This is a genomic window from Halopseudomonas maritima (assembly GCF_021545785.1).
In the GTDB taxonomy this organism is placed as follows: Bacteria; Pseudomonadota; Gammaproteobacteria; order Pseudomonadales; family Pseudomonadaceae; genus Halopseudomonas; species Halopseudomonas maritima.
Window position 1 is genome coordinate 57672 of record NZ_CP079801.1, and the last position, 115096, is coordinate 172767.

At 60.3% G+C, this 115096-nt stretch carries 103 protein-coding genes, 3 tRNA genes and 1 pseudogene (1 of these 107 running past the window's edge); 54 read left to right on the forward strand and 53 right to left on the reverse strand.

Annotated features, from left to right (window positions below; genetic code table 11):
• The 4 genes in view from crcB to HV822_RS00290 are tightly spaced (at most 49 nt apart) and all read right to left on the reverse strand, a layout consistent with a single transcriptional unit that may run on beyond the window.
• Window positions 1-250: the 5' portion of a fluoride efflux transporter CrcB gene (gene crcB, locus HV822_RS00275; protein WP_238871695.1), read on the reverse strand. 122 nt of this gene lie to the left of the window's left edge; the window shows 250 of its 372 coding nt (coding positions 1-250); its start codon is at window positions 248-250; the stop codon falls past the left edge of the window.
• Window positions 243-1526 (reverse strand): replication-associated recombination protein A, encoded by a 1284-nt coding sequence (locus tag HV822_RS00280; RefSeq protein ID WP_238873655.1) that lies wholly within the window; start codon window positions 1524-1526, stop codon window positions 243-245. The genes crcB and HV822_RS00280 overlap by 8 nt, the downstream gene beginning before the upstream one ends.
• A gap of 49 nt (window positions 1527-1575) precedes the next feature.
• A complete protein-coding gene (gene lolA, locus HV822_RS00285) occupies window positions 1576-2214 on the reverse strand; it encodes an outer membrane lipoprotein chaperone LolA (protein ID WP_396264950.1) in 639 nt (212 codons plus the stop codon).
• Window positions 2215-2229: 15 nt separating this feature from the next.
• Window positions 2230-4635 (reverse strand): DNA translocase FtsK, encoded by a 2406-nt coding sequence (locus tag HV822_RS00290; RefSeq protein ID WP_238871696.1) that lies wholly within the window; start codon window positions 4633-4635, stop codon window positions 2230-2232.
• Window positions 4636-4885: 250 nt separating this feature from the next.
• On the opposite strand from HV822_RS00290, the gene aat reads away from it, so the two are divergent.
• The 3 genes from aat to infA all read left to right on the forward strand — a co-directional run bounded on the left by aat (window position 4886) and on the right by infA (window position 6707).
• Complete coding sequence (aat, locus tag HV822_RS00295; RefSeq protein ID WP_238871697.1) at window positions 4886-5581, forward strand: leucyl/phenylalanyl-tRNA--protein transferase; 696 nt, start codon at window positions 4886-4888, stop codon at window positions 5579-5581.
• 50 nt (window positions 5582-5631) lie between these two features.
• Window positions 5632-6339, forward strand: a complete 708-nt coding sequence (locus tag HV822_RS00300; RefSeq protein ID WP_238871698.1) for an arginyltransferase — start codon at window positions 5632-5634, stop codon at window positions 6337-6339.
• 149 nt (window positions 6340-6488) lie between these two features.
• Window positions 6489-6707 (forward strand): translation initiation factor IF-1, encoded by a 219-nt coding sequence (gene infA / locus HV822_RS00305; RefSeq protein WP_080050557.1) that lies wholly within the window; start codon window positions 6489-6491, stop codon window positions 6705-6707.
• Between the two features lie 166 nt (window positions 6708-6873).
• Here infA and HV822_RS00310 read toward each other — a convergent pair whose 3' ends face one another.
• Entirely contained in the window at window positions 6874-8082 is a 1209-nt protein-coding gene (locus HV822_RS00310) for an acyl-CoA dehydrogenase (RefSeq protein ID WP_238871699.1), read from the reverse strand.
• Between the two features lie 167 nt (window positions 8083-8249).
• Here HV822_RS00310 and HV822_RS00315 point away from each other — a divergent pair, with 167 nt between their 5' ends.
• Window positions 8250-9194 (forward strand): LysR family transcriptional regulator, encoded by a 945-nt coding sequence (locus HV822_RS00315; RefSeq protein ID WP_238871700.1) that lies wholly within the window; start codon window positions 8250-8252, stop codon window positions 9192-9194.
• A 121-nt stretch (window positions 9195-9315) separates the two neighbouring features.
• Window positions 9316-10647: an IS4 family transposase gene (locus HV822_RS00320; protein ID WP_396264818.1), complete on the forward strand. Its 1332-nt coding sequence runs from the start codon at window positions 9316-9318 to the stop codon at window positions 10645-10647.
• A gap of 44 nt (window positions 10648-10691) precedes the next feature.
• On the opposite strand, the gene HV822_RS00325 is transcribed toward HV822_RS00320, so the two are convergent.
• The 3 genes from HV822_RS00325 to miaE all read right to left on the reverse strand — a co-directional run bounded on the left by HV822_RS00325 (window position 10692) and on the right by miaE (window position 13809).
• The gene (locus HV822_RS00325; protein ID WP_238871701.1) at window positions 10692-12167 is read right to left on the reverse strand and encodes an aminotransferase-like domain-containing protein; all 1476 of its coding nucleotides are present in this window, start codon (window positions 12165-12167) and stop codon (window positions 10692-10694) included.
• A gap of 118 nt (window positions 12168-12285) precedes the next feature.
• Window positions 12286-13152 carry a substrate-binding periplasmic protein gene (locus HV822_RS00330; RefSeq protein ID WP_238871702.1) on the reverse strand — a complete coding sequence of 289 codons (867 nt, stop codon included), beginning with the start codon at window positions 13150-13152 and terminating at the stop codon, window positions 12286-12288.
• A 57-nt stretch (window positions 13153-13209) separates the two neighbouring features.
• Window positions 13210-13809, reverse strand: a complete 600-nt coding sequence (miaE, locus tag HV822_RS00335; RefSeq protein ID WP_238871703.1) for a tRNA-(ms[2]io[6]A)-hydroxylase — start codon at window positions 13807-13809, stop codon at window positions 13210-13212.
• 158 nt (window positions 13810-13967) lie between these two features.
• Here miaE and HV822_RS00340 point away from each other — a divergent pair, with 158 nt between their 5' ends.
• Window positions 13968-14828, forward strand: coding sequence for a universal stress protein (locus HV822_RS00340; RefSeq protein ID WP_238871704.1), 861 nt, complete (start codon window positions 13968-13970; stop codon window positions 14826-14828).
• A 26-nt stretch (window positions 14829-14854) separates the two neighbouring features.
• Here the strand turns inward: HV822_RS00340 and HV822_RS00345 are convergent, their stop codons facing one another.
• Window positions 14855-15301, reverse strand: a complete 447-nt coding sequence (locus HV822_RS00345; protein WP_238871705.1) for a DUF1289 domain-containing protein — start codon at window positions 15299-15301, stop codon at window positions 14855-14857.
• Between the two features lie 361 nt (window positions 15302-15662).
• Between HV822_RS00345 and acnB the strand changes: the two genes are divergently transcribed.
• Window positions 15663-18257, forward strand: a complete 2595-nt coding sequence (gene acnB, locus HV822_RS00350) for a bifunctional aconitate hydratase 2/2-methylisocitrate dehydratase (protein WP_238873657.1) — start codon at window positions 15663-15665, stop codon at window positions 18255-18257.
• A 94-nt stretch (window positions 18258-18351) separates the two neighbouring features.
• Here the strand turns inward: acnB and HV822_RS00355 are convergent, their stop codons facing one another.
• Window positions 18352-18960 (reverse strand): TetR/AcrR family transcriptional regulator, encoded by a 609-nt coding sequence (locus HV822_RS00355; protein WP_238871706.1) that lies wholly within the window; start codon window positions 18958-18960, stop codon window positions 18352-18354.
• A gap of 81 nt (window positions 18961-19041) precedes the next feature.
• Between HV822_RS00355 and HV822_RS00360 the strand changes: the two genes are divergently transcribed.
• The 4 genes from HV822_RS00360 (at window position 19042) to HV822_RS00375 (ending at window position 22688) form a co-directional block, all read left to right on the forward strand.
• Window positions 19042-20517 (forward strand): flavin-containing monooxygenase, encoded by a 1476-nt coding sequence (locus tag HV822_RS00360; protein WP_238871707.1) that lies wholly within the window; start codon window positions 19042-19044, stop codon window positions 20515-20517.
• 16 nt (window positions 20518-20533) lie between these two features.
• Entirely contained in the window at window positions 20534-21349 is an 816-nt protein-coding gene (locus HV822_RS00365; protein WP_238871708.1) for an SDR family NAD(P)-dependent oxidoreductase, read from the forward strand.
• Window positions 21350-21394: 45 nt separating this feature from the next.
• Window positions 21395-22351 (forward strand): alpha/beta fold hydrolase, encoded by a 957-nt coding sequence (locus HV822_RS00370; protein ID WP_238871709.1) that lies wholly within the window; start codon window positions 21395-21397, stop codon window positions 22349-22351.
• A 118-nt stretch (window positions 22352-22469) separates the two neighbouring features.
• Window positions 22470-22688 (forward strand): YgdI/YgdR family lipoprotein, encoded by a 219-nt coding sequence (locus tag HV822_RS00375; RefSeq protein ID WP_238871710.1) that lies wholly within the window; start codon window positions 22470-22472, stop codon window positions 22686-22688.
• A 156-nt stretch (window positions 22689-22844) separates the two neighbouring features.
• Here HV822_RS00375 and HV822_RS00380 read toward each other — a convergent pair whose 3' ends face one another.
• On the reverse strand, window positions 22845-23876 hold the full coding sequence (locus tag HV822_RS00380; protein WP_238871711.1) for a FecR domain-containing protein: 1032 nt from the start codon (window positions 23874-23876) through the stop codon (window positions 22845-22847).
• Entirely contained in the window at window positions 23855-24022 is a 168-nt protein-coding gene (locus HV822_RS00385; RefSeq protein ID WP_238871712.1) for a hypothetical protein, read from the reverse strand. The genes HV822_RS00380 and HV822_RS00385 overlap by 22 nt, the downstream gene beginning before the upstream one ends.
• Before the next feature lie 225 nt (window positions 24023-24247).
• Here HV822_RS00385 and rimO point away from each other — a divergent pair, with 225 nt between their 5' ends.
• The 10 genes from rimO (at window position 24248) to HV822_RS00435 (ending at window position 36729) form a co-directional block, all read left to right on the forward strand.
• Entirely contained in the window at window positions 24248-25579 is a 1332-nt protein-coding gene (gene rimO / locus HV822_RS00390; protein ID WP_238871713.1) for a 30S ribosomal protein S12 methylthiotransferase RimO, read from the forward strand.
• Window positions 25580-25760: 181 nt separating this feature from the next.
• Window positions 25761-27836 carry a sensor domain-containing protein gene (locus tag HV822_RS00395; RefSeq protein ID WP_238871714.1) on the forward strand — a complete coding sequence of 692 codons (2076 nt, stop codon included), beginning with the start codon at window positions 25761-25763 and terminating at the stop codon, window positions 27834-27836.
• A gap of 20 nt (window positions 27837-27856) precedes the next feature.
• Complete coding sequence (locus tag HV822_RS00400; protein ID WP_238871715.1) at window positions 27857-28429, forward strand: DUF6151 family protein; 573 nt, start codon at window positions 27857-27859, stop codon at window positions 28427-28429.
• 126 nt (window positions 28430-28555) lie between these two features.
• Window positions 28556-30283, forward strand: a complete 1728-nt coding sequence (locus tag HV822_RS00405; RefSeq protein WP_238871716.1) for a sensor domain-containing diguanylate cyclase — start codon at window positions 28556-28558, stop codon at window positions 30281-30283.
• 139 nt (window positions 30284-30422) lie between these two features.
• A complete protein-coding gene (locus tag HV822_RS00410) occupies window positions 30423-31112 on the forward strand; it encodes an aspartate/glutamate racemase family protein (RefSeq protein WP_238871717.1) in 690 nt (229 codons plus the stop codon).
• A gap of 85 nt (window positions 31113-31197) precedes the next feature.
• The gene (locus tag HV822_RS00415; protein WP_238871718.1) at window positions 31198-31707 is read left to right on the forward strand and encodes a sigma-70 family RNA polymerase sigma factor; all 510 of its coding nucleotides are present in this window, start codon (window positions 31198-31200) and stop codon (window positions 31705-31707) included.
• Between the two features lie 2 nt (window positions 31708-31709).
• A complete protein-coding gene (locus HV822_RS00420; protein ID WP_238871719.1) occupies window positions 31710-32669 on the forward strand; it encodes a FecR domain-containing protein in 960 nt (319 codons plus the stop codon).
• Between the two features lie 110 nt (window positions 32670-32779).
• Window positions 32780-35152, forward strand: coding sequence for a TonB-dependent siderophore receptor (locus tag HV822_RS00425; RefSeq protein ID WP_238871720.1), 2373 nt, complete (start codon window positions 32780-32782; stop codon window positions 35150-35152).
• A gap of 375 nt (window positions 35153-35527) precedes the next feature.
• Window positions 35528-36376: an alpha/beta hydrolase gene (locus tag HV822_RS00430; protein ID WP_238871721.1), complete on the forward strand. Its 849-nt coding sequence runs from the start codon at window positions 35528-35530 to the stop codon at window positions 36374-36376.
• An 86-nt stretch (window positions 36377-36462) separates the two neighbouring features.
• Window positions 36463-36729, forward strand: coding sequence for a YebG family protein (locus HV822_RS00435; protein WP_238873658.1), 267 nt, complete (start codon window positions 36463-36465; stop codon window positions 36727-36729).
• 375 nt (window positions 36730-37104) lie between these two features.
• Here the strand turns inward: HV822_RS00435 and HV822_RS00440 are convergent, their stop codons facing one another.
• Window positions 37105-38397, reverse strand: coding sequence for a glycerophosphodiester phosphodiesterase family protein (locus tag HV822_RS00440; RefSeq protein ID WP_238871722.1), 1293 nt, complete (start codon window positions 38395-38397; stop codon window positions 37105-37107).
• A 278-nt stretch (window positions 38398-38675) separates the two neighbouring features.
• Here HV822_RS00440 and HV822_RS00445 point away from each other — a divergent pair, with 278 nt between their 5' ends.
• Window positions 38676-40013: a DUF1329 domain-containing protein gene (locus tag HV822_RS00445; protein WP_238871723.1), complete on the forward strand. Its 1338-nt coding sequence runs from the start codon at window positions 38676-38678 to the stop codon at window positions 40011-40013.
• 28 nt (window positions 40014-40041) lie between these two features.
• On the opposite strand, the gene HV822_RS18125 is transcribed toward HV822_RS00445, so the two are convergent.
• Both HV822_RS18125 and HV822_RS00460 read right to left on the reverse strand, forming a co-directional pair.
• Entirely contained in the window at window positions 40042-41250 is a 1209-nt protein-coding gene (locus HV822_RS18125) for a methyl-accepting chemotaxis protein (RefSeq protein WP_275419389.1), read from the reverse strand.
• 328 nt (window positions 41251-41578) lie between these two features.
• A complete protein-coding gene (locus tag HV822_RS00460; RefSeq protein ID WP_238871724.1) occupies window positions 41579-42148 on the reverse strand; it encodes a phosphoribosyltransferase in 570 nt (189 codons plus the stop codon).
• 75 nt (window positions 42149-42223) lie between these two features.
• Here HV822_RS00460 and HV822_RS00465 point away from each other — a divergent pair, with 75 nt between their 5' ends.
• A complete protein-coding gene (locus tag HV822_RS00465; RefSeq protein WP_238871725.1) occupies window positions 42224-42838 on the forward strand; it encodes a phosphoribosyltransferase in 615 nt (204 codons plus the stop codon).
• Between the two features lie 116 nt (window positions 42839-42954).
• Complete coding sequence (locus HV822_RS00470) at window positions 42955-43728, forward strand: substrate-binding periplasmic protein (protein WP_238871726.1); 774 nt, start codon at window positions 42955-42957, stop codon at window positions 43726-43728.
• Here the strand turns inward: HV822_RS00470 and HV822_RS00475 are convergent.
• From HV822_RS00475 to HV822_RS00485, 3 genes are all read right to left on the reverse strand, one after another.
• Window positions 43725-44852, reverse strand: coding sequence for a glutathione S-transferase family protein (locus HV822_RS00475; RefSeq protein WP_238871727.1), 1128 nt, complete (start codon window positions 44850-44852; stop codon window positions 43725-43727). The genes HV822_RS00470 and HV822_RS00475 overlap by 4 nt on opposite strands.
• Before the next feature lie 148 nt (window positions 44853-45000).
• Complete coding sequence (locus HV822_RS00480; RefSeq protein WP_238871728.1) at window positions 45001-45519, reverse strand: Hcp family type VI secretion system effector; 519 nt, start codon at window positions 45517-45519, stop codon at window positions 45001-45003.
• A gap of 195 nt (window positions 45520-45714) precedes the next feature.
• On the reverse strand, window positions 45715-47259 hold the full coding sequence (locus HV822_RS00485; protein ID WP_238871729.1) for an MFS transporter: 1545 nt from the start codon (window positions 47257-47259) through the stop codon (window positions 45715-45717).
• Window positions 47260-47447: 188 nt separating this feature from the next.
• On the opposite strand from HV822_RS00485, the gene metG reads away from it, so the two are divergent.
• From metG to HV822_RS00545, 12 genes are all read left to right on the forward strand, one after another.
• Complete coding sequence (gene metG / locus HV822_RS00490) at window positions 47448-49487, forward strand: methionine--tRNA ligase (RefSeq protein WP_238873659.1); 2040 nt, start codon at window positions 47448-47450, stop codon at window positions 49485-49487.
• 102 nt (window positions 49488-49589) lie between these two features.
• Entirely contained in the window at window positions 49590-50174 is a 585-nt protein-coding gene (gene rsxA / locus HV822_RS00495) for an electron transport complex subunit RsxA (RefSeq protein ID WP_238871730.1), read from the forward strand.
• A gap of 2 nt (window positions 50175-50176) precedes the next feature.
• Window positions 50177-50758 (forward strand): electron transport complex subunit RsxB, encoded by a 582-nt coding sequence (gene rsxB, locus HV822_RS00500; protein ID WP_083726306.1) that lies wholly within the window; start codon window positions 50177-50179, stop codon window positions 50756-50758.
• The gene (rsxC, locus tag HV822_RS00505; RefSeq protein WP_238871731.1) at window positions 50758-53127 is read left to right on the forward strand and encodes an electron transport complex subunit RsxC; all 2370 of its coding nucleotides are present in this window, start codon (window positions 50758-50760) and stop codon (window positions 53125-53127) included. The genes rsxB and rsxC overlap by 1 nt, the downstream gene beginning before the upstream one ends.
• Complete coding sequence (gene rsxD / locus HV822_RS00510) at window positions 53127-54191, forward strand: electron transport complex subunit RsxD (RefSeq protein ID WP_238871732.1); 1065 nt, start codon at window positions 53127-53129, stop codon at window positions 54189-54191. The genes rsxC and rsxD overlap by 1 nt, the downstream gene beginning before the upstream one ends.
• A gap of 3 nt (window positions 54192-54194) precedes the next feature.
• Window positions 54195-54833: an electron transport complex subunit RsxG gene (gene rsxG / locus HV822_RS00515; protein WP_238871733.1), complete on the forward strand. Its 639-nt coding sequence runs from the start codon at window positions 54195-54197 to the stop codon at window positions 54831-54833.
• A 3-nt stretch (window positions 54834-54836) separates the two neighbouring features.
• Window positions 54837-55553 (forward strand): electron transport complex subunit E, encoded by a 717-nt coding sequence (locus HV822_RS00520; RefSeq protein ID WP_238871734.1) that lies wholly within the window; start codon window positions 54837-54839, stop codon window positions 55551-55553.
• Window positions 55554-55562: 9 nt separating this feature from the next.
• Entirely contained in the window at window positions 55563-56198 is a 636-nt protein-coding gene (gene nth, locus HV822_RS00525; protein ID WP_238871735.1) for an endonuclease III, read from the forward strand.
• A 131-nt stretch (window positions 56199-56329) separates the two neighbouring features.
• Window positions 56330-56509, forward strand: coding sequence for a PA3496 family putative envelope integrity protein (locus tag HV822_RS00530; RefSeq protein WP_238871736.1), 180 nt, complete (start codon window positions 56330-56332; stop codon window positions 56507-56509).
• Between the two features lie 158 nt (window positions 56510-56667).
• Window positions 56668-56871, forward strand: coding sequence for a DUF2061 domain-containing protein (locus HV822_RS00535; RefSeq protein WP_238871737.1), 204 nt, complete (start codon window positions 56668-56670; stop codon window positions 56869-56871).
• A 251-nt stretch (window positions 56872-57122) separates the two neighbouring features.
• Window positions 57123-58319 (forward strand): serine/threonine protein kinase, encoded by a 1197-nt coding sequence (locus HV822_RS00540; RefSeq protein ID WP_238871738.1) that lies wholly within the window; start codon window positions 57123-57125, stop codon window positions 58317-58319.
• Entirely contained in the window at window positions 58316-59095 is a 780-nt protein-coding gene (locus HV822_RS00545) for an MlaA family lipoprotein (RefSeq protein ID WP_238871739.1), read from the forward strand. Before HV822_RS00540 ends, HV822_RS00545 begins: the two co-directional genes overlap by 4 nt.
• A 2-nt stretch (window positions 59096-59097) precedes the next feature.
• On the opposite strand, the gene HV822_RS00550 is transcribed toward HV822_RS00545, so the two are convergent.
• Window positions 59098-59550 carry a YcgN family cysteine cluster protein gene (locus HV822_RS00550; protein ID WP_238871740.1) on the reverse strand — a complete coding sequence of 151 codons (453 nt, stop codon included), beginning with the start codon at window positions 59548-59550 and terminating at the stop codon, window positions 59098-59100.
• 3 nt (window positions 59551-59553) lie between these two features.
• Entirely contained in the window at window positions 59554-59805 is a 252-nt protein-coding gene (locus HV822_RS00555; RefSeq protein WP_238871741.1) for a glutaredoxin family protein, read from the reverse strand.
• Window positions 59806-59938: 133 nt separating this feature from the next.
• On the opposite strand from HV822_RS00555, the gene HV822_RS00560 reads away from it, so the two are divergent.
• Window positions 59939-61267 (forward strand): deoxyguanosinetriphosphate triphosphohydrolase, encoded by a 1329-nt coding sequence (locus HV822_RS00560; protein WP_238871742.1) that lies wholly within the window; start codon window positions 59939-59941, stop codon window positions 61265-61267.
• Here the strand turns inward: HV822_RS00560 and HV822_RS00565 are convergent.
• The 4 genes from HV822_RS00565 to HV822_RS00580 form a co-directional block, all read right to left on the reverse strand.
• The gene (locus HV822_RS00565) at window positions 61254-62111 is read right to left on the reverse strand and encodes a hypothetical protein (protein WP_238871743.1); all 858 of its coding nucleotides are present in this window, start codon (window positions 62109-62111) and stop codon (window positions 61254-61256) included. The two genes, HV822_RS00560 and HV822_RS00565, sit on opposite strands and share 14 nt — an antisense overlap.
• A gap of 15 nt (window positions 62112-62126) precedes the next feature.
• On the reverse strand, window positions 62127-62513 hold the full coding sequence (gene gloA / locus HV822_RS00570; protein ID WP_238871744.1) for a lactoylglutathione lyase: 387 nt from the start codon (window positions 62511-62513) through the stop codon (window positions 62127-62129).
• 114 nt (window positions 62514-62627) lie between these two features.
• Window positions 62628-63845, reverse strand: a complete 1218-nt coding sequence (locus tag HV822_RS00575) for an argininosuccinate synthase (RefSeq protein WP_238871745.1) — start codon at window positions 63843-63845, stop codon at window positions 62628-62630.
• Between the two features lie 155 nt (window positions 63846-64000).
• On the reverse strand, window positions 64001-64906 hold the full coding sequence (locus HV822_RS00580) for a flagellar protein MotY (protein ID WP_238871746.1): 906 nt from the start codon (window positions 64904-64906) through the stop codon (window positions 64001-64003).
• A gap of 137 nt (window positions 64907-65043) precedes the next feature.
• On the opposite strand from HV822_RS00580, the gene pyrC reads away from it, so the two are divergent.
• The 10 genes and pseudogenes from pyrC (at window position 65044) to cobA (ending at window position 79278) form a co-directional block, all read left to right on the forward strand.
• A complete protein-coding gene (pyrC, locus tag HV822_RS00585) occupies window positions 65044-66078 on the forward strand; it encodes a dihydroorotase (protein ID WP_238871747.1) in 1035 nt (344 codons plus the stop codon).
• Between the two features lie 26 nt (window positions 66079-66104).
• A complete protein-coding gene (gene rnt, locus HV822_RS00590) occupies window positions 66105-66779 on the forward strand; it encodes a ribonuclease T (RefSeq protein WP_238871748.1) in 675 nt (224 codons plus the stop codon).
• Window positions 66780-67027: 248 nt separating this feature from the next.
• Window positions 67028-67996, forward strand: coding sequence for a TAXI family TRAP transporter solute-binding subunit (locus HV822_RS00595; RefSeq protein ID WP_238871749.1), 969 nt, complete (start codon window positions 67028-67030; stop codon window positions 67994-67996).
• 156 nt (window positions 67997-68152) lie between these two features.
• Window positions 68153-70744: a TRAP transporter permease gene (locus HV822_RS00600; protein WP_238871750.1), complete on the forward strand. Its 2592-nt coding sequence runs from the start codon at window positions 68153-68155 to the stop codon at window positions 70742-70744.
• A 2-nt stretch (window positions 70745-70746) separates the two neighbouring features.
• Window positions 70747-71175: a universal stress protein gene (locus HV822_RS00605; RefSeq protein ID WP_238871751.1), complete on the forward strand. Its 429-nt coding sequence runs from the start codon at window positions 70747-70749 to the stop codon at window positions 71173-71175.
• Window positions 71176-71383: 208 nt separating this feature from the next.
• A complete protein-coding gene (locus tag HV822_RS00610) occupies window positions 71384-72595 on the forward strand; it encodes a nitrate/nitrite transporter (RefSeq protein ID WP_238871752.1) in 1212 nt (403 codons plus the stop codon).
• A 4-nt stretch (window positions 72596-72599) separates the two neighbouring features.
• Window positions 72600-74267 carry a bifunctional protein-serine/threonine kinase/phosphatase gene (locus HV822_RS00615; RefSeq protein ID WP_238871753.1) on the forward strand — a complete coding sequence of 556 codons (1668 nt, stop codon included), beginning with the start codon at window positions 72600-72602 and terminating at the stop codon, window positions 74265-74267.
• Window positions 74268-74537: 270 nt separating this feature from the next.
• Window positions 74538-75779, forward strand: a pseudogene (locus tag HV822_RS00620) (NAD(P)/FAD-dependent oxidoreductase); the annotation flags it as partial.
• A gap of 29 nt (window positions 75780-75808) precedes the next feature.
• Entirely contained in the window at window positions 75809-78505 is a 2697-nt protein-coding gene (locus HV822_RS00625; RefSeq protein ID WP_238871754.1) for a nitrate reductase, read from the forward strand.
• A 14-nt stretch (window positions 78506-78519) separates the two neighbouring features.
• Window positions 78520-79278, forward strand: coding sequence for a uroporphyrinogen-III C-methyltransferase (gene cobA, locus HV822_RS00630; protein WP_238871755.1), 759 nt, complete (start codon window positions 78520-78522; stop codon window positions 79276-79278).
• A gap of 35 nt (window positions 79279-79313) precedes the next feature.
• Here the strand turns inward: cobA and HV822_RS00635 are convergent, their stop codons facing one another.
• The 3 genes from HV822_RS00635 to HV822_RS00645 all read right to left on the reverse strand — a co-directional run bounded on the left by HV822_RS00635 (window position 79314) and on the right by HV822_RS00645 (window position 82101).
• Window positions 79314-79715, reverse strand: coding sequence for a nuclear transport factor 2 family protein (locus HV822_RS00635; protein ID WP_238871756.1), 402 nt, complete (start codon window positions 79713-79715; stop codon window positions 79314-79316).
• Window positions 79716-79847: 132 nt separating this feature from the next.
• A complete protein-coding gene (locus HV822_RS00640) occupies window positions 79848-81197 on the reverse strand; it encodes a hypothetical protein (protein WP_238871757.1) in 1350 nt (449 codons plus the stop codon).
• Window positions 81198-81315: 118 nt separating this feature from the next.
• Window positions 81316-82101, reverse strand: a complete 786-nt coding sequence (locus HV822_RS00645) for a dienelactone hydrolase family protein (RefSeq protein ID WP_238871758.1) — start codon at window positions 82099-82101, stop codon at window positions 81316-81318.
• A gap of 440 nt (window positions 82102-82541) precedes the next feature.
• On the opposite strand from HV822_RS00645, the gene HV822_RS00650 reads away from it, so the two are divergent.
• On the forward strand, window positions 82542-82934 hold the full coding sequence (locus HV822_RS00650; RefSeq protein WP_238871759.1) for a hypothetical protein: 393 nt from the start codon (window positions 82542-82544) through the stop codon (window positions 82932-82934).
• Window positions 82935-83042: 108 nt separating this feature from the next.
• Here HV822_RS00650 and htpG read toward each other — a convergent pair whose 3' ends face one another.
• The 4 genes from htpG to HV822_RS00670 all read right to left on the reverse strand — a co-directional run bounded on the left by htpG (window position 83043) and on the right by HV822_RS00670 (window position 86987).
• Entirely contained in the window at window positions 83043-84947 is a 1905-nt protein-coding gene (gene htpG, locus HV822_RS00655) for a molecular chaperone HtpG (RefSeq protein WP_238871760.1), read from the reverse strand.
• 128 nt (window positions 84948-85075) lie between these two features.
• Window positions 85076-86047 carry a hypothetical protein gene (locus tag HV822_RS00660; RefSeq protein WP_238871761.1) on the reverse strand — a complete coding sequence of 324 codons (972 nt, stop codon included), beginning with the start codon at window positions 86045-86047 and terminating at the stop codon, window positions 85076-85078.
• A gap of 29 nt (window positions 86048-86076) precedes the next feature.
• The gene (locus HV822_RS00665) at window positions 86077-86523 is read right to left on the reverse strand and encodes a PaaI family thioesterase (RefSeq protein ID WP_396264959.1); all 447 of its coding nucleotides are present in this window, start codon (window positions 86521-86523) and stop codon (window positions 86077-86079) included.
• Window positions 86520-86987, reverse strand: coding sequence for a PaaI family thioesterase (locus HV822_RS00670; RefSeq protein ID WP_238871762.1), 468 nt, complete (start codon window positions 86985-86987; stop codon window positions 86520-86522). The genes HV822_RS00665 and HV822_RS00670 overlap by 4 nt, the downstream gene beginning before the upstream one ends.
• Before the next feature lie 148 nt (window positions 86988-87135).
• Between HV822_RS00670 and HV822_RS00675 the strand changes: the two genes are divergently transcribed.
• Complete coding sequence (locus tag HV822_RS00675; protein ID WP_238871763.1) at window positions 87136-87330, forward strand: hypothetical protein; 195 nt, start codon at window positions 87136-87138, stop codon at window positions 87328-87330.
• A gap of 39 nt (window positions 87331-87369) precedes the next feature.
• Window positions 87370-87789, forward strand: a complete 420-nt coding sequence (locus tag HV822_RS00680; RefSeq protein ID WP_238871764.1) for a hypothetical protein — start codon at window positions 87370-87372, stop codon at window positions 87787-87789.
• Window positions 87790-87854: 65 nt separating this feature from the next.
• On the opposite strand, the gene HV822_RS00685 is transcribed toward HV822_RS00680, so the two are convergent.
• The 15 genes from HV822_RS00685 to sdhC all read right to left on the reverse strand — a co-directional run bounded on the left by HV822_RS00685 (window position 87855) and on the right by sdhC (window position 105887).
• Window positions 87855-88247, reverse strand: a complete 393-nt coding sequence (locus tag HV822_RS00685; protein WP_238871765.1) for an MAPEG family protein — start codon at window positions 88245-88247, stop codon at window positions 87855-87857.
• Entirely contained in the window at window positions 88244-88987 is a 744-nt protein-coding gene (locus HV822_RS00690) for a DUF599 domain-containing protein (RefSeq protein WP_238871766.1), read from the reverse strand. Before HV822_RS00690 ends, HV822_RS00685 begins: the two co-directional genes overlap by 4 nt.
• Window positions 88988-89041: 54 nt before the next feature.
• Window positions 89042-90352: a branched-chain amino acid transport system II carrier protein gene (brnQ, locus tag HV822_RS00695; RefSeq protein ID WP_238871767.1), complete on the reverse strand. Its 1311-nt coding sequence runs from the start codon at window positions 90350-90352 to the stop codon at window positions 89042-89044.
• 53 nt (window positions 90353-90405) lie between these two features.
• Window positions 90406-92223: a DUF4153 domain-containing protein gene (locus HV822_RS00700; RefSeq protein ID WP_238871768.1), complete on the reverse strand. Its 1818-nt coding sequence runs from the start codon at window positions 92221-92223 to the stop codon at window positions 90406-90408.
• Between the two features lie 128 nt (window positions 92224-92351).
• Window positions 92352-93032, reverse strand: a complete 681-nt coding sequence (locus HV822_RS00705) for a PA1136 family autoinducer-binding transcriptional regulator (RefSeq protein WP_238871769.1) — start codon at window positions 93030-93032, stop codon at window positions 92352-92354.
• A gap of 35 nt (window positions 93033-93067) precedes the next feature.
• The gene (gene hchA, locus HV822_RS00710; RefSeq protein WP_238871770.1) at window positions 93068-93931 is read right to left on the reverse strand and encodes a glyoxalase III HchA; all 864 of its coding nucleotides are present in this window, start codon (window positions 93929-93931) and stop codon (window positions 93068-93070) included.
• A 428-nt stretch (window positions 93932-94359) separates the two neighbouring features.
• A complete protein-coding gene (gene sucD / locus HV822_RS00715; protein ID WP_238871771.1) occupies window positions 94360-95241 on the reverse strand; it encodes a succinate--CoA ligase subunit alpha in 882 nt (293 codons plus the stop codon).
• Window positions 95241-96407 (reverse strand): ADP-forming succinate--CoA ligase subunit beta, encoded by a 1167-nt coding sequence (gene sucC / locus HV822_RS00720; RefSeq protein ID WP_238871772.1) that lies wholly within the window; start codon window positions 96405-96407, stop codon window positions 95241-95243. Before sucC ends, sucD begins: the two co-directional genes overlap by 1 nt.
• Before the next feature lie 293 nt (window positions 96408-96700).
• Window positions 96701-98137, reverse strand: a complete 1437-nt coding sequence (gene lpdA / locus HV822_RS00725) for a dihydrolipoyl dehydrogenase (protein WP_238871773.1) — start codon at window positions 98135-98137, stop codon at window positions 96701-96703.
• Between the two features lie 97 nt (window positions 98138-98234).
• On the reverse strand, window positions 98235-99464 hold the full coding sequence (gene odhB, locus HV822_RS00730; protein WP_238871774.1) for a 2-oxoglutarate dehydrogenase complex dihydrolipoyllysine-residue succinyltransferase: 1230 nt from the start codon (window positions 99462-99464) through the stop codon (window positions 98235-98237).
• A 36-nt stretch (window positions 99465-99500) separates the two neighbouring features.
• Window positions 99501-102338 (reverse strand): 2-oxoglutarate dehydrogenase E1 component, encoded by a 2838-nt coding sequence (locus tag HV822_RS00735; RefSeq protein ID WP_238871775.1) that lies wholly within the window; start codon window positions 102336-102338, stop codon window positions 99501-99503.
• Between the two features lie 311 nt (window positions 102339-102649).
• Entirely contained in the window at window positions 102650-103354 is a 705-nt protein-coding gene (locus tag HV822_RS00740) for a succinate dehydrogenase iron-sulfur subunit (protein WP_238871776.1), read from the reverse strand.
• An 11-nt stretch (window positions 103355-103365) separates the two neighbouring features.
• Complete coding sequence (gene sdhA / locus HV822_RS00745; RefSeq protein ID WP_238871777.1) at window positions 103366-105138, reverse strand: succinate dehydrogenase flavoprotein subunit; 1773 nt, start codon at window positions 105136-105138, stop codon at window positions 103366-103368.
• Window positions 105139-105507: a succinate dehydrogenase, hydrophobic membrane anchor protein gene (sdhD, locus tag HV822_RS00750; protein ID WP_238871653.1), complete on the reverse strand. Its 369-nt coding sequence runs from the start codon at window positions 105505-105507 to the stop codon at window positions 105139-105141. It lies immediately after the preceding gene.
• A complete protein-coding gene (sdhC, locus tag HV822_RS00755; protein WP_238871654.1) occupies window positions 105501-105887 on the reverse strand; it encodes a succinate dehydrogenase, cytochrome b556 subunit in 387 nt (128 codons plus the stop codon). The genes sdhD and sdhC overlap by 7 nt, the downstream gene beginning before the upstream one ends.
• Before the next feature lie 341 nt (window positions 105888-106228).
• Here sdhC and gltA point away from each other — a divergent pair, with 341 nt between their 5' ends.
• The gene (gene gltA, locus HV822_RS00760) at window positions 106229-107503 is read left to right on the forward strand and encodes a citrate synthase (protein WP_238871655.1); all 1275 of its coding nucleotides are present in this window, start codon (window positions 106229-106231) and stop codon (window positions 107501-107503) included.
• Window positions 107504-107547: 44 nt separating this feature from the next.
• On the opposite strand, the gene HV822_RS00765 is transcribed toward gltA, so the two are convergent.
• Window positions 107548-108879, reverse strand: a complete 1332-nt coding sequence (locus HV822_RS00765; RefSeq protein WP_396264818.1) for an IS4 family transposase — start codon at window positions 108877-108879, stop codon at window positions 107548-107550.
• Window positions 108880-109135: 256 nt separating this feature from the next.
• Between HV822_RS00765 and HV822_RS00770 the strand changes: the two genes are divergently transcribed.
• The gene (locus tag HV822_RS00770) at window positions 109136-110077 is read left to right on the forward strand and encodes an EamA family transporter (protein WP_238871778.1); all 942 of its coding nucleotides are present in this window, start codon (window positions 109136-109138) and stop codon (window positions 110075-110077) included.
• On the opposite strand, the gene HV822_RS00775 is transcribed toward HV822_RS00770, so the two are convergent.
• Window positions 110005-110271, reverse strand: a complete 267-nt coding sequence (locus HV822_RS00775) for a YkgJ family cysteine cluster protein (protein WP_238871779.1) — start codon at window positions 110269-110271, stop codon at window positions 110005-110007. The genes HV822_RS00770 and HV822_RS00775 overlap by 73 nt on opposite strands.
• Window positions 110271-111143 (reverse strand): NAD(P)-dependent oxidoreductase, encoded by an 873-nt coding sequence (locus tag HV822_RS00780; RefSeq protein ID WP_238871780.1) that lies wholly within the window; start codon window positions 111141-111143, stop codon window positions 110271-110273. Before HV822_RS00780 ends, HV822_RS00775 begins: the two co-directional genes overlap by 1 nt.
• Before the next feature lie 126 nt (window positions 111144-111269).
• Here HV822_RS00780 and ppnP point away from each other — a divergent pair, with 126 nt between their 5' ends.
• A complete protein-coding gene (gene ppnP, locus HV822_RS00785; protein ID WP_238871781.1) occupies window positions 111270-111551 on the forward strand; it encodes a pyrimidine/purine nucleoside phosphorylase in 282 nt (93 codons plus the stop codon).
• Window positions 111552-111596: 45 nt separating this feature from the next.
• Here ppnP and HV822_RS00790 read toward each other — a convergent pair whose 3' ends face one another.
• Entirely contained in the window at window positions 111597-112049 is a 453-nt protein-coding gene (locus HV822_RS00790) for an acyl-CoA thioesterase (RefSeq protein WP_238871782.1), read from the reverse strand.
• Between the two features lie 180 nt (window positions 112050-112229).
• Between HV822_RS00790 and HV822_RS00795 the strand changes: the two genes are divergently transcribed.
• The gene (locus tag HV822_RS00795; RefSeq protein ID WP_238871783.1) at window positions 112230-114476 is read left to right on the forward strand and encodes an Orn/Lys/Arg family decarboxylase; all 2247 of its coding nucleotides are present in this window, start codon (window positions 112230-112232) and stop codon (window positions 114474-114476) included.
• Window positions 114477-114540: 64 nt separating this feature from the next.
• Here the strand turns inward: HV822_RS00795 and HV822_RS00800 are convergent.
• The 3 genes from HV822_RS00800 to HV822_RS00810 all read right to left on the reverse strand — a co-directional run bounded on the left by HV822_RS00800 (window position 114541) and on the right by HV822_RS00810 (window position 114887).
• Window positions 114541-114616 (reverse strand) — tRNA-Ala (locus HV822_RS00800).
• Window positions 114617-114657: 41 nt separating this feature from the next.
• Window positions 114658-114733: transfer RNA gene (locus HV822_RS00805), tRNA-Glu, on the reverse strand.
• A gap of 78 nt (window positions 114734-114811) precedes the next feature.
• A tRNA-Ala gene (locus tag HV822_RS00810) sits at window positions 114812-114887 on the reverse strand.
• Window positions 114888-115096: the final 209 nt, after the last annotated feature.

Consider the following 115096-nt stretch of genomic DNA (forward strand, 5'->3'; position numbering starts at 1 on the left):
AGGTCGAAAAGGTAGTAAAGGCGCCAAGCAAGCCGGTGACCAGCAATTGCCGCAGTACCGGCGAGAGCTCCGGGCGCTCCAGCCACAGGCCGTATAGTACACCGATCAGCAGGCATCCGAGCAGATTCACCAGCAAGGTGGGTAACGGAAACAGCTTGGGCCAGTGCGCCATGGACCACTGCGCCACGCCAAAGCGCGCCAGGGCACCTAGCGCCCCGCCCAGCATAACCGCCATACACAGCTTAATCATCCGACCTCCGTTGCCTGCTACTGGCGGCATCCAGGGCGCGCAGGTGTTGCAGCTTCTGAGCAATCTTCAATTCCAGGCCGCGTGGCACCGGCTGGTAATACTGACGCGGCTCAAGCGCTTCAGGGAAGTAATCTTCACCGGCGGCGTAGGCCTCCGGTTCATCGTGAGCATAGCGATAGCCATCGCTGTAGCCCAACTCCTTCATCAGCTTGGTCGGCGCGTTACGCAGATGCAGCGGTACCTCCAGCGAGCCCTGGCCGGCAACATCGCGCATTGCGCTGTTGAACGCGTTGTATACCGCGTTGCTCTTGGGTGCACAGGCCAGATAGGTGATTGCCTGGGCAACGGCCAGCTCACCCTCGGGACTGCCGAGACGCTCTTGTACGTCCCAGGCATTAAGGCACAACGTCAGCGCTCTGGGATCAGCGTTGCCGATATCTTCGCTGGCCATTCTTACCACGCGCCGGGCGATGTAGAGCGGGTCGCAGCCGCCGTCGAGCATGCGGGCAAACCAGTAAAGCGCCGCATCAGGGTTGGAGCCGCGCACAGATTTGTGCAAGGCCGAGATCTGATCGTAAAAGGCTTCGCCGCCCTTGTCGAAACGTCGGCGGTTGTCGCTGAGCAGCTCGCCGAGCAACTCCACCTCGATGACACCGCCCTGCTCCACCAGGTCGGCGGCAATCTCCAGCAAGTTCAGCAATCGCCGCGCGTCTCCGTCACTGGCATCGAGCAGCAACTGGCGCGCTTGCGGGCTGAGCTGCAACTGCAGTGCACCAAGGCCGCGCTCCATGTCCTCCAGGGCACGGTCCAGCAGCCCGCTCAAGGCTTCTTCGTCCAGGCCCTTGAGTACGTAGACCCGAGCGCGGGACAACAAGGCGTTGTTCAGCTCAAAGGACGGGTTTTCGGTGGTGGCGCCAATAAACAGCAGGGTGCCGTCTTCAACATAGGGCAGAAAGGCATCCTGCTGCGCCTTGTTGAAGCGGTGCACTTCATCAACAAACAGGATGGTCCGCCGCCCGTTGGCTGCGTAGTTCTGCCGAGCGATATCAACTGCCTGGCGAATATCCTTCACGCCGGCCAGGACCGCAGAGAGAGTTTCAAAGTGAGCGTCGGTAACGGTGGCGATCAGGCGGGCCAAGGTTGTCTTACCGACGCCGGGTGGCCCCCAGAAAATCATTGAGTGCAGTGCGCCCTGCTCCAACGCCGTGCGCAGCGGGCGGCCGGCGCCCAGCAGATGCGACTGGCCCGCGTATTCATCCAGATTGCGCGGGCGCATGCGCGCAGCCAGCGGCTCGCGCGGCGCCGGCGGCGCGAATAGACCGCCGTTATTCACTGATCACGTCGACCCCGTCCGGCACCTCGAACTGGAAGGTGTCGGCAGCAACCGGCTCGTTCAGCACCACATTCTGGAACAGAATATTGGTGCGCTGGCCAATCGGGTCGTTGAGCTGCATATCGTTGATCAGCCCATCACGGAAGGACAGGCGCAGGGTTTCAAACATGGTGTCGCTGGCCTTGGGCGTCAGCACAAAATCATCCACGGTGCCACCTTGGGTCCAGCGGATGCTGAAGTTGTCGGTCAGGGTGCTGACGTCGCCAGACAGCAGCAGCGCGGGGGTATGCGTCAGGCGCTGGTCCAGCTTTTGGATGGTGACCTGCATCAGGTCAGGATCATACAGCCAAACCTGCCCACCATCGGAGATGAGCACCTGCTCAAGTGGCGGATCAGTATGCCAGCGGAACTTGCCCGGACGCTGCAAGGTAACCTGCCCACGGGTTTCCTGCAGGCTGGAGCCATTGGAGCTGAGGGTCATTTGCGAGAAGTTACCGGTCAGCGTGTTGGCTGCCGACAGCAACTGATTCAAGCGCTCGGCGGCGGCCGCTTCGTCCTCAGCCATAGCTGGCGCGGCCAGCAGTGCAGCGCACAGCGCAATCCAGCGCCAGGCAGTGATGCGATTCAACATAAAGGGTTACTCCCCTCAATCCCGGACCGGCGGCGGTGCAATCACCTCGCGCGAGCCATTGGTGTTCATTGCGGTAACTACACCGGCCATTTCCATTGCTTCAATCATGCGGGCGGCCCGGTTGTAGCCAATCTTCAGTTTGCGCTGTACCGCAGAAATGGACGCGCGGCGGCTTTCGGTAACGAAGCGTACGGCCTCGTCGTAGAGCGCGTCTTCTTCGCTGTCATCGCCACCACCACCGCCGCCGTCATAGCTGCCGCCACCGGCCGAGTCGTCGGCGCCATCCAGAATGTCCTGAATGTAATCCGGCTCGCCCCGCTGCTTCCACTCATCGACCAGGCGGTGGACTTCGTCATCCGACACAAAGGCGCCATGGACCCGTACCGGCAGGCTGGTGCCCGGCGGCATGTACAGCATGTCGCCATGACCCAGCAGCTGCTCTGCCCCGCCCTGATCCAGAATGGTGCGCGAGTCGATTTTGCTGGATACCTGGAATGCCATACGGGTGGGAATGTTCGCCTTGATCAGACCTGTGATAACGTCCACCGAGGGACGCTGGGTGGCCAGAATCAGGTGAATGCCGGCTGCCCGCGCCTTCTGCGCGATACGCGCAATCAGTTCCTCAACCTTCTTGCCGACGATCATCATCATGTCGGCAAACTCGTCGATTACCACTACGATCACCGGCAGCGATTCGAGTTCCGGCGCCTCGTCTTCCATGCTCTCACGACGATACAGCGGATCAGTCAATGGCGTACCGGCCTTGGCGGCGTCTTTCACCTTGCGGTTGAAGCCCGCCAGGTTGCGCACGCCCATGGCGGCCATCAACTTGTAGCGACGCTCCATCTCGGCAACACACCAGCGCAGCGCGTTGGACGCTTCCTTCATGTCGGTAACAACTGGTGCGAGCAGGTGCGGAATGCCCTCGTAGATCGACAGCTCCAGCATTTTCGGGTCGACCATGATCAGGCGAACCTCGGCGGGCGTGGCCTTGAACAGGATGCTCAGCAGCATGGCGTTAACGCCGACCGACTTACCCGAGCCCGTGGTACCCGCCACCAGCAGGTGGGGCATCTTGGCCAGATCAGCCATCACCGGGTGGCCACCGATGTCGTGGCCCAGCGCCAGGGTGACGGGTGATTGAGCCTCGTCAAACTCGCGGGTTTCCAGCACCTCGGAGAGACGCACGATTTCGCGGTCTTCGTTGGGAATCTCGATGCCCACGGTCGTCTTGCCCGGAATAACCTCCACCACCCGCACGCTGATCACCGCCAGCGAACGCGCCAAATCCTTGGCCAGGTTGGAAATTTTGCTGACCTTCACGCCGGGAGCAGGCTGAATTTCAAAGCGGGTAATCACCGGACCGGGCTGAACCTTCTCCACCTCGGCTTCAACGCCAAAGTCCTTGAGCTTAAGCTCCAGCAGGCGCGACATGCCCTCCAGTGACTCGGCAGAAAACCCCTTGGTTTTCTTGCTCGGCGGATCCAGCAGGCCAATCGGCGGCAGCGAGCCAGGGTCGGAGGTATTGCTGAACAGCGTGGATTGTTTTTCCTTCTGGCTGCGCACGCTGGCCTCGGCGGGTTTGGTGTCCAGCGGCACGATTTCCGGCGGGGTGCGCGTTTCGCGGGCAGCCACGTGACGAGCCAGCGCTTCCTGGCGCTGCGCCTTGGAGGCATCCGCTCGGCGCTGCTCCTCCGCGCTGAACGCGGGCTCCTTACGCGGTGCGGGGGTACGACTCTCACGCGAAGGTGCCAGGGGGTCTACTCGCGCATCGGCTCGACGTGTCCGCCAGCCCTGCCAGGCACGCTTGAGCAGGTCAAACAAGTCCAGGGTGAGCTTGCCGGTCAGGTCCATCACCTTCAGCCAAGAGAGGTTGGTGAACACCGTCAGACCAAACAGAAACAGGGTCAAAAACAGCAGCGTGCTGCCCTGCAGGTTAAGCACCGGCCGACTCAGGCCGCTGAGCAGCTCACCGAGAATGCCGCCGGCACCGGCGCCTTCCGGGAAATTGGCCCCGGGCGTGCCGTGCAGCGCCGCCAGCGCGGTGCCAGCAAACAGCGTGAGCACAAACCCGATCAGGCGCCAGGAGAACAGCCAGCCGTTCCAGATCATCGGCTGATGGCGGCGGCGAAACATCTGATACACCTTGACGGCAACAATCAGCGGAAACAGAAAGGCCAGATAACCCAGCGTCAGCAAGAGTACATCGGCAATCCAGGCGCCCATGCGTCCACCCGCGTTCTGCACATCAGCAACGCTGCCGCTGCGCGTCCAGCCAGGGTCTGCAGCATCAAAGGTGAACAACGCCATGCACAGATACAGGCACAGGGCGATCATCGCCAGCAGCGCGCCCTCGCGCAGACGCAGCGAAAGCTGCTCGCGCCAGGCCAACGGTGTTTTTGGGGCTGCAGTATCCTTCAAAACAGAGCTTCCATCACAGGTGAGGCGGCCATTGTACGGCCTGAGTCGACCGAATTCACAACCGCAGTGCACAATACAGAGCAAGCAGACCATCGCCGCGCCGGGTCGTTCCCCGTGAACAGGTCGCTTTATTCATTGGGGACAATAACTTATAACCTGTATCTGATAAACCGTTTGAATAATCGAAGACGTGCTGCCCCATTCCACCCGCCCTGCGGAATCGATCTGCACTTCATGAGCACTCTCGCACATGCCACCACTGACCTGGCTCACCGCTGACAATCAAGACTTTCCCGCCGTGGAGCGCGCTTTTGCCGAGCCCAACGGGCTACTGGCGGCCGGCGGCGATCTGAGGCCGCAGCGCCTGCTTAGCGCCTATCGCCAAGGCATCTTTCCCTGGTTTTCGCCAGGTCAGCCGATCCTATGGTGGAGCCCGGATCCGCGCACCGTGCTGCACCCTTCCGACCTGCACGTCTCGCGCAGCATGCGCAAGCTGATGCGCCAGACCCACCTGCGCGTCGAGTTTGACCGTAACTTTCCCGCGGTTATCGCTGCCTGCGCCGCCCCCAGGCAAGGCGCTAGCGGCACCTGGATTACCGAAACCATGCAGTCGGCCTATATCGCGCTGCACCGGCTTGGTCACGCCCATTGTGTGGAGGTGTATCAGGACGAGCAATTGGTTGGCGGCCTCTATGGGATAGCGCTGGGCCGCGTGTTCTTTGGCGAATCCATGTTCAGCCGGATCGACAACGCCTCCAAGCTAGCCTTTATCACCCTGGTGCAACAGCTGGAACAGTGGGGATTTGAGCTGATCGACTGTCAGATGCCAACCGACCACCTGTTCAGCCTCGGAGCCAGCAGCCTGCCGCGCGCCCAGTTCAGCGCCGAGCTGGCGCGACTATGCCCGGCAGGCGCCCCCTCGGCCTGGGGTGGCACACTGCGTTGACGGCACTGCCTGCGGTCGTATACTCGACAGATTGTTGTCCGGGAGACGTCATGACCGACCTGTCGCAGCTCAAGTTTTATGCCACGCACCCCCACCCTTGCAGCTATCTGCAGGAGGAGCGCGCGACCACGCTGTTTCTGGACCCGCAACAACCGATCGACCTGGATACCTACAGCCACCTCTCCGAGCTGGGGTTTCGGCGCAGTGGCGACCACCTTTACCGTCCTCACTGCAAGCAGTGCAATGCCTGCATTCCGGCACGCATTCCAGCGGCTGCGTTTACCGCCAGTAGCAGCCAAAAGCGCATCATCAAACGCAATAGCGACCTTGAGGTGAGCGAGCTGAAGGCCGAGGCGACCGACGAGATCTATGGGCTGTACGAGCGCTACATCAACGCGCGCCATGCCGACGGCGACATGTTCCCGCCCAGCCGTGAACAGTTCACCTCCTTCCTGGCCAAGGATTGGGAGTTTTGCCGCTTTCATGCCTTCCGCGAGCAAGGCACCCTGGTCGCCATTGCGGTGACCGATCACATGCGCAACGGCCTGTCTGCGGTCTACACCTTCTTTGACCCCGATCAACCGCGGCGCAGTCTGGGCCGCTACGCCATCCTCTGGCAGATCGAAGAAACCAGGCGCTTGGGGCTGGACGCGGTTTATCTGGGCTACTGGATAAAAAACTGCCGAAAAATGAACTACAAGACCGAATACCGCCCGCTGGAGATGCTCGTCAACCAGCGCTGGATTCGTCTGAGCTGAGCTGGCTATACAGCGACACACAGCGCCCCTGAGTACAAAAAATCCCCGTCAAACTTGGCGCTTGCGCTGTTTTCAGGCACAATTGGCCACCTTTTTTGTGGGTACTCTCTGCCACCCACCCGAATTTCACCCCGAGAGGTTGTTGCTTAATGGCAAAAGAAGACAGCATTGAAATGGAAGGCACCATCATCGACACCCTGCCGAACACCATGTTCCGCGTTGAACTGGAAAACGGCCATGTCGTGACTGCCCACATTTCAGGCAAGATGCGTAAAAACTACATCCGCATCCTGACTGGCGACAAGGTACGTGTTGAACTGACCCCCTACGACCTGACCAAAGGTCGCATCACCTACCGCGCCCGCTGACAGTCTATCCCGCCGGGCCCCCTCCCCGCCCGGCCGACTACCCCCACCCAGCCGATCTTACCCATAACCCGAACCTATCGGGTTTTCGCGCTGCCGTCAGCTGACGCGGTTGCGCGCACAAAAAAACCCGCTCTTCAGAGCGGGTTTTTTATCAAGCGACCAGCAATCAGCGGGGCATGTAGCGACCCAGCTCGTGCTTGCCGATAGCGGCGCGGTGCACTTCATCCGGGCCGTCAGCCAGACGCAGGGTGCGCTGCATGGCGTACATGTGTGCCAACGGGAAGTCATCGGACACACCAGCACCACCGTGCATCTGGATAGCGCGGTCAATCACGCTCAGTGCAACGTTAGGTGCAACCACCTTGATCTGCGCAATCTCGCTCTTGGCGACCTTGTTGCCAACGGTATCCATCATGTAAGCCGCGTTCAGGGTCAGCAGACGAGCCTGGTTGATCTCGATGCGCGACTGAGCGATCAGATCGATGTTGCCACCCAGCTGAGCCAGACGCTTGCCAAAGGCCTCACGCTCGACAGAACGCTTGCACATCAGCTCAAGTGCACGCTCGGCGGCACCGATGGAGCGCATGCAGTGGTGGATACGGCCCGGGCCAAGGCGACCTTGAGCGATCTCGAAGCCACGGCCTTCACCCAGCAGCACGTTGCTGTAAGGTACGCGCACGTTTTCCAGCACGACTTCGGCGTGGCCGTGAGGCGCATCGTCATAGCCGAATACCGGCAGCGGGCGAATCACCTTGACGCCAGGGGCGTCCATCGGCACCAGAATCATGGAGTGCTGCTGGTGACGCGGCGCATCAGGATTGGTCAGACCCATGAAGATCATGATCTTGCAGCGCGGGTCGCAGGCGCCGGACGTCCACCACTTGCGGCCGTTAATGACCCACTCGTCACCTTCACGGCGCGCGTTGGCCTGCATGTTGGTGGCGTCGGAGGACGCAACGCCCGGCTCGGTCATACCGAAGCAGGAGCGAATTTCGCCGGCCAGCAGCGGCTTGAGCCACTTTTCTTTGTGCTCTTCGCTACCGTAGCGCACGATAGTTTCCATGTTGCCGGTGTCCGGCGCGCTGCAGTTGAACGCCTCAGAGGCCAGCCCAGAGCGGCCCATCAGCTCGGCCAGCGGGGCGTATTCGAGGTTGGTGAGACCGGCGCCAAGGTCGGACTCAGGCAGGAACAGGTTCCACAGGCCCGCAGCGCGAGCTTTAACCTTCAGCTCTTCGACGATGGCAGTTGGCTGCCAGCGATCCCCTTCGGCGACCTGGTGGTGAAACGTGGCTTCAGCGGGGAATACATGCTCCTGCATGAACGCATCCACACGCTCGCGTAGCTCTTTAACCTTGGGGGAGTATCCGAAATCCATAGTAGTTGCCTTCGTTAGGTTGGGTATCGACGAAGAAAATGCTAGATGACGAATATAGATTTATCTAACCTATTTTTGCCGTGTATTAACATTCATAAGCGATATATACTGCTGCCTCCGCTGAACTGCATGTCTCGATGTGAGGCATTCGACTAAAGGATGATGCGATGAACCTCAGTAAGGTAGATCTGAATCTGTTCATTGTCTTTGATGCCATCTATACCGAGGCAAACCTGACCCGTGCGGGCCAGATTGTCGGCATCACTCAGCCGGCGGTGAGCAACGCCCTTGCCCGCCTGCGCGAAACCTTCAATGACCCGCTGTTTGTGCGCACGGCCCAGGGCATGGTGCCCACACCCATGGCGCAAAACATCATCACGCCGGTGCGTCACGCCCTGCAGCTGCTGCGCGTATCCGTCCAGGAAAGCCGCAGCTTTGTACCCGAGCAGGCCACCAAGACCTATCGCATCAGCATGACCGACCTGACAGAAGCGGTGATCCTGCCGCATCTGGCAGCGCGCATTCGTCGCATGGCGCCAAACATCAATATTGACAGCTTTCTGATCAAGCGCCGCGAGACCACCAAGGAGCTGGCGGCCGGCCGACTGGACTTTGCCATCGACGCGCCCCTTAATACCGACACCCAGGTGCGCCACGTCAAACTGTTTGAAGACCATCACGTATGCGTCATGCGCCCCGGCCACCCGCTGGCCAAGAAAGAGCGCATTACCCTTGATGACTATCTGGCGCAGTCGCACATCCATATCTCCAGCCGTCGCAACGGCCTGGGACACGTGGACCTGGCACTCGGCAAGATGGGCCTGCAGCGTCGCGTGGTACTACGCTCTCAGCACTATCAGATGGCGCCGCTGGTCATGGAGTCGACCGACATGGTGATGACGGTGCATGAGCGCTTTGCCATGCGTCATAACCTGCACGCCGTTGCCCTGCCCATTGACGACGTGCCGCCGATTGAAACCCACCTGTTCTGGCACGAGAGCACAGACCAGGATCCGGCCAACCGCTGGATGCGCGAACAGATTATTGAGTTGTCGCAGAAGCTGGTACGCGACCACCAGAAGAGCAAGGAAGCCTCTCCCCAGGCGCACTAATCAGCCTATCTCCAGACAGTAAAAGGCCCGCTTGATGCGTAATGCTGTTCACTTAAGCATTTGAGTCCATGGCGGGGTTTCTAGAAAATCCGATATCAGTCCTCTGGTATCGGATTTTTTTATGCCCATTCAGCAGCAATTGCTCGACCTCGGCGAGCTCTTCAACTTCTCTGACCTCAGCACCTTCACTCAGAACATCCCTGTTGAATGGGTTGCGAGCGCGCTCAATTTATCGGCGCAAGCCACCATCAGGCGTCGGCGCCTACCCAGTGACCAAGTACTTTGGCTGGTGCTGGGTATGGCCCTGTTTCGCGACGAGCCAGTGCATGAGGTTGCTAGGCGACTGAACATTTGCGCCCAAGGTTTGGCCTCTGATCAGTTGCTGGCTCGAAGCGGCGTAACTGAAGCACGTAAGCGCTTGGGGGCAGATCCGGTTGAGCACCTGTTCCGCCAGACCGCCAAGCAATGGGGATGCGAGCGATACGAAGGCGATGACTGGAAAGGGTTGCAGGTATTCGCGGTGGATGGCGCACTGCTGCGAACCCCCGACTCGCCCGAGTTGAGGGAGCACTTTGGCTCTGGCAACACAGGTACTGAACGCCAAACGCCTTTTCCGATGCTACGGCTCGTTGCCTTGATGAACGTACGCTCACACGTGATCCTGGATGCCCAACTCAGCCCGTATCGCGGCAGCGAAATGCGCTTGGCCGAGACCTTCCTGAGTCAGATTCCGGACAACTCAGTCACATTGTTCGATAAAGGCTTCTGGGGCGCTGATCTGCTGCTAAGCGTGGTGGATGGAGGCAACAATCGGCATTGGCTGACGCCAGCCCGCAAGAACGTCGTGATGGAGGAAGTCGAGCGTTATAGCGAATACGATCGCCGTGTTCGGATGAAAGTCTCACCTCAGGCCCGCAAGCGGAACCCTAGTCTACCTACGCATTGGGAGGTACGAGAGGTCAGCTATAAAAGCCATGGGAACATCAGGTCACTGCTCACCTCGTTGCCAGTCGAGGGCTACAGCGCAAAGGCCGTCGCTGAGCTGTACTTGGAGCGCTGGGAGATTGAACTCGGCTTTCGCGACATCAAAAGCTCGATGCAGCAGAACGCGGTAACACTGCGAAGCAAGAAGGTTGAGCTGGTTTACCAGGAGGTCTGGGGGCTGTTGCTGGCATACAACATCATTCGGCGAGAGGCTAGTCAAGCGGCTGTGGCCTTTGGTCGAGCACCCTCGGACATACGCTTCAAACCGGCCTGTCAGTACATCGCCGTCCAGCTCATCGTCATGGCTGCAGCGAATCCGGTATCGGCAACAGGTAGAAGGCTATCGGAGCTGCGCGGCGGGGTCGGAGGGTTATTTTTGGATCACCGCCCAAGGCCAGCAAGACCAAGGACGGTGAAGATTTCCAAAACCCGCTACCCGGTAAATCGCAAGGCTGCTCCGCTTAAGTGAACAGCATTACGCTTGATGCGGGCCTTTTACTTTAACCTTGACTGCTAACCAGCTGAACCAGAAGCAAACTCCACTTTCAGACCATCTGGCTCAAGCGCGCATTCTGCAACCAGCTGGCGGGCCAGCACCCCCAGCGTCATCACCGCCTGTTCGGTAGCACGATTCCATGGAATACCACAGTTCAGACGCAGGCAGTGGTTGAACTGATCCGAGTTGCTGAACACGATACCCGGCGCAATGCTGATGTTGTGTAGCAACGCGCGGTTAAACAACGTCAGCGTGTCTACGCCGCCTGGCAGGCTGATCCACAAAATGTATCCGCCCCGCGGCCGGGAAATCTGGGTGCCTTCAGGAAAGTACTGCTGCACGGCCAACTGAAACTGGCTGAGGTTTTTGCAGTATTCCTGCCGAATATGCCGCAGGTGCCGGTCGTAGCCGCCGTTTTCCAGATACGCAGCCACGGCCATCTGACTCACACTGCAGGCTGACAGGGTGGTGAAGGTCTGCAACTGCTCGATAGCCTCCTGGTAGCGCCGGGTAATCAACCAGCCGGTGCGCACGCCAGGCGAAATAGTCTTGGAGAAGCTTGAGCAGTAAATCACCGTATCCGAGCAATCAAAGGCCTTGAGCGCCCGCGACTGCCCCTGATCAAACATCAGCTCGCCATAGATATCGTCTTCAATGATCGTCAGCTTGCGCTGGGCCATCATGCTGACCAACTTGCGCTGCCGCGCCTCCGGCATGGTCGCCCCCATCGGGTTGCCGGCACGAGCGGTCAGCACCAGCGCCTTGATCGGCCACTTGTCCAGAGCGCGCTGCAACGCCTCAAGGCTGAGGCCGGTATCCGGGTCGGTGGGAATCTCTATCACCTGCAAATCAAGCAACTGGCACAACTGTACCGTGCCGTAGTAGCTGGGCGACTCGGTGGCAATCAGATCGCCGGGACGGGTTACTGCGCGCAACGCCAACTGCAACGCCTCAACGCATCCATTGGTTATCACCACGTTGGCCGGGTCAACCGCGGCACCGGCGTCGCGCATTCGGATCGCCACCTGGCGACGCAAGGGTTCAAAGCCGGGGCTAAAGGTGTAGCTGAACGCCTTGTGGCTATGAAAGCGCGTCATTTTGCTCATCTGCTGATGCAACGCGCGCAAGGGCAGGTACTCACTGGCCGGCACCGCAGCACCCAGGGGAATAATCCCCTCGCGGCGGGCCTGGGAGAGAATCTCGCTGATGATACTGCTGCGGGTGACAGCGCACGGCGCTTCAACCTTGGCTATCTGCGGCTTAGGCGCAGTCAGTGCAGGGGTTTGATGGACGTAGTAACCAGACTGCGGGCGCGCATGGATGAGCCCCTGATCCTCCAGTGTCGCGTAGGCCTGCAACACGGTAGCGTGGCTGACACCCTTCTGAGTGCTCAACTTGCGCACCGAGGGTACACGCTCGCCCGGCCGGTATACGCCGTTCTGGATGTCTTCAGCCAATTGCTGGGCGATGCGCTGATAAAGCAGACTGGTCATGGCGTACCTCCTGGAGCCTAGAGCGTGAGAGTACCTGCCCTCACTGCATCGGCACAATCACAGATACAGTACAGTTGACCAGTACAGATTAGCAGTGTGCCCTGTGTCTGGCAGCAGATTACTCCGCCAAGGGCGCGTCTGCGCCGCGCTCACCAACCGGGCGAAACGGTGCAGCCCAGATGCCGCGGTACTTGTCGAGCAGTCGAGTACCCTCATTGCGCCGCTGCTGCTCAAGCATCCCCAGCGCCAGGGCCGAGCGCAGCTCAGGGGTGTTGCAGACCGAATTATGTGAGATGGCCAGATACAGCGGCGCATTGATAAACGAGCCTTCCAGGGTATCGAGCTGACCGTCTACGCCCATTTGCTGGGCCAGTGCCAACCCCTGGTAGCGTTCCAGCACCACATAGTCCAGCTCACCCGCCAACAGCTTGCGCAAGGCGGTTTCACCAGAGCTTTCGCGCTGCAGTTGCAGCTGGTCAGCCGCATAGGTGTCAAAGGACAAGCCGAAGCGGCTACCTTGCTGCGCGGCGCCACGCTTACCCTGCAAATCCTGCCAGCCGGTATAAGGAAAAGCTGCACCACGGCGCACAAAGAACACACTCGGCACATCAACTACCGCTGGGTAAACGAAATCCAGCGTACCAAGCAATTCACGGGTCAAAAACACGCCAGCCATGATATCTACCTGTCCGGCCTCCACCGCCTCCAGCGCCTTGGCACGGGAGCCGAGGTCCAGCACCTCGACGGTGACCCCCGAGTTCTGCAGGGCGTTGCCCAGCATTTCAATGGTCACCCCGGTCAGCGGCTGCTCACCACCCTCTGGCGCCCAAATAAGCGGCGGGTAGCCCGGGTTGCCGGTGACCACCACACGTTCGCAGCTGGCCGGTTCAGCCTGCGCACTGGCGGCGGCAAAAAGCGCCGCCAGGCCCAAAGTACAGAGCAGCAACGGCTGACAGAACGAGCGAGCAATGACGAATGGAGGCATGATCAATCCCTGGTAGTAGTCCCATAACTAAAGCGGACTGCAGAACGCGCGTTCGGTTCAGGCGGCCACGCCACTGTGGAAGCGAAACTCCGTGTCGTCAGCCAGAATAGCCTGCTGTTCGGCCTCGGCAAAACGGGCAATATGCTGATCAATCGGACCGTCCGCGTAGGCAGTCGCCAGGCGCAGATAGTCCTGATAATGCCGCGCCTCGGACTTCAGCAAAGACCGGTAGAAATCACCCAGCTCGGCATCGAGGTGCGGTGCCAGTTTGGCAAAGCGCTCGCAAGAGCGCGCCTCGATAAAGGCACCCACAATCAGCGTATCAACCAGCCGCCCCGGCTCGCTGGTGCGTACATGCTCACGCAGGCGCTGAGCGTATTGGCTGGCGGACAGACCGCGATAGCGAATCCCGCGCTTTTGCATGATCGCGGTGACCTGCTCAAAGTGGCGCAACTCCTCGCGCGCAAGGCGAGACATCTTCTGCAGCAGGTCAGGCTTGTCGACATAGCGAAACATCAGCATCAGCGCAGTTGATGCCGCTTTTTTTTCGCAATTGGCGTGATCTATCAGCAGCTCTTGCGGATGGGCCAGAGCCTGTTCGATCCAGGCATCAGGCGTGCGACAAGGCAAAAAGGCAAGGAGTTCGTCGGGCAGCATCGGGTCTTTTCACTGGTGGTTACAACAACGGGCAAGAGTATACCTTTTGAGCCCTGCATCCACAGCTCGAATAGACCTGAATCAACACAAACCGGATAAAAAGCAACTACATTGAAGTGAACGGGCAAGATTGCCTTCTGCACAACAGGGAGAAAGCCATGCAAGCCGTGAAACGCATTCTAGTTGTTATCGATCCCAGCCAGGAGGAGCAGGTTGCGCTGAACCGCGCCAGCCTCATCGCGGGCTTTATCGAATGCGAGCTGCACCTGCTGGTTTGTGAAAACCGCGAAGACTACAGTGATCTGCTGGCACGCCTGCGGGTTGAGCAAGACGCCAAGGGCATCCGCTGCAGCGTGACCCAGGACTGGCACCACAACGCAACCGATACCATCTGCCGCGCCGTGGCCCGCGAAGGGTGTGACCTGGTGGTTAAGCAGCACCGCCCGGACAACCCGCTGCGCAAGGCGCTGCTGACGCCGGATGACTGGAAGCTGCTGCGCTACTGCCCTGCCCCGGTGCTGATGGTGAAAAACAGCGCCAGCTGGATCAAAGGGTCAGTGCTGGCGGCAGTGGATGTCGGCAACCACGATGACCAGCATCACGTACTGCACGACACCATCGTCAGCCACGCCGCCGATATCGTTGAAATGATTGATGGCGACCTGCACCTGGTCACCGCCCACCCGGCCCCCATGCTGTCAGCAGCCGACCCCGCGTTTCAGCTCAAGGAGAGCATCGCCGCCGAGTACCGCACCCGGGCGGAGCCGTACGCCAAACTGTACGACATTGATGCCCAGCACCTGCATATCGACGAGGGCCCAGCAGACACCCTGGTTCCGCAGATTGCCAACCGCATCGGAGCCAGCGTGACCATTATTGGCACAGTGGGCCGCAAGGGTATCGCCGGGGCGCTGATCGGCAACACCGCCGAGGTTGTGCTGGATCAGGTTGACAGCGACATCCTGGTGCTCAAACCGGAGGACACGCTCACGCACCTGGAGGCGCTACTGGAAAAATAGCTGACGCGCCGCCGGGAGGCCCTATCTCAGGGCACCCGGCGGTCGTAATAGGCTTTGGATAACTCAAAGAAGGCCTGATCCAGGTTGTCCCGGACCTGCTTCAGGCTTGAGCCGTGCCAAAGGGGTTGCAGCCGCAGACCGGCATCTTCAAGGCCACCCTCGGCCAGGCGCGGCAACAGGCGCCAGACCTTGATGCACACAGGCATGCGAGGGTCGGTGGGCACCTTCAAGCGCTTAAGCTGTTCTTCAAGCGCCCAGACCGACACCAGCTCAAAGCGGCTCCAGAGCAATTGCTCAAGCAGCTGTTCCAGGCGCTTCCACACCGCCGCACGCTGGCTGGGCCCATAACGATTCCAGTCAATAATTTCATGACTGAAACGTTTGCAGCCGCGACAGACAAGGTCACCAAAGACTGTGGAGCACAACCCGATGCAGGGCGTTTTACTGGTGTAGGGGTCTGAATCGGAGGACATGCGGCAGTGCTCGACGACAAATGCAGCATGATAGACCAGTCGCCGCCCGATCCCAAGACGACCAAGGCACATCTGCCTCACCGGGGATACAGCTTAACTTTGCCCTCGGCATCCTGTAGAATCAGCCCGCCGTTAGGGCTGTGCTTCAGGCGTTCGCCCGCAACCCGTTACGTATCTGCCAACCCAGTTACCCAGGTTGCCCCCCACCAGAACGGGTCAGCGCTTGCACACAGTCTTATTGCCGGCACGCCAGGGAAGCACTGAATAGCTCCCTTATCCAAGATGATTATTCAGTGCTTCCCGGAGTCCGAGAGGATTACCGTTCCGCCACAAGCGGGACAGACTGATGAGGGTAATAACTGTGCTTGAAGCCTATCGCAAACACGTTGAAGAGCGCGCCGCTCAGGGCGTCGTGCCCCAGCCGCTGAACGCCGAACAAACCGCTGGTCTGGTAGACCTGCTGAAAAACCCGCCGGCGGGTGAAGAAGAGTTTCTGCTTGATCTGCTGACCAACCGCGTCCCCCCGGGGGTAGACGAGGCTGCCTACGTCAAGGCCGGCTTCCTCTCCGCCATCGCCAAGGGCGAAGCAACCTCCCCGCTGCTGAACAAGAAGCGTGCTGTCGAGCTGCTGGGCACCATGCAGGGCGGCTACAACATCGCCACGCTGGTTGAGCTGCTGGATGATGCAGAGCTGGCTGAAACCTCCGCCAATGAACTGAAGCACACCCTGCTGATGTTCGATGCCTTCCACGACGTAGCTGAAAAAGCCAAGGCTGGTAATGCCAATGCCAAGGCTGTCATGCAGTCCTGGGCTGATGGCGAGTGGTTCGTCAAGAAGCCTGCTGTAGCTGAAAAACTGAGCCTGACCGTCTTCAAAGTCCCTGGCGAAACCAACACCGACGACCTGTCCCCGGCGCCTGACGCCTGGTCGCGCCCCGACATCCCGCTGCACGCCCTGGCCATGCTGAAAATGGCCCGCGACGGCATCGAGCCGGTTGAGCCGGGTGCCGTTGGCCCGCTCAAGCAGATTGAAGAAGTAAACAGCAAGGGCTTCCCGGTTGCTTATGTGGGTGACGTTGTAGGTACTGGCTCGTCCCGTAAGTCTGCCACCAACTCCGTACTGTGGTTCTTCGGTGACGACATTCCTTACGTTCCGAACAAGCGCGGCGGTGGCTTCTGCTTCGGCACCAAGATCGCACCTATCTTCTACAACACCATGGAAGACGCTGGCGCGCTGCCGATCGAATTCGACTGCACCGACCTGAACATGGGCGACGTCATCGACGTTTACCCCTACGAAGGCAAAGTCTGCAAGCACGGCACTGACGACGTCATCACCACCTTTGAGCTGAAGACTCAAGTGCTGCTGGACGAAGTGCGCGCTGGCGGCCGTATCCCGCTGATCATCGGCCGTGGCCTGACCGAGAAGGCTCGCGCTGAGCTGGGTCTGGGCGCTTCCGACCTGTTCCGCAAGCCCGAGCAACCGGCCGACACTGGCAAGGGTTACACCCTGGCCCAGAAGATGGTTGGTAAAGCCTGTGGCGTTGAAGGCATCCGCCCCGGCACCTACTGTGAGCCGAAGATGACCACCGTGGGCTCCCAGGACACCACTGGCCCGATGACCCGCGACGAGCTGAAAGACCTGGCGTGCCTGGGCTTCTCCGCTGACCTGGTGATGCAGTCCTTCTGCCACACTGCGGCCTATCCGAAGCCGATCGACGTAACCACTCACCACACCCTGCCCGACTTCATCCACAACCGTGGTGGTGTTGCGCTGCGTCCGGGTGACGGCATCATCCACAGCTGGCTGAACCGTATGCTGCTGCCTGATACCGTTGGTACCGGTGGTGACTCGCACACCCGTTTCCCGATGGGCATCTCCTTCCCGGCCGGTTCTGGCCTGGTTGCCTTCGCAGCGGCCACCGGCGTTATGCCGCTGGACATGCCGGAATCCGTTCTGGTTCGCTTCAAAGGCAAGATGCAACCCGGTATCACCCTGCGTGACCTGGTACATGCCATCCCCTACTACGCCATTCAGCAAGGCCTGCTGACTGTCGAGAAGAAAGGCAAGAAGAACATCTTCTCCGGCCGTATTCTCGAAATCGAAGGCCTGGAGAACCTGACCGCAGAGCAAGCCTTCGAGCTGTCCGATGCCTCTGCCGAGCGCTCCGCCGCCGGCTGTACCATCAAGCTGAGCGAAGACTCTGTTGCCGAGTACCTGAAGTCCAACATCGTCCTGCTGCGCTGGATGATTGCCAACGGCTATCAGGACCCGCGCACCCTAGAGCGCCGCGCCAAGGCGATGGAAGAGTGGCTGGCCAACCCGAGCCTGATGCAGGCCGACGCCGACGCCGAATACGCCGCCGTGATCGAGATCGATCTGGCCGACGTCAAGGAGCCGGTACTGTGCGCCCCGAACGATCCGGACGATGCCCGTCTGCTGTCCACCGTACAGGGCGAGAAGATCGACGAAGTCTTCATCGGCTCCTGCATGACCAACATCGGTCACTTCCGCGCGGCCGGTAAGCTGCTGGAGAAGAACAAGGGCTCCATCCCGACTCGTCTGTGGCTGGCTCCGCCGACCAAGATGGATCAGTACCAGCTGACCGAAGAAGGCTACTACGGCATCTACGGCAAAGCTGGCGCGCGCATGGAAATGCCGGGCTGCTCGCTGTGCATGGGTAACCAGGCACGTGTTGCTGCCAAGTCCACCGTTGTCTCCACCTCCACGCGGAACTTCCCGAACCGTCTGGGTGATGGCGCTGACGTGTTCCTGGCATCCGCCGAGCTGGCATCGGTTGCGTCCATCTTGGGCCGCCTGCCGAGCGTTGAAGAGTACATGGGCTACGCTGCCGATCTGGACAGCATGGCCAGCGATGTCTATCGCTACATGAACTTCAACGAAATCGAGTCCTACCAGAAAGCCGCTGCGTCCATCCCGGTCGAGCAGCTCTGATAGCTGACGCGTAAGAAAAACCCCGCCTGGTGCGGGGTTTTTTTATGCCTTTATGCCTCTGGTTTCCGCTGCGCGCACTCTGTCTCGCACGCATTCAGTTCAGCAGTGACGCACCCAGTTTGAGCGCGGTATCGGTTACCTGCTCGACCGACTGGGCGTAGCCGCTGGCCATCCAGTACAACGCAATATGAACCACCCCGCCGAGAATGCCGGCCTGCAGCATTTCATCAAAATGCTCTCCAGGCTGCGCCAGCGCGCGTGTCATATCTTCACTGCTGGCCTTGAGCGCCTGATCGATTGCCTCGTCGACTGCCGGGCTGATGCCGCGAATGTCGACAAACAGCAAGCGAGCCTCGCGCGGGTTATCCCGCAGGTACTTGAAATAGGCATGCAACATGGCCCGACTGCGTGCCAGCATGTCGCTACCTGCTGCCTCGGCGGCGGCCATATTGACCTCACGCACCTTGCGCGCGGCCTGTTCGTAGCAGGCAATCAGCAGCTCATCGCTGTGACTGAACGACTCGTAGAAATAGCGCTGCGTCAAGCCGGCAGCGTCGCAGACCTGTTTAACGCCGGAATGCCGGTAACCATTTTCACCATAGATGCGCGTTGCCGCATCGATAAGCTGCTGGCGGCGCAAGGCGCGGCGTTCTTCGGTAGATGAACCGCGATAACGCCGTTTGACTGAGGGAGCTGTATTCATGCAATGAATTCGGACAATAGGAATTGCCAAAGGGTATATGACAATCTAGATTGTCACCAGTACCCACACGAGGGAAGCACCATGCAAAAACAACAACAAGCATTTGAACCCGTCCCGCTCGATGTACTGATCATCGGTGCCGGCCTCTCAGGAATTGGCGCAGCACACCAGCTCAGCAGCCAGTGCCCGGACAAGCGCTACCTGATTCTCGAACGCCGCCAGGCCATCGGCGGCACTTGGGACCTGTTCCGCTACCCCGGCATCCGCTCCGACTCGGACATGTATACCCTCAGCTACAGCTTCAAACCCTGGGCCAACGCCAAGGCCATCGCCGACGGACCGGATATCAAGAAGTACATCGAAGAGATGGCCGAGGAGTCCGGCGCGGTTCATAACATTCGCTTCCAACGCAAGGTGGTCTCCGCCAGCTGGTCCAGTGACAAGGCACGCTGGACAGTGCAGGCAGTAGCCACTGACGCCGATGGCAAAGAGGTTGAAGAAACCTACGAAGCGCGCTTTCTGCTGTCCTGCTCGGGTTATTACAGCTATGACGAGGGCTACCGCCCGCGCTTCCCCAATGAGGAGAGCTTTGGCGGCCAGATCGTCCACCCGCAATTCTGGCCAGAAGACCTGGATTACCGCGGCAAGCGCGTGGTGGTGATCGGTAGCGGCGCAACCGCCGTGACCCTGGTACCAGCCATGACCGAGCAGGCGGCGCACGTGACCATGTTGCAGCGCTCGCCCAGCTATGTGGTGGCCAGACCATTGCGCGACGGCCTGGCCCATTCACTGCAGAAGTGGCTGCCGCTGCCGGCCGCCCACGGGCTGACCCGCTGGAAAAACGTGTTGCTGACCTCCTTTTTCTATCGAATGGCGCGAAACCGTCCGGAGCAGTTCAAGGAGCGCGTGTTGCACATGGTCCAGACGCAGATCGGCAACAACGTAGACATGAAGCACTTTACGCCCAGCTACAAGCCCTGGGACCAGCGTCTGTGCGCCGTGCCCGATGGTGATCTTTTCCATGCCGTACGCGCCGGGCAGGCCAGCGTTGTTACCGACACCATCGACAGCTTCACTGAAAACGGCATTCGCCTGAGCAGCGGCGAGGAGTTGCCCGCAGACATTATTGTCACCGCGACCGGACTGAAGCTGAACGCGATGGGCGACGTCAGCGTGTCCGTAGACGGGCAGCCCATGGCCTTTGGCGAACGCATGTCCTACAAGGGCATGATGCTCAGCGACGTGCCCAACATGCTGGTGACCTTTGGCTACACCAACGCCTCATGGACACTGAAGGCAGAGCTGACCGCCAACTACACCTGTCGCCTGCTGCGCTATATGGATCGCAACGACTTCCGCATCGCGGTAGTACGCCGCGACGCCTCGGTACAGGAACAACCCTTCCTTGATTTCAGCTCCGGGTACGTGCAGCGCGGTGCCAGCGTGCTGCCCAAGCAGGGAGACCGCGCGCCCTGGCAGGTTCATCAGAATTATCTGAAAGACAAGCTCATCATCCAATACGGTCGTATCGACGACGGCGTCATGCAATTTCAATAACAAGGATAATTCACGCATGCAAACCAAAAACTGTGTAGCCGTGCTGACCGGCGCGGGCAGCGGTATTGGCCGCGCCCTGGCTGACGCCTTGGCCCGTAGCGGCTGCCATCTGGCGCTGGCCGACCTGAATCCAGTTGCCCTGGCTGAAACCGCCGCGCAGGCGCGCGCTCTGGGTGTGCGGGTCAGCGAGCACCCGCTGGACGTCGCCGACCGCGCCGCCGTCGCAGCCTTGCCCGACGCCGTGCTGGCCGAGCATGGCCAGGTCGACCTGTTGATCAATAACGCAGGGGTTGCCCTGGGCGGCACCTTCGACCAGGTCAGCGTGGAGAATTTCGACTGGCTGATGGCAATCAACTTTGATGCGGTTGTCACCCTGTGCCGAGCGTTTTTGCCCGCACTGAAACAGCGGCCCCAAGCGCGTATCGTGAATGTCTCCAGCCTGTTCGGGCTGATCACTCCGGCCGGCCAGACGGCTTACTGCGCCAGCAAGTTTGCCGTGCGTGGTTTCTCCAATGCCCTGCGCCTGGAGTTGATGAATACCGGCGTAGGCGTCACGGTGGTGCACCCTGGCGGCGTAGCCACCGCCATCGCCACCAGTGCACGCTCTCCGGACGGCGCCAGCGAGGCAGACAAGCAGCGCAAGCTGGCGCGCGCCAAACGTCTGCTGCGCATGCCTCCGCCACGCGCCGCACAAATCATCCTCAAGGGTATTGAGCGAGACAAGGCGCGGGTGATTGTTGGCAACGATGCACGCATACTGGGCTGGCTGGAGCGGCTGATGCCCGTCAACTATTGGCGCTTGCTGCCGGGTTTGACCCGCAACGATGACTAACGACAAGACGCCCCCCGCGCCACACTCACGCCAAAGGACACAACCGTGAACTATCTGATTACCGCCGTACTGGTGGTGCTTGCTCTGGCCCTGTTGGGGCTGTTTCTCTACACGCTCTTTGTCGCCAAACGGGTTGAGCTGGCAATGCCGCCCGAGGGGCGCTTTGTCACCATCATGGGCAACCGAATCCACTACGTGGAACAGGGCTCCGGGCCCGACACCCTGCTGCTCATACACGGCCTGACCGGCGTTATTCAGAACTTCGGTTACGGCCTGATCAACGAACTGGCCAAGACCCACCGGGTAGTCGCCATCGACCGCCCGGGCAGTGGCTATTCGGTACGTCCAGATGCCGCCTCCGCATCACTTACGGTGCAGGCTGACGTCGTAGCCGGCGTCATCGATGCGCTGCAGCTGGGCAAACCCCTGTTGGTTGGTCACTCGCTGGGCGGAGCCGTGTCGCTGGCCACTGCTCTGCGTCACCCGGACAAAGTACGGGGCCTTGCCCTGATCGCGCCGCTCACCCATATGCCCTCACAGGTGTCCGACGCCTTCGCCGCGTTGGCGATTCGCCAAAGCTGGCTACGCAAGCTGGTTGGCTGGACGCTGGCGATCCCTCTGTCCATTCGCAAGCGTGAGCAGGTGCTGGGGGTGGTATTTGGCCCAGAGCAGGCCCCGGCGGACTTCCCACTGCGTGGTGGCGGCCTGCTGGGGCTGCGCCCAAGTCACTTTATTGCCGCCTCGCGGGACCTGGCGGCGGTGGAAACAGTGCTGCCGCAGATGCAGCAGCGCTACGAGGACCTGCAACTGCCCATCGGCATTCTCTACGGCCGAGAGGACCGCATCCTCAACCCGCAGGAACAGGGCGAGCAGTTGGCGGCTCGTCTGGACAACGCCGAGCTGACACTGATCGACGGCGGTCACATGCTGCCGATCACCCAGCCCGAGGCCTGTCTGCAGTTCATCAAGACCCGTCTTAACGGCTCTGGCACGCGGGCATAAGCGACCTGCCGAGTGTGACCAGCGTCACACTCGACCTCCGACCAGCGAACCTTTGGCGTCATACTTCTGTCACAAACTGTGTATTTGGTAAACACAACTATGTGCAAGGAGTAGTCACATGAAGCAGTTGAAACTGACCTCTATCGCCCTTCTCGGCCTGTTTGCCCTTACCGCCTGCGGCAACGATTATCTGGTACGCACCACCGACGGCCAGATCATGGAAGCTGAGGACAAGCCGGAAATTGATGAAGAAACCGGCATGATGGAGTACGAGGATGCTACCGATCGCGATCGTCAGATTCCGCAGGATGAGGTCAAGGAAATCATTGAACGCTAATCAAACAAGAAGGCCGCAAACGCGGCCTTTTTTACGACTGGGGCAACCAGCCCGACACTACCAGTTGTAGCCGCCCGCCCATAACAGCGCAAAGCCTTATTGGATGCGGTCCCGCCCTGCAGTGCAGGAACGCGCGGCCTGGCTACCTGGGCGGCATCAAATTGCATGCTGATACCCGCCTGGCGAACGAAGCGGATCAACGCTGATCGACACCCAGTAGCGCGTGCGGTAAACCACCTTGACCGGCAAGCTGCAAGGCAGGCTCGCGAGCACCTGATCGGTATTGCTCAGCTGGAAAGCACCGCTGACCGGCAGGCTGGCTATGCTTTCATCACACCGCAGCAAACCGGGACGATAGCGGCCAAGCTCCGCCAGGAATCGCCCCAATGGCAGCCTGTCAGCGACCAGCAGGCCCGCTGCCCAATCTGCGCCGTGCGGATCGACCGGCTGCGGCAGGCCAGCGCTGCGGCTGCCAAAGCGCAACTGCTGACCAGCCTGGATCTGCGGCCGCCGACCGCCGCTGCGCGGCTCAATCTCCACCACGCCGTCGAACACCTGCACCAGCGTGTACTCGCGTTGCTGCCGCACCACAAATCGGGTACCCAACGCCCGCACGCCGCCATGGCGTGTCAGTACCCGCAAAGGGCGCTGGCTGTCCGGCGTCTGCAACGGGTCGGCGCCGCTGTCTATCAGCAGCTCGCCACGGTGCAGGCGAATCAGGCGCTGGTGCCGGTCAAACTGCACGTCCAACGCGGTATCGGTATTGAGCGTCAGCTCGCTGCCGTCGTTCAGGGTCAGGGCGCGCTGCTGCCCGGTGCGGGTTCTGTAGTCGGCCTGCCATTCGCGCCAGGGCAACACTTGATAGCCGGCAACACCGGTCGGGAAAACGGTCATCAACAGCACCAAAGACCTGATGGCACGGCGACGGGATAGTTCGCTGCGTTCGGTCAGCACAGACATAACCCGCTGCCGCGGTACCAGGCCAAACTTGTCGTTGACCTGCTGGGCGCGACACCAAGCCAGCTCGTGCTGCTTGCTACGCACCCGCCACAGGGCTAACTCGGCAACCAGTTGCGGGTCATGCGCCGACTCGTTCAGGCGCACCAACCACTGGGCCGCCTCGCGAATTGCCGCGCGATCAAGCTGTTCGCGCGACTGGCCAAATGTCAGGGGGTCAGCAGTATGCATTGCTCATAGGCCTCCGCCATGTCACGTTTGATGGTGCACACGCTGACGCCGAGTTGCTCGGCAATCTGTGCGAGGCCCGCTGCGTCGTCCAGGCAGCCCGGCCCAGCCCAACCGCCAGCGATGATGCCCAGTAAAACGCCCCGCACACCTCCCGCGCCTGATCTCCCACCGTCATGGTGCTTCCCTTTCGGCAAATGCGAATAATTCTCATTGTATGGGGGTGTGCGAGCAGATGCAACGGCTGAACGTGCAATCCGTCGGTTGCGGTCAGTGATGCATGTCACGGAGCTGACAGGCCACCCTGCTGACGGATAAAATACGCGGCTTCAAAGAATGGCAGTACATGCCACCGCTCTCCCGTGAGGTTCCTGATGTCCGCCCCGTCCAACGCCCCCAAGGTGGGATTCGTATCCCTTGGGTGCCCAAAAGCACTTGTCGATTCCGAACGCATCCTGACGCAGCTGCGCACCGAAGGCTATCAGGTGGTGCCCACCTACCAGGATGCCGATGTAGTCGTAGTCAATACCTGCGGCTTTATCGACACCGCCAAGGCCGAATCACTTGACGCCATTGGCGAAGCTATCGCCGAGAACGGGCGCGTGATCGTTACCGGCTGCATGGGCGTGGAAGAAAACGCGATTCGCGACGTGCACCCCAGCGTGCTCGCCGTCACCGGGCCACAGCAGTACGAGCAGGTTGTCAGCGCGGTTCACGAGGTCGTTCCGCCCAAGCAGGATCACAACCCGCTGATTGATCTGGTGCCGCCACAGGGCGTCAAACTGACGCCGCGCCACTATGCCTATCTGAAGATTTCCGAGGGCTGCAACCACAGCTGCAGCTTCTGCATCATTCCGTCGATGCGCGGCAAACTGGTCAGCCGCCCTGTCGGTGATGTGCTGAGCGAGGCCGAACGTCTGGCCAAGGCGGGCGTGAAAGAGGTGTTGGTCATCTCCCAGGACACCAGCGCCTACGGTGTGGATATCAAGTACCGCACCGGCTTCTGGAACGGTCGCCCAGTGAAGTCACGCATGACCGAGATGTGTGAGGCGCTGAGCGAACTGGGTATCTGGGTACGCCTGCACTATGTCTACCCCTACCCGCACGTGGATGAGTTGATCCCGCTGATGGCTGAGGGCAAGATCCTGCCGTACCTGGACATCCCCTTCCAGCACGCCAGTCCCAAAGTACTGAAGGCCATGAAGCGCCCGGCCTTTGAAGACAAAACCCTGGCGCGCATCAAGAAATGGCGCGAAATCTGCCCCGAGCTGACCATCCGCTCGACCTTTATCGTTGGCTTCCCGGGTGAAACCGAGGAAGACTTCCAATACCTGCTGGACTGGCTGACCGAAGCCCAGCTCGACCGCGTTGGTTGCTTCAAGTACTCACCGGTTGAGGGCGCTCCCGCCAATGACCTGGGTCTTGAGCCGATTCCGGAAGACGTTCAACAGGCGCGCTGGGAGCGTTTCATGGCCCACCAGCAGGCCATTTCCACGGCGCGCCTGCAGCAGAAGATCGGCAAGACCATCCAGGTCATCATTGATGAAGTCGACGAAGAAGGCCCGATCGGCCGCTCGGTAGCAGATGCCCCCGAGATCGATGGCAACGTCTATCTGGATACCGATGAAGCGCTGCAGCCTGGCGACCTGGTCAACGTGGTCGTCACTGACGCCGACGAGTACGATCTCTGGGCCCAACTGGCCTGAGCCCCCCTGGGCGCGCCCTGCGCGCCCACACCCCCGCTGACCTCTTTCTTGCGTCTTGCCTTGCCCATCAGTCTGGTTGCCATGGCTGACGTCATCAGCCAAGCTGTGGTATCACTAGTGAAAAAGCGCCCGCGCAGCGAACTGCACCTGCGGCGAAGCTGGCAAAACACGAGGCACCCCGATGGGTCGGGAAAACACGGATACTCAATACCAGAGCACCAGCAACAACCTGCGCGCCCTGTTCGACTCAATCGGCGCTTACGTCTACGTTAAGGATGCCCAGGGCCGCTATCTGTACGTCAACAAGGCGGTCTGCGAACTCTATCAGCGAGACCTGTCGCAAGTGCTTGGGCTGGATGACAGCCACTTCTTTAACATGGAGCACTCCCAAACACTACTGCAGAACGATCTTGACGTTCTGACGTTGGGCAGCGAGATCCATCAGGAAGAAGAAGTCGTGCTGCGCCACGAGCAGCAACGTCGCCTGTTCTGGAGCATCAAGGTACCTATTCGCAGCACTGACGGCCGTATCGTCGGGCTCAGCGGGATTTCTTCACCACTCACCGCCGACAAGCTCAACACCCCCAACGCCATACGCCATAACCAGTTGATGAATACCATCCTGTCCAACGTCGATGCCTACATCTACGTCAAGGACAACGATGGCACCTACCTGTACGCCAATAAGAAAGTAATCGAGCTGTACGGCACTGTCCCCGGCGACATTATCGGCCGTACGGATCACGATGTGCACACACCGGAGATTGCGCGCCAGCTGGTTGCTCTGGACCGTGAGGTGCTGGATAACAACCAGCGCCAGGCGCGCGAAGAGGTACTGCACGACACCACCGGTATTGCACGGCATTTCTGGTCAATCAAGATCCCCATCGCGCTGCCGGGCTACCCTGGCGCGCTGATCGGTTTCTCGTCAGAGATTACCGAGCTGCTGACACTGCGCCGTGACCTTGAATTGAAGCGCACCACAGATCCGCTCACCGGCCTGCGCAACCGCCTCGCACTGGAAGAAATGCTGGAGCGCCAGCTGGCTGACGCGGCGCAACGCAGCCGGGCGCCGGCGGTACTAATGCTCGATCTGGACCAGTTCAAATTCCTCAACAATACGCTTGGACGTCAGGCTGGCGACGAGGTGCTGCGTCAGGTCGCACAGCGTCTGGAGGGAGCAAGCTGGCTCAAGGGCCAACCGGCGCGCGTCGGCAGTAATGCGTTTGCCATAGTGCTGTCGCGCGTGACCAGCGCCGAAGAAGCCGCCTCGCTGGCCGAGCGCGTTCGACTGCGCCTGGCTGAGCCCTATGTACTGGACAACCAGCCCTTTCAGCTGACCACCAGCCTGGGCATCAGCCTGTACCCACATGATGGCAAAAGCCCACAGCTGCTGCTGGCCAACGCCGAGTCAGCGATGTACCACGCCAAAGACCAAGGGCGTGATCAATGCTGTTTCTATTCCGCCTCCTTGGGCGAGGCGGTCAGTCGTCGTCTGGACCTGGAAAGAGACTTGCGCTGCGCACTCGAGGCTAACCAGTTTGAGTTGTACTACCAGCCCAAAATTGCCGCCGACAGCGGCCGCACCGTTGGCCTGGAGGCACTGATACGCTGGAACCGCACCGGATACGGACTGGTGCCGCCGGATCAGTTCATTCCGCTGGCTGAGCAATTGGGGCTGATCGTGCCAATTGGCGATTGGGTAGTCGAACAGGCGTGCCGGCAGATGAGCCAGTGGTCTGCCGAGGGCATCAGTGTGCCGATTGCCGTCAACCTGTCACCGGCACAGCTATCCAGTCCGGGACTGATTCAGCGGGTCAGTCAGTTGCTTAGCGACCATCAGATCGCACGGGGCGACCTGCACATGGAAGTGACCGAATCCATGATGATGCACGATCCGGCGCTGGCCAGTGCCCACCTCCAGCAGTTGAACGCGCTTGGGGTGGAACTGTCGATCGACGACTTTGGCACTGGCTATTCTTCCATGGCCTACCTCAAGCGCCTGCCGGTGCAAACCATCAAGCTCGACCGCAGTTTCGTCGAGCGCATTGCCGAAGACCAACGCGACGCGGACCTCTGCGCGGGCCTTATCGCCCTCGCGCACAAGCTGGGCTTGCACGTTGTCGCCGAGGGAGTGGAAACCGAAGCACAACGCGCTATTCTGGCAGAGCTGGGCTGTGATCTGTTCCAGGGCTACCTGTTCAGCCGCCCCCTGCCAAGCGATCAGGCCGCGGCCTATCTGCGGCAACACCGATGATCTGCGACAAGGACGCCCCTATGGACAACCTCGCTCTGCAATGCCGCTGTGGCCAGGTCAATGGCCGCGCCATCAAGGTCACACCGGCCGCAGCCACACGGGTAGTGTGCTACTGCCGTGACTGTCAGCGCTTTGCCCACTGGCTGGATGCGGCTGAGCAAACCCTCGACAGCTGGGGTGGTACCGATATTTTCCAGCTGCCGCCGGCCCGCCTGCAGATTCATCAGGGACATGAGCACATTCGCTGCCTGCGCCTGAGTGAGAAAGGGTTGTATCGGTGGTATGCCGACTGCTGCAAGACACCGATCGGCAATAGCCTCAAGCCCTCTGTGCCCCTTATCGGCCTGATCAGCAGCTTTGTCAGCGACAACCAGGCAGAGCTCAAAACCGGGCCGATTTGCGCACGGGTAAACCTCGGCGGGGCCACCGCCCAGATACCCTCGTCGCTGCTCAACGCCGCGCCGTCACGCGGTTACCTGCTGCGTTTGTTGGGCAAAATGGCCAGTTGGAAGCTGCGCGGCCTTGGTCGCCCCCACCCATTTTTCACTCCCCGGGGCGAGCCGATCAGCCCGCCGCAGATAGTCGATTCTTGAGCGACGTACACAGTCACAAAGGCGCCATCGCCCGGCAAAAGCGTGACCTGCCGCCGACAGTTTGAGTAACATGCTGGCAGGAGGGCGCAATCGATCAAGGCCCGAAGTCACCACGGATGAACTCAGATGTTGCGGTATCACTATCTGCTGGCAGCCCTGCTGCTTTGTCTGTTCGCTGTTTCGGCGCAGGCTCAAACCGGGGTTGTTATCAACTCCCCCAAGGTCAACCTGACCGACTTTCGCATTGGCTACTACGTCGACGACAGTCGTAACCTCGACTACGCGCAGGCACGCCAGCAGCCCTACAGCGAAACCAGCAACAACGCCAGCCTGGGCACCAATGCACGCGTCGCCTGGTACCGCGTCGAACTGGATAACCAGTCGGGCGAGGAGCTGGCGCTGAACGTGCACCTGCCCCACGCCTACCACGTCAAATCCGTGCAGTTTTATACCGAACGCGACGGCAAGCTGGTGAGCCAGGAAGACCTGGACCTGGAGCGCGTGGACGACAGCAATCTGATGTTCCGCGGCGCAGCCGTGTATCCCCTGCTGCTGCCCGCCGACACGACCACCACGCTGTACGTTCGCAGTTTTGTCTACTCACACCAGTGGTTTGCCCTGCAGATTTATGATCAGGACCACTCGCGCCGCGCCCTGGTGGGCGTCGCCAACGACATTGCCCTGCTGGTCGGCATGATGCTGGCATTGGTGTTCTACAACCTGCTGCTCTACTTCGCGACCAGCAAGATCGAGAACATCTACTACTCCTGTTATCTGGTATCCGGGCTGGTGTGGATCGCCCTGTCCTACGGGCTGGTTGCCAGCCTGTTCGATGTCTACGGCCAGGACGTGTTCATGCTCAACATCAGCCTGATCACCATGCCGATCTTTCTGATGCTCTTCATGATGGCAATTTTTGAAACCCGCAAGCACTACCCGCTGGAGCACCGGGCGCTGCAGGCAGTCTTGTTGCCATTGTGCGGCATGCTGGTATGGGGGTTCTTCGACATCTCCGCCGCGCTCAAGCCGGCCAGCAGCATGGCGTTGCTCATGATGATCGTCACCATCTCGGTCAGCATTTCACTGCTGCGCAAGGGCAATCCGCTGGCAGGCTATTTTCTGATCGGCCACAGCCTCTTTGTGCTGTTCAATACCCTGGCAGTGACTTTCTACAAGGGACTGATCGAGCCGAACTACATCGCCAGCCACGGTGTGGGCATCGGCATCATGCTCGAAGCCCTGATGCTGGCCTTTATCATCTCCCACCGCATCAAGATTCTTGAAGGCATCCGCGCGTCACAGGATGAGCTGAAACAGCAAGCCTCCACAGACCCGCTGACGCGCCTGCATAACCGTCGCTACTTTGCCGCCGCTGCCGACTACCTGCTGGAGCAGTGCCAGCAACAAGGTGAGCCCGTTACGGCACTGGTCGCCGACATCGACCACTTCAAGCAAGTCAACGACACCTGGGGCCACGGCGTCGGCGACAAGGTACTGGTGACCATTGCCCAACGGCTAAAAGACTGCTGCCGCAGCCGCGACCTGATTGCGCGCTTCGGCGGTGAAGAGTTTGTTGTTCTGCTGCCCAACGCCGACCCGCACCAGGCCATGCAATGCGCCGAGCGCATGCGGCACGCCGTTGAAAGCGTGCGCATTGGTGCTGGTACGAATCAACCATTGCAGTTGACCATCAGCCTCGGCGTGACTGCAATTACCCCCGGAGACAGTCTGCAAGACGCCCTGAACCGGGCTGACAAGGCGCTATATCAGGCCAAGCACAGCGGTCGAAATCAGGTCTGCCTTTACCAGCCGGCGGCGTCAAATAGTGACGCCGCGTCGCAAATTCATGGCTGAAAGGTATCAATTTGGCAACCGTGCAAGCGCGATAACAGCACCAGAGCAACGCGTCGCGCTGACATCGCGCCCAGCTGTACTGCTCCAGACACCGCATCGGCAGCTAGACTGACTGCCAATCACAGTATCTGGAGCCTGTATGAAAACCATTGGCCTGCTCGGCGGCATGAGCTGGGAGTCAACCCAAAGCTACTACGCTCTGATCAACCAGGGCGTAAAGGAAACGCTCGGCGGACTGCACTCTGCTCGCATGCTGGTCTGCAGTGTGGACTTTGCCGAGATAGCCGAACTACAACAGCGCGACGAATGGGACCAAGCTGGCGAGCTGCTGGCAGCCGAGGCGCTGCGCCTGCAACAGGCTGGCGCCGAATTACTGCTGATTGGCACCAACACCATGCACAAGGTGGCGCCAGCCATTGAAGCGGCAATCAACATTCCCCTGCTGCATGTTGCCGATGCCACCGCAGCGGCGCTCAGGGCCGAGGGCATCCAGCGCGCCGGGTTACTGGGCACCGCCTTCACCATGGAACAGCCGTTCTACCGCGAGCGACTGGCCGCCAAGGGTATCGAGGTGGTTACCCCCAGTGCCAGCGAGCGGCAGGCTATCCATCGCATCATTTTCGACGAATTGTGCCTGGGTGAGCTACGCGATAGCTCACGCCAGCGTTTTTTGCAGATTATCGACACCCTCGCCGATCAGGGTGCCGACGGCATTATTCTCGGCTGCACAGAAATTGGCCTGCTGGTCCAGCAAAAGGACACCTCGATCAGGCTGTTCGATACCACCCGGATTCACTCCCAGGCGGCGATTGCAGCAGCATTGGCGTGACATGAGCGCAGCCAAGACGGTTGTAATGTGAATGATTCTCAACTAATGTTGGCGCCTGCTGTCCCATTGACCTGTCGCCACGCCCATGTCCGAAACCTCACCTACCCACAGTGTTGAAAGCCTCTACAACCATCATCACGGCTGGCTGCGCACCTGGTTGCGTCACCGCCTGGGCTGTCCCCAGCAGGCCGCCGATCTGGCGCAGGATACCTTCGTCAGAGTGTTGATGCGGCGTGAACCGGTAACCGGTACTACACCGCGCTCGCTGCTGTCGACCATTGCCCGCGGCCTGCTGGTTGATCATTGGCGCCGCAGCGCACTGGAGCGCGCCTGGCTTGAGGCGGTGGCACAGTTGCCCGAGGCCTACGCCCCTTCTCCTGAAGAGCAGCAGGAAACACTGCAGACGCTCGAGCAGATCGCCCGTCTGCTGGACGGTCTGCGCAGCCCGGTACGCCAGGCATTTATGCTGCATCAGTTAGGCGGCCTGACCCATGCGCAGGTTGCCGAGCGTATGGGCGTATCCAGCCGCACCGTTGAGCGCCACGTGGCTACCGCCCTGCTCCACTGCTACCACCTGCGCTACGGAACCGCCTGAACATGTCCAGCGCCGAAGCCCGTCATCTGCCAGAGGCCACCGTACGCTGCGCGATCGCCTGGCAATTGCAGCTTGCGTCCAGCGATCAGCGTCCGCGTTTGCGGGCGAAGATTGACCACTGGCGGGCCGCACACCCCGATCACGAGCTGGCCTGGCAGCGTTTGCGCCATTTGCGTGAAGAACTGGGCGACATCGCCGGACGCTTACCTGACCACGATCTCAGCCTGCGTCTGCTGGAGCGGGCCGATACCGATCTGGAGCGCCGCCGCGCGCTCAAGTTACTCGGGCTGGCCCTGGCGGTTGGCGCCCCGGCCGGCTGGCTGGCCCAACAACAAGTTACCGGCCCGGACCTGCACACCGCCACCGGAGAACAGCAGCAACAGACACTGCCGGGTGGCGTGCAGGTGCAGCTCAACACCCGCTCCGGGCTGGACATCACCCATGTCGGGCAACCTTTGCAGCTAACCCTGCGTGAGGGCGAGGTGATGATCGACAGCCTGGGATCGGAGCCTCCCTTCCAACTGCAGTTACGCTGCGCCTGGGGCCGTTGCGACGCAGCGCAAGCCCGCTTCAGCGTGCGCGAGCACCAGGGTTACAGTCAGGTTAGCGTGGCCCAGGGTGCATTGCTGCTACAGGCCGCCGGCCAACGCTACCAGGCACAGGCGGGCGAAACACTGCGCCTGAGCCAATCCGGCATTGCCGCCGCCAGCCCGGCGCTGGATCCATTGGCCTGGAGCCAGGGCATGCTGGTAGCCGACAACCTGAGTCTGGGGCGTTTTATCGCTGAGCTGGGGCGCTATCGCAGCGGCGCACTGGGTTGCGACCCCAGCGTCGCCAACCTGCGCCTGTCCGGCGTCTTTCAACTGGCCGAGCCCGATACCCTGCTCGCGGACTTGCCGCGCATTCTGCCAGTGCAACTGGTCAGCCGCACACGCTGGTGGCTGCGCGTAGTACCTGCCTAAAAAAGTAGTGCCTGCCTGAAAAGTAGTATTTGCAAAAAAATCAGAGTTTTTTGTCGGGGTTTTGCGTCTCGTTCGGTTTAGAGGCTAACAACACCACGATGGAGCCGTACATGTCCCGCGCCAGCACCCACCACCGCCTCACCCTCAGCGCCTCAGCACTCTGTTTGGCGATTGCCGCCGCCAGTGCCCTGCCGTTGCATGCCGCCCCCCTTGCCAGTGCGCAGTTGCAAAGCCTGCAGATTCCAGCCGGCACCCTGGCCAGTAGCTTAAGCACCTTTGCCCAACGCAGCGGCATTACCTTGTCGTACGCCCCAGATCTGGTACAAGGGCTGCGCAGCCCCGGCCTGGACGGCGCCGTCAGCGTTGAGGCAGCACTCAACGCGCTTTTGGCCGGCACCGGGCTTATCGCCCGTCACGGGAGCGCGGGTTACGTAATTCTGGCCGCACCCGACGACGCCAGCTACCAGCTTGCCCCACTGACAGTAGAGGGTCAGGCGTTGCAGCACACGGGCGTTGCCCCGGTCAGCGGTTACCGCGCGGCGATCAGCCGAGGCGCCACCAAAACCGATACGCCCATTCTGGAGACCGCACAAAGCATCAGCGTGGTCACCGCTGAGCAGATCGCCGACCGCAAGGTGACCAGTGTCGAGGACGCGGTTGCCTACACTGCCGGCGTGCGAGTCGGCGCCGCCGGCCTGGACCCACGTTTTGATCAGATCAACATCCGCGGTTACTCCGCCGCAACCAACGCTGACTACCTTGACGGGCTGCGCCAGCCCAATACCGGCTGGCTGTCCTATTTCAACAGCGAACCCTTCAGCCTTGAGCGCATTGAGGTACTGAAGGGCCCGGCCTCCGTGCTTTACGGCCAGATCAGCCCTGGCGGCATGATTAACCGGGTCAGCAAGCGCCCCAGTGAAGACGCCATTGAGCAGGTCGAGCTGCAGTACGGCAATCATGATCATATCCAGGGCCAGTTCGATATTGGTGGCAAACTGACCGACGACGGTCGCGTGCTCTATCGTCTGGTCGGCGTAGCGCGAGAAGCTGACACCGATATCGATCAGGTGCCCAACAACATCGGGCTCATCGCACCATCGCTGACCTGGCGCATCAGCGATCAGACCGATCTGACTCTGCTTGCCCAATACCAGGACCGCGAAACCGCTGGCGCCCCCCGGTCCTATCAAGCCGGCACCGAGCTGACGGATTTCTGGCCCGGCGATGAGGATTTCGACAAGCTTGATCAACAGCAGCATCAGCTCGGCTACGAATTCGAGCACCGCTTCAATGATACCTTCACGCTGCAGCACAACCTGCGCTATGGCAATGTAGACACCGTCAACCAATACACCAGCTCAAGCCTTGCCGCCGGCAGCAGCAGTGTGCTCAACCGCACCGCCTGGGGCGTATACGAGAAGATGGACTCGGTCACCACCGACACCCGTCTACTCTCGCGCTTTGCCACCGGAGCGCTGGAGCACACGCTGCTGACCGGCCTGGATTACGCCTGGCTGGACTTTGATGTCATCTATGCGATGGGCACCGCCCCCAGCATCGACATCAACAACCCTGACCACAATCAGCCTATCGCCAAACCCAGCAACGTGCTGGTAGACCAGAGCGGCACCTCACACCGCAGCGGCGCTTACCTGCAGGATCAGATCGAGCTAGGCAACTGGCGGCTCTCTGCTGGCCTGCGCCAGGACTGGGTGAATACCGAGAAGACCAACAACCTGAACGGCTTAAAGACCAAAAACCACGATGACCAGACCACCGGTCAGCTGGGCGCGCTCTATCTGTTCGACTCGGGCTTTGCGCCCTACATCAGCTACGCCCAGTCATTCCTGCCACAAACCGGCAGCGACCGCTTTGGCAACGACTTCAAGCCAACCGAAGGTGAGCAGCTGGAGCTGGGCATCAAGTATCAGCCGCCCGGCAGCAATACCCTGCTGACCGCCTCGGTGTACCAGCTGGTGCAGTCCAACAGCCTGACCCGCGACACCAGCGACCCGAGCGGCACCTCCAGCGTCCAGAAAGGCGAGGAGACTTCGCGCGGCCTTGAACTGGAGGCGGTCTCGGACCTGACCCGCAACCTGCGCCTGCTGGCCAGCTACACCTACAACGACGCAGAAGTGACCGAAAGCAACGACGGCGACAAGGGCAAGACTCCGACGCTGAATCCCCGCCACCTTGCGAGTCTGTGGCTCAACTACCGCGTCGACGCCGGTCCACTGCGTGGTTTGGCACTGTCCGGCGGCAGCCGTTACACCGGCAGCACCTACGCCAACGCCGCCAATACCGAAAAGAACGAGGACTACACCCTGGTAGATGTGGGCGCCTACTATGACCTTGCCAGCGGCATGCGTCTGGGCGTCAACGCCCGCAACCTCAGCGATGAGCGCTACATCGTTTGCGACGGCGGCTACTGCTATCGCGGCGAAGGCCGCTCGTTGATCGGCAGCGTCAGCTACCGCTGGTAAACCTGGTTGCCCCGCATTAGGGTCTGTTGACGTTTCATTCATCCGCCTGTTGCTGCCTGTAAAGCCGTCAATCAAGGAGCGAGAAGCGTAGGGTGTTCAGCGCATCCCTGCGCTTCCCCCCTTCGGGGCTGACGCGCAAAAACGCTCCGGCGTTTTTGTGGTGATTCCACGTAAGCGACGAGCGACGCCGAGTGGCGGCTTTACAGGCCCAACCCGCAGGGCCGGGGCCATTTTTTGACCATGCTGCGTTGTCGGTCGCTTATGTAGAGCGACTACACCGCGCTTCCTCCGCCTTGCCTGGCCAAAAAATAGCCTCCGGCAGGCGGGTGAATGAAACGTCAACAGCCCCTAGGCGCGGGGCATTTGGAGCTTTCCATGTTTCGTCTTGTTTGCAGCGCAGTGCTCAGTCTGCTTTGCTGTACAGCCGCCCTTGCCGAGCCGGCCCGACAGTCACCAGTCACTCTCGACGGCACCGAACAATGGTTGATGCACAACGCCGCCGGCACGCCCTACCGCATCATGATCAGCCTGCCAGAGGGCGAGCTGCCCTGGACCGGCGCCCGCCCGGTGCTCTACATACTGGATGCCAATGCCTACTTTCCCGGGTTTCACTCCGCCAAGCGGGGCCTGAAAGCCTATCGGCAAAGCATCATCGTCGGCATCGCCTACCCCGGCAGCGACCCGCTGAACTTTTTGCGTCGCTCCTATGACTTCTCACCGCCCGCGCCGGAGGGATTGAATACCCCGCCACAGGGTGGTCAGGATGAGCTGCTCGACTTCATCGAACAGCAGCTGATGCCCGCCGTTGCCGAGCGCTTTGAGGTCGACCCGCACCAGCAGAGCCTGTTTGGTCATTCCTTCGGCGGCATGTTCGCGCTATACACACTGTTCACCCGCCCCGCACTGTTCGACCATCTGGTAGCTGCCAGCCCCAGCCAATGGTGGCGCGATCGCTTTTTGCTCGAGCACGAACAGGCCTTTGCGCGGCAAGTGGCTGCCAACCCGGCCCTGATTACCCACACCAGTCTTGCGCTGATCGCCGCCGAGCAAGACTCACCAGCCACCCGCGAAGACGCCAGCGCGCTGGCGCGGCGCCTGCAGCCCCTGTCAATTCACGGCCTGCGGGTCAGCGAGCAACTGATCGACGGCGAAGACCACATGTCTCTGCCTTACCGCATTCCGTCTCTAGTACTTAACCAGGTGTTCAGCAATCGTCGCCGCTGATTGATTAGCTGTATTTTTATCCAGTACAATGCCGCAGCGGCCAACCGGCCGTGTCCGAAGACATTGCCGACCAGCCAGAGGTGTGTATGGCCGTTGAAATCGTATATCGCAGCAGCAGAGACCCGGAGCGCCTGTTCATGGATAAAGCCCAAGCCGACCGTCATGACAAGATGCTGGAGTTGGCCGAGTCACTGGCCGAGGTACTGCAAAGTGCTGTTCCGGGTTTGGGCGAGCAGCTGGCCGACGACGTCAGCATCTACATGGCCCGCCACCGCGACGTGTTCGCCAAGGCGTTCAAGAGCAGCCCCGACGCACTGGCTGACCTAACCGCAGCAGACGCCGCCGAGGGCTGAGCCCCGGCGGCGCGATTTCAGCGCATCCAGAAGTTGGGATGATCCTGTGGCGCAGGCTGTTGCGGCTTGCTGGCAGGGCGCTGGATAAAACGTTTGATAATACTCATGCTGTCTCTCCCTTAGAGCGTTGTTGGCATGGGCAAATCGTGCCGTTTGACGCGTTCCACGAGAAATCAAATGAGCCAATCAGGCCGATTGAAAAAAGCGGTTGGCGTCAGGCCGGCCTTTAGTCAGCCAGCAACCTTGGGGGCCGGGTGCTGCGCGAGCAGCAGGCCAGCGCGCGCAACACCCAACAGCCGACCGACCCAGCGCGGCAGTTGAACCCGTTGATCAGTCAACTCAACACCAGCAGCGCCCGGGCGGCCCCCTCCAACGCTACCTGAGCCCCATACAGTTGGCGTACCAGGTCACGGTGGCCGGCCAATCGGAGAAAATGCCGATCACGCCCACATCACGTGCCAGCACGTCTACCACCTGGTACATGTCACCATCATTGTCAATGGCGTCGCGCACGCTCTGGTAATACCACCCCCCACCATTTGCCAGCGGGCCGGAGCGCTCCAGCGACCAGGCGATCATATCCAGGCCGGCGCTGCGGGCATTCTCGGCATACTCTGAGGGCACGATCTCACCGCGTCCATTCAATGTCAGCAGCTTCCAGATCGCCGGCGCAAGCACCTTCACGCCCTGCGCGCGCAAAGACTCCATGTAGGCCAGCGATGCGGTGTCTGCGGTAATCGGCGACTCATCAAGAAATACCGCCTGATCGGCGAAGTCCGGCATCTCATTGATCCAGAACAGCACATCCTCCAGCCGGAACGACTGCGGCCAGACCTTACGCGGGCTCACGCCGGCATCCAGATAATCCTGCAGCATCTGGCGCGCATAGTCCTGCTGGCTGTAGTCACCCTCATAGGGCATATCGACCACCGGGGTTTTCAGCTCCGGGGTCATCTGTACACCCAGCTCGCGGAACAACTCGATGCTTTCTCGGTGGGTCATCAGGGTGCCGCGGCTGGCGTAAAGGTCGGTGCGCCAGTCAGCCGTGCCTTCCAGGTACTCGGCCGGCGTCATAGCGTCCGGGTTAAAGGCGTCCATCTTGCCTTCAAGCTGCTTGAATTCGGCCAGGGTGATGTCGCTGGTACGGCATTCAGCCTGTGCTTTAGTGCCGGTCGCAGGGTCTGCAGGCACAAAGGGCTGGGTGCACTTGGCGTTAAGCTCGGGTATTGCCACGATATTGGTAGTGGTGTGCAGGTCATTCTGGGCGTGACGGCATACCAGCTGGCGGTCCTGGGTGAAGGCAACATCACACTCCAGTATCCCGGCACCCATGCGCGCCGCCGCCACGTAGGATTCGCGAGTGTGCTCGGGAAACTGCAACGGAGCCCCCCGGTGACCGATCGAGAAGCGTGATCGACGCGGCTGCTTCACCTCGCAGCGCTGCAGGCGACGTTTTAGCGGTCCGGCGTCCATATCGTCCACCAGCCACTGTGGGCGCGGACCAAGCTGGACAGGTTCACGCAGCTGGCCGTAGCCGTGCCCGCCACCCTGGCCATGCCCCGGCCGTGCATGGTGTTCACGTTCATCGGCGCCAGCCAGCGCGCCAGTACTCAAGCTGGCCGCCAGCGCAGCGGCCAGCACAGCAAGCAACTGTAGGGGGTGTCGCATACCAAACTCCTTTTTGAGGTTGAGGAAGGAAAACCGCCTCACCACCTTCACCGTCCAGCCGTGACAACGCCGTGACCGGACCGTGAATAGCGTTTTGTATGTGACAGCTGTCGCACTATTGAGCATTCGCGGTAACTTTTTGTATGAGGATCGCAGCTGTTGTCCGAATGGGGATACAATCCGCGCCGCCCAGGTGTTTCGGGCCTATTCTCATTTACCCACCCGCTGCATTCGGCCTGACGTTATGCTGCTGTCCGCCGATTGCAAGGAGTCAGCTCATGTACAGGATGTTTGCCATCGCCGCCCTCGCCTGCGCGGCGGTTCAGGCCCATGCCAAGGTCGACGCAAGTCAGGCCCAGCGCCTGGGGCGCGACCTCACACCGCTCGGTGCAGAACAGGCGGCCAATGCCGACGGTTCGATCCCTGCCTGGACCGGCGGCGCCACACCTCCGGCCAATTACCAGCGCGGCATGCATCACCCCGACCCCTACGCCGCAGACAGTGAACTCTATCGCGTCGATAGCAGCAACCTGGACACCTACCGTGAGGTACTTCCGGAGGGTCTGGCCAACCTGCTGAGCCGCCACCCCGACTATTACCTGAGGGTGTTCCCCACCCAACGCAGTGCCGCAGTGCCCGAGCGCATTTACCGCGCAACCCGCGACAACGCGACCCGCGCCGAGCTGATTGCCAACGGCAACGGCATCCGCGGCGCCGCTGCCGGCATTCCCTTCCCGATTCCGCAGGAAGGCATGGAAGTTATCTGGAACCACATCCTGCATTACAAGGGCGACCAGAATCACTTTGTCAACAATCAGGCAGTGGTCATCAACGGCAACAGCAACCTGATCAAGCGTGACCGCGCCATCTACTACGTCTATAACCGCGAGGGCATGACTACCGCAGCGCTGAACAACACCCTGCTGTACTACAAGTATGTGGTCACCGCACCGGCCAAACTGGCCGGCACCGCGCTGGTTGTGCAAGACCCGCTAGACCAGGTGCTGACCACTCGCCGCGCCTGGCGCTACAGCCCCGACAGCCGCCGCGTACGCCGTCTGCCGTTGCTGGCCTACGACTCGGTACAACCAGACACCAGCGACCTGGCTACCGCCGATGTGGTCGACTCGTTCAACGGCGCACCAGACCGTTACGAGTGGAATCTGGTCGGCAAGCAGGAAATGCTGGTGCCCTACAACAGCTACGCGGTTCATCAACAGGGTATCGCCTACGACCGCATCGTACTGCCACGGACGCTCAACCCCGAGCTGCTGCGCTATGAACGTCACCGCGTCTGGGTAGTCGATGCTACGCTGCGCACCGGCTACAACCACCCCTACGCTGCACGCCGCTTCTACGTCGATGAAGATAGCTGGCAGATTCTGGCGGTAGACCTGCGAGACAAGAACGGCGAGCTGATCGGCTTGCAGGAAAGCCATCCGATCAGCTACTACGAAGTGCCAATGTTCAGCAGCACACTGGAAACGCTCTATCACCTGCAGGACAACAACTACTTCGTCGACGGGCTGGACAACAACGAGCCGATGTACAACTTCGACGCCAACCTGACCCCGCGCGACTTCTCGCCTCAAGCACTACGCCGCGCCGGCAACTGAGCAACAGCGCTGACGGCCTGTTGGGCGCTCAGCGCACGCTCAACAGGCCAGAGGTCGTGCGGCAGACGTTCTCCGCACCCTGATGGATTTCCTGCATGATGGAACTGACCTGACGGGTACGCTGGCTACCCTCTTCAGCGGTAAGGCTGACCGACTCAATGGTGTCGGTCACCTTGCGGGTCAGGTCGCGGTTACGCTGCACTACGTCGGCAATTTCCGAGGTTGATTTGCTGGTGCGCGCCGCCAGCTGTCGCACCTCATCCGCCACGACCGCAAAGCCACGGCCTTGATCGCCGGCACGGGCCGCCTCAATCGCCGCGTTCAGCGCCAGCAGGTTGGTCTGATCGGCAATGGCGGAGATGGTCGCGACAATTTCCTCAATATTCTTCGACTGGGCGTTCAACTGGGCAATCAGCGCCGTCGCATCCGCCACCTGTGCGGCGATGCGCGCAGAGGTGTCCACCGCTGCCTGCAAAGACGCCATGCCTTGCTCGGCAATGGCAGCCGTCTCCTCCGAGGTGCTACTGGCAACCTCAGCTGCCTGGCGTACCGCCTGCCCCTGCTCGATGCGCACGGTGATATCACTGGCAAACTTCACCACCTTGATAACCTTGCCCTGCTCATCAAAGATCGGGTTGTAGGTAGCTTCCAGCCAAATGGTCTGCCCGTGGCTGTTCAAGCGGTCAAACTGCCCTGATTTGAACTCCCCGCGGCCCAGCTCGGCCCAGAAGTTGGGATGCTGCTGACTGAAACTGTCGGTACAGAACATGCGGTGGTGCTTGCCCTTGATCTGCTGCAGCGAATAGCCAACCGCCGCCAGAAAATTGCTATTGGCCGCGATGATGTCGCCCTGCGGGCTGAACTCGATGACCGCCTGGGACTTGTCCAATGCGGTCATCAGGGCCTGCTGATCACGGCGGGCGCGACGTTCGGCTGTCACATCACTGGCCAGCATTACCACCTTTTCCACCGCGCCATTGGCATCGGGTACAGGCACGTAGGTTGCCTCCAGCCAGAGCGGCTGACCATCCGAGCGCAACCGGCAATAGGTACCCGAGCAGGCGCGGCCTTGCGCCAGCAGAGTCCAAAAGTCCGGTTGCTCGGCGCTATCCTCCTGCCCACAGAGCTGGCTGTGCGGCTGGCTAAGCAATTTTTCGCGCGGGTAACCAAGCAGGCTGAGCATCGGTGCGTTAGCGTCGATGATCTGGCCACTAGGCGTGCACTCAAGGCAGGCCATATGGGTTTTCAATGCAGTAATTTGAGCTTTCTGCTCTGCCAGGTCACGTCCTTGTGATTGGTATAGTTTTTTTAGTTTTGTTTTGAACATGGCGCACTCTGCAGTGGGAGGGAAGGCACATCGCCATGCTACTGTCGCCAGCCGAAGCTGAGTAGCTGAAAATTTAACTAATTGTATCCTTTTCAGTGGCGCGCAATCTTTTTATAACTCTACGCGATCAGTGAGACCATTAAGTTACATAAAAACACATAAGCGAATACACCCCAAGCGCGCACTCGGGGCTATTCATAGACAGAGGGAGGCAGCACTGCGGCTGCGCGATGACCGCTCAGGCGGACGGCAGGTGAGACTTGAGAATCTCGTACAGCGCGGGGCGGTTGGCCTTGATTTCCTCGGCGCTCAGGCCTTCCAGCGAATGCGGATACTTGAGCCAGGCATCGGTGCTGTGCAAAAAGTACTGCGGCTCCCAGTCCAGCTCGTTGCGGCTGGGCTTGTAGTAAGGCACCGCCACGCGAATATCATGCGGAGTATTGAGGCGGGCTTTGTTTTTCAACTCCTGAATGATCGCCTCAACCGAGCGGCCGGTATCAAACACATCATCGACGATCAGCAGCGAGTCCTCGTGGGTCATGTGCTTGACCAGGTAGTTGAGGCCATGCACCCGTACCTCTTTCTCCTGCTGGTCGATGCCATGGTAAGACGAGGTACGAATCGCAATGTTGTCCGTCTGCACGCCGTGGTAATCAAGAAATTCCTGCACGGCGATGCCCATGGGGACGCCGCCACGCCAGACCGCTATCATAAAGGTCGGGCGAAAGCCGGAATTGAGGATCTGCGCTGCCAGTTTGAAGGCATCTTCCAGCAGACTTTGTGCACTCAGGTATTGTTTCTCAGCCATAAGACCGTAAGCTTCTCCCGGGAAGCGCCACCAAAGCGCGCAATGATCACACCAGACGGAGCAGCCTGGCAAGCCATGACCCAAACCGACGCCCCGCAGCACAGCCCTCGCAATCGCCGTTTTCTCGATGAAAATCAATTGATCGAAGACGCCTTTCGCCTTGGCGTGCAGGTTTTTGAAAGCGGCTTCCGCCCCAATTTTATCGTGGGTCTGTGGCGTGGCGGCAGCACAGTGGGCATCTACGTGCAGGAGTGCCTGCAGACCCTAGGCGTGAAGACTGACCATATCGCCCTGCGCACCTCCTATCGCGGTATGGAACATTACGACGCCATGGTTGCCGCGCCGGAAGCAGAAATTCGCGTGCACGGCACACACTACCTGCTGGACAACCTTAACCAGGATGATCGCCTGCTGATTGTTGATGACGCCTTTGGCACGGGCCACAGCGTGCAGGCCGTGCTGGGCAAGCTGAAGGCGCAACTCAAACGCAACATGCCGACTGATACCCGCATCGCCACGCTCTATAAGCGTGCTGGCGCCGCCAAAACCAGCCTGCAGCCGGACTTTTGCCTGCACACAACGGAAGACTGGCTGGTGTTTCCCTACGAGTTGAACGGTCTCAGCCGCAGCGAAATTGATACCCACAAGCCCTACCTGAGCGCAATTCTCGACTCGGTGAAGGCTCAGTAACAGCGCCGTTGATCACCCATTCGGGTGGCATGGGTCGACGCCGGCACTGCGCAGCGCTACCCTGACTGAGCACCCTGTCATCTGAATGAAAAATAACAATGATAAGTCGACGGTCAATGCATGGGCGCCGGCACCTGCTGGTGCTCTGCGCAGCGCTTACCCTGCTGACGCCCATCGGTGTTCGGGCTGACCAGGTCTTGCCTGAGCTGCGCGCCGGTTATATCACCTTCCCGCCGATTGCCTACACCGACGAACACGGCAATGCCCAAGGCACCATCATCGACCTGACCAACGAGCTGGCCGCCCTGAACGGCTATCGCATCAAGTGGATCAACTACCCAATCAACCGCATTTACCACACACTCAATAACGGCGACATCGACTTTTGGCCCGGCTCCCCCAATGTGCCTGCGCTACAGAACTTCACCGTTGAGAGCCAGCCCCTGGGTATCAAGGTCAAGCTCTGCGCGTTCGCTCTGGAAAGCACGCCGGCGGTAAGCAGCCTCGAGGATCTAGCCGACCAGCAGCTGGTTCTGATCCGTGGCTACACCTACCGCGAGCAGTTGAACAGCCTGTTCAGCAATAACCAGCACGCGCCCATCGTCGCGCCCAACAACCAGGCAGCCATGGAGTTGTTGCTGCGCGGCCGCGCCCAGTATGTGATCAGCTATGGCCACCCTGTGCAGGAAGCCCTGCAGGACTACCCCCTACACGGTACACGCTGCAATCAGCTGGACGAGTGGCCGCTGGTGTACGTGATATCCGGTAAGCACCCGCAGGCCCAGCAACTTGCCGACCAGTTTGACGCCGCATTCCAGAGCTACATGCAGCCCGGCCCCCCAGCCCAGCCGCTGCGCGACAGCCAACAACGCTACGCCACCTCGCCCTAAGCCCTGAGCCAACACTCCAGGTTGTTGCGCCGGCCCACCTGATAGCTGCGCCCCCTTGGCAGCGCCGCACTCAGCCCCAGCTGGTCCAGCGTGGCGAGCAACGTCTGCTGTTGGTCTGCAGGCTGGGCATCCAGCACGGCGGTGCCCCGCTGCAGCACGTACAGCAAGTATGGCTCCACCCCAACCTCAATAGCGGCACCGCGAAACTGGGTCTGCACCAACCCAATCTGCCGCACCTGCGGGCGCGTGGTTACCGGACTGCCGTCCGCCGGCTGCTGCTCACTGACCCAGGCGTCCATAAACGCGAGCTTGTCGGTTAGCTCGGGAAAAATCTCGCCTGAGATGTGCCTTAGTAGCGCCTGCAGGGTTGCCGGCAACGGACCGTCATCCAGAAAAGCCGGTACTTGCTCGGGATACTCGACGCAGTCCAGCCCTGGCGCCGTCATACGCTCAACCCAGCGGTGTACCCGAGGCGCTCGTTGCTGCATCAGTGCCAGCGGCACCGGGTCACGGCCGAGGTGCGCAAACAGCGGCGCAATCAACCCATAGTCAGCAATCGAGGGGCGCGAGCCCAACAGGTACGGCATCTGGGCGAAATGCGCATCCAATAACGCCAGCAGCTCGTGATAGGAGGTTTCAATCTGCTCAATACTGCCGGGGTTGACGCCCAGGCGCGGCAGGTAGGAATTCATGCGGCCCATGATCTGCTCAGCCATTTCGGCGCCGGAGCCCAAGGTAAACGCGCAACGCAGAAAGTCTTCCTGCTCTTCGCGATAGCTCCAGCGGTAATGCATGGCATGCTTGAGCATCGCCTGGCAGCCGTAGTACTCGATGATGATGGCCAGGATGTGCAACAACGGCGATTGCGGATAGACCGGCCAAGGCACTCCTTGAGCTTCCAGATAGTCGATGATGTCGATGCTGTCCTGAATAACCCGCCCCTCAGGCGTTTCCAGCACAGGAATGATGCCGCGACCAATCTGCGGCAGGATGCGAGCAGCAAAGTCCGGATGCCAGGTGGGCAGCTCGACGTAGTCGATGCCCTGGTTGCGCATATAACAGCGAACCTTACCGGTGTACAAGGAGTGAGAGGCGCCATACAGGCGGTAGGGTGCAGCGGTCATCGGGTGCCCTTGCGGTTGTTGTTGTCAGGGAGTCCGATACTGCCACCTGCGCCGCCCGCGAGACAAGGGCGACCCTTGTCTCGATACAGCTGAAACAAAACGGCCCCGGCGCCATAAGCGCTGGGGCCGTTTATCACTGCCAGACAGATCAGGCAGCGATGGGGCTGCGCCAGTCATCCGAGCCGGAGGTACCGGACACTTCGTGGGTCCAGACGATCTTGCGGTAGGTGAAATACACGTCTTCCAGATGGGTGAAATGCGCCTTGCCCGGGTCCTGGCAGTTGGGCATGTGGGACTGCACATCCACAATAATGGCGTCCTGCAGTTCGATGGTGAAATAGTGCTCCTGGGTGCCCGTGGCCGAGGTGCGATACCACTCCAGGCGGCAGCGAGACAGACGCTCGCCCGAGGTCAGGGCATTGAAAATCAGCGGCGAGGATTTATCGAACACCTTGGTGATCATCAGCGGCTTGTGCACGCGCTGGCCGGTCGGTTGGCCAGATTGCGGGTCGCGGGGGATGATCACCTGATGATCAAAGCCTTGAACCAGAACCTGATCCTCGTGGCCTTCCTGAAAGATATTGCCGACCGAATCTTCGGTGAATGTACCGGCGGTAATCAGGCCCTGCTTGGTGCCTTCGATGGTCAGGTATGCGGGAGTTGGCATGGGTGCTCCTTGCTAATGAGGTTGCCGGATCATTCCGGTCCCCATCTATAACAAGGCGCATGCCAACCAATACAGAACACTTAAAAATCATATAGATACGAATAAAACATAACGCACAACACGACATATTAGACCGCTTACCAACCCGATTTAGCGCAGCTTTCAGCCGCCACTTGCGCAACTTATTGCCATATCTCAGTGAGCGCCAGCACCACGCACCTGCCGCAGGCAGAGCGCCACCAGCAAGGCGGCAGACAGCATGATTACCACGCCGATCAGCGCATTGGCGTGCAGCGCCAGAGTAAAGCTGCTGTTGATTGCCGCGTGCACCTGCTCCAGTTGCCCCGGTGGCAGTTGGGCCACCACGCCCATCGCCCCGCCGATGGTGTCGCTGGCGACTGCCAGTTGATGGCTGTCCAACACACCGCGCAGCTGCTGCTCCATCTGGCTGCGATAGAGCGTGGCGCCAACGCTGCCAATGACCGCGATACCCATGGCCATACCGAGTTCTGTCGCGGTTTCCGAGGTCGCGGCGGCGGCGCCGGTTTTCTCGGGCGGCGCCGAACCAATCACCAGGTCAGTACCCAGAATCATCATCGGCATCACGCCAATGCCCAGCAGAACACTCGCTGCCACCATCACCAGCAGGCTGCTGTCAGCACTGATAGCCAGCATTAAACCCAAACCGCCGGCCGCCAGCAGCAAGCCACCGCTGATCAACCAGGCTGGCGCCAGCCAGCGCGACAACCGGGGAACCAACAACGATGCAGCCGTCTGCAGCAGCGCAGAAGGCAGCATCACCAGCCCCGCCTGCAGGGCACTGAGGCCACTGACACCTTGCAAAAACTGAAAGATCATCAACCAGCTGCCGGATAGCGCCAGGATGCACAGCAACATCGCCGCCACCGACACGCTGAAGCTCGGCTTGCGGAACAGCGTCAGGTCAAACATAGGGTCGGCCAGCCGACGCTGCCGCCGGACAAACAAGGTGCCGGTCAGCAGCGCAGCAAACAAGCTGAGCCCCGCCAGCAGATTGATGCCATCGCGCGCACCATCCTTGATTGCGAAAATCAGCAGCAGTACCGCGCTAATGCAGAGCAACGCGCTGGGCAGGTCCAGCTTGCCGGCGCTTGGGTCACGGGACTCTGGCAGTAGCCAGGGACCGACCAGCAGCAACAACAGCATCACCGGCACCGCCAGCAAGAACACCGAGCCCCACCAGAACCACGCCAGCATCACGCCGCCCACCAGTGGCCCAATGGCGCTGCCTACAATAAACCCGGTCATCCAGATAGTGATGGCGAGCGTGCGCTCATGCTCGACGTGAAACAGATTGCGGATCAGCGCCAGAGTAGAGGGCATCAGCGTTGCACCCGCGATGCCCAGCAAGGCCCGGGTAGCAATCAACATGGCTGCCGAGTTGGCAAAGGCAGCGGCGATGGAGGCCAGGCCAAAGGCGCAGGCGCCAATCAGCAGCAGTCGACGGCGGCCAATGCGGTCGCCCAGCGTGCCCATGGTGATCAGAAAGCCCGCCACCATAAAGCCGTAAATATCCAGTATCCACAGCAGCTCTGCGCTGGTGGGCTCAAGGTCCGCGCTCAACCGCGGCGCCGCCAGGTGCAGTACCGTCATATCCAGCGCCAGCAGCAACGTCGGCAGCACCAGAACAGCCAGGCCCAGCCATTCACGGCGGCCAGCTCGGGGCGAGAGTGAAGCAGATGAGAGAGAAAGGTCGGACATGAAGCCTCCTTGCAAGCAGGCTCTTATACGCCTCACCCGGCCACCCCGGCAAGGTACAGTTGTGACGACAGCTATCGGTACAGCGACCAGCCCAAGCACCGTCAAGCCTCCCCCCGCAGCGCCCCTTCTGCTATCATCCCAGCCCTTTCACGTTCAACCGCAAAGTGTTCCAAACGCCCATGTCCGATATCGCCGCGACTCGTCAGATCCTTGTTACCAGCGCCCTGCCCTACGCCAATGGCTCGATTCACCTGGGGCATATGCTGGAGTACATCCAGACCGATATCTGGGTTCGCTTCCAGAAGCTGCGCGGCCATCAGGCTGTGTATGTCTGCGCTGACGACGCCCACGGCTCCGCCATCATGCTGCGCGCCGAGAAAGAAGGCATTACCTCCGAGCAGCTGATCGACAATGTGCACGCCGAGCACGCGGCTGACTTCGCCGACTTTCTGGTCAACTTCGACAACTTCCACTCCACCCATTCGGAGGAGAATCGCGAGCTGTCGGAGCTGATCTACACCCGTCTGAAAGACGCCGGCCACATCAGCACCCGCTCGGTCACCCAGTACTTTGACCCGGAAAAGGGCATGTTCCTGGCTGACCGCTTCATCAAGGGCACCTGCCCCAAGTGCGCGGCCGAAGACCAGTACGGCGACAACTGCGAGAAATGCGGCGCCACCTATGAGCCGACCGAGCTGAAAGACCCGCGCTCGGCCATTTCCGGCGCCACGCCGGTGCTGAAAGACTCCAAGCACTTCTTCTTCCGCCTGCAGGACTTCAGCGACATGCTCAAGCAGTGGACCCGCAGCGGCTCCTTGCAAGATGCGGTGGCCAACAAGATCGCCGAATGGCTCGATAGCGGCCTGCAGGAATGGGACATCAGCCGTGATGCGCCCTACTTCGGCTTCGAGATTCCCGGCGAGCCCGGCAAGTACTTCTATGTGTGGCTGGACGCGCCTATCGGCTACATGGCCAGTTTCAAGAACCTGTGCGATCGTCGCCCCGAACTGAGTTTTGATGCCTACTGGAACGCCGATTCCAGCGCCGAGCTTTACCACTTCATCGGCAAGGACATCGTCAACTTCCACACCCTGTTCTGGCCGGCCATGCTGGAAGGCGCAGGCTTCCGCAAGCCGACCGCCGTCAACGTGCATGGCTACCTGACCGTTAACGGTCAGAAGATGTCCAAGTCACGCGGCACCTTCATCAAGGCCCGCACCTACCTGGATCATCTCAACCCCGAGTACCTGCGCTACTACTACGCGGCCAAGCTGGGCCGTGGCGTGGAAGATCTGGACCTGAACCTGGAAGACTTCGTGCAGAAGGTCAACTCTGACCTGGTCGGCAAGGTGGTCAACATCGCCAGCCGCTGCGCGGGCTTTATTCACAAGGGCAACGGCGGCGTCATGGTAGAGGCCAACCCGGCGCCTGAGCTGAGCAGCGCCTTTGTTGCCGCCGCGCCGAGCATCGCCGATGCCTATGAGAAGCGCGACTTCTCCCGCGCCATGCGCGAGATCATGGCGCTGGCCGACAAGGCCAATGCCTGGATCGCCGACAAGGCGCCCTGGGCACTGAACAAGCAGGAAGGCAAGCAGGATGAAGTCCAGGCGATTTGTTCACTGGGCATCAACCTGTTCCGCCAGTTGATAATCTTCCTCAAGCCGGTGCTGCCCACCCTGGCGGCAGACGCCGAGGCCTTCCTCAACGTTGCTCCGCTACGCTGGGAAGACCACACACAGCTGCTGAGCAATCACCAGCTCAACGCGTTCAAGCCGCTGCTGGCCCGCATCGAGTCAGCCAAGATCGACGCCATGATCGAAGCGTCCAAGGAAGACCTGGCAGCCGCCAACAGCACTGCGCCCGTTGGCAACGGTGAGCTGGTCAAAGAGCCGCTGGCCGATGAAATCAACTTCGACGCCTTTGCCGCTGTAGACCTGCGTGTCGCGCTGATCGAGAAATGTGAATTTGTTGAAGGCGCCGATAAGCTGCTGCACCTGAGCCTGGATATTGGCGACGCCAAGCGCAACGTTTTCTCAGGCATCAAGAGCGCCTACCCGGACCCGAGCAAGCTCGAAGGCCGACTGACCCTTTACGTTGCCAACCTGACGCCGCGCAAGATGAAGTTTGGTGTCTCCGAAGGCATGGTGCTGGCGGCCGGCCCTGGCGGCGAAGATATCTTCCTGCTTAGCCCGGACCAGGGCGCAAAACCCGGTCAGCGCGTAAAATAGTCTGTAGCACGCAGTACAGAGGCGGACCGCCGCCTTGATTAGCCTGGACCGGCGCAGCCACCGAGAGAGTGGCGCGACCGGGCCACACATGGGGTTGGGTTAATGGCTGAATTTGCCCTTATTCTGGTCAGTACCATACTGGTCAACAATTTCGTATTGGTGCAGTTCCTCGGACTGTGCCCCTTCATGGGCGTGTCCGGCAAACTGGAGACGGCCATCGGCATGTCTGCCGCCACCACCTTTGTACTGACCCTGGCGTCGATTCTCAGTTACCTGACGTTTCAGTACATCCTGGTGCCGCTGGATCTGCAGTTTCTACGCACCATTTCCTTCATTCTGGTCATCGCGGTTGTGGTGCAGTTCACCGAGATGGTGGTGCACAAGACCAGCCCGCTGCTCTACCGGGTGCTGGGTATCTTCCTGCCGCTGATCACCACCAACTGCGCGGTACTGGGCGTGGCACTGCTGAACACCAACCGCGCCGAGCAAACCTTCATGAAGTCCGCCACCTATGGCCTTGGCGCGGCGATCGGCTTCTCGATGATCCTCATCCTGTTTGCCGGCCTGCGTGAGCGCATCGCCATTGCTGACGTACCCACGCCCTTCCGCGGCGCCGCCATCGGCATGATCACTGCGGGCCTGATGTCGCTGGCCTTTATGGGCTTCACCGGCCTGATAAGGTTGTAAGCATGTCGATGATCATTACTGCCGTACTCGTTCTGCTGGGGCTGGCGCTGATCTTCGGCGCCGTACTCGGCTTTGCCGCTGTCCGCTTCAAGGTCGACGGCGACCCTATTGTCGATCAGATCAACGACCTGCTGCCGCAAACCCAATGCGGCCAGTGCGGACACCCCGGCTGCCGTCCCTACGCCGAAGGCATCGCCAACGGCGAGCCGATCAACAAGTGCCCGCCCGGTGGCGAGTCCACCATTCAGGCGCTGGCGGACCTGCTGGATGTTGAAGCGCTACCGCTGGACGCCGAACACGGCGAAGAAAAACCCCGCATGGTCGCCTACATTCGCGAGGCCGAATGCATCGGCTGCACCAAATGTATCCAGGCCTGCCCAGTAGATGCCATCCTCGGCGCCGCCAAGCAGATGCACACGGTCATCACCGATGAGTGCACCGGCTGCGACCTCTGCGTAGAGCCCTGCCCGGTCGACTGCATCGACATGCTGCCGCTGCCTACCACGCCGCAAAGCTGGAAGTGGGATTTCCCACTGCCCAACGCTGCCCTGATCGCCACTGACGCCAGCCGGGGAGCCGCCTGATGACCGCAGCTACCCCGATCCGTATCTGGGACATTCCCGGTGGTATTCACCCGGCCGAGAACAAAACCCAATCCCTCGGCCATGGCATTGAAACCCCGCCGCTGCCCGCGCAGTTAGTCGTGCCGCTGCAGCAGCACCTGGGTGGTCGTGCCGAACCCTGCGTCGCGGTTGGCGACCAGGTACTCAAAGGGCAGATGATCGCCGAGGCCAGTAGCCTGGTCAGTTGCCCTGTGCACGCGCCGACCTCCGGCACAGTCACCGCCATCGGGCCAGCGCCCTACCCGCACGCCTCCGGCCTTGAGGAATGGGCCGTTCATATTGAGGCTGACGGCGAAGACCGCTGGTGCCCGCTGCAACCGGTTGCCGATTTCCGCAGCCTGCAGCCAGCCACCCTGCTGGAGCTGATCCGCCAGGCCGGCGTCAGCGGTCTGGGCGGCGCCGGCTTTCCGACTGCCATCAAGCTGAACGCCAGGCCCGAGCAAAAAATCCACACGCTGATCATCAACGGCACCGAGTGTGAGCCTTACATCACCGCCGATGATAGCGCCATGCGCTACCGCGCAGAGCAGATCATCAGCGGCATCGAGATTCTGATGCACGTGCTGCAGCCCGAGCAGGTGCTGATCGGCATTGAGGACAACAAGCCCGAAGCCGCACAGGCCATGCGCGCGGCGGTTGGCGAGCGCGCCATGCAGGTGGTGGTGTTCCCGACCAAATACCCCTCCGGCGGCGAAAAGCAGCTGATTCAGATTCTGACCGGCAAGGAAGTACCGAGCGGCGGGCTGCCAGCCGACCTCGGCATGGTTTGCCAGAACATCGGCACGCTGCTGGCGATCCACGACGCGGTGCTGCTCGGTCAGCCGCTGATCAAGCGCATCACCACCCTGACCGGCGAAGCCCTGAGCCACCCAACCAACGTTGAAGCATTGATCGGCACACCGATGCGTGAGCTGCTTGCCTTTGCCGGTCTGCAGCCCGACAAGCTGTATCGCCTGGTCATGGGCGGGCCAATGATGGGCTTTACCCTGCAAAGCCTGGATGCGCCCATCGTCAAAACCACCAACTGCCTGCTCGCCGGCACCCGTGAAGAACTGCCGCCGCCGCCCCCGGCACAGCCCTGCATCCGTTGTGGCCTCTGTGCCGAGGCCTGCCCGGCCAGCCTGCTGCCGCAGCAGTTGCACTTCTTTGCCCTGGGCAAGGACTATGACCAGCTCAAGCGTCAGCACCTGTTCGACTGCATCGAATGCGGCGCCTGCTCCTACGTCTGCCCCAGCAGCATTCCGCTGGTGCAGTACTACCGCGCCGCCAAGTCCGAGATACGCGCTCTGGACTTGCAGCAACACAAGGCCGACCACTCCCGCCAACGCTTCGAGCACCGTCAGGAGCGCCTGCAGCGCGAGGCCGAACAGAAGGAGCGTGACCGCCTGGCCCGCGCCGAAAAGGCCGCCCGCATCAAGGCTGCTAAAGAGGCAGAGGCCGCCAAGCAAGCCGATTCCGGTGACAGCACGCCGGCGAGCGCTGCACCGGCGCCGAAAGCGGGCGCCCTGTCACCCGAGCAGAAGCAACTGAAGATCGCTGCCGCCACTGCACAAATGGCGCTGAAGAAAGCACAGAAGCAACTGACCGCCAACCCGGACAACGCCGACCTGCAGGCGCAGATCTCGCAGCTCGAACACGCTGCGCGCGAAGCGCAGGAGGCCTTCGACAAGGCCCAGGGCCAGGCCAGCAGCCAACCCGCCGCAGCAGCGCCCCAGGCCGGCGGCGACGATGAGGTCAAGAAGCTGAAGATTGAGGCCGCCATGCTGCGTGCCGCCCTGAAGAAGGCAGAGCGCAACGCTGGCGACAGCCCGAGCGAAGAACAGCAGGCCGAGATCACCAAGTTGCGTGAGCAGGTCGAGGCGGCCGACGCCCGCATCCCGGCCAGTACCGCGCCCAAGAAGCCGGTGGACGAAAAGCTCAAGCAGGCCAAGCTGGATCTGGCCATGGCACGCGCTGCGCTGAAAAAAACCGAACGCGCTCTGGGTGAGAACCCGGACGATGCTGACCTGCAGGCTCAGCTGGCAAGCCAGCAACAGGCCTATCAGAGCGCTGAAACGGCCCTGCATGAAGCAGAAAACAGCAGCCCGATTCCACCACCGCAGCGCCAACTGGTGGACAAGAAACCGGTTGATGAGCAACTGCGTACCCTGAAGACCGCCATGGCGACCTGCAAGGCTGACTTCAAACGGGCCGAACGGGAGCTGAAAGAACCCAGCGAGGCCGACGCGGATACCACCGCCGCCCAACAGAACCTCGACACGGCCCGCGCCGCACTCGACGTTGCCGCCAAGGCCTTCGCCGACTACATGGCCAGCAAGGAGACCAACTGATGGCGCTGGTTCGCATGACCTCCCCCCACGCCAAGGGCAACAACCACACCCAGACCATCATGCTTTGGGTACTGGGCGCCACCTTGCCCGGCGTGCTGACCATGACCTGGTTCTTCGGCTTTGGCACCCTGATCAACATTCTCTATGCCAGCGCCATCGCTCTGGCTGTCGAGGCGCTGATCCTGTGGGTCCGCAAACGCCCCATCGGTTTCTTCCTGCGCGATGGCAGCGCACTGGTGACCGCCTGGCTGCTGGCCCTGGCGCTACCGCCCTACGCGCCCTGGTGGCTCACCCTGGTTGCGGTCAGCTTCGCGATTGTGTTCGGCAAGCAGCTGTATGGTGGCCTGGGCCAGAACCCCTTCAACCCGGCGATGCTGGGCTACGTGGTAGTGCTGATTTCCTTCCCGGTCGAGATGACCAGCTGGCCAGCCTGGCGCGGCATCGAGGCCGCTGTGCCGGATGTGCAGGCCACACTCGGCCTGGTGGAAGGTTTGAGTCGTATCTTCCTGCACGGCGGCGCAATAGACGGCTGGACCCAGGCAACCCCACTGGATGTGGTCAAGACCAACAGCAGCCTGACCATAGCGGAGCTACACGCTGCCAAGCCAGTCTTCGGCCAGTTTGCCGGCTACGGCTGGGAGTGGGTCAGCCTGGCCTACCTGCTGGGTGGCGCCGCGCTCCTGTACAAACGCATCTACAGCTGGCACGCCCCTGTTGGCATGCTTGGCGCCCTGGCACTGATGAGCCTGCTGTTCTGGAATGGCAGCGGCTCGGACTCCAACGGCTCGCCGCTGTTTCATCTGTTCAGCGGCGCCACCATGCTGGGCGCGTTCTTCATCGTCACCGACCCGGTCTCAGGCGCCACCAGCAAGCTGGGCCGGCTGATCTTTGGCGCTGGCGTCGGCATTCTGGTGTATGTGATCCGCGCCTGGGGTGGTTACCCCGACGCGGTGGCCTTTGCCGTGCTGCTGATGAACCTCGCCGCCCCCACCATCGACTACTACAGCACACCGCGCACCTATGGCCACAGCAAAGCCAAGCGCGGTATGGGCAAGACGGACTGAGCTATGGATACGCCAACTACAACCAGTCGCTCTATCCTGCGCAACAGCGTCATTCTCGGCCTGTTTGCTGTTGCTACCGTCGGTATGATCGCCGTTACCCAGCAAGGCACCGCCGAGCGTATCAGCGAGGCCCAGCGCCGGGTCCAGCTCAGCGCGCTGAACGAGATTGTGCCGCACGACCAGCACGACAATGACCTGCTGACAGATACCTTCACCGTGCAAGACCGCCAGTACCTGAGCCTCACCGGCCCGCGCGAGGCCTATCGCGCGCGCCAGGGCGAACGTGTCAGCGCGGTGATCCTGCCAGTGGTGGCGCCAGACGGCTACAGTGGCCGCATCGACCTGCTGGTGGGTATTCGCGCCGACGGCAGCATTGCCGGGGTACGCAGCGTCAGTCACCGGGAAACGCCTGGGCTGGGTGACAAGATTGAAACGGCCAAGAGCCAGTGGATATTGTCGTTCAACGGCAAAAGCCTGAGCATGCCGGTTCCCGAGCAATGGGCGGTACGCAAGGACGGCGGTCAGTTTGACCAGTTCACCGGCGCCACCATTACGCCTAGAGCCGTGGTCAAGGCGGTCTATCAGGCCCTCACCTATTTCGATGCGCACCGCGACGCCTTGCTGCAGCAAGACGAGGACTAATCCATGGCCAATAAAACACTCACCGAGATCACCGCCGACGGCCTGTGGCACAACAACCCGGGACTGGTGCAACTACTCGGTCTTTGCCCGCTGCTGGGCGTCAGCAGCTCGGTAGTTAACGCGCTGGGTCTGGGCTTGGCCACCATCCTGGTACTGACCGGCTCCAACCTCGCGGTCTCGCTGATCCGCAGCGCAGTCACCGACGCGGTGCGCCTGCCCGCTTTTGTGATGATCATCGCCGCACTGACCACCTGCATCGAACTGCTGATGCAGGCGTTCACCTACGAGCTGTATCAGATTCTCGGCATTTTCATCCCGCTGATCGTCACCAACTGCGCCATTCTTGGCCGCGCCGACGCCTTTGCCTCCAAAAATCCGCTGCTGCCGTCAATGGTCGACGGTTTCATGATGGGCCTTGGTTTCACCCTGGTGCTGATCGCTCTCGGCGGTCTGCGCGAGCTGGTCGGGCACGGCACCCTGTTTGCCGGCATGGACCTGCTGCTGGGTTCCATCGCGACCGACTGGACGCTGGTAGTGTTCCCTAATTACAAGGATGTGCTGTTTGTCATCCTGCCGCCCGGCGCCTTTGTCTTCATGGGTCTGCTGATTGCCCTGAAGAACCTCATCGACGCCAAGGTCAAGGAGCGCGCCGCTGCCCGCGAGGTCAAGCCAGCAGCGGCTGGCAGCAAGCGCGTACGGGTCACCGGTACCATCAACTGAGCCTGGCCGATGAACAAGGAAAAACGCTACGAGATCTTCCGCCGCTTGCGTGAAGACAACCCGCACCCGACCACCGAGCTGAACTTCAGCACACCGTTTGAACTGCTGGTCGCCGTTACCCTGTCGGCGCAGGCGACCGATGTGGGCGTTAACAAGGCCACCGATAAACTGTTTCCGGTGGCCAACACCCCGGAGGCGATTTACGCCCTGGGCGTCGACGGGCTGAGCGAATACATCAAGACCATTGGCCTGTTCAACAGCAAGGCGCGCAACGTGATTGCCGCCTGCAAGATCCTTATCGAGCAGCACAACAGCCAGGTACCCGACAACCGCGAAGCGCTCGAAGCCCTGCCCGGCGTCGGCCGCAAAACCGCCAACGTGGTGCTTAATACGGCGTTCGGCCAGCCGACCATGGCCGTCGACACGCATATCTTCCGTGTCAGCAACCGCACCGGCATCGCCCCTGGCAAGAATGTGCTGGTAGTCGAAAAGCAGCTGCTCAAGCACGTGCCCAAGGAGTTTCTGGTCGACGCCCACCACTGGCTGATTCTGCACGGGCGTTACGTGTGCAAGGCGCGCACACCACAATGTGGCAGCTGCCGAATCGAGGATCTGTGCGATTACAAGAACAAGACCTCCGACTGATTGCGCTGCGCCTACCCAGCAGTAAGCAACCTGCGCTTTTTCGCTGTTTTCAATAAAAAAATTCTATTTCCGCAAATCCGACTTCACGTTTATAAGGTGCGCAAATGGCATCTTCACTGTGGAGTTGAGTCATGGCCAAAGCAAAATCCGATATCGAGCTGGACGACGACGACTTCGTCGAAGACGACGATACCCCAGACACCGATAACGCCCCCAATACACGCAACAGTCTGACCAAGCGCCGGCTGATTGATAACTACCTCGAAGAACGCCGCCTGCAAAAGCAGCTGTCCGACTTCGACTTTGACTGACTTCTGCCGCCCACTGCATCGCCCCGCACAGCGCGGCGATGCACGATTACCTTTGGCTATCGCGGCTATACAACAAATCCCCTTGCCCGTCGTGCTGGCGGCTTCTAATCTGACACCATTCAGCAATGATTCTCATTTAATGCTTGTCGGAGCCAGCCATGATCAAAACCATCACTTTTGCCTGCATGCACTTTTCCATCGCCTTCGGCGTGGTGTACCTGATGACCGGAAGCATTCTCGTAGGGGGCGCCGTGGCGCTGGTTGAGCCTGCCGTCAACACTGTCGCATTCTACTTCCACGATAAGCTCTGGAACCGTGTGCAGCAGCGTCGACAGACTGTCTCCAGCGCACTCATCGCCTGATCGACAGCAGGGTTTCACGGCGCACCGGCAATCGGCTGGGCGGGGCTCCAGGCCCCGCGCGCACCCGGCCCGGGGGAACTTTTCGTGCCTCAAGCGGGTATTTGTAGGGACTTGCCAATTTATGCCACCAGGAAAGTGACGCCTTGCCAATCTATCGAAAGACGCTCGGAATCTGCGCCGGATTGCTCACCGCCTTTACGCTCACAGCCAACGCCCAAACGCCTTACGCTTACCCGGTAACCAACCCATTTATGGCTACTGTTGCCGGTACTCCAGAAAAGCTGCGAGCGCCCGTCCCCAGCGACGTAGATGTGCAACAGACGGACCTGAAAGTACGGGTGCTGCCCGAGCGCAACCTGCCACCGGCGCTGTCCGAATACCGTGACCTGCATTATCGCGTGGCATGGCATGATGAGGCGGCTCCGCTGATCTTTCTGGTCGCCGGTACTGGCTCCGGCTACGACAGCACCCGCATGGACTTTCTCAAGCGCCTGTTCTGGCAGGCCGGTATGCACGTAATCGTGCTGTCTTCACCCTCCAATCACGACTTTATCGCCGCGGCGTCGCGCAGCGGCCTGCCTGGCATGGGCGCCGATGACGCGCGCGACCTGCACACTGCGATGAGCATGGCGGTCGAAAAGGCGCAGCAAAAACTGGGATTCGAGGTAACCTCCTACCGCCTGGCCGGCTTCAGCCTTGGCGCCCTGCACGCCGCCTTTGTAGCAGAGCTGGACAGCCGTCTTGGCCAGTTCGACTTTGAACGCGTCCTGCTACTCAACCCGCCTGTTGACCTGTACGCCTCGGTTGGCCGTCTTGATGCCCTCTCCTACACCAAGATCCAAGGCGTGGACGACAACGACAGCTTCTACGAGCATATCTTTCAGAAGCTGTCTCGGCACTTTGCCAACCGCGGCAACAGCGACATTCAGGAAAGCCTGTTTGCAGAAATTCAGAGTTCGCCCGAGGCGCTGACAGACGCCGAGCTGGCCATGCTGATTGGCGCGGTGTTTCGCTTCTCTGCCGCCGACCTGAGCTTTATGAGCGATCTGGTCAACCACGGTGGGCGCTACGTACCAGCGGATCAGCAGCTCAGGGTCAGCACGTCTCTCACGCCGTATCTGCGCCGCGCACTGTTCTGCGACTTCACCTGCTATATCAACGATCAGCTGCTGCCTGCCTGGCAGTTGGAAAACGCCGGCAAGACCATCGAAGACATGGCCTGGGAAACCAGCCTGCGCAGCCTGCAGGACTACCTGCGCGACAACCGCAATATTGCCGCGGTCAGCAATGCCGATGACCTGATTCTGGCTGAAGACGACTATCGCTTCCTTGCCACTACCCTTGGCGAGCGTGCCTTTCTCTACCCCAGCGGCGGGCACGGCGGCAATCTGGACTACGCACCAGTGGCAGAACGCTACCTGGCCTTCCTGCAGGGAGGTGCCCAATGAAAACATGCATGCCACTGGCCCTGCTGACCGCAACCCTGACTATCGGCGGCCAGGCTCAAGCCCAAAACGCCGCAGCTGAGGTGCCCGCCTACCAGGATCCATTGCTGAAACTGGACATTGACGAGCGCGAAAACCGCTACCAGTTCGAGCGCTCCAGCCTGCGCGCACTCAAGGTGCAAGACCCGCTGGAGGGTATCAATCGTCGTATCTATCGTTTCAACGCGCGTTTTGACCGCTACGTCTACCTGCCGGCAGTGCGCACGTACGTCTGGGCCACCCCTAAACCGGTCCGCACGGGCGTATCCAACGTCTTCGACAACCTGCGCGACATCCCCAACCTCGGCAACAGTCTGCTGCAGGGCAAGTTCCACCTCAGCGCACAAACCACCGCGCGCCTGCTGTTCAACAGCATTTTCGGGCTGGCCGGCATCTTCGATGTCGCCGAAAGCATGGGCCTGCCGCAACAGGACGAGGACTTCGGGCAGACCCTTGGCGTCTGGGGCGTGCCACCCGGCCCCTACGTAGTCATTCCCTTCCTCGGCCCATCGAGCCTGCGCGATGGCACCGGCCGCGCGGTTGACTGGGTATTTGAGGATTACGTCAACTTCATGGAAAACCGCGATTTCATGAACAACTACCAGGCCACCTGGGGGCTGTGGGCCATTGATCTGCGCTACGGCATCCCTTTCCGTTACGGTGCGCTGGACAGCCCCTTCGAGTACGACCAGGTGCGCTACCTGCATACCAAGCTGAGGGAGTTTGAGATTTCGCGTTGAGGCTAACCAACGCGAAAGATGATGTGATCTTCCCAGTCGTCATCGGCCACGCTGCCTTCGGGCAGCATCTGGCCAGACAGCGATATACCGGCCTTGTGCACGGCCTGTTCGTCGCCGCATACCAACGGATGCCATGGCGGCAGGTCTTTGCCCTCGGCCACCAGGCGATAACCGCAGGTCGGTGGCAGCCAGGCAAAATCGCGCGCCTTGCCCGGGGTCAGCTGAATGCAGTCGGGCACAAACCGCTGACGATTGGGATAGTCGCTGCAGCGGCAGGAGTCCAGATCCAGCAATTTGCAGGCAACACGGGTGTAGTAGATCGCCTGCGCGTCGTCTTCGTCTTCCAGCTTCTGCAGGCAGCACAAGCCGCAGCCGTCGCACAACGACTCCCACTCGTCCGGCTCCAGTTCCGTCAACGTCTTGCGCTTCCAGAAGGGTTCTACACGCATCGCCATGGCTTAACCCTCTTCGCGCAGATGATCGGCCAACCAGTCCATCAGCTGCGGCAAGTCAAACGGCCAGTCCAGCTCGGCGCCGGTATCAGAGCGCTGCAAAACCGGTATACGCAGCTGATAGCGCGCCATCAGCGCCTCGCTGTCGGCGATGTCCACCTGCCTGATAGAGACAGTGTTAGCCAGTGGCGCCAGTTCAGCCAGCGCGGCGTCGCAAAGATGGCACCCGAGGGTGCCGTAGAGAGTCAGTTCAAGCATGGGCAGGCACAGCAGCAAAAGCCGGCATTCTACCCCTTTTGCCCGTTCGCTGTTGCCCATTCATCGTTACAGACCCCGGCTTGGCAGCAGGACTGCGGTGCCACATACTCGGGGCTGATTCAGGGAGCCAACTATGGATTGGGAAACACTGCTGTGCCGCGAACGACTGGGCAAACCGGTCGCTAGCGACGATGAACTGGGGCGTACGCCCTTCCACAAGGATCACGACCGCGTCATTTTCTCCGGCGCTTTCCGCCGCCTGGGCAAAAAAACCCAGGTTCACCCGGTATCCAGCAACGATCATATTCACACGCGCCTGACCCATAGCCTGGAAGTAGGCTGCGTCGGCCGTTCACTCGGCATGCGAGTGGGCGAGATGCTGCGCAGCGAGATGCCGGACTGGTGCCAGCCCGCCGATCTGGGTGTCATCGTACAGGCCGCTTGCCTGGCCCACGACATAGGCAACCCGCCCTACGGCCATTCCGGAGAAGACGCAATCCGCCACTGGTTTCGCCATGCCAACCAGCGCGGATTGCTGGAACAACTGAGTGAAGCTGAGAAACAGGACTTTCTGCACTTTGAGGGCAATGCGCAGGGCTTCCGGGTGCTGACCCAAATCGAATACCACCAGGCAGAAGGCGGCATGCGCCTTACCTACGCGACCCTCGGTGCCTACCTGAAATACCCCTGGACCGCCCGGCACGCCAACGAACTGGGCTACAAGAAGAACAAATTCGGCTGCTATCAGGCCGAATTCCCACTACTGCAGCAAATTGCCGACAAGCTGGGCCTACCCGCGCTGGGCGAGCACCGCTGGGCGCGTCACCCGCTGGTCTATCTGGTCGAAGCCGCTGACGACATTTGCTATGGCCTGATCGATCTTGAGGACGGCCTGGAAATGGACCTGCTGGCTTACGCCGAAGTGGAGCGCGTGCTGCTCGATCTGGTCGGGGATGATCTGCCCGAAACCTACCGCCAGCTAGGGCCAAACGACTCCCAGCGGCGCCGGCTGGCGATTCTTCGTGGCAAGGCTATCGAGCATCTGGTCAATGCCGCCGCCCAGGCTTTCATTGACCAACAGCCTGCACTGCTGGCCGGTGCGCTGCAGGGTGATCTGGTCGAGCATATGCCGCCGGCGGCGCGCAACTGCGTGCTTACCGCCAAGGATATGGCCCGCAAGCGCATCTTTCAGGACAAACGCAAGACGCTGCACGAGATTGGCGCCTACAGCACCCTGGAGACCTTGCTGGAAGCATTCTGCGGCGCGGTCAACGAGCTGCATGCCGGGCAGAACCTGAGTTTCAAGCACCAGCGCATACTCGACCTGATAGGCCACACCATTCCGCAAGCCGACTGGCCACCCTATCGCAGCTATTTACGGGTACTGGACTTCATTGCCGGCATGACCGACCTGTACGCCGCCGATATGGCCGCACAAATCCGCGGCATCAGTCCGGCGTAGTGCCGGACTGCTCCAGCCGCTCAAGCAACAAGTCCACCAACAGCAGTTGCGCACTGATCGCCTGGGTCGCAATCTGAAAGTAGTCCGCTGAACGCAGCGCCGCTGGCTGCTGTTCCAGCAACTCGCGGATGTGTTGCAACAGCACATCCAGTGCCTCCTCAGCGGCGCGCACTGGCTGATCCAACAATGGACGCAGTGCCGGATCCGATACCAACCGCGCCAGCGCCGCGTAGCACTGCTCATTCACACGGCTGCTGAGCTGCGCAAGACGCGCACGCCAGACCGGCAGGTTCTGCCGGTTCGCCGCGATGCCGGTACCGATGGCCCGCGCCTGGCCGAGCAGCTCAATATTCTGCAGCAGTTCAAGCCATTGCCCCTCTGCTTGCGGGGCCAGACGACCCAGACACACCAGGTCAAACCGCTCCGCCAGCGCGGCAATGGTATCGAGCAGCGCTTGCACCAGCTCGGTCTGCAGGCCCAGCAAGTGCTCAGGGGCTACCGCGTCGTCCGCCTGTTCCACACGCTCCCACAGCTGCAACGCCTGATGCCAGCCGGCCAGCCAGTGCAGAGTCGGCTGATGCGGACGGCAACACTCAAATAGCTGCCGCACCTGCTGATCGACCGACCACAAACGCGCTTCCAGGGCGCGCTCGCCTGACTGCACACCGTAAGACAGTCCACGGCGACGCTGCACCTGCTCAATCAACTGGCGCAGCAGGCGTATCTGCTGCAGCGCGATGCGTCGCGCTTGTTGTTGCTCACGTCGGCGGCGCCGACGCGAATACAGCCAGGTCACTACTATCAGCAGAATCAGAAGAGTCAGTAGCGTCCCAACCATAGTCACGCCCACCTCCAGTCGCTACTCCCTGGCCGACAGCAGCTCGATACGGTAGCCGTCCGGGTCTTCCACAAAGGCGATCACGCGCGTGCCGTGTTTCATCGGTCCGGCCTCGCGTACCACATGCCCGCCGGCTGCGCGGATCTGCTCGCAGGCGCGATATACATCCAGCACCTCGATAGCGATATGGCCGTAGCCGCTGCCCAACTCATAGCGGGCGGTATCCCAGTTCCAGGTGAGTTCCAACACCGCGTGCTCAGCCTCATTGCCGTAACCGACAAAGGCATTGGTAAAGCGCCCGTCAGGGTAATCCTTGCGACGCAGCAGCGTCATGCCAAGTACTTCGGTGTAGAAAGCGATGGATTTTTCCAAATCTCCAACACGGAGCATGGTGTGCAAAATTCGCATGATCGGCGCCCTTGCGTGGATATACAGACAAAGCTAGCGGTTTCACCGCTGCGCGTAAACGAAAACGCCCGGTGAAATCACTTTCACCGGGCGTCAGGCCGTGCAGCAAGTGGCTTAGAGCAGCTTGCGGCCCTTATTGGCAGCAATGCGCATGCGCAGTGCATTCAGCTTGATAAAGCCGGCCGCATCTGCCTGATCGTAAGCACCAGCGTCGTCCTCGAAGGTTGCGATGTTGGCATCGAACAGCGAATCGTCGGACTTGCGACCGACAACAATCACGTTGCCCTTATAGAGCTTCAGGCGCACAACACCGTTTACGTTGACCTGCGAAGCGTCGATCATTTCCTGCAGCATCACACGCTCAGGGCTCCACCAGAAGCCGTTGTAGATCAGCTCCGCGTACTTGGGCATCAGGCTGTCTTTCAGGTGGGCCACTTCACGGTCCAGGGTGATGGACTCGATGGCGCGGTGACCCTTGAGCATGATGGTACCGCCGGGGGTTTCGTAGCAGCCACGGGACTTCATGCCGACAAAACGGTTTTCAACGATATCCAGACGACCGATACCGTTGTCGCCACCCACCTTGTTCAGGTAGGTCAGCACTTCAGCCGGCGTCATGTCCTTGCCATCGATGGCCACGATGTCGCCATTGCGGTAGGACAGCTCCAGATAGGTGGCCTGATCCGGTGCGTTCTCCGGCGAAACCGACCAGCGCCACATGTCTTCTTCATGCTCGGCCCAGGTGTCTTCCAGCACACCGCCCTCGTAGGAGATGTGCAGCAGGTTGGCATCCATGGAGTACGGCGACTTCTTCTTGCCGTGGCGCTCGATCGGAATGTTGTTCTGCTCGGCGTAGTCCATCAGCTTCTCACGCGACAGCAGGTCCCATTCACGCCAGGGTGCAATCACTTTAACGCCCGGCTTCAGCGCATAAGCGCCCAGCTCAAAGCGCACCTGGTCATTGCCCTTGCCGGTAGCGCCGTGGGAGATGGCGTCGGCACCGGTTTCGTTGGCGATTTCGATCAGGCGCTTGGCGATCAGCGGACGGGCGATAGAGGTGCCCAGCAGGTATTCGCCTTCATAAACGGTATTGGCGCGGAACATCGGGAACACGAAATCACGCACGAATTCTTCACGCAGATCGTCAATGTAGATTTCCTTCACGCCCAGGGCTTGAGCCTTGGCACGCGCGGGTTCTACTTCTTCACCCTGGCCGAGGTCGGCGGTAAAGGTCACCACCTCGCAGTTGTAGGTTTCCTGCAGCCACTTGAGGATGACCGAGGTATCCAGACCGCCGGAATAGGCCAGGACGACTTTCTTGACTTCTGCCATTTCGTGCTCCCATAAAAGCAAGACTGAACCGCCACTCCGAACGGAGCGGGCGAAAGGCGCCTATTCTAGCGCCAGACAGGCGGGAATCACAGGGGAGTCGGGGCGATAGCGCTATTACCGCTGCTAGTGACGGGCAAACGAAACCACAACAGGCGCTAGTTGTATTGCAAACGCACCATCACGCGGCGGTTGGCCGCACGCCCTTCGGCCGTGCGGTTGCTGGCAATCGGATAGCGGTCACCGTGAAAACGCATGCTAAATAGCGACTCTTCCACGCCTTGGGCCATCAGATAGTCGCGCACGGCCAAGGCGCGCTGACGCGAGAGCTCGCGGTTATCCAGCCGATTGCCCTGGTTGTCCGAATGGCCATCGAGCACGATTTCGCTAACCTCGTCGGCCGCCTGCAGGTACTGCAGAATCGCATCCAGCATGCCCTTTGCCTCGTCGCTCAGCACACTGCCGCCAGAACGAAAGCTGATATTGCTCTGCTCGGCCTGGGCCGCGCTGATCGGCAGCAGCTTGCTGACGCAGGCCTGGTAGTCATTCCAGGCCTGCTGGTAGCCAACGCTGGACACCACCACGCGGACCGATTCACTACCGGCCGCACTGCTGCGCATGATGGTCGGCTGCAGACCGGAGGCAAGGCCGGCGAGCATTCTGCCCGCCTGCTCAAAGGGCAGCAGCATGGCCTGGCTACCGGGCGCAACCACGCCTTGACCCACCGGCTGCGCCGCACTCCCCGGCCGCCATGGCGGTGGATCGTTGAAGATTTGTGCCGTCCCGGGGCGCATGGGGTTATCCCAAGCCTTGAGCTCAAAGGCCGCACGCTCGCCAGCGCGGCGAACAAAAGTAGCCTCGCCGTAGCCCGCCACCGATTGAGACAGACGGCAAGCGAACTGGTCTCCTGCCACCTGCCAGCGGACATCTTCCATTCGGGTCTGGAAGGTCATCGCCTGCGCTGGCAGTGCCACGCTCAGCAGGATAGTCAGATAGGTTCGCGTCACCAGGGTGTCTCCACGCTTGCTCCACAGCGCTTGGCGCATGGACGGAAAATCTCTCATGTCGGGCTCATCGGCCATCCAACCAAAAACTTTAGGGTCTGTGGCCGCGCTATCTTGCGACAGCCGACCGGCGGCAGAGTGTCAAAAGCAGGCCCTTTGCGGTAGCATTGCGCCATTCTTTAGCAGTGGATTCCCCCATGACTGACCGCCTGACGCTAACCCGCCCGGATGACTGGCATATTCACCTGCGCGACGGTGCCATGCTGCAACACACGGTGCCCGACGCCGCCCGTAGCTTTGGTCGCGCCATCATCATGCCCAATCTGGTGCCGCCGGTACGCGACGCCGCCGAGGCAGCCGGCTACCGCGAGCGTATTCTCGCCGCCCGCCCGGCTGGCTCACAGTTTGAGCCGCTCATGGTACTGTATCTGACCGATCAGACCTCCCCTGAGGTCGTTCGCCAGGCCAAAGCCAGCGGTCAGGTGGTAGCCGCCAAGCTCTACCCGGCTGGCGCCACGACCAATTCCCAGTCTGGTGTCACCGCGCTGGAGAACATCTATCCCGCGCTTGAAGCCATGGCCGAGGTAGGCATGTTGCTGCTGGTGCACGGCGAGGTGACCCATGCCGAGGTCGATATCTTCGACCGGGAAAAAGCCTTCATCGACCAGCAACTGGTCAAGGTGGTTGAGCGCTTCCCTACCCTCAAGGTGGTATTTGAACACATCACCACCGGCGATGCCGTCAGCTTCGTCCAGCAGGCGCCTGACAACGTTGGCGCGACCATCACCGCCCATCACCTGATGTTCAACCGCAACCACATGCTGGTTGGCGGTATTCGCCCGCACCTGTTCTGTCTGCCGGTGCTCAAGCGTCAGACGCACCAGCAGGCACTGCGCGAGGCCGCCATCTCCGGCTCAGCCAAGTTCTTCCTGGGCACCGACTCCGCGCCACACGCACGCCATGCCAAGGAAGCGGCCTGCGGCTGCGCCGGTTGCTACACGGCTCACGCGGCCATCGAGCTGTACGCCGAGACCTTTGATGAACTGGGCGCGCTGGACAAGCTTGAGGGTTTTGCCAGCTTCCACGGACCGGATTTTTACGGTCTGCCGCGCAACACCGATACCATCACCCTGGTCCGTGATAGCTGGGCGGTACCAGCAGAGCTGCCGTTCGGTGATCAAAACGTCGTCCCGCTACGCGCTGGCGAACACATTCACTGGCGTCTGGCCTGATACTTATCAACCGTTAAGGAAATACCGTGAGCGAGTTCGACTTTGACGATGAAGAACGCGATCCCGTGACCTCGGGCAAGGCCAAATCGCCGCTGGCCTATCGCTTTCGAGGCTTCCTGCCGGTGGTGGTGGACGTGGAAACCGGTGGCTTCAACGCCGCCACCGACGCCCTGCTGGAGATTGCGGCTACCACCATCAATATGGATGACGACGGACTGGTCTATCCGGACCAGACCAGTTTCTTCCGTATCGAGCCGTTTGAAGGCGCCAATATCGAAGCCGCCGCGCTGGAGTTCACTGGTATCAAGCTCGATCACCCCCTGCGTCAGGCGGTGACCGAAGAGCACGCGCTTGGCGAGATCTTCAAGCAGATCCGCAAGGCCATCAAATCGGCCGGCTGCAAACGCGCCGTGCTGGTTGGCCACAACGCGTTTTTCGATCTGGGGTTTCTCAACGCTGCGGTCGCCCGTACCGACCTCAAGCGCAACCCCTTCCACCCCTTCTCCTGCTTTGATACCGCCACACTTGGCGGCCTGGCCTACGGCCAGACCGTACTGGCCAAGGCCTGCAGTGCGGCGGGCATCGACTTTGATGGTCGCGAAGCCCACTCCGCGCGCTACGACACGGAGAAAACCGCCGACCTGTTTTGCACCATCGTCAACCGCTGGCGTGAAATGGGCGGCTGGCCCCCGGTCGAATAACGGCCGGCAGCCCAGTGTCGTCCTGCTTGCCCAGGTGCGGCACTGGGGTTAAGGTCGCAATGAAAGTGAAATCATCCACTACACTGAATCGGTAATCCTGTTCGGCTCTGCAGCAGGACAGGAACGCTCTGTTCACACGCGCTGATCAGTTCCCGTCCCACTCGGGGCTTGGCGGAATTTATCTGCCTGTAGCGTGGTCTACGGCCAGAGGCCGGACCATTGATAATCAGAAAAAGGAGTCATTTCACATGCGCAAATCCCTTGCCCTGCTGTTCTCAGCCACCATCGGATACGCTTCCCTGGGCGCCACGCCTGTTGCCGCCGAAACCTTCGTGACCATCGGTACCGGTGGCCAGACTGGCGTTTACTACGTTGTCGGTCAGTCGGTGTGCCGACTGCTCAACCGCAACAGCGCGGACCACGGTATTCGCTGCAACGCGCCGTCCAGCGGCGGCTCGGTGGCCAACGTCAACGCGATTCGCGGCGGCGAGATGAACATGGGTGTGGTGCAGTCCGACATTCAGTACAAGGCCTACGAAGGTATCCAGAGCTTTGAAGCCGATGGCGCCTACAGTGACATGCGCGCGCTCTTCGCCCTGCACGGTGAACCGCTGACCGTGGTCGCCCGCAAGGATGCCGGCATCGCCGGTGTCGCAGACCTGAAAGGCAAGCGCGTGAACATCGGCAACCCGGGCTCCGGTCAGCGCGACACCATGGATGTGGTCATGGGCGCCCTGGGCTGGACCGTGGATGACCTGGCCCTGGCCTCCGAGCTGGGCGCCGCCGAGCAGGCAGCGGCTCTGGGCGACAACAACATTGACGCCATGGTCTATGTGGTCGGCCACCCGAACGGTTCGATCCAGGAAGCCACCACCACGGTCGACGCCAATCTGGTATCGGTATCGGGCCCGGAAATCGATCAACTGATCAGCGAGCGCCCCTACTACGCCAAGGCCATTATCCCCGGCGGCCTGTACCGCGGTAACGACAACGACACCGAAACCTTCGGCGTGCGCGCCACCCTGGTTGCCTCGACCGCCACCGACGAAGAAACCGTGTACCAGACCGTGAAGGCGGTGTTCGAGAACTTCGACCGCTTCAAGCGCCTGCACCCGGCCTTCGCCACCCTCAAGGAAGAGGAAATGATCAAGGAAGGTCTGTCCGCTCCGCTGCATGACGGCGCCATCCGCTACTACAAGGAACGCGGCTGGATGTAACGCCAAAAAGGGGCCGTCCACTGGACGGCCCCTTTTGTTTATGCGCCTGAACATCCCATTGCTCTGCAGTGTGGCTCCACAAGAGCCGCCTGCCCCGGCCGTTCTATCAGAGCCGCCTCAGGATAAAACACCAATAAACAGGAGAAGCGCGCAGCCATGAGCCAGACAAGCGACGCCAATGATCTGAATACCGAGCTTGAAGACCTCGTCGCCTCCAGCGACACCGGAGCCCGCAAGCCAAGCGGAGCCGCACGCAAGCTGCTGCTAAGTGTTGCTGCAGCCTGGTCCGTATTCCAGCTATGGATCGCCTCGCCCTTGCCTTTCATACTGGGTTTCGGGGTGTTTAACAGTACAGAGTCTCGCTCGATCCATCTGGCATTCGCCGTGTTTCTGGGCTTTATGGCCTACCCCGCTTTCAAGCGGTCACCGCGCGAGTACATCCCCGTCATTGACTGGGTTTTGGCGCTCGTGGCCGCGTTTTGCGCCGCGTATCTCTATATTTTCTATACCGACTTGGCCGCACGGCCGGGCCGTCCGATCACGCAGGATGTGATCGTTGCCGTTATCGGCCTGGTGCTCCTGCTGGAGGCAACTCGCCGCGCCCTTGGGCCACCGCTGATGATCGTGGCCCTGGTGTTTATTGTGTATTCCATGGCCGGCCCCTGGATGCCGGGCATTCTTGCGCACCGTGGCGTCAGCCTCGAAGCGCTGATCAACCACCAGTGGCTGACCACCCAGGGTGTATTTGGTATCGCCCTGGGCGTATCCACCAGTTTTGTATTCCTGTTCGTGTTGTTCGGCTCGCTGCTCGACAAGGCCGGTGCCGGCAACTATTTCATCAAGGTCGCCTTTTCGCTGTTGGGCCACTATCGCGGCGGCCCGGCAAAGGCCGCCGTGGTCGCCTCCGGCATGACCGGGCTAATCTCCGGGTCGTCCATCGCCAACACCGTGACCACCGGCACTTTCACCATTCCGATGATGAAACGGGTCGGCTTTTCTGCCGAGAAGGCCGGCGCGGTCGAGGTTGCCTCCTCGGTCAACGGCCAGATCATGCCGCCAGTGATGGGCGCTGCCGCCTTTTTGATGGTTGAGTACGTTGGCATTTCCTACGTCGAGGTAATCAAACATGCCTTTTTGCCCGCGCTGATCTCCTATATCGCGCTGGTGTACATCGTGCACCTGGAGGCGGTGAAAGCCGGCATGCAGGGCCTGCAGAGCAGCAACCCGCCGCGCCCACTGCTACGCAAGGTGCTCGGCTTTATGACCGGGCTGATCCTGCTGATGGCGCTGTCCTTTGCGGTTTACTACGGCCTGGGCTGGCTCAAACCCCTGCTCGGCGACGCCGCCGGCTGGGTGATCGGCGCGGCGCTGGGCGCGGTCTATATTGGCCTGCTGAAAATCGGCTCTCGCTACCCCGAACTGGAAATGGATGAACCCGATGCGCCGGTCGTCAGCCTGCCGCAGACCAGACCCACGGTGATGTCAGGCCTGCACTTTATTCTGCCGGTGATCGTGCTGATCTGGTGCCTGATGGTGGAGCGCCTGTCACCCGGCCTTTCTGCCTTCTGGGCCACGGTACTGATGATCGTCATTATCATTACCCAACGCCCGCTGATGGCGCTGTTTCGCGGCCAGGGTGAAACCGGCGCTGCGGTTGTTCAGGGGCTGGACGACCTCTGGCAGGGCCTGGTAGCCGGCGCACGCAACATGATCGGTATCGGCATTGCCACCGCGACCGCCGGCATCATCGTTGGCGCGGTTTCCCAGACCGGGGTGGGCCTGGTGCTGGCAGACCTGGTTGAAATCCTGTCAATGGGCAACCTGCTGCTGATGCTCGCGCTGACAGCGGTGCTCAGCCTGATTCTTGGGATGGGTCTGCCGACCACCGCCAACTACATCGTGGTATCAGCGTTGCTCGCGCCGGTGATCGTTACCCTGGGCCAGCAGAGCGGCTTGCTGGTGCCGCTGATTGCGGTGCACCTGTTTGTGTTCTATTTCGGCATCATGGCGGATGTGACCCCGCCGGTCGGCCTTGCCTCCTTTGCCGCTGCGGCCGTATCAGGCGGCGACCCGATCCGCACCGGCTTTCAGGCCTTCTATTACAGCTTGCGCACCGCCGCGCTGCCCTTCCTCTTCATCTTCAATACCGACCTGCTGCTGATCGACGTGGACTTTATGCACGGCCTGCTGATCTTTGCGGTGGCCACCGTGGCCATGCTGATCTTCGCAGCGGCCACGCAGGGCTGGCTTGTCGTAAAAAGCCGCTGGTACGAGAGTCTGCTGCTGTTGCTGGTCGCCTTTACCCTGTTTCGCCCCGGCTTCTGGATGGACATGCTGCACGACCCCTACCGCAGCGTGCCGCCGGCCCAGCTGGAGCAAGCACTGGGGCGTGTTGATGAAGGCAGCAATTTGCGCATTCAGGTCAATGGCGAGGACGACATCGGCCAGCCACGTACATTTTTTGTGCTGGTGCCGGTGCCCGATGGAGAAACCGGCAGCGAACGCCTGGACAAGCTTGGCCTGCTGCTGATGCAGGACGGCGAGCGCACACTGGTGGATATGGTGACCTACGGCAGCCCGGCGGCGGATATGGGTTTCGACTTCGATCAGGAAATTGTTGAAATCCTGGCCCCGGTAGATCGCTGGGCCAAGGAGTGGATGTGGATTCCCGGCATCGCCGTATTTCTGCTGGTGATTGGACTGCAATGGCGCCGGCGCCCCGCCGCCGCCTCAAGCGCGAGGGCCTGAGCATGTACAACAAGATTCTGCTGCCGATCGACCTGAATCACAAACAGTCCTGGGACAAGGCGCTGCCCACGGCGCTCAGCTTCTGCCAGACCTACAACGCCTCACTGCATATTGTCACGGTACTGCCTGACTTCGGTCTGCCACTGGTGGGCGGCTTCTTTCCGCGCGAATACGCGGACAAGGCCAAGAAAACCATCAGCGCCAACCTCAAAGCCTTTGTTGCCGAGCACGTGCCCAAGGGCGTCAAGGTCCAGCGCATCGTCGCCGACGGCAAGGCCTACGAGGCCATCCTGCGCGTAGCCAAGAAGGTGGATGTAGACCTGATCGTCATGGCGTCGCACAAACGCAAACGGTTGGAGGATTACCTGCTGGGAACCAACGCGCTGCGTGTCGTGCAGCAGTCGCGCCGATCGGTCATGATTGTGCGCTGACCTACGCCGCTTTAATCAACCAGCCCAAACCGCTGGCACAATATCTGCTTGCTTTCAGGTAGGCGGCCTCATCGAAAGGCCGCCACATGGACAACGGCGTCTCCTCCAGCCCGACTCAGGTCGACCGCTGGCGGCGGCGTTTTTTTATGCCTGAATTGGAGCCACGGCACGCCAGACGGCCGCTCCAGGGTTCTCAGAGGAATACCGCATGCACACCAGCTTCTGGAAAGCCGGCCACACGCCGACCCTGTTTTCAGCTTTTTTGTACTTCGACCTGAGCTTTATGGTCTGGTATCTGCTTGGCCCTCTCGCGGTGCAGATTGCCACCGATCTGGAATTGAGCGCACAGCAACGGGGCATCATGGTCGCCACCCCTATCCTCGCCGGCGCTCTGCTGCGCCTGGTACTAGGCTTTATGGCCGACCGGCTGTCGCCCAAAACCGCAGGCATCATTGGCCAGGTAGTAGTGATCATTACACTGCTGCTGGCCTGGCAACTGGGCATCAGCAGTTATGAGCACACGCTGCTGCTGGGCCTTGGCCTGGGCTTTGCCGGCGCCTCGTTCGCCGTGGCGCTGCCGCTGGCCTCGCAATGGTACCCGCCCGAGCATCAGGGCAAGGCCATGGGCATCGCCGGCGCCGGCAACTCGGGCACCGTCATGGCTGCGGTCTTCGCGCCGGGCCTCGCACACCTGTTCGGCTGGCAGAACGTGTTTGGCCTGGCCTTGATTCCGCTCGGCATCGCGCTGATCGTTTTTATGCTGCTGGCCCGCAACGCCCCCAGTCGCTCGGCACCCAAGGCACTGGCAGACTATGCCCGCGCGCTGCGTGACGTCGACAGCTGGTGGTTCATGTTCTTTTACAGCGTCACCTTTGGCGGCTTTATCGGCCTGGCCAGCGCCCTGCCCGGCTATTTCAGCGACCAGTACGGCCTCAACCCGGTGACTGCGGGTTACTACACCGCCGCCTGCGTGATGGCCGGCAGCCTGATGCGCCCACTCGGCGGCGCGCTGGCTGACCGTATCGGTGGTATCCGCGCGCTGCTGTACATGTATGGCATTGCCGCGGTATGTATTGTCATTGTCGGCTTTAACTTGCCCAGTTCCTGGGCTGCACTCGCCTTCTTTGTAGCCGCCATGCTTGGCTTGGGCACGGGCAATGGCGCGGTGTTTCAACTGGTTCCGCAGCGCTTTTTCCGCGAGATTGGTGTGATGACCGGGCTCATCGGCATGGCCGGCGGCGTGGGTGGCTTTATCCTGGCGGCGGGCCTGGGCGCCATCAAGCAGCATTCTGGCGACTATCAACTCGGCCTCTGGCTGTTTGCCTCACTCGGCCTGCTTGCATGGTTTGGTCTGTACAACGTCAAACGCCGCTGGCGCACCACCTGGGGCGCGTCCAGCATGACCGCAGCGCGGGTCTGACAATATGACGCTGCAACTTAGCATCTGCGAGGCGAGCGACAAGGGCCCACGACAGGAGAATCAGGACGCCCTGCGCGTGGTCACCCCAGTGCCCCAGCTGGCCACCAGCAAGGGCCACCTGCTCGCCGTTGCCGACGGCGTCACCCAGTGTGCCGACGGTGCCCTGGCGGCTCAGACGACGGTACAGGCGTTGGCCCTGGACTACTACTCCACGCCGGAAACCTGGGCCATTGCGCAGGCACTGGACAAGCTGCTGACCGCACACAACCGCTGGCTTCGTGCCAACGGCGGCGGGCAACCCTTGCTGACCACACTGACCGCCCTGATCCTGCGCGGACGCCGTTACTGTCTGGCGCACGTAGGTGATTGTCGCGCCTATCTTCTGCGCGAAGGCAAATTGCGGCAGCTGACCAGCGAGCACGTGTGGGAGCACCCGGGTATGGATCATGTGCTCAAGCGCGCCATGGGCCTGGATGAGCACCTGCTGATGGACTACAGCGACGGTGCCCTGCACCTCGGAGACCAGTTCCTGATTGTCAGTGATGGCGTTTGGGCCGCACTGACCGACGCCGACATTCAAGGTAGCTTGCAGCAGCACCCCTTCGAGCAGCAGTGTCAGCGGCTGCTCGAGCTGGCCTGGCAACGCGGCAGTCAGGACAATGCCAGCGCCCTCTTGGTACGGGTCGATGCCTTGCCCGACAGCACCTTGGGCGAGGCGCTGGCGCCACTTGATGAACGGGCCCTGCCGCCGCGCCTGCAGGCCGGACAAGCCTTTGAAGGCTGGGATGTCGTCAGTCTACGAGGCGAGTCTCGCCAATCGATGATCTACCGGGTGCGCGACCCGCTGCAGCAGACCTGGCTGCTAAAGACGCTACCCGCCGCCCTGCACGATGATGAGGCCGCCCGCCAGGCACTGGTGTTGGAAGAGTGGTTTCTGCAGCGGGTGGCCGGTGACTTCACCCCGGAACTGCACCCGCTGCCACAGCGCCGACACCTCTACTACGTCATGCGCGAACACCCGGGCCAGACCCTGGAGGCACGCAAGCGGCAGCACGGACTGATGAGCATTGCCGCCTGCAGAACGCTAGCGACCCAGCTCTTGCGCGCCGTGGGCAAGCTGCACCAGCGTAACCTGATCCATTGTGACATCAAGCCGGAAAACCTGCTGCTGGGCGATGACGAGCGCCTGCGCTTGCTGGACTTTGGGCTCTGCTACTGCCCCGGCTTGTCCGCTGGCGACCGCATCAGCGCGGCCGGCACGCCTAGCTACATGGCGCCAGAAACGCTTGCCGGTGCAACGCCAACCCCAGCGCAGGACATCTACGCCTGCGGCGTTACCCTCTATTATCTGCTGACCGGGCACTACCCCTACGGCGAAGTCGAAGCCTTCCAGCGCCCGCGCTTCACACAGCCTACACCAGCCAGCCGCTACCGCCCGGACATCCCACCCTGGCTGGACGATCTGTTATTGCGCGCCGTTGCCAGAGAGCCGGCCCAGCGCATTGAAACGGCGGAACAGTGGCTGTTGGAGATGGAGCAAGGCGAACAACGCCCGCTGCTAACCCGCAGCCAACCCCTGCTGGAGCGCAATCCGCTGGCATTCTGGCGTTGGCTGGCAGCCGCATCACTGACAGCCAATCTGGTACTGCTGGTGCAATGGCTAGCGCCCTGAGTGTCGAGCCAACGGTGACTGCCCCACCGCAGTGCACCGCGCCACATGATTGGGCAAAAAGACTTTAATTCTTTCTCATAAAGTGCACTTAAGCGCATGATTTAAATATAAAAACACTCTTGGCACGCCGCCTGCATTAAACGAAATAACAACAGGCGGCCGGCTTAACGATTAGCGCCGTCTCACATAGTTTTTCCGGACAAAGGCGTCCCTGCTGCTCTCGCGGCAGGGGCGCCTTTTCTGTTTTCCGCCCTTAGGGAGCGCCACACGATGCGAAAACTGAAACTGGTGCTGATCGGCAATGGCATGGCAGGCGTTCGTACCCTCGAAGAGCTGCTGAAGCTGGCGCCTGATCTGTACGACATCACGGTCTTCGGCGCAGAGCCTCACCCCAACTACAACCGCATCATGCTGTCGCCCGTACTGGCCGGCGAACAGGACTTCAATGACATCGTACTGAACGATCTTGACTGGTACCGCGAGCACAACATCACCCTGCACCTGGGCAAGCGAGTAGCCCGCATCAATCGCGCGGCGCGCAGGGTGATTACCGAAGACGGCACCGAGGCGGAGTACGATCGCCTGCTACTGGCCACAGGCTCCAACCCTTTTATCCTGCCCGTGCCTGGCAACGACCTACACGGCGTGATCGGTTACCGCGATATCAGCAACACCCAACAGATGATGAAAACCGCTCGCACCCACCGCCACGCTGTGGTGATCGGCGGCGGCCTGCTAGGGCTTGAAGCAGCCAACGGCCTACGCCAGCGCGGCATGGACGTCACCGTGGTGCACGTAGGCAAATGGCTGCTGGACCGCCAACTGGATGAAACCGCCGGCCACCTGCTGCAGCAGGCGCTAGAGTCGCGGGGCATCCGCTTTGCACTACAACACCACACCGAGCGCCTACTGGGCGACAGCACAGGCCGTGTCTGCGCCGTTGCCTTCAAGCATGGCGAGCAGATTCCTGCCGACCTGGTGGTTATGGCTGCCGGCATCCGCCCAGCCACGGATATCGCCGCCGACGCAGGGTTGGCCTGTGATCGCGGCATTCTGGTCGACGACACGCTGCAAACCTTCGATCCGCGCGTGTACGCCATCGGCGAGTGCGCGCAGCACCGAGGCGTAGCCTATGGGCTGGTGGCACCGCTGTTCGAACAGGCCAAGGTCTGCGCCAACCATCTGGCAATGCTGGGATACGGCCGCTATCTGGGGTCCGTCACCTCGACCAAACTCAAGGTAACCGGCATCGACCTGTTCTCAGCCGGCGACTTTATGGGGGACGACAGTTGCGACATCGTCACCCTGCGCGACCCGCAGAGCGGCAGTTACCGCAAACTGGTGATCCGCGATGACGTACTGGTTGGCGCTTGCCTGTACGGGGACACCCGCGAGGGCAGCTGGTACTTCAACCTGGTGCGCAGCGGTCAGCGCATTGGCGCGCAGCGTGATTTTCTGATGTTCGGCCGAGCCCTAGCCACTAGCGCACATGAGCCTCAGCCCGAGACGCTGCAGCCAGTGGCCGAGCGGAGGCTGGCCTCATGAAGCAAACCGCCTCCACCTGCTGCTACTGCGGCGTTGGCTGTGGCGTGCTGATCGAGCACGACGGCCAACGCATCCACAACGTCAAGGGCGACCCGGCGCACCCGGCCAACCTCGGCCGCCTGTGCAGCAAGGGCTCCACCCTGCACCTGACCGGCGACCTGGCGGCCCGCGCCCTGCAACCGGAACTGCGTCTAGGTAAAAGCATGGCGCGCAGCCGCACTGATTGGGACAGCGCCCTGGGTCACGCGGCGGAGGTGTTTGCGCGCACCATTGCTGAGCACGGCCCCGACAGCGTGGCCTTCTATATCTCCGGCCAGTTGCTGACCGAGGACTACTACAGCTTCAACAAATTGGCCCGGGCGCTGATCGGCACCAACAACATCGACAGCAACTCGCGCCTGTGCATGTCCAGCGCGGTCGTCGGCTACAAGCGCAGTCTCGGCGCCGATGCACCGCCCTGCTCTTACGAAGACATCGAGCAGAGCAACTGCCTGCTGATTGCCGGCAGCAACATGGCCTACGCCCACCCGGTACTGTTCCGCCGGCTGGAAGCCGCGCGCGAGGCTAATCCGGCGCAGAAAATTATCGTGATCGACCCACGCCGCACCGAGACCTGCGACGTCGCCGACCTGCATCTGCCGCTGCGCCCCGGCAGCGACGTCGCACTGTTTCACGGCCTGCTACATCTGCTGCTGGAAAATGGCCAGGTAGACCACGCCTTTATCGAAGCCCATACCGACGGCTTCGAGGCGCTGCAGACACTGGTGGCAGACTACCCGCCAGCCCGCGTCGCCGCCCTGTGCGATATTAATGAAGCGGACCTGCGCCAGGCGGCTGAGCTGATCGGCAGCGCCGACAGCTTTCTCTCGCTCTGGTGCATGGGGCTCAACCAGTCCAGCGCCGGCAGCGCCAAGAACAACGCGCTGATCAACCTGCACCTGGCCACCGGTCAGATCGGCAAGGTCGGCGCCGGCCCCTTCTCGCTGACCGGCCAGCCCAACGCCATGGGCGGCCGCGAAACCGGCAGCCTGTCCAACCTGCTGCCGGGCCACCGTGACGCCGCCAATGCCGAGCATCGCCGCGAGGTCGCTGACTACTGGGGCGTAGCCGGCCTGCCGGAGCAACCCGGCCTGAGCGCCATCGAGCTATTCGAGGCGGTGCGCGATGGTCGTATCAAGGCCCTGTGGATCGCCTGTACCAACCCGGCCCAATCCATGCCGGACCAACAGTTGATCCATCAGGCGCTCAGCCTGTGCCCCTTTGTCATAGTGCAGGAAGCCTTCAGCACCACCGAGACCTGTCACTATGCCGACCTGCTGCTACCCGCCGCCAGTTGGGGCGAGAAGGAAGGCAGCGTGACCAATTCCGAGCGGCGCATCAGTCACGTGCGCCCCGCCATTCCCGCCCCCGGCAGCGCCCGTGGCGACTGGGATATCGTCTGCGACTTCGCCCGCAGGCTGGAGCAAAAATTGCGCCCCGGGCACCCCAGCCAGTTTGCCTTTGCCCGGCCAGCCGAGCTGTTCGACGAATACAAGGGGCTGACGGCCGGCCGCGACCTCGACTACAGCGGGCTGAGCCATGCACTGATCGACGAACTGGGCCCGCAGCAATGGCCCTTCCCGGCTGGCAGTCGCCAGGGCACCGCGCGGCTGTATGCCGATGGCCACTTTGCTACCGCCGACGGCCGCGCGCGTTTTGTTACCGAGCCCCATCGCCCACTCAGTGAACCGGCCGACCGCGACTATCCGCTGGTGCTCAACACCGGCCGCCTGCGCGACCAGTGGCACGGCATGAGCCGCACCGGCACCGCCGCCCAGCTGTTCGGTCACGTGGAACGCGCCCAGTTGGCCATGCACCCGCAGGACATGCAGCAACGCGGGCTAACCGAGGACGACCTGGTGACTCTTAGCAGTCGACGCGGCAGCTTGATTTTGCCAGTGCAAGCCGACAGCCAGCTGCGCCCCGGCGAAAGCTTTTTGCCGATGCACTGGGGCAACCGTTTTCTCAAGGGCCTGGGCAGCAACCGCCTGACCCTCAGCAACCACGACCCGCTGTCCAAGCAACCCGAGCTCAAACAGGCCGCCGTGCAGGTGGTCCGCGCAGAACTCCCCTGGCAGCTGTTTGTATTGGTGGAAGGTGATGTACAACAACGCTTTGCCCGCCTGCGCGAGCTAGCAGAATCCTTCGACTACCTGAGCATTGGCCTGGTTGGCCGCGACCGCCCTGCGGTTCTGCTGCGCGCCGCCGCCACCCAGGCGCCCGACGCCGCCCTGCTGCGTCAGCTGGATCAGGCTTGCGAACTCGACAGCCCACAGGCACTGAGCCTGGAAGACAGCGCGCGGCAGATCAGCAAACGCATCGCACTCGATGGCCAGCGCATCATTGCCCTGCGCCTCAGCGGCGAGACCCTGGCCCGCGACTGGCTGCGCAAACTCTGGCAAGACGCCGATGACATTACCGACCTGCGCCGTTGGTTGCTGGCCCCGGTCGCCACCCCGCCGGGTGTCAGCGCCGCCGCCACGGACAAAACCACTTGCAACTGCATGAACGTCAGCCAAAGCCGCATCTGTGCCGGCATCGAGCAAGGCATGCAGCTGGACGATTTGAAGCGCGAACTCGGTTGCGGCACCCAGTGCGGCTCCTGCGTTCCGGAAATAAAACAACTGCTGGCCAAGACCGCAGTCCCCGCCTGATGCAGGAGAAACAGATGAACAGCACACCAAACGTATGGCTGATTGGCGCTGGCCCCGGCGACCCGGAACTCCTCACCCTCAAGGCCGCGCGCCTATTGGCGGAAGCCGAGATCGTCATGGTGGACGACCTGGTCAACCCCGAGATCCTGCAACACTGCCCGCAAGCACGGCTGATTCGCGTAGGCAAACGTGGCGGCTGTCGCTCCACTCCACAAGCCTTTATCAACCGACTGATGCTGCGCTACGGCCGGCAGGGCAAACGCCTGGTGCGCCTGAAAGGCGGCGACCCCTGCATCTTTGGTCGCGCCGGTGAAGAGGTGCAATGGTTGCGTGAGCGTGGTGTTGAAGCTGGGATCGTCAACGGCATTACCGCCGGGCTGGCCGGTGCTACCCAGTGTGATATCCCGCTCACGCTGCGCGGCGTCAGCCGCGGCGTCACCCTGGTCACCGCCCACACCCAAGACGACAGTGAACTCAACTGGGCCGGCCTCGCCGCCGGCGGCACCACCCTGGTGGTCTACATGGGCGTCGCCCGCTTGCAGCAAATTCAGCAGGGCCTGCTGGCCGGCGGCATGCCCGCCGACATGCCAGTCGCCATGATCGAAAACGCCAGCTCACCAAACCAGCGTCAGCAGAGCTGCAAACTGCACAACCTGTGCACTGCCGCCGCCGAGTTCAGGCTGAAAAGCCCGGCGGTACTGGTGATTGGTGAGGTGGTCAATGCTGCCGCGCTGGCTCAAGCTGGCGCCGAGCCAAACCAACTTGCAGGATAAGGCGCGCCAGGGGCAGCGCGCCGGCAATAACCAGCTCAGGCCTTGGCGGGCTTGAGCGCGTCCAGCATGCGGCCCATGGCCGCGTGAATGGCGTTGACTGCTTTCAGCGGGCGTACCATGACCTTGAAATCGACGATTTTGCCGGCGTCGTTCCACTGGATCATGTCGATGCCGTTGATGGTGATACCGTCGATCTCGGTTTGAAATTCCAGCACCGCGTTGTTGCCATCGACGACCTCTCGCAGGTACTTGAAGTGCCCCGGTGCGTTCAACGTTTTGAATGCGGCCGACAGGTACAGGGTAGTGATCGCCTTACCCACCTGCGGGGTGTGCACCACCGGAGAATGAAACACCACCTCGTCCGCCAGCAGATCCGCCAGACCGCGTGGGTCTTGCGCCTCAACAACCTTGTGCCACCGCTCGATTACACTGCTCATTGCTGTTCCTTATCATCGTTCGTACGGGCTGCCATTGTTCGCCGCTTGGAAGCGCGGCGACAAGGGAGATTCAGCAGATGAATCCTGGGCAACATGACCGGCAAGCCGGCGGAGGGCCGGCTTGCCGGATGCTCAATCTTCGTGGGGAATCGGATCGACGTTGCGGTCCCATCCCACCAGCACCAGGGTCGCCAGAATGCCAATCACCAGACCGACCCAGGGTTCGAAGAACGCCAGCGAGGCGCCAATGAGTACCACTGCGCCGCGGGAGGTGTTGTTTTTCGGGATGGCCATGGCGATATAGGCACAAGCAAACCCCGTCAGCACCAGCGTCAGCGATAGCGCAATGCCCAGCAGCGGCTTGAGCCCAGTCAGCAGCGGCAGCAGGAAGAACAGAATCGGCAGCCCCATCAGGTAATAAGACGCCAGGCCGCTGTGAATGCTGTCCATGGCCTGTTTGCCCTGTTTCCAGCGCTGCATGATGATCACGTGTACCCCAGTCCAGAGCGCGCCCTGGGTCGGGAAGAACGGCGCACTGATGCCCATCAACGCATTACGGATGGCTAGCGAGATGTGCGAGCGGGTCGGATTAATGTCGATGTGCTCGTCCTGGCGAGTCTCTAGCCCTTCGCGGATAACCTCGTTACCGGTGACCAGATCGCCAAACAGAATCACGTAGGTTATCAGCGCCAACGGCATGCCCTGGATAAACATTTCCATGCTTGGCCAGCCAATGGCAAAGGGTGAGACCTTGGCCCAGGCGTCACCTAGCGGCGGGATCAGAATGCCCCACTGAATGTCGTAGCTCACCTCTCCCACCATCGGCCCGATAATACCGGCCAGCACAAAGCCGGGCAGCAGCCCCAGCGCGCCAAGCAAGGCGAAGAAGCGGTACTTTTCCTTCAACTTGGCCATGGGAATGCTGAAGGCGAAGATCAGGCATACGGCACAGGCGATGGTGGTGCTGATCGGCTGCTGCAGCAGAAAACGCTCGGCATCGTCAACGAACACCCGCTTAAGCGCCGCAATAGCCGCACCAAGAATAATGCCCGCCTTTAGCGTGTCTGGCAGCCAGAGGATAAAGCGCTTGCCCAAGCCGGTGATACCTAGCAAAAACAGCAACAAGGCAAAGTCCAGCGAAATCGCCGCCATCGCCTGAAAGCGCGCATCGGGTGCTTCATAACCGCCCAGTACAAACGCGAGCACCAGCGGCAGCGCGGGCGTGATCCAGCCCGGCGCATAGGGCTCGCCAAAGACAATGATGGCGGAGCCAATCAATGCCGAATGGATCATGGAGATGGCTACCGCCTCTTCAAAAGTCAGGCCGAAGAAGCTGGTCATCAGGGGCACCAGCGACAGGCCCGTGGCGGCGGCAATCAGCAGCCCCTGAACCAGTTCGGGCCAACAGAGTTTGGAGTGATAAAACGGCAAACGAAAGGTAAAAGGCCCCCAACGCCAGCCCGGTTGTTCAGGTTGCGACATGCCCATCTCCATTGTGTCTTGTTGTTATTACCCCGCGAAGCGGGTTACCGCATTATGCCCAGCCTCGGTGACCTGTGGGTCACCATCACCGGTGTCGATGATGCCCCACAGCCAACCGTTATTCTTCGGTGCTCAGTACCTCATCAAAAAACTGCTGCATCGCGGCAATACTGCGCTTGGCCACCACTGGATGATACTCAGCCTTGCCCGGCATGCTGGCGTACGGGTCGGAGAAGGAATGTACCGCGCCACCGTAGCTGATTAGCTGCCAGTCTACGCCTGCGCCGCGCATCTCGGCCTGAAAGTCGGCAACCTGCTGGTCAGGCACAAAGGGGTCGTCTGCCCCGTGCAACACCAGGATCGGCGTCTTAATATTGGTAGCATCGGCTGGGTTGGGAGTGTCCAGATTGCCGTGGAAAGACACCACGCCCTTAAGCTCGGCACCCGAACGCGCCAACTCCAGCACCGAACCACCGCCAAAACAGAAGCCGATGGCAACCAACTGATCGCTGGCAACCGGCGCCCGTGTCTGGCTGGCCAACAGCTCCAGCCCGGCATTCACCCGCGTCCGCATCAACGCCCGGTCATCGCGCACCGTGCTGGCAGCGGCGCCGGCCTCCTCCGCGTTGGCCGGGCGAATGTCACGGCCGTACATGTCCACCACAAACACCACATAATCTGAGCCCGCCACCTTGCTCGCCTTCTCTACCGCAGCGTCCGTTACCCCCATCCAGTTGGGCACCATCAGCACACCGGCCCGCGGCGCTTGCACGCTGGCGTCGTACACCAGACGCCCCTCAAAGGCTTTGCCATCAATCTCGTAGTCCACCTGCTCGACCTTGATCTGCGCTTGAACCAGGCCCGCCAGCGTACTTATCACCACGCCCCCCAATATGTGCTTCATCGTTGCCTCCGCCATAAAGTGCCCTTCCAGCATAGCGCCATCTCAGAATGCCAACGCCCGGCGCATCAGCATACGCCAGCCTTGCACAGGTTTAACTGCCCCCCCGATAAGGATTGGTACGCCCAGATCATCTGCACCCGGTACCGAAAGACTGTTCATTTTCCCCGGCGCCAGAATACTCTCCACGTGAATGCCATCACCTAATGGAGCCTTGGCAACGCTAGGGCCTGCCAGTACACTCGCTTTCGTTTGATAAGCGACCAACTTCCTTGGCTATGCCATCGCGAGCGGTCAGCCGCAGCATATGCCCACACGTAATGTTGTGCGTATGGCATTACCTCCCGGCGTCAACCGTCGGTCGGATAGACCTAACGCTGCGACGCCACCGTTAATAAAACCTCAGCATAGGATGCTGCTGAACTCGTCTACAGGGATGACACATGCTTGTTTTCTTGCTGGTTCTTGCCTTCATTTTTTTCGCAGCCATTGCGCCAATAGAAACGACAGTCGCGTTCTTGATTAGCGTTGTCGCGACTACCTTGTTAATCAAGGTTTCGACAAAATTGATCACTCATAACGATGTCGGCTTTCTGGACGCGCTAAAAGCCGTTGGTCTTTCCACCGTTTTTGCCATCCTTGCCTTCATGGGCTTAGTCGGCAGCACCCTCGCCGGCGTTGGCGGCCTGTCTATACTGCTATGCATTGGCTTGTTCTTTGTTGCCTACATCGCCGGGTTCAGCATCGCGCTGGGTACCAGCTTTGGCCAAAGCGCAATCATCGCTCTTGTCAGCAGCGTAGTATCTGGTTTCTCTATGACACTCATGGGCATCTGAGACCAAAGGAAATCTGCAAAACCCTAGATAAAAAACCAACAGCGCCAGAATCAAAAATGCCTGCACAAGGCAGGCATTTTTGTTCACGCTTTAAAGCAGGCTGGCAGCTTAACGGCTCAGTTCAACCAGCAGCGCATTGAGGCGGCGTACATAGGCACCCGGATCCTGCAGCGCCTCGCCTGCGGCCAGTGCGGCCTGGTCGAACAGGATGTGACTCAGATCGGCAAAGCGATCTTCGTCCTGCTCGCTGTCGAGCTTGTCCAGCAACGGATGAGACGGGTTGATCTCCAGGATGGGCTTGCTTTCCGGCGCCTTCTGACCGCTGGCCTCAAGGATGCGGCGCATTTGCAGCCCCATATCGTCCTCGTTGATGACCAGCACCGCCGGGGAGTCAGTCAGGCGGTGCGACACGCGCACTTCCTGCAGCTGCTCCTTGAGTGCTTCCTGAATGCGCTTGACCAGATCGGCCTTGGCTTCGGCGGCCTTTTCCTGTTCCTGCTTGTCCTCGTCGCCTTCCAGCGTGCCCAAATCCAGATCGCCACGGGCGATATCGACAAACTGCTTGCCTTGATACTCGGTCAGGTGGCTCATCAGCCACTCGTCGATGCGGTCGGTCAGCAGCAGCACTTCGATGCCCTTCTTGCGGAAGATTTCCAGGTGCGGGCTGTTCTTGACCTGCGCATAACGCTCGCCGGTGAGGTAGTAGATCTTGTCCTGACCTTCGACCATGCGTTCCAGATACGCGTCCAGGCTGACCACTTCGCTGTCATCGTTCTGCGCGGTGGAGGCAAAACGCAACAGGCCGGCAATCTTCTCGCGGTTTGAGTAGTCCTCGGCCGGGCCTTCCTTCATGACGCTGCCAAAGGCCTTCCAGAAGGTCGCGTACTGTTCGGGCTCCTTCTTCGCCATTTTCTCCAGCATGTCCAGCACGCGCTTGGTCAGCGCGGACTTCATGCTGTCGATTGCCGGGTCCTTCTGCAGGATCTCGCGCGAGACGTTCAGCGACAGATCGTTGGAGTCCACCACGCCCTTGATAAAGCGCAGATACAGCGGTAGGAACTGCTCGGCGTCGTCCATGATGAACACACGCTGCACATAGAGCTTGAGCCCACGTGGCGCCTCACGCTGGTACAGGTCAAACGGCGCACGGCCCGGCACATACAGCAGGCTGGTGTATTCCAGCTTGCCTTCGACCTTGTTGTGGCTCCAGCTCAGCGGGTCTTCAAAGTCATGAGCAACGTGCTTGTAGAACTCCTTGTACTCCTCATCCTTGACCTCGGTACGCGGGCGGGTCCAGAGCGCGCTGGCGCGGTTGACGCTCTCCCACTCGGTCTCGGCTGCGGCCTCTTGCTCATCGGCCGATGCCTGCTTGGGCAGCTCAATGGGCAGGGAAATGTGATCGGAATACTTGGTGATGACGTTACGCAGACGGAAGGTATCGGCAAACTCGCTCTCGGCGGCCTTGAGGTGCAGCACGATGCGGGTTCCGCGCTCGGGCTTGTCGACGGTGGCGATGGTGAAGTCACCCTCACCGGCCGACTCCCAGTGCACACCCTCAGCGGCGGCGAGACCCGCGCGGCGGGTAAACACTTCAACGCGGTCCGCGACGATAAAGGCGCTGTAGAAGCCCACACCAAACTGACCGATCAGTTGAGAATCCTTTTTCTGATCCCCGGTCAGCTGCTGCATGAAAGCTGCGGTACCGGATTTGGCAATGGTGCCCAGGTGGTCAATGACCTCCTGACGGGACATACCGATGCCGTTGTCCTCGATGGTCAGGGTATTGGCCTTGCTGTCGGCACTGACGCGGATACGCAGCTCTGGCTGATCTTCCAGCAACTGCGGCTGGGCGATGGCTTCGAAGCGCAACTTGTCGGAGGCATCCGAGGCGTTGGAAATCAGTTCTCGAAGGAAGATCTCCTTGTTCGAGTACATCGAGTGAATCATGAGGTGCAGCAGCTGCTTTACCTCGGTCTGGAATCCCAGGGTTTCCTTATGAGCGTCCACGGTCATAACGAAGCGTCTCCATTTGATGCTGTTCAGGGCACACCAGCAGAAGCTGGCAATGCAGCAGAAATGGGGACAATCGATGTGTTTTCAAGGCCCTGCACAGAATTGACTGCACAATATCGCCGACGGCCTCAACCCCGGGGCCAGGTCTCGATCAGTGCAATGTCCGGTGGCTGGAACTGAAAGTCGACCTGGTTAGCGCCTTGCGGCAGGCTCAGCACCAAACGTCGTTCGGTGGTTACTGCCTTGAGCACACCTTCATATTCGCGCCCAGCGATGGTAACCAGACGCAGTCGCTGGCCAACGAAGTGCTCCGGCTCATCCAGCAGCGCAAGCAGGCTCACCTCCTGCCAGCCCTGCGGCGTGACCGGTGCTGGGAGTGGCTCCGGCGCAGGCGGCAGAACCTGGTTGCTCTGCCGTGTGCGGCCCAGCCAGGTTGGGCGCTCGTTCAGGCGGACGCGGCCGCCCAGCCAGGTGCGATGTTCGGCAGGCAAAAGCAGATGCACCACCAGATCCGCGCTGCCATTGCCCTGAGGGCTAAGCGACAGGCTCAGGCTATAGCCAGCGGCGATGCGGCGCAGCCCCGGCGCTGACAAGGCGCCTGTGTACCACTGGATGACCATTTCCGGCCAGGGGCCGTCATCGCCTGGAATCAAGTCGATTGCCGTGCCCTGCAATAGCTCTTGGGCTCGATCAAAGCGAACCACCAGCGAGCGCTGGGTACGCTCGCCCACGGTCTCGGCAAACACCAGTTGGTCGCCGCGCCAGTAAACCCGATCAGGAACAAAGGGCTGGCCCATCAGCGTGCCCTGCAGTTCGCCCTGCGGCGCTGGGTCCTGCCACTGGCCGCTAAGCAAACGCTGAAAACGCTCGGGTTGTTGTTGCTGCAATAGAAACAGACCGCCGCCCAGGCAGAGCAATGAGAGCAAAATCAGCAGACGGGGCAGCCGAGGAAAGTCGGTTTCACGCAAGAACGGAGTAACCAGCGGCAGCAAAACGGCCAGCAGAACCGCCCTGCTCCCCAAGCGCAAACTACTTGCAACCAGCCAAAGCCAGGCGAGCAGAAATCCGACCAGACCAGCGACAATCAACAAGGCTTCCATCGCCGACTACACTCCTGTCACGCGTGCGTTCAGTCCAGCTTGAAGTGAGCCCGTGCGGTGGCAATAGGCTCGCTGGAATGGGTTTGCCAGGCGGTGATGGCCACATTGCCAACACGTCGCCCCTGCCGCCATACCTGACAACTGGCATAGGTATCACGGTACAGCCCGGCGCGCAGGTAATCCACCGAGAAATCGATGATTTTGGGGAATACCTCACTGTTCATGAACATCATCAGATGCAGCATGGCCGACTGCTCCATAAACCCCGCGATAACCCCGCCATGCAAAGCCGGAAGTACCGGGTTGCCGATGTTGTCCTGGGCACTGGGCAGACTGAAAAACGCCTCGCTGCCAAGGCGGGTCACCTGCATGCCTATCATGCTGGCGTAGGGAATGGCTGCAACCAGGCCACTGTAATCGCCGGTTTCGTGGGAGCGGCTGATAATCGCCTGCACTTGCTGCTCGGTCAGACTCATGCGTCCCCCTGATCAATTTGGCGACCGAGATCTGCCTGATCGACAGCCTTGCCCATACGCATAAAGGTGCCAACAACGTGGGCGATCGGTTGATCACGATCATCCTGGTAGGCAATGCCGCGAGTAAAAATGACGGTAGGCGTGACCCGATAGCATTCAGCAAAACCGAAAATCGCCTTGCCGGGCTGGGCCGGATGCATGTAATCGATGCGCAGATCCAGCGTCGGGCAAATCTCGAATTCAGGCAGATAGCACACGGTAGAAATACCGCAGCAGGTATCCATCAACGTGGTGATGGCGCCACCGTGAATCACACCGGTGACCGGGTTGCCGACAATTTTCTCGCTGTACGGCAGTTTGATGATAAGTCCCTGCTCATCAGCCTGCTCCACGCTCAGCTGCAGATGCTGGCAATGCCGCAACGCAGACAGAAAGTTACGTGCGCGCTGTTCAATTTCAGTCATGGGTCGAGGATTTCCAGGGGCGTTACCGATAAGGTTGAGCATAGTACCCAGAACGTGAACTAGACTCCAGAAGTCAGCGTCTTACGGAACTTTGCCAGCGGGTTGCCTTACTAACTCACTGAATAAATCGCTTGCAAGGAGAATGCATATGAACCGTAAACTGACTATCGTCGGTGCTCTGCTGCTGTCCACTGGCCTGCTGGCCGCTGCCGGTTGCCAACAGGAGCCGGAAGACAAAATGGAAAGTGCCAAAGAGTCGATGTCTGATGCTGTCGACAGTGTTGGCGATGCAGTAGAAAGCACCGGCGAAGCGATTGAGCAAAAAGCGGAAGAAGCACAATAAGGCGAGTGATCGCCAACTAGGATCGTCAAGGAGAGCACCATGAAAAAACTAGCTGCAGCGGTAGTGTTAATGGCTGGCGTAGGTCTGTTGGCCGGCTGTCAGGAGAGCCCGGAAGACAAGATGGAAGACGCCCGTGAGTCCATGTCTGATGCCATGGACAGCATGCAGGACGCCGCTAGGGATGTTGCCGACGCCACCGAGCAAAAAGCCCGTGAAATGACAGGCAACGAGCAAACCGCAGGCGAGGTAATGCAGGAAAAGGTTGATGCCGCTGGCGACAGCGTGCAAGACGCCTACGACGCTACTGCGCAGAACATCGAAGAAGCCTACGATGCCACCAAGGAAGGCGCTACCGAGGCTTACGACAGCACTGTTGAATACGTCGAAGAGAAAGGCGAAGCCATTAAGGATGCAGCGGTCGAGTCCAAGGAGTCCATGGAGCGCGCCATGGAAGAGTAAAGGATCCGCGAGTCACCAAAAGGGGCATGCCTGTCAGGCATGCCCCTTTTTTGTTGCCGCACCCCTCAGCGCAGTAGCGGCAACAGCATCAACCCGAGGCTGGCAACAAAGCCCGCGCCCCACACCAGGCTACGCAGGGTGGCCAGGTTGAGCAGATACAACGCGGTATAGGTCACCCGGCTCAGCAGAAACACGAGGCACAGTACATTGGCTGCCGTTCCCAGGGTACCCGTTACCAGCACGACCAGTACCCCGGCGGCAAACACCGGGAACGCCTCGATCATGTTGTGATGCGAGGCCAGTGCGCGCGCTCCCCAGCCGGTCAGCCCTGCCTGTTGAGCCCGCGGATGTGCGTTGTCGTAGCCACTACCGGAGCGCGACTGGGCAACGGCTACGGGCGCCTTGGTCAACACCAGCATCAAGGCAGCAATAAACAAACTCCACAGGGGTACACTCATTCCAATTTCTCCATTTGCGGTGGCGGTATCGGCGCAGGACTGAACATCATGATGTGTAGCACGTCTGAATGGAATTCACGGCGGTACAACACAAACACGACGCCAGCACTGGTCAGGATGAACAACAACGGATTGATGAACCAGGTCAGGGTGCCCAGGGCAAAATAGTAGGCCCGCAGCCCAAGATTGAACTCGTTGCCTGCCATCGACAGCACCCGGGCCATACGCTCGGCATAGGCATTACGCTCTGCTTCGGTGACATTCTTTTCGCCCAGCAGAGGCGCTGACCCCAGCAACACCGAGGCAAAGTTGTACTGACGCATACCCCAGGAAAAGGTGAAGAAGGCGTATACAAAGATCGCCATCAGCACCAGCAGCTTGAGCTCGAAGATCTCCCGACTGACTTTGGCGACAAAGGGCAATTCGCGCAGCAGCAGTTCTGCCTTGTCGGTGGCGCCCATTACCGTGATCAGACCTGCCAGAATAAGCAAGGTACTGGAGGCAAAAAAAGAGGTATTGCGCTCCAGGTTGCCAATGACGCTGGCATCGGCCATACGCTGCTCACGCATCAGCAGGCGGTTCATCCAGTCACGTCGATACAGATGCAGCACACTGGCCAGGCAGGCCGTATCTCGCCCCTTGCGCAATGCATAATAGGTGTAGCCCATCCAGCACAGCATCAGCCAACTAATGGCCAGTACGTTGATCCAAACACTTCCTGCATCCGGGATCGACAGCATTCACGCTCCCAACTATGAGTGGGTTCAATTCAAGGGGCGACACAGCGCCCCGCTCTAGCGCCGCAGACTACCGTGGCGCAGATACTCCACCAGTATAGCCAGCAGCAAGGTCACCACGACGGGCAGCAGCCAGCCCAGACTCTGATCCGCCAACGGCAGTGTATCCAGCCAGGCACCTGCACTACTGATCAACTCCGCTGCCTTCAGCCCGTCAATTACGCCAAAGATCAGCGTCACCAGCATGACCGGGCGCAGCATATTCTGTGGCCGCGCCCAAGCGGCACCCAGCAGACTGACAGATACCAGTACAATCGCCAGCGGATACAGGCCCACCAGCACCGGGATGGAAACGCTGATCAGGCTGTCCAGGCCCTGGTTTGCCACCAGCATACTGAACAGACCAAACGCCCAGACCACGGCCGAGTAGCTTAACGGCAGCAGCTTGCTAAAGTACTCGCCACAGGCGGTCAACAGGCCCACCGCCGTGGTCATGCAGGCCAGAATGATCACCAGAGCCAGCAATGCGCTGCCGGCGGTGCCAAAGCGATGCTGCACATAGGCCGCCAGAATCTGTCCTCCATTGACGCCCGATTCGACCAGCGAGCCACTCGTGGCCCCCAAATAAAACAGCGCCAGGTACACCAGCGACAGGCCGACTGCGGCAATGATGGCGGCCAAGATCGTGTAGCGAGTAATCAACGGCGCTGACGCCACCTGGCGGTCTCGAATGGCGGTGGTGATCACAATGCCGAACACCAGCGCGCCCAAGGTATCCATGGTCAGGTAGCCCTGGAGAAAGCCCTGAATCATTGGCGCATCACGGTACTGCTCGCTGGCGACCTGCATCTCCCCGGCGGGGAAAAACAACGCAGCCAGGCCCAGAAGCACCAACCCCGACAGCAATACGGGCGTAATGTACTTACCAACCCGGTCTACCAACTGACCGGGTTTCAGTGCCAGGAAGATCACCGCCGCAAAGTAGATCAACGAGTAACCCAGCAGGGCTTGCCAGCCATCGTTGGCAAACGCCAGCACGCCTATCTCGTAGGACACAACCGCCGTGCGCGGCGTGGCAAAGAGTGGGCCGATGGCCAGGTAGACCAGTACGCTGAGCGTGACGCCCGCTGCGCGCCCTAGCGGCGAAGTCAGCTGGGCAAGCCCGCCGCCAACCCGGGCCAGGGCAATCAACGTCAGTAGCGGCAGCCCAACAGCAGTGATCAGAAAACCGAAGGCTGCGGGCCAGATGTGCCCCCCAGCCGCCAGCCCGGCACCGGGTGGAAAAATCACGTTGCCCGCGCCAAGAAACAGCGCAAAGGTCATAAAGCCAAGGGCAAGAATATCGATGGATCTCAGTTGTTTTGTCATAACGTTGCTGTTGTGGTCCGCGAAAGCTCGGACGTCCCTGTCGCGTAACGTACTTACCGAGCCGGCTCGGGGCAGTCGGCAGTGCGCCAGAGGTTGGTTGGGATGCGCACCCCGTCGATCATCAGATCGGGCTGCGGCTTGGCGGCGAATTCTACCTTGTTCTGCACTATCGCATCGAACAAAGCTGCCGGGCGGTACTCCAAAGGACACCCGCGTTCATCTTGCGGGCTGCCCAGATCGCCAAAGACAACCCACTGGCCTTGAGCATCCGGCAGCCAAAGGCGCCCGAACGGCATATTGTGGTCGCCGTCACGGCGTAGAAGCACATAGCCTGTCTGCCCGCCAGCGAAGGCCTCCAAGGCCCAGATCAGGCAGGCGCCGGAGGCGCTGTTACTATTGCACGACAGCAAGGCCGACTCCCGGCCAAACGCTTGCACGAGCCCAGGCGGCAACACCGCTCCGGCCGGAAACAGCGGCAACGCCTGCACTTGCTCGGCCAACGTCGCGGCTGTTGGCCGCCCACCCGCCAAGGCGTTTCTGGCGAGCATCGCAAGCAGCTTCGTGTGGTCGTCACTTGACGCCGGCGCGCGTGCCAGCTCGGTCAGGACATCCAGGCCGTACCCGTCGCCCTGGTAACGCAGAAAGTTAATGAAATCTGCTGCGCTGATACGTTGAGTCTCCAGACGCATCATCTGACTGTCGACACTGACTCGCCGTGGGTCCAGTGGCCCACCAAGCAACAGCGAAATACCGAGTACCGCCACCAGCGTTGCCGCCATATTGCTCGCAGGCAGCAACCGGTTAGCCGCAGCGCCGCGCAGGCAGTTCAGTGCATCCAAGGCTGCGCCCAGAGCCATGATCAGCAGCACCAGACAGACCAGCATGGCCCAGATGCGCTCAGGGGTAAGCCCATACTGCGCCAGGCGCAGCCACAATGCATAAGCCGCCACCACCATCATCGGCAACAATGCCAACTTGCCCGCAATCATCAGCCAGCGCAGCCAGGCGGCTTGCGTGCCCTGCTCTGCTCCACCGCGCGATGCCAGGTTGATCAGTAACAGGTTCAAGGTGACAAACCAGAACAGCAGGTGTGCCGCATGTCCGCTGTCAAACAAGCCCGCCAGCCCCTGCACGCCCCAACTCAACACAAACCCGATGGCCAGCAAGCCCGCCAGCGGATACAGCCAGCCACATAGCAGACGCGCACGCGCAGACAGAAAGTCGGCCACGCCGCGGGTTCGCACCGCGACAGATACCGCATGGGAGAACACCAGAGTAGTAAGCGGAATACTGAACCAGCTCTGGTTTATCAGGTCATCCAGAAACGCCAGCCCCACCAACCCGAATAGCCCGGCAGCGCTGTACAGCAGCCCCCAGAACAAGCCCAGCACCAATGCGGCCTGCAGCAAAACCAGGCCGTTGTGATGTAGAGCATCAATCCAGCGCTGGTAGTCCGATCTCTGTGGACGACCACGCAGTATGGCCAGCGCAGGGGCAACCAGAAACACCGCGATAGCGAACACCAATGTCGGTTGCAAATAACCACTGCTGCGGGCAGGTGACCAGCCTCCCTGATAACCCTCCGCCTGCCAGAGCGACACCCCGGCCGTCAGCCCTTGATGTACGCCTATCAGTGTCGCCAGCAGCCCCAGGCCCAGGCTGAGTACCCAGCGCCGCACTGCCGGCGCCTCACTCGCACAGTAGAATGCCAGTGGCAGAGCGACCATCAGCATGAATAACGGGATGTAGGCCGCCGCATGGGTTGCAGGCCAGACCTCCAGCTCCGCTGATTGAAACAGGCCGTAGGCGAGGATTGCCTGCAGCGCCCCCACCATCATATGCAGACTGCTGATACGGTCGAAGCTTTTCAATTACGTCCCCCAAAAAACAAGGGTATCTGGATCAAACGGTTGATGGGAAGCTGGATGTTTAAGGGTGAATCAGCCCGTACCCGCCACTAACCCTTTATTCATTTGGCTCTGCTCCTTCATCGAGCGGATCACCCCTCTATGTCACCGTTACGAATCGCTATTCTGACAGCTTCGGCGGTGGTCGCCACTCCAAGACGGTGACGGGCTCGACGGAGGTGGTTTTCTACCGTGCGTACAGACAGGCCAAGGGTGGCCGCAATGTCAGCCTGACGCCTGCCAACAGCCGTCCATGCCAGCACCTCACATTCGCGTTTTGAAAGCCTCCCGCGTTCCTCTCCCATAGGCAATTCCATCAACCTGCGGGCTGAGAAAAAAGCAGATGTCGCCACTATATGCATCGATAGACGTGCCCTGGAAGATGCATCGATTCTTTCGCCACCAAGGCTCATGGCACCTTCCAATCCGCGTGGTCCAAAGACCGGGATTTGCAGACCATGGATACCTGCTCCTTGGGGTTTGCGAACGACGCGATAACGCTCTGCGTCTTTATCTGTAGCTTTAGTCCAAAAAAACGGTTCGCCCGCCTCCAAAATATGCCGTGTCACCGGACAACGGCGAATGTAGGTAGTAGCGTCGACAGCTTCGCCATCTCCGAACCAGTCCCCTTCCACCCAGTAGATACGCTCTACAATTTCATCGATCATTGAAGTGGCGGAGTACAGTACATAACGATCATAACCGTACGGTTTGGAGAAAGTACGCACTGCGTCTTGAATGGCTGCCAGACTTTGGCAGCCCTCAATGATCATTGCAGTTCGAATCGCGTCGTCTGCTGGCATAGGGGTTAAGCTTTACCAACCTCGTCCAGCAGGGCTTTGGCCGCAAGCTTGCCGAGATTATTCCCGGCTAGCGGGCTATCACCGGTCAGCATTTTCTCGTGTTGATGCGTAGCACCAGAAATATCCGTATTCACAATTTCGAAGCCAAGCGCTTGCAGCTTTTCTCCAAACTTCCACGTCAGATGACCTGGCATGTAGCCAATATCCGGAGTCTGGGCGTCGAGATCATCAGGGAAAGCACAAATCTTGTACCCAGAAAAGCGAGGGTTGTTACCAACAGAAAGGAAGGCCGCTGGCCCATGACAGAGCGAGATAATGAACTTGTCATTTGCAACTGCCCATTCAAGGACGGCTTTCATCTCTTGGCTTTCAGGCAAGCCGATCAAGGCACCATGTCCTCCAGGAATGAACACCCCAATATAGTCTGAATCATCGCCCAGCGCTTTTTCGACAACATTTGCAAGTTTCAAAGGCTCCTTGAACTGGTCTCGGTATTTGGCGAACAGTCCTTTTACTTCCTCGTCTTCCGACGGCATCGCCCAGAACTCAAACTTGACCGGGTTGCCAGACAGCGTCGCGACATCGAAAGAAAAGCCGGCCTTGTCCAGATGATACATCGGCAAAAGCGTTTCCACCGGGTGGTTTCCAGTCGAAAACATGGTGCCATTGTCCGTACGCAGATAGCGTTCATCTGCGCCAACCAGCAGGATCTTCCAGCGACCGCCTGTGTAGGGGGCAGGATAATTTGCGTCACTCAGGTCAGATTTTGGCGACGTAAACTGACTCAGTGAATAGGGCGAGGGGAAGAATGCATTGTCCTCCGCTGGATCTGGGGTCGGGTATTTACTGCTAGCTTGTACGTCTGTCATGGTTGTCTCCGGCGCTGTATGGGGTTGACCATGTCACTATAGAAGGTTGAACCAAGCTGTAAATGGGGGATATCCCGCAACCCGGAAGCGCGATCTCACGATCAAAGAATGTCATGAGCCGGATGGATAGCCGTGCGCGGTGCTTGGGGCCTCCCCTGATCGAGATAAGGACGAAACGGCCATCCTGCGACAATTGGTGACATTGTTTGCCCTATAAAGCCGGCCGGATATGCAGGGCTACTTCAGAGTATCCCTAAGCGATAAACACGGGCGAGTTCGATTTGCATGAAATTGATCGAGCATTCATTTTTATGGAGCATGGCTAAAAAGCTGCCGCGAGCAATTTCTTGCCAACCATTTAAGCCGGAAACCCAAAAAACAAAACCCCGCCAAGGCGGGGTTTTGTCAGCACACTGGTTAGGTCTAGCTTACTTCATTTCCCAACCAGTCAGTTCTGCCAGCGCAGCGCCGATTTCGGCCAGCGAGCGAACAGTTTTAACGCCTGCATCTTCCAGGGCAGCAAACTTCTCGTCTGCAGTACCTTTGCCACCGGAGATGATCGCACCAGCGTGGCCCATACGCTTGCCTGCCGGAGCAGTAACACCAGCGATGTAGGACACAACCGGCTTGGTAACATTGGCCTTGATGAAGGCTGCCGCTTCTTCTTCAGCGCTACCGCCAATCTCACCAATCATAACGATCGCTTCGGTCTTGGGGTCTTCCTGGAACATCTTCAGGATGTCGATGAAGTTGGAGCCCGGGATCGGGTCACCACCGATACCAACGCAGGTGGACTGACCAAAACCGGCGTCAGTGGTCTGCTTGACCGCTTCGTAGGTCAGGGTGCCTGAGCGGGAAACAATGCCGACCTTGCCCGGCAGGTGAATGTGACCGGGCATGATGCCGATCTTGCACTCACCGGGAGTGATCACGCCCGGGCAGTTCGGGCCGATCAGGCGCACGCCCAGCTCGTCACACTTGACCTTGGCATCCAGCATGTCGAGGGTCGGGATACCTTCGGTGATGCAGACGATCAGCTTGATGCCGCCGTTGGCTGCTTCCAGGATGGAATCCTTACAGAACGGAGCCGGAACGTAGATAACGCTGGCTTCGGCGCCAGTGGCTTCAACGGCTTCAGCAACGGTGTTGAAAACCGGCAGGCCCAGGTGAGTAGTACCGCCTTTGCCCGGGGTTACACCGCCGACCATCTTGGTGCCGTAGGCAATCGCCTGCTCGGAGTGGAACGTGCCCTGCGAGCCGGTGAAGCCCTGGCAGATTACCTTGGTGTCTTTGTTGATCAGGATGCTCATTATTTACCCTCCGCGGCCTTGACGACTTGCTGGGCAGCGTCGGTCAGACTGGTTGCAGCGATGATGTTCAGGCCACTCTCGGCCAGTACCTTGGCGCCGAGATCGGCGTTGTTGCCTTCCAGACGGACAACAACCGGTACTTTAACGCCCACTTCCTTAACGGCGCCGATGATGCCTTCAGCAATCATGTCGCAGCGTACGATACCGCCGAAGATGTTAACCAGAACGGCCTGTACGTTGGAGTCGGACAGAATGATCTTGAATGCTTCGGTCACGCGCTCTTTGGTCGCGCCGCCGCCAACATCCAGGAAGTTGGCCGGCTTGCCGCCGTGCAGGTTGACGATGTCCATGGTGCCCATGGCCAGACCGGCACCGTTGACCATGCAGCCGATGTTGCCTTCCAGAGCAACGTAGTTCAGTTCGAACTTGGCAGCGTGGGCTTCACGCGGATCGTCCTGAGACGGATCGTGCATGGCGCGCAGCTTGGGCTGACGGTACATGGCGTTACCGTCGATGTTGATCTTGGCATCCAGGCAGTGCAGGTTGCCGTCTTCTTTGATGACCAGCGGGTTGATTTCCAGCAGCGCCAGATCGTAGTCGGCAAACAGCTTGCCCAGACCTACGAAGATGTTGGTGAACTGCTTGATCTGGTCACCTTTCAGACCCAGTTGGAAAGCCAGGTCACGGCCTTGGTACGGCTGCGGGCCAACCAGCGGATCGATAGTGGCTTTGAGGATCTTTTCGGGAGTCTCTTCAGCAACCTTCTCGATCTCAACACCGCCTTCGGTGGAGGCCATGAACACGATGCGACGAGTAGAACGATCAACTACAGCGCCCAGATACAGCTCTTGAGCGATGTCGGTACAGGACTCAACCAGGATCTTGCTAACCGGCTGGCCGTTCGCATCAGTCTGGTAAGTGACCAGACGCTGACCCAGCCACTGCTCGGCGAAGGCTTTTGCATCTTCCTTGCTCTTGACCAGCTTGACGCCACCGGCCTTACCACGGCCACCAGCGTGAACCTGAGCCTTGACGACCCACATGTCGCCGCCAATCTTTTCACAGGCCTCGGCCGCTTCTTCCGGAGTGTCTACAGCAAAACCCTTGGAGACAGGAAGGCCGTATTCAGCGAACAGCTGCTTCCCCTGATATTCGTGAAGATTCATGCGTTTCTACCGTTTTGATCGTGTAGGAATTACTTTCTAGCCGCCACTCTACGAGTGCCCGCCACCATTGCCGCCTGCCGCTAGCCTGTTAGCCCGAACATGGTAAACACTGCACGCTTCAGCAGGGTTACATTTTGTAACCACCCTGCAGGCGCCACGGTTTCGGGGCAACGGCCGTCGGCCAGTTGGCTGGCCACCTCGTTGTGGCCTGACCGATCACTCGGTCAAAGTTGTTCTTTGCACAGCAGACCCGACGGTCAGAATGATGACCGCCGGGTCAATGAGGCGCTATGTTAACGCTTCTTGCGGTTTGCGACATGAATTGCGTGACCATTTACGGCCAGCGCGGCTTCATGCACCGCTTCGGACAGGGTCGGGTGCGAGAACACCATCATGCCGAGGTCTTCGGCACTGGTGCCGAATTCCATGGCAATGGCGCCCTGCTGAACCAGCTCGGCTGCGCTCGGGCCAATCACATGCACACCCAGAACGCGGTCGGTTTTGGCATCGGCAATCATCTTGACGAAACCGCCGGTGTCGTTGGCCGCCATGGCGCGGCCACTGGCTGCAAACGGGAACACGCCCACGTTGAACTCAACACCTTCGGCCTTGAGTTGCTTCTCGTTCTTGCCAACCCACGCGATCTCCGGGTGCGTGTAGATAACCGACGGGATCAGGTCGTAGTTCATCGCCGCCTTATGGCCAGCAATGCGCTCAGCAACCATCACGCCCTCTTCCGAGGACTTGTGGGCCAGCATCGGACCGCGAACCATATCACCTACAGCGTAGACACCCGGCACGCTGGTGGCGCAGTAGTCGTCAACGTAGACCATGCCGCGCTCGTCCAGATCAACGCCGCAGTCGGAGGCCAGCAGGTTCTCGGTGTACGGGCGGCGGCCAACGGCAACAATCAGCTTGTCAAAGGTCAGCTGCTGCTCGCCTTCGGCGTCGGTGAAGGACACAGTGACCTGCTTGCGCTTGATCTCGGTGCCAGTGACGCGAGCGCCAAGGCGAACCTGCAGACCCTGCTTGGTGAAGGTCTTCATCGCTTCCTTGGCAACCTGCTCGTCGGCCAGACTGAGGAAGCTGTCCAGCGCTTCGAAGACAACCACTTCGGCGCCCAAACGGCGCCATACCGAGCCCAGCTCCAGGCCGATAACGCCGGCACCAATCACGCCAAGCTTCTTGGGCACAGCGCTGAATTCCAACGCACCGGTGGAATCAACGATGATGTCATCGGTCAGCGGCGCCGGCGGAATGTTGATCGGCACCGAGCCGGAAGCCAGGATGACGTTCTCGGCATCGATTACGGTTACGTTGCCGTCTGGCGCAGTGACTTCGACTTTCTTGCCGGCCAGCAGCTTACCGTGACCTTCAATGCTGGTGACGCCATTGGCCTTGAACAGCGCAGCAACGCCGCCGGTCAGTTGCTTGACGATCTTGTCCTTGCGCTCGACCATCGCCGGCACATCCATGTTGACGCCCTTGACGTCGATACCATGGACCTTGAAGCCTTCTTTGGCCTCGTGATACTTCCAGCTGCTGTCCAGCAGTGCCTTGGACGGGATACAGCCGACGTTCAGGCAAGTGCCACCCAGTGCCTGCTTGCCATCTTTACCGACGTACTTCTCGATACAGGCGGTTTTCAGACCCAATTGCGCGGCGCGGATGGCGGCCACATAACCGCCGGGGCCCGCACCGATAACTACCACATCGTATTTCTGACTCATGAGCAAATCCTCTGTTGGCAGCAGTATTCAGACGTTCGCCCGGCGCCTGCGGCTGCCGGGCGATTCTTGAGGTACCGCCGAAAACCCGTTGGTTCTATCAAACGTCCAGCAGCAGACGCGCCGGGTCTTCCAGCAAATCCTTGATGGCAACCAGGAAGCTGACCGCTTCCTTGCCGTCGATCAGGCGGTGATCGTAGGACAGCGCCAGGTACATCATCGGCAGGATGACAACCTGACCGTCTACCGCCATCGGACGCTCCTGGATCTTGTGCATACCCAGGATAGCGGCCTGCGGCGGGTTGACGATCGGAGTAGAAACCAGCGAGCCAAACACACCACCGTTGGAGATGGTGAAGGTGCCGCCAGTCATTTCTTCCATGGTCAGCTTGCCGTCACGCGCCTTGCGGCCGTAATCGGCGATGGTGCCTTCGATATCGGCCAGACCCATGTGCTCGGTGTTGCGCAGAATCGGCACCACCAGGCCGCGGTCACTGGATACCGCAACACCGATATCCTGATAACCGTGGTAGACGATGTCGTTGCCGTCAATCGAGGCATTAACAGCCGGGTAGCGCTTGAGCGCTTCAGTCGCCGCCTTGACGAAGAAGGACATGAAGCCCAGGCGAACGCCGTTGTGCTTCTTCTCGAACAGGTCCTTGTACTTCTTGCGCAGGTCCATGACCGGCTTCATGTTGACCTCGTTGAAGGTGGTCAGCATGGCCATGCTGGACTGGGCATCAACCAGACGTTCGGCGATGCGCGCGCGCAGGCGGGTCATGGGCACACGTTTCTCAACGCGATCACCCTCACCCAGCGCAACAGCGGCAGCCGGAGCCGCGGCAGCCGCAGGCTTGGCAGCCGGCGCAGCAGGAGCGTTCTTCTTCGCTTCAATAGCGTTCAGCACGTCCTCCTTGGTAACGCGACCGCCCTTGCCGGTACCAGTGATATCGCTGGCAGCCAGGCCGTTTTCTTCGGCCAGTTTGCGCGCTGCCGGCGACAGCAGCGGCTCTTCGCCACCGGCCTGTTCAGCAGCCGGCGCGGCGTCGGCCTTGGGCTCTTCTTTCTTGGCAGCAGGCGCGGAAGCCGCTTCGCCGTCTTTCAGTACGCCCAGTACTTCACCACTCAGCACGGTGTCGCCTTCGGCCTTGGCGATGTCACCCATAACACCGTCTGCTTCGGCCAGTACTTCCATCACAACCTTGTCGGTTTCGATATCTACCAGCAGCTCGTCGCGTTTTACCGCATCGCCCGGCTGCTTGTGCCAGGTGGCAACAGTACCGTCGGCAACCGACTCGGGAAATGTAGGGGCTTTGATTTCGATAGCCATTGTCGATCCTTATTAATCTCTGTTGTCTGGCTGCGCTCAGACGGTAAAGGCGTCTTGCAGGAGCTTTTCCTGCTGTTCCGCGTGCATGGAAGGATGTCCACAGGCCGGGGCGGCAGACGCCTCCCGTCCAGCGTAGTCCAGATACAGATTCTTGGTCTTGTGCTGGGCAAGCACACGGCGCATATGGTGCTGGCTGCAGTACCAGGCGCCCTGGTTCATCGGCTCTTCCTGACACCACACCACCTTCTTCAGATGCTTGTAGGGCGCCAGAACCTCGGCCAGATCGTCCTCAGGGAACGGGTACAGCTGCTCAATACGCACGATGGCGATGTTGTCCGCTTCTTCGTTGCGGCGCTTCTCCAGCAGGTCGTAATAGACTTTGCCGCTGCACATGATGACGCGATCCACTTTCTTGGGATCGATGGCATCGACCTCAGGAATAACGGTCTGGAAGGAGCCGTCAGCCAGCTCTTCCAGCGTCGAGGTGGCCAGCTTGTGGCGCAGCAGCGACTTGGGCGTCAGGGCAATCAGCGGCTTGCGCAGCGGACGAATCACCTGGCGGCGCAGCATGTGGTAGACCTGCGCCGGGGTAGAGGGCACGCATACCTGAATGTTGTGCTCGGCCGACAACTGCAGGAAGCGCTCCAGACGTGCAGAGGAGTGCTCAGGACCCTGCCCTTCGTAGCCGTGCGGCAGCAGCATGGTCAGACCGCACAGACGGCCCCACTTGTGCTCACCACTGGTGATGAACTGGTCAACTACCACCTGGGCGCCGTTGAAGAAGTCACCAAACTGGGCTTCCCAGATCACCAGCGCGTTCGGCGTGGTGGTCGCATAACCGTATTCGAACGCCAGCACGGCCTCTTCAGACAGGAAGGAGTCATGGATGTCGAAGCGCGGCTGGTTTTCGCTCAGCTTGCGCAGCGGTACATAGGCACGACCGTCGTTCTGGCTGTGCAGCACGGCATGACGGTGCGAGAAGGTACCGCGACCCACGTCCTGGCCAGTGATGCGCACGGGGTGACCTTCGTGCAGCAAGGTGGCGTAGGCCATGGTTTCGGCAAAGCCCCAGTTCAGCGCCAGTGCACCGGCAGCCATCTTGCGGCGATCTTCGATGATCTTGCCGACCTGACGCTGCAGCACCAGACCGTCGGGCAGGTCGGTCAGCTTGTTGGCCAGCTCCTGCAGGGTTTTCAGATCAAAGCTGGTGTCGTGGCGGGCAGTCCACTTGTGGTTGAGGTAAGGGGCCCAGTCGACGAAGGACCCGGTGTCGGGCTCCTTGACCAGGCTCTTGACCACGTGATCACCATTGTCCAGCGCGTTACGGTATTCCTCGAAACGCTCCTGCACTTCATCACTGGTCAGCACGCCCTCGCCTACCAGACGCTCAGCATAGATGTCGCGGGTAGTCGGGTGCTTGGTGATGACGTCATACATCAGCGGCTGGGTGCCGGACGGCTCGTCAGCCTCGTTGTGGCCACGACGACGGTAGCAAACCAGATCGATAACCACGTCGCGCTTGAACTGCATGCGGTAATCGACAGCCAACTGGGTTACAAACAGGACCGCTTCCGGATCGTCGCCGTTGACGTGGAAGATCGGCGCCTGAATCATCTTGGCGACATCGGTGCAGTACTCGGTAGAACGCGCATCGTCCTGGCGGCTAGTGGTAAAGCCAACCTGGTTGTTGATGACGATGTGGATGGTGCCACCGGTCTTGTAGGCACGGGTCTGGGACATCTGGAAGGTTTCCATGACCACGCCCTGCCCTGCGAAGGCGGCGTCGCCGTGGATGCTGATCGGCAGCACCTTGTCACCAGCCGGATCCTGACGGCGATCCTGACGGGCACGTACCGACCCTTCTACCACCGGAGACACGATTTCCAGGTGAGAGGGGTTGAAGGCAAGCGCCAGGTGGACTTCGCCACCGGAGGTCATCACGTTGGAAGAGAAACCCTGGTGGTACTTAACGTCACCGGAGCCCATGTCGACCTTCTTCTTGCCTTCAAACTCGTCGAACAGGTCACGCGGATTTTTGCCGAGGGTGTTGACCAGGACGTTCAGGCGACCACGGTGTGCCATGCCAAGCACAACTTCCTGGGTGCCGTAGGAACCGGAGCGCTGGATGATTTCGTCCAGCATCGGGATCAGGCTTTCACCGCCTTCAACGCCAAAGCGCTTGGTGCCGGGGTATTTGGTACCCAGGTACTTTTCCAGGCCCTCGGCGGCAGTCAGACGCTCCAGCAGGTGGCGCTTGGTGTCGGCGCCCAGCTGAGGCTTGCCGCGCACGCTTTCGATGCGCTGTTGAAACCAGCGGCGCTGGGTGGAATCGACGATGTGCATGTACTCGACGCCGAACGTCGAGCAGTAGGTGACCTTGAGCGCATCGAGGATTTCACGCAAAGTCGCTTCGTCCTTGCCGATCTGCAGCTCACCGGTGCGGAACACGGTGTCGAGGTCTGCGTCGGTCAGGTCGTAATCAGCGAGGGTCAGATCAACGATTTCGTCACGCTTCCAGAGCCCCAGCGGGTCAAGGTTGGAAGCCTGATGCCCACGCATCCGAAAAGCCTGGATCAGGCGCAGAACGTCAACTTGCTTTTTTTCATGCTCGCTGCTGACCGCACCGCCGGAGGCAGCTTGCGGACGACGATTGCTCTTGGCGAGATGAAGGAAGTGATCGCGGATGGTGGAATGGGCTACATCCGAACCGGCATGGCCGTTGACCTGCGGCAGCTTTTGAAAATAGCTGCGCCACTCTTCGGCAACGCTGTTCGGATCGTGCAGATAGAGCTCATAAAGCTCTTCAACATAGGAGGCATTCCCACCGTCGAGGTGAGAGGTACTCCACAGCTGCTGCATTACGCTGTCTGGCATGCTTGGTCACCCTCTATAAGGGGACACCACCTGGCGCTAAGACCATTAATTGGCAAGGCAAAGCCTTGTCATCCGCGCGAAACATGCTGGCGTTGATCCGGGAGCAGTGTCGCTGCCTCCGATCCTGCCGCCACCTATTCCGTAGAACGGAAAATTGCCGGCCCCGACAGATAGTTCGGGTGTTACCCGAGTGCCCCTGTTGGTTTAGGTACATACAAACCGCTGCTTTTTGAGCGTGCGGTTCGTTAAAAAACTGTCCGGCTCCCTATGGCAGGAGCCGGCTCAGGCCAACTTAATGCAATTACAACCGATCAGGTACCGTTTTGCAGCAACATGTTGCGGATGTGGCCAATGGCGCGGGTCGGATTAAGACCTTTCGGGCACACATTCACACAGTTCATGATGCCACGGCAGCGGAATACGCTGAACGGGTCATCCAGGGAAGCCAGACGCTCGGAGGTCTTTTCATCGCGGCTATCCGCCAGGAAGCGGTAAGCCTGCAGCAGACCTGCCGGGCCAATAAACTTGTCCGGGTTCCACCAGAAAGAAGGACAGGAGGTGGAGCAGCATGCACAGAGGATACACTCGTACAGGCCATCCAGCTTTTCCCGCTCTTCGGGTGACTGCAGGCGCTCGATAGCCGGCGCCGGCGTGTCGTTCTGCAAATACGGCTGAACTTTTTCGTACTGCTTGTAGAAGATGCTCATATCTACAACCAAGTCACGAATAACCGGCAAACCAGGCAGCGGACGCAGGATCAGCTTGTTGTTCTTCACTACCGCAGACAGCGGAGTGATACAAGCCAGACCGTTTTTGCCGTTGATGTTCATGCCGTCTGAGCCGCAAACGCCTTCACGGCAGGAACGGCGATAGGAAAAACCAACGTCCTGTTCCTTGATCAGGGCCAGCACGTCAAGAACCATGATGTCCTTGCCGTTGGTGTCGACCTGAAAGTCCTGCATGAACGGGGCGTTGTCGCTCTCCGGGTTATAACGATAAACACTTACTTGCAACATATCGATGACCCTCAGTAGGTACGCACTTTAGGCTGGAACGTCGGAACGGTCTTCGGCGAGAAGTTAACTGCGCGCTTTCTGAGTTCCTTGGTGCCCGGCATGAACAGGCTGTGGCACAGCCAGTTCTCGTCATCGCGATCCTCGAAGTCTTCGCGGGCGTGAGCGCCACGGCTTTCTTTGCGGCCCTCGGCTGCGATGGCGGTGGCTTCTGCCACTTCCAGCAGGTTTTGCAGTTCCAGTGCTTCGATACGTGCAGTGTTGAACGCCTGGCTCTTGTCGTCGATCTTGACGTTGGCGATGCGTTCACGCAGGTCAGCAAGCTGCTTGATGCCTTTCTGCATGTACTCGCCGGTGCGGAACACACCGAAGTAGTTCTGCATGCAGTCCTGCAGTTCTTTGCGCAGCGGCGCAACGTCTTCGCCAGTAGCGCGTTCGTTAATGCCAGACAGACGAGCCAGGGAGGCCTCGATATCGGACTCCGAAGCGCCGCGGTAATCGATACCCTCTTTCAGGGCCGACTCCAGGTGCAGGCCGGCAGCACGGCCAAACACCACCAGGTCAAGCAGCGAGTTGCCACCCAGACGGTTGGCACCGTGTACCGACACGCAGGCAATCTCACCAACAGCGAACAGGCCTTCAACGATCTTGTCGTTACCTTCGGCGTCCTGGGTGATGGCCTGACCGTGAATGTTGGTAGCCACACCACCCATCATGTAGTGACAGGTCGGCACAACCGGAACCGGCGCGGTGACCGGATCAACATGCGCAAAGGTCTTGGACAGTTCACAGATACCCGGCAGACGGCTGTGCAGCACTTCTTCACCCAGGTGATCCAGCTTCAGCAGTACGTGATCCTTGTTGGGACCTACGCCGTTGCCGGCCAGAATTTCCTTGACCATGGAGCGCGCGACAACGTCACGACCAGCCAGGTCCTTCGCGTTCGGAGCATAACGCTCCATGAAGCGCTCGCCGTGGGCGTTGATCAGGTAACCACCTTCGCCACGGCAACCTTCGGTAACCAGGACACCGGCGCCGGCGATACCGGTCGGGTGGAACTGCCACATCTCGATGTCCTGCACCGGCACACCGGCACGCAGGGCCATGCCGACACCGTCACCGGTGTTGATCAGAGCATTGGTAGTAGACGCATAGATGCGACCAGCACCGCCGGTGGCCAGCACGGTGGCCTTGGCGCGAATGTAGACGGTCTCGCCGGTCTCGATGCAGATCGCGATAACACCAACGATGGCGCCGTCCTGGTTCTTCACCAGATCAACTGCGTACCACTCGTTCAGGAAGGTCGTGTTGTGCTTGACGTTGTTCTGATACAGCGTGTGCAGCAGCGCGTGACCGGTACGGTCAGCAGCAGCACAGGTACGGGCAGCCTGACCGCCTTCACCGAAGTTCTTGGACTGACCGCCGAACGGACGCTGATAGATGCGACCCTGTTCAGTACGGGAGAACGGCAGACCCATGTGCTCAAGCTCAAAGACCGCTTCCGGGCCAACCGAACACATGTATTCGATAGCGTCCTGGTCACCGATGTAGTCGGAACCCTTGACGGTATCGTACATGTGCCAGCGCCAATCATCGTTCGGATCAGCTGAGGCGATGGCACAGGTGATGCCACCCTGAGCCGATACGGTGTGCGAGCGAGTCGGGAATACCTTGGTTACTACGGCGGTCTTGTGACCACCTTGAGCCAGCTGCAGCGCAGCGCGCATGCCGGCACCACCACCACCAATGATGATGGCGTCAAAAGTCAGTGTGCGAATGTTAGACATTTAGTTACCCCAGAGAATCTGCACGCCCCAGACAAAGAACACAAACATGGCCAGACCGCAAACCGCCTGGAACAGGAAGCGGATAACGGTGGCAGATTTGCCAAGCGCCATGGGAGTCAGGTAGTCGGTAGAAATGGTCCACATTCCTACCCAGGCATGCACACTGAGTGCGACCAGCGCCAGAATGCTGAAGATACGCATCCAGTTCTGCGCGAACAGCCCTTGCCAGTCAGCGTAGGTCAGCCCTGGGTTGCAAATCAGGTAACCAAGCAGAAACAGCACATAAACAGCCAGCAGCACGGCGGAGACGCGTTGCGCCATCCAGTCATAAAGGCCGCTGCGAGACAGGTTGGTGACATTCGTTACCATATCCACACCCCCAGAAGAACAATCACAATGGCAGATACCACGATTACTACCTGCGAACCACGCTTACCGCTCTCCAGGCCTTCACCCACACCTGCATCCATCACCAGGTGACGAACACCGGCAATCAGGTGGTAAAGCAATGCGGAGACGATACCCCAGACGACCAGTTTGGCCAGGGGGTTCTGCAAGCAGCTCTTGACCTGTTCAAAGCCGCTCTCGGAGCTGAGAGAGGTGTCGAGCATCCAGAGCAGGATTGCAATTGCGACGAACAGGATAACGCCAGAGATGCGATGCAAAATCGACGTGTATGCGGTTACAGGAAGCTTGATTGTCCTGAGGTCTAGGTTGACGGGTCTTTTGCTATTCACGGCTATATTCACACTCATGGCCCTGTGGACAGGGCTGGATTATAGGAAGGTGCACTAGGGCACCTTTAATGACACACACTTCATGCTTCGGGCGAAGCTGTGCAGGCCACTTTGCCGGTCAAGGAGTATAGTGACTTAAACATTTGATTACAACGCAGCAACCGGCCGGAAACGCTCTGTTTCCGAGGCACAAAGTGTACTTGACCTGCCCCGCCAAGGTGGTATTGAAACTTTCAATCCCACTAATTTCCTTTCGCCATGTGCAGAATTGACAAACCGATTTATCACCTTATAGTGATGCGGGCCCTGCGTGGGGGGTCACCTTTTCGATACAGCAAAACAGGAGGCCATCAATGGCTGACAAAAAAGCGCAGTTGATCATCGAGGGCGCGGCCCCCATCGATCTGCCGGTCTACTCCGGGACTATGGGTCCCGACGTCGTGGATGTACGCGGCCTCACTGGCGAAGGCGTCTTCACCTTCGACCCCGGCTTCATGGCCACCTCTTCCTGCGAATCCAAGATCACTTACATTGATGGTGACAAGGGCATTCTGCTGCACCGCGGCTACCCGATTGATCAGCTGGCAGAAAAGTCTGACTTCCTGGAAACCTGCTACCTGCTGCTCAAGGGCGAGCTGCCCAACGCAGAGGAAAAGACCAAGTTCGACAACACCATCAAGAACCACACCATGGTTCATGAGCAGCTGAAGAACTTCTTCAACGGCTTCCGTCGCGACGCTCACCCGATGGCCATCATGTGTGGCGTTGTCGGCGCCCTGTCGGCCTTCTACCACGACTCGCTGGACATCAACGATCCGCATCACCGCGAAATCTCCGCCGTGCGCCTGATCGCCAAGATGCCAACCCTGGCTGCCATGGTCTACAAGTACTCCATGGGCCAGCCCATGATGTACCCGCGCAACGACCTGAGCTACTCCGAAAACTTCCTGCACATGATGTTCAACACACCCTGTGACGAGAAGAAGATCAGCCCGGTACTGGCCAAGGCAATGGACCGCATTTTCGTCCTGCACGCCGACCACGAACAGAACGCTTCCACCTCCACGGTCCGCCTGGCAGGCTCCTCCGGCGCCAACCCGTTCGCCTGTATCGCTGCCGGCATTGCCGCCCTGTGGGGCCCGGCACACGGCGGTGCAAACGAAGCCGTACTGCGCATGCTGGACGAAATTGGCGACGTATCGAACATCGAGAAATTTGTCGCCAAGGCCAAGGACAAAGACGATCCGTTCAAGCTGATGGGCTTCGGTCACCGCGTTTACAAGAACTTTGACCCGCGCGCCAAAGTCATGAAGCAGACCTGCGACGAAGTACTGGCCGAGCTGGGCATCAACGACCCGCAACTTGAGCTGGCGATGAAGCTGGAAGAGATCGCACGCAACGATCCCTACTTCAAAGAGCGCAACCTGTACCCGAACGTCGACTTCTACTCCGGCATCATCCTGAAGGCGATCGGCATTCCGACCGAAATGTTCACCGTTATCTTCGCCACCGGCCGCACCCCGGGCTGGATTGCCCACTGGAACGAGATGATCAGCGGTCCGTACAAGATTGGCCGTCCGCGCCAGCTGTACACCGGCTCCGAGCAGCGCGATTACCCTTCCAAGTAACACCTGCCGCAGCTTAAAGATCCCCGCCTTGAGCGTAATGCTGTTCACTTAAGCGGAGCAGCCTTGCGATTTACCGGGTAGCGGGTTTTGGAAATCTTCACCGTCCTTGGTCTTGCTGGCCTTGGGCGGTGATCCAAAAATAACCCTCCGACCCCGCCGCGCAGCTCCGATAGCCTTCTACCTGTTGCCGATACCGGATTCGCTGCAGCCATGACGATGAGCTGGACGGCGATGTACTGACAGGCCGGTTTGAAGCGTATGTCCGAGGGTGCTCGACCAAAGGCCACAGCCGCTTGACTAGCCTCTCGCCGAATGATGTTGTATGCCAGCAACAGCCCCCAGACCTCCTGGTAAACCAGCTCAACCTTCTTGCTTCGCAGTGTTACCGCGTTCTGCTGCATCGAGCTTTTGATGTCGCGAAAGCCGAGTTCAATCTCCCAGCGCTCCAAGTACAGCTCAGCGACGGCCTTTGCGCTGTAGCCCTCGACTGGCAACGAGGTGAGCAGTGACCTGATGTTCCCATGGCTTTTATAGCTGACCTCTCGTACCTCCCAATGCGTAGGTAGACTAGGGTTCCGCTTGCGGGCCTGAGGTGAGACTTTCATCCGAACACGGCGATCGTATTCGCTATAACGCTCGACTTCCTCCATCACGACGTTCTTGCGGGCTGGCGTCAGCCAATGCCGATTGTTGCCTCCATCCACCACGCTTAGCAGCAGATCAGCGCCCCAGAAGCCTTTATCGAACAATGTGACTGAGTTGTCCGGAATCTGACTCAGGAAGGTCTCGGCCAAGCGCATTTCGCTGCCGCGATACGGGCTGAGTTGGGCATCCAGGATCACGTGTGAGCGTACGTTCATCAAGGCAACGAGCCGTAGCATCGGAAAAGGCGTTTGGCGTTCAGTACCTGTGTTGCCAGAGCCAAAGTGCTCCCTCAACTCGGGCGAGTCGGGGGTTCGCAGCAGTGCGCCATCCACCGCGAATACCTGCAACCCTTTCCAGTCATCGCCTTCGTATCGCTCGCATCCCCATTGCTTGGCGGTCTGGCGGAACAGGTGCTCAACCGGATCTGCCCCCAAGCGCTTACGTGCTTCAGTTACGCCGCTTCGAGCCAGCAACTGATCAGAGGCCAAACCTTGGGCGCAAATGTTCAGTCGCCTAGCAACCTCATGCACTGGCTCGTCGCGAAACAGGGCCATACCCAGCACCAGCCAAAGTACTTGGTCACTGGGTAGGCGCCGACGCCTGATGGTGGCTTGCGCCGATAAATTGAGCGCGCTCGCAACCCATTCAACAGGGATGTTCTGAGTGAAGGTGCTGAGGTCAGAGAAGTTGAAGAGCTCGCCGAGGTCGAGCAATTGCTGCTGAATGGGCATAAAAAAATCCGATACCAGAGGACTGATATCGGATTTTCTAGAAACCCCGCCATGGACTCAAATGCTTAAGTGAACAGCATTACCGCCTTGAGCGGGGATTTTTTTGTCCGCGCAACTGTGCCGGCAAAGCGCAGCCCAACTGTATGGCTGAAGGCTGCGCATTTCGTGCTTGTATGACAGGCCATTCATCTGCGCCTGTCGCCGCCTTGCACACCCACAAGCGCCACCTGAACAGGCCCTGCACCGAGAGCGCACCATGTCACCGGCAGATCTTGGCCGAGCCCTGATTGTCATCCTCCTGTGGGGGCTCAACTTTGTCGTCATCAAGATTGGTCTCGACGGGCTGCCACCCATGCTGCTCGGCGCCACGCGCTTCACCCTGGCGGCCATTCCTGCGGTGTTTTTCATCCGCCGACCCAAGGTGCCGCTGCGCTGGCTGCTCGCCTACGGCATGACCATTTCCTTCGGCCAGTTTGCATTTCTGTTCAGCGCCATGGACAACGGCATGCCCGCCGGCCTGGCCTCGCTGGCCCTGCAGTCCCAGGCGTTTTTCACCCTGCTGCTGGCTGCCGCGCTGATTGGCGAGAAGGTGCGCGCACACAACCTGATCGGCTTGCTGGTAGCTGCGGCCGGCCTGCTGTTTATTGGCCTGCACAGCGGCACCAGCATGACCCTAACCGGCCTGGCACTCACCCTCTGCGCCGCACTGATGTGGGCCTGCGGCAACATCATCACCAAACGTGTCGGGCAGGTAGACCTGACGGCGCTGGTGGTCTGGGGCAGCCTGGTTCCGCCACTGCCCTTTTTCGCAATGTCGCTCTGGCTGGAGGGGCCTGAGCGCATCAGCCAGGCACTGACACATATCAGCGGGTCGTCGATTTTCGCGCTGATCTACCTTGCCTTCGGTGCAACGCTGCTCGGTTACGGGCTCTGGAGCCGACTGCTATCGCGCTACCCGGCAGGACAGGTTGCCCCCTTTTCCATGCTGGTGCCGGTGATTGGCCTCAGTTCAGCGGCGCTGCTGTTGGGTGAATCACTCAGCGCGCTGCAATTGGTCGGCACGGCACTGGTTATGGGCGGCTTGGTGATCAACGTCTTCGGCGGCCGACTGCGCCGTGGCTCTGCTCAGGTGCTGGCAACTGCCAGTGTTTCGGATTCGAGCCAACCGATGATACGCAGCGCATCAGCTCGGGACTGACCACACACCGACGCCTCAGGCAGAAAGCCCGCGCACACCGCCGGGCGCTCCGGTGAGGCAAAGATCGCACAGCGCATATCCGGTAGCAGCTGCACGCAGGGAACGCCCGCCGGCTTACCCTGCGGCATACCCGGAATCGGCGAGCTGATCGACGTCGCCGTGCAGCAGGCGCCGCACTCAGACCGACACTCCATCAACTGTCACGCTGCAGACGCGCAATCAGGCTGGAGGTATCCCAGCGCCCACCGCCCATCGCCTGCACATCGGCATAAAACTGATCCACCAGCGCCGTCACCGGCAGGCGCGCACCGTTGCGCCCAGCCTCCTCCAGCACAATGGCTAAATCCTTGCGCATCCAATCAACGGCAAAGCCAAAATCAAACTCACCATCGAGCATGGTGCGGTAGCGGTTTTCCATCTGCCAGGACTGCGCCGCCCCCTTACTGATGACCGACACTACCGCCTCACCATCAAGCCCTGCCTGCTGGGCAAAATGCATAGCCTCGGACAGCCCTTGCAAGAGTCCGCCAATGCAGATCTGATTCACCATTTTGGTCAACTGACCACTGCCAACCGGCCCCATCAATCTGACCATCCGGGCATAGCTGCTAAGCACAGGCCTAACCAGGTCGAATACCGCGGCATCACCACCAGCCATGATCGTCAACTGACCCTTTTCTGCCCCTGCCTGACCGCCAGACACCGGCGCATCAATAAAGCCGATGCCCTGCGCCTGGGCCAACTCTGCCAGCTCGCGCGCAACACCCGCCGACGCCGTGGTGTGATCCACCACCACCAACCCCTTGTGCGCGCCAACAAACACGCCCTGGGCACCGCAAACCACCTCACGCAGATCATCGTCGTTGCCCACGCACAGCAGCACAATATCCTGCTCCCGCGCCGCCTCAGCCGGCGTCGCAGCGCTCAGCCCGCCAAACTCCTCAACCCAGCTGGCGGCCTTGGCCGCAGTGCGGTTGTAAACGGTTACCTGATGACCTGCACGCTGCAGGTGACCCGCCATGGGATAACCCATAACACCCAGACCGATAAATGCGATGTTTGCCATGTAGCACCTCGTAGTAGCGACGACCGCCTGCGGCGACTCAAATCAATCAGACCAGCGACGCGCAATTGCCCGCCCCAGCAGCGCTCGGCATAATGAGCGCCCTTTTCATCTTCAGGAGTATTGCCCGTGTTTCAGGTAAATCAGTATTTCGACGGCCAGGTTGCCTCCATTGCCTTCAAGCAACCTGAAGGCAACGCAACCGTTGGCGTCATGGCGGCGGGCGAATACGAGTTCGGCACCAGCCAGCTGGAAATCATGCACGTTATCAATGGCGCCCTGATCGTCAAACTGCCCGGCAGCGACGAGTGGAACACCTACAACGCAGGCGACCAGTTCACCGTAGCGGCCAACAGCCGCTTCAACCTCAAGGTCGAGCGCGATACCGCCTACCTCTGCGAATACCGCTAAGCCTGCCGCCCGGCGCACCCTGCGCCGGGCCTAGGGAAGCACTGATTAATTCCGCATGCCCTCTGGCGCCTCGGTCATCCCCTCTCGGTAACCTTCGATAAACGCCTCCGGCATGCGCTTTGGACGACCGGTGGACAGCTCGATGCACACAAAGGTTGTGCGGGCACGCAGCAGCGTCACGCCATCACTCTTGCGCACCAGCTGAAAATGCCGCGTCATGCGCAACTTGCGATCCCAGGTAATAATCCAGGTCGCCATTTCCAGCTCGTCACCCTCGTAAGCTGATGCGAGATAATCGATCTCGTGACGCAACACCGCCATCGCGCGGTTAAGCTCCCGGTATTCAGCCAACCCCAGCCCCAACGACTGCGAATGCTGCCACGCGCAACGCTCCAGCCAGCGCACATAAACCGCATTGTTTGCGTGCCCAAGCTCATCAATATCATCTGGGCCGACCGCGATGGGCAGGGTGTATGGCGTTGGCAAATCCCAATTCACGAGACACATCTCCTTGGTTGTGAACATTGGATGCCCGATGGTACTACAAAGACACCCAGGCAAAGCCCAACCAGACCAACACACAGAACAATCTCCACACCTCAAACAAATACAGGCGAGCCATGCAAACCAGGCACACCTGACGTAGTCTGAAAGCAGTACTCGCCACAGGGGCACCCTATGTTCAAACAGTTGAACTTCCCGATTTTGCTTATCCATCCGGCCATCGGCCAAAACAACGTCGCAGGCCGTCAGCTCGACGCCCTGTTTCAGGCGTTGGGCAGCGAGGGCTTTGAGGTACTCGGCGCGGAGCAGCTGGAAGAAGGTCGCCTGATCGCTGAAGCGCACCGGGGCCTGTCCTGCATCCTGTTTACGCCAGAGGCGGTCCCGGATCTGAGCGAAGTTGAAGCCCTGTTTTCCGCCGCCCACTGCCGCTCGCCGGAGCTGCCGATCATGGCCCTCAGCACGCGCCAGAGCATCGACCCGGAACGGCTTTCAGCCCTGCGCGAACTGCATCAGATTCGCGGCATCATTTACCTGTTTGAAGACACCCTGCCCTTCATCGCCGGCCAAATTGCACGCACCGCGCGCAGCTATCTGTCGCAATTGCTGCCGCCGTTTTTCAAGGCGCTCCTGGACTACACCGGACGCGCCAGCTACTCGTGGCACTCCCCGGGGCACGGCGGCGGTGTCGCCTTTCGCAAGAGCCCGGTAGGCCGGGCCTTTCACGATTTTTTTGGCGAGAACACACTGCGCTCGGATCTCTCGGTATCGGTCCCAGGGCTGGGCTCACTGCTTGATCACACCGGCCCCGTGGCCGAGGCCGAAAGCAACACCGCCCGCGTATTCGGCGCCGACCACAGCTTTTACGTGGTCAACGGCACCTCGACGGCCAACAAAGTCATCTGGCACGCCTATGTCACCCGCGATGACCTGGTGCTGGTGGACCGCAATTGTCACAAGTCGATCCTGCACGCAATTATCATGACCGGCGCCATCCCCCTGTATCTGACCGGGTCGCGCAACGACTACGGCATCATCGGCCCAATCGCCCGCGAGCGCTTCAGCGCCGATCAACTGGCGGCGCAAATTGCCGCACACCCGCTGCTGCAGAACCGCCAGACGGCTCCGCGCATCCGCCTGGCCGTGCTGACCAATTCAACCTACGACGGCCTGTGCTACAACACCGACATGATCGTTGAGCAACTGCAGGACCGCGTCGAGGTACTGCATTTCGACGAAGCCTGGTTTGGTTACGCTGCCTTCCATCCGTTCTATCAGGGCCGCCACGGCATGAGTCGCAGCCGGCCGCGCAACAGCGGCCACCCACTACTGTTTGCCACCCAGTCGCCGCACAAGGTACTGGCCGCGCTATCTCAGGCGTCGATCATTCTGGCCCGCGACAGCGCCGACCAGCAGCTCGATCACGAGCGCTTCAACGAGGCGTACATGATGCACACCTCAACCTCTCCACACTACGGCATGATTGCCTCCATCGACGTTGCCACCGGCATGATGGCCGGCCCCGCCGGCGAGTCGCTGGTGCAGGAAACCCTGGATGAAGCATTGTCATTTCGCAAGGCCATGCAACAAAGCGCCGAGCAGCTGGATGACGAGCAGTGGTGGTTTGACGTTTGGGAGCCAGAGCAGGCACTGGAGCAGGACAACCTCGACAGCGCGGACTGGACCCTTGGCAACGGCGCCAACTGGCACGGCTTTGGCCCGATGGCCGACAATTACGCCCTGCTGGACCCTATCAAGGTGAGCCTGCTGACGCCCGGCGTCGAAGAAAAAGGTCGCCTGGCCAAGACCGGCATACCCGCGGCATTGGTTACCCGGTTTTTGGCTAACCGTGGCCTGGTGGTCGAGAAAACCGGGCTGTACTCCTTCCTGATCCTGTTTTCCCTCGGCATCACCAAAGGCAAGTGGAGCACCCTGCTGTCCGAGCTGCGTGAATTCAAGCGCCTGTACGACCAGAATGCGCCACTGGAGAGCACCCTGCCCGACATCGCCAGCCAGCCGCTCTACGCCGGCCTCGGACTGCGCGAGCTGGGCGAACAGCTGCACCAGTGCTACAAGCAGCACGCCCTGGTCCGCCTGCAGCGCAACATGTACACAGAGCTGCCCCAGATGCATCTGCGCCCCGCCGACGCCTACCAGCAGATGGTGCGTGGCCAGGTGGAGCCGGTGCCGGTAGAAGCACTGAGCGGGCGCATGAGCGCGGTCATGCTGGTGCCCTACCCGCCGGGTATTCCGGTCATCATGCCCGGAGAGCGCTTCCCTGACGACAATGTGATTGCAGCCTACCTGGACGCCGCCATCGACCTGGAGACGCGCTTCCCGGGCTTTGGCAACGACATACACGGCCTGCGCCATGACCTGATAGACGGCGAGCGCCGCTGGCGGGTGGACTGCTTGGTGGAATAATCGATGGACGCCCGCCAAATCGCAGGCAAAAAAAAGCCGACATCAGTGATGTCGGCTTTTGAAATGGTGGAGCTAAGCGGGATCGAACCGCTGACCTCCTGCATGCCATGCAGGCGCTCTCCCAGCTGAGCTATAGCCCCAGGTCTTGCGACCCTGACACACTTTCGCGTGTCGGTAAAAATGGCGTCCCCTAGGGGACTCGAACCCCTGTTACCGCCGTGAAAGGGCGGTGTCCTAGGCCACTAGACGAAGGGGACGCAAACCCTTCTCTGAACAGGCTGGAATCTGTTCAGCAGTGTATAAAACAGGCCAACGCGAACGTCGACCGAAAAACTTGGTGGAGCTAAGCGGGATCGAACCGCTGACCTCCTGCATGCCATGCAGGCGCTCTCCCAGCTGAGCTATAGCCCCGTCTCAACGACGGTGCGCATATTAAGATCGACGCCCTGACCTGTCAACAGAAATTTACGCAAAACAGCAACTTATCTAAAGCAAAGCCGCAAGCTGGAAGCTTTAAGCCGCAAGTTGATTGGGGTGGCGGCGAATCGCGGCGTAAGGCTCAAACCCCGCGCCGCTTTTGCTTTTGCTTTTGCTTTTGCTTCTAGCTTGCCGCTTGAAGC

Coding starts and splice junctions, on each gene's coding strand:
- sucD (WP_238871771.1), bottom strand. CDS start 95,241: ATGAGCATCCTGATCAACAAAGACACCAAGGTAATCTGCCAGGGCTTC.
- HV822_RS00580 (WP_238871746.1), bottom strand. CDS start 64,906: ATGAGAGATTTTCCGTCCATGCGCCAAGCGCTGTGGAGCAAGCGTGGA.
- HV822_RS00325 (WP_238871701.1), bottom strand. CDS start 12,167: ATGACCAGTCTGCTTTATCAGCGCATCGCCCAGCAATTGGCTGAAGAC.
- HV822_RS00540 (WP_238871738.1), top strand. CDS start 57,123: ATGGCTACTGTTGCCGGTACTCCAGAAAAGCTGCGAGCGCCCGTCCCC.
- miaE (WP_238871703.1), bottom strand. CDS start 13,809: ATGCTGCCCGACGAACTCCTTGCCTTTTTGCCTTGTCGCACGCCTGAT.
- HV822_RS00775 (WP_238871779.1), bottom strand. CDS start 110,271: ATGGAGTGTCGGTCTGAGTGCGGCGCCTGCTGCACGGCGACGTCGATC.
- HV822_RS00645 (WP_238871758.1), bottom strand. CDS start 82,101: ATGAAGCACATATTGGGGGGCGTGGTGATAAGTACGCTGGCGGGCCTG.
- HV822_RS00340 (WP_238871704.1), top strand. CDS start 13,968: ATGCAAGCCGTGAAACGCATTCTAGTTGTTATCGATCCCAGCCAGGAG.
- HV822_RS00445 (WP_238871723.1), top strand. CDS start 38,676: ATGTACAGGATGTTTGCCATCGCCGCCCTCGCCTGCGCGGCGGTTCAG.
- HV822_RS00545 (WP_238871739.1), top strand. CDS start 58,316: ATGAAAACATGCATGCCACTGGCCCTGCTGACCGCAACCCTGACTATC.
- rsxA (WP_238871730.1), top strand. CDS start 49,590: ATGGCTGAATTTGCCCTTATTCTGGTCAGTACCATACTGGTCAACAAT.
- HV822_RS00435 (WP_238873658.1), top strand. CDS start 36,463: ATGGCCGTTGAAATCGTATATCGCAGCAGCAGAGACCCGGAGCGCCTG.
- HV822_RS00675 (WP_238871763.1), top strand. CDS start 87,136: ATGAACCGTAAACTGACTATCGTCGGTGCTCTGCTGCTGTCCACTGGC.
- HV822_RS00460 (WP_238871724.1), bottom strand. CDS start 42,148: ATGGCTGAGAAACAATACCTGAGTGCACAAAGTCTGCTGGAAGATGCC.
- HV822_RS00560 (WP_238871742.1), top strand. CDS start 59,939: ATGGATTGGGAAACACTGCTGTGCCGCGAACGACTGGGCAAACCGGTC.
- HV822_RS00705 (WP_238871769.1), bottom strand. CDS start 93,032: ATGATCATTGAGGGCTGCCAAAGTCTGGCAGCCATTCAAGACGCAGTG.
- rsxD (WP_238871732.1), top strand. CDS start 53,127: ATGGCGCTGGTTCGCATGACCTCCCCCCACGCCAAGGGCAACAACCAC.
- hchA (WP_238871770.1), bottom strand. CDS start 93,931: ATGACAGACGTACAAGCTAGCAGTAAATACCCGACCCCAGATCCAGCG.
- odhB (WP_238871774.1), bottom strand. CDS start 99,464: ATGGCTATCGAAATCAAAGCCCCTACATTTCCCGAGTCGGTTGCCGAC.
- lolA (WP_396264950.1), bottom strand. CDS start 2,214: ATGTTGAATCGCATCACTGCCTGGCGCTGGATTGCGCTGTGCGCTGCA.
- HV822_RS00465 (WP_238871725.1), top strand. CDS start 42,224: ATGACCCAAACCGACGCCCCGCAGCACAGCCCTCGCAATCGCCGTTTT.
- infA (WP_080050557.1), top strand. CDS start 6,489: ATGGCAAAAGAAGACAGCATTGAAATGGAAGGCACCATCATCGACACC.
- HV822_RS00380 (WP_238871711.1), bottom strand. CDS start 23,876: ATGCATACTGCTGACCCCCTGACATTTGGCCAGTCGCGCGAACAGCTT.
- HV822_RS00330 (WP_238871702.1), bottom strand. CDS start 13,152: ATGCCTCCATTCGTCATTGCTCGCTCGTTCTGTCAGCCGTTGCTGCTC.
- HV822_RS00535 (WP_238871737.1), top strand. CDS start 56,668: ATGATCAAAACCATCACTTTTGCCTGCATGCACTTTTCCATCGCCTTC.
- sdhA (WP_238871777.1), bottom strand. CDS start 105,138: ATGTCTAACATTCGCACACTGACTTTTGACGCCATCATCATTGGTGGT.
- HV822_RS00375 (WP_238871710.1), top strand. CDS start 22,470: ATGAAGCAGTTGAAACTGACCTCTATCGCCCTTCTCGGCCTGTTTGCC.
- HV822_RS00470 (WP_238871726.1), top strand. CDS start 42,955: ATGCATGGGCGCCGGCACCTGCTGGTGCTCTGCGCAGCGCTTACCCTG.
- HV822_RS00600 (WP_238871750.1), top strand. CDS start 68,153: ATGAGCCAGACAAGCGACGCCAATGATCTGAATACCGAGCTTGAAGAC.
- HV822_RS00365 (WP_238871708.1), top strand. CDS start 20,534: ATGCAAACCAAAAACTGTGTAGCCGTGCTGACCGGCGCGGGCAGCGGT.
- HV822_RS00575 (WP_238871745.1), bottom strand. CDS start 63,845: ATGGCAGAAGTCAAGAAAGTCGTCCTGGCCTATTCCGGCGGTCTGGAT.
- HV822_RS00430 (WP_238871721.1), top strand. CDS start 35,528: ATGTTTCGTCTTGTTTGCAGCGCAGTGCTCAGTCTGCTTTGCTGTACA.
- rsxG (WP_238871733.1), top strand. CDS start 54,195: ATGGATACGCCAACTACAACCAGTCGCTCTATCCTGCGCAACAGCGTC.
- rsxC (WP_238871731.1), top strand. CDS start 50,758: ATGACCGCAGCTACCCCGATCCGTATCTGGGACATTCCCGGTGGTATT.
- HV822_RS00300 (WP_238871698.1), top strand. CDS start 5,632: ATGACCGACCTGTCGCAGCTCAAGTTTTATGCCACGCACCCCCACCCT.
- HV822_RS00320 (WP_396264818.1), top strand. CDS start 9,316: ATGCCCATTCAGCAGCAATTGCTCGACCTCGGCGAGCTCTTCAACTTC.
- HV822_RS00685 (WP_238871765.1), bottom strand. CDS start 88,247: ATGAGTGTACCCCTGTGGAGTTTGTTTATTGCTGCCTTGATGCTGGTG.
- HV822_RS00440 (WP_238871722.1), bottom strand. CDS start 38,397: ATGCGACACCCCCTACAGTTGCTTGCTGTGCTGGCCGCTGCGCTGGCG.
- HV822_RS00420 (WP_238871719.1), top strand. CDS start 31,710: ATGTCCAGCGCCGAAGCCCGTCATCTGCCAGAGGCCACCGTACGCTGC.
- HV822_RS00485 (WP_238871729.1), bottom strand. CDS start 47,259: ATGTCCGACCTTTCTCTCTCATCTGCTTCACTCTCGCCCCGAGCTGGC.
- HV822_RS00740 (WP_238871776.1), bottom strand. CDS start 103,354: ATGTTGCAAGTAAGTGTTTATCGTTATAACCCGGAGAGCGACAACGCC.
- HV822_RS00670 (WP_238871762.1), bottom strand. CDS start 86,987: ATGACTGAAATTGAACAGCGCGCACGTAACTTTCTGTCTGCGTTGCGG.
- HV822_RS00480 (WP_238871728.1), bottom strand. CDS start 45,519: ATGCCAACTCCCGCATACCTGACCATCGAAGGCACCAAGCAGGGCCTG.
- HV822_RS00415 (WP_238871718.1), top strand. CDS start 31,198: ATGTCCGAAACCTCACCTACCCACAGTGTTGAAAGCCTCTACAACCAT.
- HV822_RS00530 (WP_238871736.1), top strand. CDS start 56,330: ATGGCCAAAGCAAAATCCGATATCGAGCTGGACGACGACGACTTCGTC.
- HV822_RS00625 (WP_238871754.1), top strand. CDS start 75,809: ATGAAGCAAACCGCCTCCACCTGCTGCTACTGCGGCGTTGGCTGTGGC.
- HV822_RS00400 (WP_238871715.1), top strand. CDS start 27,857: ATGGACAACCTCGCTCTGCAATGCCGCTGTGGCCAGGTCAATGGCCGC.
- rsxB (WP_083726306.1), top strand. CDS start 50,177: ATGTCGATGATCATTACTGCCGTACTCGTTCTGCTGGGGCTGGCGCTG.
- HV822_RS00475 (WP_238871727.1), bottom strand. CDS start 44,852: ATGACCGCTGCACCCTACCGCCTGTATGGCGCCTCTCACTCCTTGTAC.
- HV822_RS00315 (WP_238871700.1), top strand. CDS start 8,250: ATGAACCTCAGTAAGGTAGATCTGAATCTGTTCATTGTCTTTGATGCC.
- rimO (WP_238871713.1), top strand. CDS start 24,248: ATGTCCGCCCCGTCCAACGCCCCCAAGGTGGGATTCGTATCCCTTGGG.
- pyrC (WP_238871747.1), top strand. CDS start 65,044: ATGACTGACCGCCTGACGCTAACCCGCCCGGATGACTGGCATATTCAC.
- sucC (WP_238871772.1), bottom strand. CDS start 96,407: ATGAATCTTCACGAATATCAGGGGAAGCAGCTGTTCGCTGAATACGGC.
- HV822_RS00680 (WP_238871764.1), top strand. CDS start 87,370: ATGAAAAAACTAGCTGCAGCGGTAGTGTTAATGGCTGGCGTAGGTCTG.
- HV822_RS00635 (WP_238871756.1), bottom strand. CDS start 79,715: ATGAGCAGTGTAATCGAGCGGTGGCACAAGGTTGTTGAGGCGCAAGAC.
- HV822_RS00360 (WP_238871707.1), top strand. CDS start 19,042: ATGCAAAAACAACAACAAGCATTTGAACCCGTCCCGCTCGATGTACTG.
- htpG (WP_238871760.1), bottom strand. CDS start 84,947: ATGACCGTGGACGCTCATAAGGAAACCCTGGGATTCCAGACCGAGGTA.
- HV822_RS00610 (WP_238871752.1), top strand. CDS start 71,384: ATGCACACCAGCTTCTGGAAAGCCGGCCACACGCCGACCCTGTTTTCA.
- HV822_RS00615 (WP_238871753.1), top strand. CDS start 72,600: ATGACGCTGCAACTTAGCATCTGCGAGGCGAGCGACAAGGGCCCACGA.
- lpdA (WP_238871773.1), bottom strand. CDS start 98,137: ATGAGTCAGAAATACGATGTGGTAGTTATCGGTGCGGGCCCCGGCGGT.
- HV822_RS00780 (WP_238871780.1), bottom strand. CDS start 111,143: ATGGCAAACATCGCATTTATCGGTCTGGGTGTTATGGGTTATCCCATG.
- HV822_RS00605 (WP_238871751.1), top strand. CDS start 70,747: ATGTACAACAAGATTCTGCTGCCGATCGACCTGAATCACAAACAGTCC.
- HV822_RS00665 (WP_396264959.1), bottom strand. CDS start 86,523: ATGAGTCTGACCGAGCAGCAAGTGCAGGCGATTATCAGCCGCTCCCAC.
- HV822_RS00550 (WP_238871740.1), bottom strand. CDS start 59,550: ATGGCGATGCGTGTAGAACCCTTCTGGAAGCGCAAGACGTTGACGGAA.
- HV822_RS00650 (WP_238871759.1), top strand. CDS start 82,542: ATGCTTGTTTTCTTGCTGGTTCTTGCCTTCATTTTTTTCGCAGCCATT.
- HV822_RS00425 (WP_238871720.1), top strand. CDS start 32,780: ATGTCCCGCGCCAGCACCCACCACCGCCTCACCCTCAGCGCCTCAGCA.
- aat (WP_238871697.1), top strand. CDS start 4,886: ATGCCACCACTGACCTGGCTCACCGCTGACAATCAAGACTTTCCCGCC.
- gloA (WP_238871744.1), bottom strand. CDS start 62,513: ATGCGAATTTTGCACACCATGCTCCGTGTTGGAGATTTGGAAAAATCC.
- HV822_RS00765 (WP_396264818.1), bottom strand. CDS start 108,879: ATGCCCATTCAGCAGCAATTGCTCGACCTCGGCGAGCTCTTCAACTTC.
- HV822_RS00595 (WP_238871749.1), top strand. CDS start 67,028: ATGCGCAAATCCCTTGCCCTGCTGTTCTCAGCCACCATCGGATACGCT.
- HV822_RS00555 (WP_238871741.1), bottom strand. CDS start 59,805: ATGCTTGAACTGACTCTCTACGGCACCCTCGGGTGCCATCTTTGCGAC.
- HV822_RS00770 (WP_238871778.1), top strand. CDS start 109,136: ATGTCACCGGCAGATCTTGGCCGAGCCCTGATTGTCATCCTCCTGTGG.
- HV822_RS00310 (WP_238871699.1), bottom strand. CDS start 8,082: ATGGATTTCGGATACTCCCCCAAGGTTAAAGAGCTACGCGAGCGTGTG.
- HV822_RS00395 (WP_238871714.1), top strand. CDS start 25,761: ATGGGTCGGGAAAACACGGATACTCAATACCAGAGCACCAGCAACAAC.
- HV822_RS00690 (WP_238871766.1), bottom strand. CDS start 88,987: ATGCTGTCGATCCCGGATGCAGGAAGTGTTTGGATCAACGTACTGGCC.
- cobA (WP_238871755.1), top strand. CDS start 78,520: ATGAACAGCACACCAAACGTATGGCTGATTGGCGCTGGCCCCGGCGAC.
- HV822_RS00795 (WP_238871783.1), top strand. CDS start 112,230: ATGTTCAAACAGTTGAACTTCCCGATTTTGCTTATCCATCCGGCCATC.
- HV822_RS00735 (WP_238871775.1), bottom strand. CDS start 102,338: ATGCCAGACAGCGTAATGCAGCAGCTGTGGAGTACCTCTCACCTCGAC.
- HV822_RS18125 (WP_275419389.1), bottom strand. CDS start 41,250: ATGGCCTGCCTTGAGTGCACGCCTAGTGGCCAGATCATCGACGCTAAC.
- sdhD (WP_238871653.1), bottom strand. CDS start 105,507: ATGGTAACGAATGTCACCAACCTGTCTCGCAGCGGCCTTTATGACTGG.
- HV822_RS00660 (WP_238871761.1), bottom strand. CDS start 86,047: ATGGAAGCCTTGTTGATTGTCGCTGGTCTGGTCGGATTTCTGCTCGCC.
- HV822_RS00355 (WP_238871706.1), bottom strand. CDS start 18,960: ATGAATACAGCTCCCTCAGTCAAACGGCGTTATCGCGGTTCATCTACC.
- HV822_RS00280 (WP_238873655.1), bottom strand. CDS start 1,526: ATGCGCCCGCGCAATCTGGATGAATACGCGGGCCAGTCGCATCTGCTG.
- HV822_RS00640 (WP_238871757.1), bottom strand. CDS start 81,197: ATGTCGCAACCTGAACAACCGGGCTGGCGTTGGGGGCCTTTTACCTTT.
- HV822_RS00410 (WP_238871717.1), top strand. CDS start 30,423: ATGAAAACCATTGGCCTGCTCGGCGGCATGAGCTGGGAGTCAACCCAA.
- HV822_RS00345 (WP_238871705.1), bottom strand. CDS start 15,301: ATGTCCTCCGATTCAGACCCCTACACCAGTAAAACGCCCTGCATCGGG.
- HV822_RS00405 (WP_238871716.1), top strand. CDS start 28,556: ATGTTGCGGTATCACTATCTGCTGGCAGCCCTGCTGCTTTGTCTGTTC.
- nth (WP_238871735.1), top strand. CDS start 55,563: ATGAACAAGGAAAAACGCTACGAGATCTTCCGCCGCTTGCGTGAAGAC.
- brnQ (WP_238871767.1), bottom strand. CDS start 90,352: ATGACAAAACAACTGAGATCCATCGATATTCTTGCCCTTGGCTTTATG.
- HV822_RS00520 (WP_238871734.1), top strand. CDS start 54,837: ATGGCCAATAAAACACTCACCGAGATCACCGCCGACGGCCTGTGGCAC.
- gltA (WP_238871655.1), top strand. CDS start 106,229: ATGGCTGACAAAAAAGCGCAGTTGATCATCGAGGGCGCGGCCCCCATC.